The organism is Corynebacterium sp. Marseille-P8863, assembly GCF_946902955.1.
Taxonomy (GTDB): domain Bacteria; phylum Actinomycetota; class Actinomycetes; order Mycobacteriales; family Mycobacteriaceae; genus Corynebacterium; species Corynebacterium gottingense.
Genome location: NZ_CAMPQC010000004.1, coordinates 113077 through 208354 on the forward strand (window position 1 = coordinate 113077; position 95278 = coordinate 208354).

General features: G+C 65.8%; 87 protein-coding genes and 1 pseudogene (1 of these 88 cut by a window edge). 19 read left to right on the forward strand and 69 right to left on the reverse strand.

The features are described 5' to 3' along the window. The 4 genes from OVO38_RS04475 to OVO38_RS04490 form a co-directional block, all read left to right on the forward strand. Positions 1 to 33: the 3' end of an ABC transporter ATP-binding protein gene (locus OVO38_RS04475; RefSeq protein ID WP_095276477.1), read on the forward strand. The gene continues 912 nt to the left of window position 1, outside the view; 33 of the gene's 945 nt are visible here — the last part of the coding sequence; the start codon falls outside the window, past its left edge; the stop codon is at positions 31 to 33. Between the two features lie 151 nt (positions 34 to 184). Beyond that, complete coding sequence (locus tag OVO38_RS04480; protein WP_095276769.1) at positions 185 to 886, forward strand: ABC transporter permease; 702 nt, start codon at positions 185 to 187, stop codon at positions 884 to 886. A gap of 269 nt (positions 887 to 1155) precedes the next feature. Further along, positions 1156 to 2019, forward strand: coding sequence for a COX15/CtaA family protein (locus tag OVO38_RS04485; protein WP_095276767.1), 864 nt, complete (start codon positions 1156 to 1158; stop codon positions 2017 to 2019). Between the two features lie 40 nt (positions 2020 to 2059). After that, positions 2060 to 3019, forward strand: coding sequence for a zinc-binding dehydrogenase (locus tag OVO38_RS04490; protein ID WP_095276475.1), 960 nt, complete (start codon positions 2060 to 2062; stop codon positions 3017 to 3019). Here OVO38_RS04490 and OVO38_RS04495 read toward each other — a convergent pair. Next, positions 3016 to 4047 carry a heme o synthase gene (locus OVO38_RS04495; protein ID WP_370511785.1) on the reverse strand — a complete coding sequence of 344 codons (1032 nt, stop codon included), beginning with the start codon at positions 4045 to 4047 and terminating at the stop codon, positions 3016 to 3018. The two genes, OVO38_RS04490 and OVO38_RS04495, sit on opposite strands and share 4 nt — an antisense overlap. Positions 4048 to 4283: 236 nt before the next feature. Here OVO38_RS04495 and tkt point away from each other — a divergent pair, with 236 nt between their 5' ends. The 5 genes from tkt (at position 4284) to pgl (ending at position 10896) form a co-directional block, all read left to right on the forward strand. Then, a complete protein-coding gene (gene tkt, locus OVO38_RS04500) occupies positions 4284 to 6365 on the forward strand; it encodes a transketolase (RefSeq protein WP_267207888.1) in 2082 nt (693 codons plus the stop codon). Between the two features lie 108 nt (positions 6366 to 6473). Beyond that, on the forward strand, positions 6474 to 7565 hold the full coding sequence (tal, locus tag OVO38_RS04505) for a transaldolase (RefSeq protein WP_095276764.1): 1092 nt from the start codon (positions 6474 to 6476) through the stop codon (positions 7563 to 7565). 53 nt (positions 7566 to 7618) lie between these two features. Further along, positions 7619 to 9166, forward strand: coding sequence for a glucose-6-phosphate dehydrogenase (zwf, locus tag OVO38_RS04510; protein ID WP_267207845.1), 1548 nt, complete (start codon positions 7619 to 7621; stop codon positions 9164 to 9166). 16 nt (positions 9167 to 9182) lie between these two features. Further along, positions 9183 to 10139 (forward strand): glucose-6-phosphate dehydrogenase assembly protein OpcA, encoded by a 957-nt coding sequence (locus OVO38_RS04515; RefSeq protein WP_267207846.1) that lies wholly within the window; start codon positions 9183 to 9185, stop codon positions 10137 to 10139. A 22-nt stretch (positions 10140 to 10161) separates the two neighbouring features. Further along, complete coding sequence (pgl, locus tag OVO38_RS04520; protein ID WP_267207847.1) at positions 10162 to 10896, forward strand: 6-phosphogluconolactonase; 735 nt, start codon at positions 10162 to 10164, stop codon at positions 10894 to 10896. Between the two features lie 92 nt (positions 10897 to 10988). Here the strand turns inward: pgl and secG are convergent, their stop codons facing one another. From secG to pyrR, 25 genes are all read right to left on the reverse strand, one after another. Continuing rightward, positions 10989 to 11225 (reverse strand): preprotein translocase subunit SecG, encoded by a 237-nt coding sequence (secG, locus tag OVO38_RS04525; protein WP_095276455.1) that lies wholly within the window; start codon positions 11223 to 11225, stop codon positions 10989 to 10991. 105 nt (positions 11226 to 11330) lie between these two features. Further along, positions 11331 to 12113, reverse strand: a complete 783-nt coding sequence (tpiA, locus tag OVO38_RS04530) for a triose-phosphate isomerase (protein WP_095553725.1) — start codon at positions 12111 to 12113, stop codon at positions 11331 to 11333. A 26-nt stretch (positions 12114 to 12139) separates the two neighbouring features. After that, the gene (locus tag OVO38_RS04535; RefSeq protein WP_095276449.1) at positions 12140 to 13357 is read right to left on the reverse strand and encodes a phosphoglycerate kinase; all 1218 of its coding nucleotides are present in this window, start codon (positions 13355 to 13357) and stop codon (positions 12140 to 12142) included. Between the two features lie 105 nt (positions 13358 to 13462). Beyond that, a complete protein-coding gene (gap, locus tag OVO38_RS04540) occupies positions 13463 to 14473 on the reverse strand; it encodes a type I glyceraldehyde-3-phosphate dehydrogenase (protein WP_267207848.1) in 1011 nt (336 codons plus the stop codon). Between the two features lie 445 nt (positions 14474 to 14918). Then, positions 14919 to 15929 (reverse strand): DNA-binding protein WhiA, encoded by a 1011-nt coding sequence (whiA, locus tag OVO38_RS04545; protein WP_144716951.1) that lies wholly within the window; start codon positions 15927 to 15929, stop codon positions 14919 to 14921. Positions 15930 to 16007: 78 nt separating this feature from the next. After that, positions 16008 to 16982: a gluconeogenesis factor YvcK family protein gene (locus OVO38_RS04550; protein ID WP_267207849.1), complete on the reverse strand. Its 975-nt coding sequence runs from the start codon at positions 16980 to 16982 to the stop codon at positions 16008 to 16010. Between the two features lie 95 nt (positions 16983 to 17077). Then, the gene (gene rapZ, locus OVO38_RS04555; RefSeq protein ID WP_144716948.1) at positions 17078 to 17959 is read right to left on the reverse strand and encodes an RNase adapter RapZ; all 882 of its coding nucleotides are present in this window, start codon (positions 17957 to 17959) and stop codon (positions 17078 to 17080) included. An 86-nt stretch (positions 17960 to 18045) separates the two neighbouring features. Next, entirely contained in the window at positions 18046 to 20118 is a 2073-nt protein-coding gene (gene uvrC, locus OVO38_RS04560; RefSeq protein ID WP_267207850.1) for an excinuclease ABC subunit UvrC, read from the reverse strand. Positions 20119 to 20154: 36 nt separating this feature from the next. Next, positions 20155 to 20688, reverse strand: coding sequence for a PH domain-containing protein (locus OVO38_RS04565; protein ID WP_267207851.1), 534 nt, complete (start codon positions 20686 to 20688; stop codon positions 20155 to 20157). Positions 20689 to 20766: 78 nt separating this feature from the next. Then, on the reverse strand, positions 20767 to 21252 hold the full coding sequence (gene ribH, locus OVO38_RS04570) for a 6,7-dimethyl-8-ribityllumazine synthase (RefSeq protein WP_267207852.1): 486 nt from the start codon (positions 21250 to 21252) through the stop codon (positions 20767 to 20769). Between the two features lie 125 nt (positions 21253 to 21377). Beyond that, complete coding sequence (gene rpe / locus OVO38_RS04575) at positions 21378 to 22055, reverse strand: ribulose-phosphate 3-epimerase (protein WP_267207853.1); 678 nt, start codon at positions 22053 to 22055, stop codon at positions 21378 to 21380. Between the two features lie 10 nt (positions 22056 to 22065). Then, positions 22066 to 23571, reverse strand: coding sequence for an RsmB/NOP family class I SAM-dependent RNA methyltransferase (locus OVO38_RS04580; RefSeq protein WP_267207854.1), 1506 nt, complete (start codon positions 23569 to 23571; stop codon positions 22066 to 22068). After that, on the reverse strand, positions 23568 to 24500 hold the full coding sequence (fmt, locus tag OVO38_RS04585; RefSeq protein WP_239213901.1) for a methionyl-tRNA formyltransferase: 933 nt from the start codon (positions 24498 to 24500) through the stop codon (positions 23568 to 23570). The genes OVO38_RS04580 and fmt overlap by 4 nt, the downstream gene beginning before the upstream one ends. 108 nt (positions 24501 to 24608) lie before the next feature. Next, complete coding sequence (locus OVO38_RS04590) at positions 24609 to 26618, reverse strand: primosomal protein N' (RefSeq protein WP_267207855.1); 2010 nt, start codon at positions 26616 to 26618, stop codon at positions 24609 to 24611. A 19-nt stretch (positions 26619 to 26637) separates the two neighbouring features. After that, positions 26638 to 27852: a methionine adenosyltransferase gene (metK, locus tag OVO38_RS04595; RefSeq protein WP_370511780.1), complete on the reverse strand. Its 1215-nt coding sequence runs from the start codon at positions 27850 to 27852 to the stop codon at positions 26638 to 26640. Positions 27853 to 27993: 141 nt separating this feature from the next. Further along, positions 27994 to 29220, reverse strand: a complete 1227-nt coding sequence (gene coaBC / locus OVO38_RS04600; protein WP_267207856.1) for a bifunctional phosphopantothenoylcysteine decarboxylase/phosphopantothenate--cysteine ligase CoaBC — start codon at positions 29218 to 29220, stop codon at positions 27994 to 27996. Positions 29221 to 29320: 100 nt separating this feature from the next. Continuing rightward, positions 29321 to 29620: a DNA-directed RNA polymerase subunit omega gene (gene rpoZ / locus OVO38_RS04605; protein ID WP_144717015.1), complete on the reverse strand. Its 300-nt coding sequence runs from the start codon at positions 29618 to 29620 to the stop codon at positions 29321 to 29323. A 16-nt stretch (positions 29621 to 29636) separates the two neighbouring features. After that, on the reverse strand, positions 29637 to 30230 hold the full coding sequence (gmk, locus tag OVO38_RS04610) for a guanylate kinase (protein ID WP_095553735.1): 594 nt from the start codon (positions 30228 to 30230) through the stop codon (positions 29637 to 29639). Positions 30231 to 30232: 2 nt separating this feature from the next. After that, a complete protein-coding gene (mihF, locus tag OVO38_RS04615; protein WP_095276401.1) occupies positions 30233 to 30556 on the reverse strand; it encodes an integration host factor, actinobacterial type in 324 nt (107 codons plus the stop codon). Between the two features lie 302 nt (positions 30557 to 30858). Further along, on the reverse strand, positions 30859 to 31683 hold the full coding sequence (gene pyrF, locus OVO38_RS04620) for an orotidine-5'-phosphate decarboxylase (RefSeq protein ID WP_267207857.1): 825 nt from the start codon (positions 31681 to 31683) through the stop codon (positions 30859 to 30861). Beyond that, positions 31673 to 35029, reverse strand: a complete 3357-nt coding sequence (gene carB, locus OVO38_RS04625; RefSeq protein WP_267207858.1) for a carbamoyl-phosphate synthase large subunit — start codon at positions 35027 to 35029, stop codon at positions 31673 to 31675. Before carB ends, pyrF begins: the two co-directional genes overlap by 11 nt. Before the next feature lie 33 nt (positions 35030 to 35062). Next, positions 35063 to 36256, reverse strand: coding sequence for a glutamine-hydrolyzing carbamoyl-phosphate synthase small subunit (gene carA / locus OVO38_RS04630; RefSeq protein ID WP_267207859.1), 1194 nt, complete (start codon positions 36254 to 36256; stop codon positions 35063 to 35065). Positions 36257 to 36265: 9 nt separating this feature from the next. After that, positions 36266 to 37564: a dihydroorotase gene (locus OVO38_RS04635; RefSeq protein ID WP_267207860.1), complete on the reverse strand. Its 1299-nt coding sequence runs from the start codon at positions 37562 to 37564 to the stop codon at positions 36266 to 36268. Beyond that, positions 37565 to 38485 (reverse strand): aspartate carbamoyltransferase catalytic subunit, encoded by a 921-nt coding sequence (locus tag OVO38_RS04640; protein ID WP_095276387.1) that lies wholly within the window; start codon positions 38483 to 38485, stop codon positions 37565 to 37567. A gap of 1 nt (position 38486) precedes the next feature. Beyond that, positions 38487 to 39095, reverse strand: a complete 609-nt coding sequence (gene pyrR, locus OVO38_RS04645) for a bifunctional pyr operon transcriptional regulator/uracil phosphoribosyltransferase PyrR (RefSeq protein WP_095276762.1) — start codon at positions 39093 to 39095, stop codon at positions 38487 to 38489. Positions 39096 to 39266: 171 nt separating this feature from the next. Between pyrR and OVO38_RS04650 the strand changes: the two genes are divergently transcribed. From OVO38_RS04650 to OVO38_RS04660, 3 genes are read left to right on the forward strand one after another with little or no spacing between them, the layout of a single operon-like run. Beyond that, a complete protein-coding gene (locus tag OVO38_RS04650) occupies positions 39267 to 40601 on the forward strand; it encodes a TIGR01777 family oxidoreductase (protein WP_267207861.1) in 1335 nt (444 codons plus the stop codon). Positions 40602 to 40625: 24 nt separating this feature from the next. After that, on the forward strand, positions 40626 to 41177 hold the full coding sequence (locus OVO38_RS04655) for a YbjN domain-containing protein (protein ID WP_267207862.1): 552 nt from the start codon (positions 40626 to 40628) through the stop codon (positions 41175 to 41177). Then, positions 41167 to 41625 carry a YbjN domain-containing protein gene (locus tag OVO38_RS04660; RefSeq protein WP_095536635.1) on the forward strand — a complete coding sequence of 153 codons (459 nt, stop codon included), beginning with the start codon at positions 41167 to 41169 and terminating at the stop codon, positions 41623 to 41625. Before OVO38_RS04655 ends, OVO38_RS04660 begins: the two co-directional genes overlap by 11 nt. Here OVO38_RS04660 and OVO38_RS04665 read toward each other — a convergent pair. The 16 genes from OVO38_RS04665 to aspS form a co-directional block, all read right to left on the reverse strand. Beyond that, complete coding sequence (locus OVO38_RS04665; protein WP_095536636.1) at positions 41622 to 42464, reverse strand: PPK2 family polyphosphate kinase; 843 nt, start codon at positions 42462 to 42464, stop codon at positions 41622 to 41624. The genes OVO38_RS04660 and OVO38_RS04665 overlap by 4 nt on opposite strands. A 115-nt stretch (positions 42465 to 42579) precedes the next feature. Next, positions 42580 to 43209, reverse strand: a complete 630-nt coding sequence (gene nusB, locus OVO38_RS04670; RefSeq protein ID WP_095536637.1) for a transcription antitermination factor NusB — start codon at positions 43207 to 43209, stop codon at positions 42580 to 42582. Next, positions 43209 to 43772, reverse strand: coding sequence for an elongation factor P (gene efp / locus OVO38_RS04675; protein ID WP_095276375.1), 564 nt, complete (start codon positions 43770 to 43772; stop codon positions 43209 to 43211). Before efp ends, nusB begins: the two co-directional genes overlap by 1 nt. Positions 43773 to 43856: 84 nt before the next feature. Beyond that, entirely contained in the window at positions 43857 to 44948 is a 1092-nt protein-coding gene (locus OVO38_RS04680; RefSeq protein WP_267207863.1) for an aminopeptidase P family protein, read from the reverse strand. Between the two features lie 34 nt (positions 44949 to 44982). Continuing rightward, positions 44983 to 45420 (reverse strand): type II 3-dehydroquinate dehydratase, encoded by a 438-nt coding sequence (gene aroQ, locus OVO38_RS04685; RefSeq protein ID WP_095276369.1) that lies wholly within the window; start codon positions 45418 to 45420, stop codon positions 44983 to 44985. Between the two features lie 2 nt (positions 45421 to 45422). Further along, positions 45423 to 46499 (reverse strand): 3-dehydroquinate synthase, encoded by a 1077-nt coding sequence (gene aroB / locus OVO38_RS04690; RefSeq protein WP_267207864.1) that lies wholly within the window; start codon positions 46497 to 46499, stop codon positions 45423 to 45425. Positions 46500 to 46589: 90 nt separating this feature from the next. After that, positions 46590 to 47204: a shikimate kinase gene (locus OVO38_RS04695; protein ID WP_095536641.1), complete on the reverse strand. Its 615-nt coding sequence runs from the start codon at positions 47202 to 47204 to the stop codon at positions 46590 to 46592. Further along, entirely contained in the window at positions 47191 to 48456 is a 1266-nt protein-coding gene (gene aroC, locus OVO38_RS04700) for a chorismate synthase (RefSeq protein ID WP_267207865.1), read from the reverse strand. The genes OVO38_RS04695 and aroC overlap by 14 nt, the downstream gene beginning before the upstream one ends. Before the next feature lie 12 nt (positions 48457 to 48468). Further along, positions 48469 to 48942: a prepilin peptidase gene (locus tag OVO38_RS04705; protein WP_267207866.1), complete on the reverse strand. Its 474-nt coding sequence runs from the start codon at positions 48940 to 48942 to the stop codon at positions 48469 to 48471. A gap of 50 nt (positions 48943 to 48992) precedes the next feature. After that, on the reverse strand, positions 48993 to 49847 hold the full coding sequence (locus OVO38_RS04710; RefSeq protein WP_267207867.1) for a shikimate dehydrogenase: 855 nt from the start codon (positions 49845 to 49847) through the stop codon (positions 48993 to 48995). A gap of 12 nt (positions 49848 to 49859) precedes the next feature. Further along, complete coding sequence (gene mltG, locus OVO38_RS04715; RefSeq protein ID WP_144716920.1) at positions 49860 to 51011, reverse strand: endolytic transglycosylase MltG; 1152 nt, start codon at positions 51009 to 51011, stop codon at positions 49860 to 49862. After that, a complete protein-coding gene (ruvX, locus tag OVO38_RS04720) occupies positions 51008 to 51505 on the reverse strand; it encodes a Holliday junction resolvase RuvX (RefSeq protein WP_095536644.1) in 498 nt (165 codons plus the stop codon). Before ruvX ends, mltG begins: the two co-directional genes overlap by 4 nt. 162 nt (positions 51506 to 51667) lie before the next feature. Then, positions 51668 to 54337, reverse strand: coding sequence for an alanine--tRNA ligase (gene alaS / locus OVO38_RS04725; RefSeq protein WP_267207868.1), 2670 nt, complete (start codon positions 54335 to 54337; stop codon positions 51668 to 51670). 96 nt (positions 54338 to 54433) lie between these two features. Beyond that, positions 54434 to 55819 (reverse strand): replication-associated recombination protein A, encoded by a 1386-nt coding sequence (locus OVO38_RS04730; protein ID WP_416358571.1) that lies wholly within the window; start codon positions 55817 to 55819, stop codon positions 54434 to 54436. A gap of 11 nt (positions 55820 to 55830) precedes the next feature. Next, positions 55831 to 57090 carry a phosphotransferase gene (locus OVO38_RS04735; RefSeq protein WP_267207869.1) on the reverse strand — a complete coding sequence of 420 codons (1260 nt, stop codon included), beginning with the start codon at positions 57088 to 57090 and terminating at the stop codon, positions 55831 to 55833. A 103-nt stretch (positions 57091 to 57193) separates the two neighbouring features. Further along, positions 57194 to 58996 carry an aspartate--tRNA ligase gene (aspS, locus tag OVO38_RS04740; RefSeq protein WP_095554936.1) on the reverse strand — a complete coding sequence of 601 codons (1803 nt, stop codon included), beginning with the start codon at positions 58994 to 58996 and terminating at the stop codon, positions 57194 to 57196. Positions 58997 to 59156: 160 nt separating this feature from the next. Here aspS and OVO38_RS04745 point away from each other — a divergent pair, with 160 nt between their 5' ends. The 5 genes and pseudogenes from OVO38_RS04745 to OVO38_RS04765 all read left to right on the forward strand — a co-directional run bounded on the left by OVO38_RS04745 (position 59157) and on the right by OVO38_RS04765 (position 64166). Beyond that, a complete protein-coding gene (locus OVO38_RS04745; protein ID WP_267207870.1) occupies positions 59157 to 60077 on the forward strand; it encodes a neutral zinc metallopeptidase in 921 nt (306 codons plus the stop codon). Between the two features lie 51 nt (positions 60078 to 60128). Next, complete coding sequence (locus OVO38_RS04750) at positions 60129 to 60866, forward strand: CBS domain-containing protein (protein ID WP_095548149.1); 738 nt, start codon at positions 60129 to 60131, stop codon at positions 60864 to 60866. Positions 60867 to 60897: 31 nt separating this feature from the next. Then, positions 60898 to 62045, forward strand: a pseudogene (locus tag OVO38_RS04755) (CE1758 family FMN-dependent luciferase-like monooxygenase). A 34-nt stretch (positions 62046 to 62079) separates the two neighbouring features. After that, on the forward strand, positions 62080 to 62742 hold the full coding sequence (locus OVO38_RS04760) for an FMN reductase (RefSeq protein ID WP_267207871.1): 663 nt from the start codon (positions 62080 to 62082) through the stop codon (positions 62740 to 62742). A gap of 26 nt (positions 62743 to 62768) precedes the next feature. After that, positions 62769 to 64166 carry an L-serine ammonia-lyase gene (locus OVO38_RS04765; RefSeq protein ID WP_095554924.1) on the forward strand — a complete coding sequence of 466 codons (1398 nt, stop codon included), beginning with the start codon at positions 62769 to 62771 and terminating at the stop codon, positions 64164 to 64166. Here the strand turns inward: OVO38_RS04765 and hisS are convergent. The 3 genes from hisS to tpx form a co-directional block, all read right to left on the reverse strand. Next, entirely contained in the window at positions 64163 to 65446 is a 1284-nt protein-coding gene (gene hisS, locus OVO38_RS04770) for a histidine--tRNA ligase (RefSeq protein WP_267207872.1), read from the reverse strand. The genes OVO38_RS04765 and hisS overlap by 4 nt on opposite strands. An 11-nt stretch (positions 65447 to 65457) precedes the next feature. Beyond that, entirely contained in the window at positions 65458 to 66138 is a 681-nt protein-coding gene (locus tag OVO38_RS04775; protein WP_095554925.1) for an MBL fold metallo-hydrolase, read from the reverse strand. A gap of 67 nt (positions 66139 to 66205) precedes the next feature. Further along, entirely contained in the window at positions 66206 to 66703 is a 498-nt protein-coding gene (gene tpx / locus OVO38_RS04780) for a thiol peroxidase (protein WP_095276315.1), read from the reverse strand. A 146-nt stretch (positions 66704 to 66849) separates the two neighbouring features. Here tpx and OVO38_RS04785 point away from each other — a divergent pair, with 146 nt between their 5' ends. Both OVO38_RS04785 and OVO38_RS04790 read left to right on the forward strand, forming a co-directional pair. Continuing rightward, positions 66850 to 67818, forward strand: a complete 969-nt coding sequence (locus tag OVO38_RS04785; RefSeq protein WP_095548144.1) for a peptidylprolyl isomerase — start codon at positions 66850 to 66852, stop codon at positions 67816 to 67818. Between the two features lie 212 nt (positions 67819 to 68030). Then, positions 68031 to 68399, forward strand: coding sequence for a hypothetical protein (locus OVO38_RS04790; protein WP_095536656.1), 369 nt, complete (start codon positions 68031 to 68033; stop codon positions 68397 to 68399). 432 nt (positions 68400 to 68831) lie between these two features. Here the strand turns inward: OVO38_RS04790 and OVO38_RS04795 are convergent, their stop codons facing one another. From OVO38_RS04795 to istA, 24 genes are all read right to left on the reverse strand, one after another. Further along, a complete protein-coding gene (locus OVO38_RS04795) occupies positions 68832 to 70955 on the reverse strand; it encodes a bifunctional metallophosphatase/5'-nucleotidase (RefSeq protein ID WP_267207873.1) in 2124 nt (707 codons plus the stop codon). 162 nt (positions 70956 to 71117) lie between these two features. Continuing rightward, on the reverse strand, positions 71118 to 73397 hold the full coding sequence (locus OVO38_RS04800; protein WP_095555595.1) for a RelA/SpoT family protein: 2280 nt from the start codon (positions 73395 to 73397) through the stop codon (positions 71118 to 71120). A 76-nt stretch (positions 73398 to 73473) separates the two neighbouring features. Further along, the gene (locus tag OVO38_RS04805; RefSeq protein ID WP_095545803.1) at positions 73474 to 74031 is read right to left on the reverse strand and encodes an adenine phosphoribosyltransferase; all 558 of its coding nucleotides are present in this window, start codon (positions 74029 to 74031) and stop codon (positions 73474 to 73476) included. A gap of 58 nt (positions 74032 to 74089) precedes the next feature. Then, positions 74090 to 75709: an ABC transporter substrate-binding protein gene (locus tag OVO38_RS04810; protein ID WP_267207874.1), complete on the reverse strand. Its 1620-nt coding sequence runs from the start codon at positions 75707 to 75709 to the stop codon at positions 74090 to 74092. Positions 75710 to 75800: 91 nt separating this feature from the next. Continuing rightward, entirely contained in the window at positions 75801 to 77018 is a 1218-nt protein-coding gene (gene secF, locus OVO38_RS04815; RefSeq protein WP_267207875.1) for a protein translocase subunit SecF, read from the reverse strand. A gap of 2 nt (positions 77019 to 77020) precedes the next feature. Beyond that, positions 77021 to 78913, reverse strand: a complete 1893-nt coding sequence (secD, locus tag OVO38_RS04820) for a protein translocase subunit SecD (RefSeq protein WP_267207876.1) — start codon at positions 78911 to 78913, stop codon at positions 77021 to 77023. Between the two features lie 165 nt (positions 78914 to 79078). Then, positions 79079 to 79375 (reverse strand): preprotein translocase subunit YajC, encoded by a 297-nt coding sequence (yajC, locus tag OVO38_RS04825; RefSeq protein WP_095555591.1) that lies wholly within the window; start codon positions 79373 to 79375, stop codon positions 79079 to 79081. Between the two features lie 31 nt (positions 79376 to 79406). Beyond that, positions 79407 to 80483, reverse strand: coding sequence for a Holliday junction branch migration DNA helicase RuvB (ruvB, locus tag OVO38_RS04830; RefSeq protein WP_095553760.1), 1077 nt, complete (start codon positions 80481 to 80483; stop codon positions 79407 to 79409). A gap of 7 nt (positions 80484 to 80490) precedes the next feature. Then, entirely contained in the window at positions 80491 to 81090 is a 600-nt protein-coding gene (gene ruvA, locus OVO38_RS04835; RefSeq protein ID WP_095555589.1) for a Holliday junction branch migration protein RuvA, read from the reverse strand. Next, the gene (gene ruvC / locus OVO38_RS04840) at positions 81087 to 81644 is read right to left on the reverse strand and encodes a crossover junction endodeoxyribonuclease RuvC (RefSeq protein ID WP_095548135.1); all 558 of its coding nucleotides are present in this window, start codon (positions 81642 to 81644) and stop codon (positions 81087 to 81089) included. Before ruvC ends, ruvA begins: the two co-directional genes overlap by 4 nt. 123 nt (positions 81645 to 81767) lie before the next feature. Then, entirely contained in the window at positions 81768 to 82520 is a 753-nt protein-coding gene (locus OVO38_RS04845) for a YebC/PmpR family DNA-binding transcriptional regulator (RefSeq protein ID WP_095276283.1), read from the reverse strand. A gap of 88 nt (positions 82521 to 82608) precedes the next feature. Further along, the gene (locus OVO38_RS04850) at positions 82609 to 83514 is read right to left on the reverse strand and encodes an acyl-CoA thioesterase (protein WP_267207877.1); all 906 of its coding nucleotides are present in this window, start codon (positions 83512 to 83514) and stop codon (positions 82609 to 82611) included. An 11-nt stretch (positions 83515 to 83525) separates the two neighbouring features. Further along, on the reverse strand, positions 83526 to 84026 hold the full coding sequence (locus OVO38_RS04855; protein WP_095276279.1) for a hypothetical protein: 501 nt from the start codon (positions 84024 to 84026) through the stop codon (positions 83526 to 83528). Continuing rightward, entirely contained in the window at positions 84023 to 85135 is a 1113-nt protein-coding gene (locus OVO38_RS04860; RefSeq protein WP_416358572.1) for a glycosyltransferase family 4 protein, read from the reverse strand. The genes OVO38_RS04855 and OVO38_RS04860 overlap by 4 nt, the downstream gene beginning before the upstream one ends. 12 nt (positions 85136 to 85147) lie before the next feature. Next, positions 85148 to 86104: a phosphatidylinositol mannoside acyltransferase gene (locus OVO38_RS04865; RefSeq protein WP_095555586.1), complete on the reverse strand. Its 957-nt coding sequence runs from the start codon at positions 86102 to 86104 to the stop codon at positions 85148 to 85150. Beyond that, entirely contained in the window at positions 86105 to 86740 is a 636-nt protein-coding gene (gene pgsA / locus OVO38_RS04870; RefSeq protein ID WP_095276271.1) for a phosphatidylinositol phosphate synthase, read from the reverse strand. Next, positions 86718 to 87353 (reverse strand): HIT family protein, encoded by a 636-nt coding sequence (locus OVO38_RS04875; protein ID WP_240510632.1) that lies wholly within the window; start codon positions 87351 to 87353, stop codon positions 86718 to 86720. Before OVO38_RS04875 ends, pgsA begins: the two co-directional genes overlap by 23 nt. Next, positions 87334 to 89424: a threonine--tRNA ligase gene (gene thrS / locus OVO38_RS04880; RefSeq protein ID WP_267207878.1), complete on the reverse strand. Its 2091-nt coding sequence runs from the start codon at positions 89422 to 89424 to the stop codon at positions 87334 to 87336. The genes OVO38_RS04875 and thrS overlap by 20 nt, the downstream gene beginning before the upstream one ends. 166 nt (positions 89425 to 89590) lie before the next feature. Continuing rightward, entirely contained in the window at positions 89591 to 90775 is a 1185-nt protein-coding gene (locus tag OVO38_RS04885) for a Dyp-type peroxidase (protein ID WP_267207879.1), read from the reverse strand. A 22-nt stretch (positions 90776 to 90797) separates the two neighbouring features. After that, positions 90798 to 91424 carry a copper chaperone PCu(A)C gene (locus tag OVO38_RS04890; RefSeq protein WP_095555584.1) on the reverse strand — a complete coding sequence of 209 codons (627 nt, stop codon included), beginning with the start codon at positions 91422 to 91424 and terminating at the stop codon, positions 90798 to 90800. A gap of 10 nt (positions 91425 to 91434) precedes the next feature. After that, the gene (locus OVO38_RS04895) at positions 91435 to 92010 is read right to left on the reverse strand and encodes a copper resistance CopC family protein (protein ID WP_095555583.1); all 576 of its coding nucleotides are present in this window, start codon (positions 92008 to 92010) and stop codon (positions 91435 to 91437) included. 272 nt (positions 92011 to 92282) lie between these two features. Beyond that, a complete protein-coding gene (locus OVO38_RS04900) occupies positions 92283 to 92405 on the reverse strand; it encodes a hypothetical protein (RefSeq protein WP_267207880.1) in 123 nt (40 codons plus the stop codon). 166 nt (positions 92406 to 92571) lie between these two features. Beyond that, positions 92572 to 93339 (reverse strand): ATP-binding protein, encoded by a 768-nt coding sequence (locus OVO38_RS04905; protein WP_267207881.1) that lies wholly within the window; start codon positions 93337 to 93339, stop codon positions 92572 to 92574. A 3-nt stretch (positions 93340 to 93342) separates the two neighbouring features. Further along, positions 93343 to 94983, reverse strand: coding sequence for an IS21 family transposase (gene istA / locus OVO38_RS04910; RefSeq protein ID WP_267207882.1), 1641 nt, complete (start codon positions 94981 to 94983; stop codon positions 93343 to 93345). Positions 94984 to 95278 lie beyond the last annotated feature (295 nt).

Sequence of the window (95278 nt, forward strand, 5' to 3'; positions counted from 1 at the left end):
CTCGACATCACCGGCCGAGAGCTGCGCAGCTAGCGCAGACCGTTACTTGAAAACTTAGAGGAGGTACACCATGACGACAGCCCATGATGCACAGCTGCACCGATCCCAGGACGGTCCAGCCCCCAATCCCAAGCTCGCGCCGGGCACGTTTACTCCCCGCCCGCAGCGCGCCTCCGTGGCCGCAATGGCGGTCGCCCAGGGGCGGATCGAGGCGAAGCTCATGCTGCGCCACGGCGAGCAGCTGCTGCTCAACCTGGTCATCCCCGCGGCGCTGCTCGTGGCGGCAGCGATCGTTCCAGTCTTCGGCGATACCGACTTCCATCAGCTGGTGCCGATGGTCTTCGCCGTCGCCACCACAAGCGCGGGCTTTACTGGCCAGGCCATCGCTCTAGCGTTTGACCGCCGCTACGGTGCGCTGAAGCGAACCGGCGCTTCCGGGGTGCCGCCGTGGACCATCATCGCTGGAAAAATCATCGGCGTCCTGGCCACCGTTGCGGTGCAGATCATCGTCCTGGGCGCGCTCGCCGTTGCGCTGGGATGGCGCGTCAGTGTGCTCGGCGCCCTATGCGGCCTGATCACCCTGCTGGTCGGCGTCGCCGCGTTCACAGCAATGGGACTGTTCATGGGAGGCACACTCAGCTCCGAGCTGGTCCTAGCTCTGGCAAACCTCATCTGGCTTGTCCTCATGGGCGTGCTCGGGTGGGTGCAGTACAGCGGTGACGTCGGAGACGCCGGCTGGTGGAACGCGGTCCCCACGGTGGCGCTCGCTGGCGCCCTGACCAAGGCGCTCGAGCTTTCTTTCCACTGGCAGGCGTGGCTGTCGCTCGTGTGCTGGGCTGGGGCGGCCATGGCGGCCGCGGCCCGCTGGTTCCGCTTCGAGGGGTAGCTCCTGTGGCGCACCGCTGCGGAGCTCAACTCGCTCCACGCCCAATCGGATCTCGGAGTTTGGGGCGTCATGCGTTAAGCTGAAGCAGTCATTTCTCAAACTAAAGTTGCACTGCAAAACTGCACACGTGAAAGGGAGCGCGCCTCGTGTCTTCTCCGCAGTTGGGGTCTCCCCAGACTGAGCACAACTCCAGCCACACCACCAGCGATTCGGCACAGGCCGTGGATGCACCAAAGGGGGCATCGCTCAAGGTGCAGCGCATTCTGGCCATGATCCTGTTGCTGTGCCAGGGCGGCATCACCGTCACAGGTTCGCTCGTCCGCGTCACCGGCTCCGGCCTGGGTTGTGATACCTGGCCGATGTGCCACCAGGGCTCGCTCGTCCCTGTCGCGGGGTCGGCTCCGTGGATCCACCAGCTCATCGAGTTTGGCAACCGCACGCTCACCTTCGTTGTTGCCGCAGCATCCATCGCTGTCCTCGTCGCGGTCGTCCGCACGGGTCGTCGCTCCGGTATCAAGTCGCTCGCAGCCGTCTCACTCGGCGGCGTCGTCCTGCAGGCCATCATCGGCGGCATCTCCGTCCTCCTGGACCTGAAGTGGTGGGCCGTCGCCGTGCACTTCCTGCCCTCGATGGTGCTGGTCGCCGTCGCCGCCGTGCTCTACATGCGCATTGCGGAGCCGGATGATGTCGCCCCGACGAGGCGCGTCCCCAAGGCCGCCGTGACCTGGGCGATCATCGCCGCCATCGCGCTAGTATTCGTCCTGGTGACGGGCACCATGGTCACCGGCTCCGGTCCGCACGCCGGCGACGCCACCGCCGGTTTGGAGGGCCGCCTCGAGATGGACACCAGGGTCCTTGCGTACGTCCACGCAATCTGCCTGTACCTCTACCTCATTGCCACGCTGGTCACCGTGTACAAGCTGCGCCGCCACAAGGCGCCGAGCGACGCGATGCGCACCGCCCTCGTCCTCATTGTGCTCATCCTGATCCAGTGGGCGATCGGCGTCATCCAGTTCAGGCTCGGCGTCCCGCGCTGGACCATCCCGGCGCACATCGCAATGTCGTCCACCGTCGTCGCGTTTACCGCCTTCCTGTGGGCGCACAGTTCGCGTCGTCTCCCCACACTCGTCTAACCTCCCACGCACACCGCGCCCGCCGGGGTACGCTTTGGCTATGCACGCCATCATCAGCGATTCCCCCGGCGGGCCGTTCCGTTTCACTCGCGTCGATCCCCCAGTTCCCACACCCGAGCAAGTGCTTATCGACGTCACCTACGCCCACGTCCAACGCGACCCCACTCCCGCCCCCGGCACCGGCATCCCCGGTGCTGCAGGATGCGGGCGCGTGGCTCACGACCCTGTCGGTGAGATCGCCGCTGGCACGCTCGTCGCCTTCTTCGACGCGCAGGGCGCGTACGCAGAGCAGGTTGTCGTCCACCGGGACCGGATCGCCGCCGTCCCGGAATCCATCGACGGTGAGGTCGCCGCGTGCATGCTCGCTCCCGGCATACTGGCGCACGCACTCCTCCACGGCGTCCGCGACACCACGGACGGCGACACCATGGTGGTCACAGGCGGAGGCGGCGAGCTCGGCCTCGCCGTGACCCAGCTGGCAGCGGGATTGGGCGGCACGGTGTTTTCAGTGGTCTCAACGGCACACGAGGAGGAATTGGCGTACGACGCCGGCGCGACCGGCGTCTTCCGCTACTTCCCTGACGCGGCGCAACGTATTTGCGAGGCCAACAGCGGCAGCGGCGTCGACGTCGTTATCGAGGCGTCACAACCGCCTCTGCCCGAGGCGCTCCACCCCTTCGACCTGGCGCTGCAGGCCTGCCGACCGCTTGGCCTGATCTGCGCCGTCGGCGGCTCGGTGCTCGCGGCTGGGAGGAGCGCAGACGCGCTCCTGAACGAACTCGACGAGCATGGGGGGCTGTTCCTTACCGCCCCTTCGTTAGACTGGTACACGCGCACTGCGGACGAGTTTCGCTTGCGGTCCCAAGCGGTCACGCGTGCCGTCGAGGATGCGACGCTGCGCTTCCCTATCGGCGGGGTGTTCTCGCTCGCCGAGGCGGACGCCGCGCACGAGGCGCTCGCGGATGCCCAGCGCGTTGGGAGTGTGCTGCTGCGCGCTTAGAAGAGGCCGCCGATCGTCGGCAGGCCGAGCACGGCGTCCACAGAGAGGCCGAGGAAGAGCGCGGCGAGGTAGTTGTTGGACAGGATGAATAGCTTGAGCGGCTTGACGTTCTCGCCGCGGCGCACGCCCTTGTGCAGGCGCGTGGCCATGACGAGGAACGCGGCGCCGGACGCCACCGCCACGACGAGGTAGATCCAGGACGTCGCCGGGACGAGCGCGAGGGAGACGATGACCGTCCACCAGGAGTAGATGACGATCTGGCGCGTCGTCTCCTGCGGGGACGCGATCACCGGCAGCATCGGGACTTCTGCGCGGGCGTAGTCGTCCTTGTACTTCATGGCCAGCGCCCAGGTGTGCGGCGGGGTCCAGAAGAAGATGATGAGGAACATGACGATCGCCTGCCACCAGCGGTCCGGTGAACCGTCGTGCACGTTGTCCCGGATCGCAGCCCAGCCGACGAGGACCGGCATGCAGCCCGCAGCGCCACCCCAGATGACGTTCTGCCAGGTCTTACGCTTCAGCCACTTCGTGTAGATGAAGATATAGAAGAAGTTGGTGAAGATGATGAACAGCGCTGCCAACCATGACCCGCACACGAGCCCGAGCCAGAGCACGCTGACGATGAGCAAGACCCAGGCGAATACCGCAGCGCGGTGTTTGGTCACCTTGGCGCGCACTAGCGGGCGCGCGCGTGTACGACCCATCTTCTGGTCAATGTCGTAGTCAGCGACCATATTGAAGGCGTTGGCAGCGCCCGCGCCCATCCATCCACCGAGCAGGGTCGCCAGGATCAGCCACACGTGGACGGTGCCGCGATCTGCCTGCAGCATCGCGGGGATGGCGGCTACCAAGAGAAGTTCAATGACCCTCGGCTTCGTCAATGCGAAATACGCCTTCACGGTCTCCAAAAACTTCTCCTTACAGCGTGTTGTCCGCGCCGCCGTCGGCGCAACTGCTTCGTGGGCGGCCGTGTTGGGATACGCTCGCAAGCGTCCTGCGGTTTTTCCACCCGTATCATTCCTTTGGATGATGTTAGCCCTAACCTTGCACTGCGCCCAATCGGACACGCACTCCTTACGGCCGGTGTGGGCGGATTGGTGGACGCTCACCGCAGTGACTCAAAATACGCTGCCCGCACACGGCGCACCGCCGGGTGACTACACTAAGACGGGTGCCCGGCCCTTTGCCGGAGCCGAGAAGTAATGCCAACCCAATGAATGAGGAAACTGTGACACAGTCGACGCTGCCCCCGGAACTTCAAGCCATGACCGTCCGGAACTACCCGGACGACTGGACGCAGACCGATACGCGCGCGGTGGACACCGCCAGAATCCTCGCTGCGGATGCTGTTGAGCGCTGCGGATCGGGCCACCCCGGCACCGCTATGTCGCTTGCTCCGTTGGCCTACACGCTCTTCCAGCGCGTCATGCGCCTGGATCCCACCGACCCGCACTGGGTCGGCCGCGACCGCTTTGTCCTGTCAAACGGCCACTCCTCGCTGACCCAGTACGTGCAGCTCTACCTCGGCGGCTTCGGCCTGGAGTTGGATGATCTGAAGCAGCTGCGCACCTGGGGCTCCAAGACTCCCGGCCACCCGGAGTACAACCACACCAAGCACGTCGAGATCACCACTGGCCCGCTGGGCCAGGGCCTCGCTTCCGCTGTGGGTATGGCGATGGCCGCGCGCCGCGAGCGCGGGCTGTTCGATCCCGAGGCCCCGGCCGGCCAGAGCCCGTTCGACCACTTCATCTACGTCGTGGCCGGCGACGGCTGCCTGCAGGAGGGCGTGACCTCCGAGGCGTCCTCGCTCGCGGGCACGCAGCAGCTGGGCAACCTCATCCTTTTCTGGGATGACAACCGCATCTCCATCGAGGACGACACCCAGATCGCGTTCACCGAGGATGTGCTCGCCCGCTACGAAGCCTACGGCTGGCAAACCATCACCGTTGAGTCCGGAGAGGACGTCGCAGCAATTGAGCGCGCCGTCGAAGAGGCTAAGGCGGAAACCGCGAAGCCGACCATCATCCGCCTCAAAACGGTGATCGGCTTCCCGGCCCCGAATCTGCAGAACACCGGTGCCGCTCACGGTGCCGCGCTCGGCTCCGAGGAGATCAAGCTGGTCAAGGAAGAGCTCGGCTTTGACACCGACGTCGACTTCCCCGAGGAAGAGGACGTGATCGCCCACACCCGCGCGCTCGCCGAGCGCTCCGCCGCAGTGCGCGAGGAGTGGCAGCAGGGCTTCGATGACTGGGCTGCTCGCAACCCGGAGCGCAAGGCACTGTTCGACCGTCTCTCCGCGCGCGAGCTGCCGGAGAACTGGAAGGCCGAGTTCCCCACCTGGGAGCCCGACGCCAAGGGCCTGGCTACCCGCAAGGCGTCCGAGGCGGCGATCCAAGCCGCTGCGGCCGCGCTCCCGGAGCTGTGGGGCGGCTCCGCTGACCTGGCCGGTTCCAACAACACGCTGATCAAGGGCGCGCCGTCCTTCGGCCCTGAGGCGATCACCACGAACAAGTTCACTGCCGAGCCGTACGGCCGCAACCTCCACTTTGGCATCCGCGAGCACGCGATGGGCGCCATCATGAACGGAATCGCCCTGCACGGCGGCACCCGTGTCTACGGCGGTACCTTCCTGATCTTCTCCGAGTACCTCTACCCCGCCATCCGCGTGGCCGCCCTGTCCGGCATCGACGGCTACTACGTGTTCACCCACGACTCCATCGGCCTCGGCGAGGACGGCCCGACCCACCAGCCGGTAGAGACGCTCACCGCACTGCGCGCTATCCCGGACCTCGCCGTCATCCGCCCGGCGGACGCCAACGAGACCTCGGCTGCGTGGATCGCCGCGCTGGAAGGCCGCGAGCAGCCGAAGGCACTCGCCTTGTCGCGCCAGAACCTCCCGGTGCTCGAGGGCACGAAGGAGAAGGCGTTCGAAGGCGTGGCCAAGGGCGGCTATGTGCTTGTCGACGCCACCGCGCCGACCCCCGACGTCATCCTCATCGCCTCCGGCTCGGAGGTGCAGTACGCCGTCGAGGCAGCCGCGCTGCTGGCCGAGGATGGCGTCGCCGCCCGCGTGGTGTCCATGCCGTCCATCGACTGGTTCCTCGAGCAGTCCGACGAGTACCAGCAGCAGGTCCTGCCCAAGGAGGTCAAGGCACGCGTGTCCGTCGAGGCAGGCACCGCGATGCCGTGGCACCGCTTCACGGGCGACCACGGCCGCAACGTCTCCCTCGAGCACTTCGGCGCCTCCGCACCGGGCGCGGAGCTCTTCGAGCGCTTCGGCTTCACCACCGAGCACGTGCTGCGCGCGGCCCGCGAGTCGATCGAGTCCGCGAAGTCTGCACAGTAGCTCTGTCTCTTTACCCACCCACATCGCACACATCAGCTACGCCAGGTCGCAGTCGTATCTGGCGACCTGGCGCCCTGGAGAAAGGACCGCATCGTGGCACACGACAACATGGTTGCAACCAACCGCATTTATGACATCGGCACTTCCGTCTGGCTGGACGATCTCTCCCGCGACTTGCTCAACGGTCAGGGGAACTTCGAGACGTTCCTCCTCGAGCGAAACATCCTCGGGATCACTACCAACCCGTCGATCTTCTCCGCGGCAATCTCCGCCGGCGGCGACTACGACCGCCAGCTCGAGGAGCTGCGAAAGGAGGGCGTCTCCGCCGAGGAGGCCGTGTACCGAATGAGCATCGCGGACGTCCAGCAGGCCTGTGACGTTATTGACCCCATCTACCAGGACACCAACGGCCGAGACGGTCGCGTGTCCATCGAGGTCGACCCTCGCTACGCCCACGACGAGGCGAAGACCATTGCGCAGGCGCGCGAGCTGTGGAAGCAGGTCGGCCGCCGCAACGCCATGATCAAGATCCCGGCCACCGACGAGTCGCTGCCGGCGATCACCACGGCCCTGTCCGAGGGCATCAGCGTCAACGTCACGCTGATCTTCTCGGTCGACCGCTACAAGCAGGTCATCGACGCCTACAAGGAGGGCATCAAGCTCGCCGCCAAGAACGGGCACGACGTGGAGCACATCCACTCCGTCGCCTCCTTCTTCGTCTCCCGCATGGACGTCGAGGTGGATAAGCGCCTGGAGACCATCGGTACCGACGAGGCCCTCACGCTGCGCGGTAAGTCGGGCATCGCCAACGCCCGCCTGGCCTACCGCCTCTTCCTCGATTCCTTCAACGACCTGGACGAGCTACCGCCGCGGGCCAACAAGCAGCGCCCGCTGTGGGCGTCGACCGGTGTGAAGAACCCCGAGTACCCCAAGAACATGTACGTTGTCGAGCTCGCCGGCCCGGACACGGTCAACACCATGCCAATGGGCACAATCGACGCCGTCAACGAGATGGACGAGCTCAAGGGCGACACCCTGACGCACGGCGACGAGGCGGCGAAGCAGGTCTTCGACGGTCTGGAGCAGGTCGGCATCGACATGGACGATGTCATCGCGGTGCTGGAGCGCGAGGGCGTGGAGAAGTTCGTCACCGCGTGGCAGGACCTGCTCGACTCCACTGAAACGAAGCTCAACAGCTAACCTCTAAGGGTTCATTGTTCCGGCAGCGGTACGCAAAAGGAGACGCGACAAAGGTGATCGAAAAGAGAGACGCGCAGGTACAGCGAGGTAATCCGCTGCGGTCGGCCGTCGATAAGCGGCTGCCCCGTATTGCCGGACCATCTGGCCTGGTGATCTTCGGGGTCACCGGTGACCTGGCCAGGAAGAAGCTCCTTCCCGCCGTCTACGATCTTGCAAGCCGCGGCCTCCTGCCGGCCGGATTCGCCCTCGTCGGGTTCGGTCGGCGCGACTGGAGCAAGCAGGACTTCGAGGACTATGTCCGCGAGGCGGTCGAGGCGCGCTCGCGAACCAAGTTCAACACCAACGTGTGGAACCGCCTGGCGGAAGGAATCCACTTCGTTTCCGGGGCATTTGACGACGACACCGCGTTCGATCGGCTCGCCACCGTCCTCGCGGAGATGGACCGGAGCCAGGGCACTGCCGGAAACTGGGCGTACTACCTCTCCGTGCCGCCGGAGTTCTTTGCCAACGTGATCCACCAGCTGGACCGCTGCGGCATGGCCCACCCCGGAGACGGGCAGTGGCGCCGCGTGATCATTGAGAAGCCGTTCGGACACGACCTCGCCTCGGCAAAGGAACTGAACAAGGTGGTCAACACCGTCTTCCCCGAGCACGCCGTGTTCCGCATCGACCACTACCTGGGCAAGGAAACGGTGCAGAACATCATGGCGCTGCGCTTTTCCAACCAGATGTTTGAGCCGATCTGGAACTCGCACTACATCGACCACGTCCAGATCACCATGGCCGAGGACATCGGGCTGGGCGGCCGCGCCGGGTACTACGACGGCATCGGCGCGGCGCGCGACGTGATCCAAAACCACCTCATCCAGCTCCTCGCGCTCGTGGCGATGGAGGAGCCGACGTCTTTCTCCCCGCACCAGCTGCGCTCGGAAAAGCTCAAGGTGCTGCGCGCGACCTCGCCCACCGGACCGTTCGAGGAGACGACCGCCCGCGGCCAGTACACCGCCGGGCTGCAGGGCTCCGTACCAGTCGTGGGCCTGCGCGACGAGGAGGGCTTCGACCCGGACTCCGAGACCGAGACCTTCGCGGCCTGCACCCTGGAGATCAATTCGCGCCGCTGGGCCGGCGTGCCGTTTTACCTGCGCACCGGCAAGCGTCTCGGCCGACGCGTGACCGAGATTGCGCTGGTGTTCAAGCGGCCGCCGTACCAGCCCTTCTACCCGGACCAGACGAACTTGCTCACCAACAACGCCGTGGTGATCCGCATCCAGCCGGACGAGGGCGTGCTCATGCGCTTTGGCTCGAAGGTGCCGGGCGTGGGCCTGGAAGTCCGCGACGTCAACATGGACTTCGCGTACTCAGAGGCGTTCACCGAGCAGTCGCCCGAAGCCTACGAGCGACTCATCCTGGACGCGCTGCTGGATGAATCGAGCCTCTTCCCCACCAACGCCGAGGTGGAACGCAGCTGGGAGATCCTCGACCCGATCCTCAACTTTTGGGCCCAGCAAGGCCGCCCCGACGAATACGAGGCCGGCACCTGGGGTCCGGCGTCGGCGAACCATATGTTGGAAAAAGACGGCCGCGTCTGGCGGCGCCCCTAAGAAAGGATTTGCGGCTGTGATCATCTCACTCCCGGACACCACCACCAGCCAGATCGCCAACGCGCTGATCCAAGCGCAAGAAAACTTCTCGCTGTCCTCGGGTCGCGTGCTCACCCTCCTTGTTGCCGCACGCGACACCGAGGACTCCGACACGATCCTTGAGACGGTGCGCGCCGCGACCCGCGAGCACCCCGCCCGCGTGCTCGTGCTTTTGCTTGGCGACGAAACCGCGCCCACCAGCATGAACGCCGACCTCATCGTGGCCGCGCATTCGGGCGCGTCCGAAATGGTCGTCATGCGCCTCTTCGGTGACCTCACGCACCACCTCGGCGCCGTGGTCACCCCGCTGCTGCTGCCGGACACGCCGATTGTGGCCTGGTGGCCAAACGAGGCACCGTCCCGCCCGAAGGAGGCGGAGCTGGGCAGCATCGCGCAGCGCCGCATCACCAACGCCCACTCCGATGCCTCCGGGGACCAACTCCGCGCCCGTACGGACGGCTACCAGCCTGGCGACTCCGACCTCGCGTGGTCCCGCATCACCCCGTGGCGCGGGGCCGTCGCCTCCGCGCTGGACCGCTACCACGACGACCCGGTGCAATCCGTCCACATTGACGGTGCTGCTGACGATCCTTCCGTGGACATCGCCGCCGGCTGGCTCGCCGCGTGCCTCAACGTCGACGTGACGCGCGGTACCGGCGACTCCACCAGCGTCTCCACGAACGACTCCGCAGCGCACGGCGCACCCATCACGCGGCTCGCGCTGCATTGTGGCGGGGGCGACGTGGCAATCGAGGTCGTCGACGACAACACGGCCCGCATCACCGTTCCGGGAAGCCCCGACTCCTACGTGGCACTGAGTGCGCGGACCGACGCGGAGTGCCTTGCCGAGGAGCTGCGCCACCTGGACAACGATGTCACCTACGCGCGCGCCCTCCGGGGGCTGTCCGGCGTGACTCGCGCAACAGAGCAGTAACCACATCAGAAGGAGGCCGATTGTGCCAGCACACGTGGCCGTTTCCCAGTTCACCGACCGTCGTGCCCTGGTTGCCGCGGCAGCGGAGCAGTTCGCCGACCTGCTGCGGGGTATTCAGGCTGACCCGGCCGGCGGGATCCACGGCGACGGTGTGGCGCGCGTCGTCCTGACCGGCGGTACCGCAGGCATCGAGCTGCTCAGCGCCATGGCAACGCTGAAGGACATCGACTTCAACCGCGTCGAGTTCTTCTTCGGCGACGAACGCAACGTCCCCGCCACTCACCCCGACTCCAACGAGGGACAGGCCCGCGCTGCGCTGCTGAGCAAGGTGAACGTCTCCGACGAGCGTATCCACGGCTGGGGCCTGGACGGCGGTGACATGTCGGACCAGGTGCGCGAGTACGCGTCAACGGTGGCCCAGCACGCCCCGCGAGGGTTCGATCTCCACCTCCTCGGCATGGGCGGCGAGGGTCACATCAATTCGCTCTTTCCCCACACCGACGCCGTGCGCGAGGACACGCGCACCACGCTCGCCGTCACCGATTCGCCCAAGCCACCGGCCGAGCGCGCGACACTGACATTGCCGGCAGTGCGCAGCGCCGAGCGAGTGTGGTTGCTCGTTGCTGGAGCGGAGAAGGCGGAGGCCGCGTCCCACGTCGCGCACGGTGCGCCGGCCGAGGAGTGGCCGGCCGCCGGCGCGCAGGGCCGCGCGGAGACGGTGCTCTTTGTCTCCGACGACGCCGCCTCGATGCTTTAAGCAAAGCGCTTACCGACGCCACGGGCCCCTCCCAGCATTGTTTGCTGGAAGGGGCCCGTGGTCTGTGCCGTATTGCTACGTGCTTGTGCGCGCTACGCCGAGTAGGTCTGGATCAGGTTGAGCGCGATGATGCACGCCACCCAGATCAGCGAGATGATGATGGTGTAGCGGTCCAGGTTCTTCTCCACGATGGTGGAACCGGACAGGTTGGACTGCACGCCACCACCGAAGAGGCTGGACAGGCCGCCGCCCTTGCCCTTGTGGAGCAGGACGAACACGGTCGCAAGCACCGACGCGATTACGAGCACGATCTCCAAAGCCAACGTCATGCGGGACGATCCTCCACTTTCAAATGGGATGTTGGTGAACTTGCTAAATCGTACACCATGGGGAACGCGCCCCGTGCAGCGACCATGCGGTCTGCTGCACGGCGCCTACTGGACCGAGTTTGCTGCCGCAGCGGCCAGCTTGGCAAAGTCCTCGCCGTTGAGCGAAGCACCGCCGACCAGACCGCCGTCGACGTCAGCCTGCCCGACGATCTCGGCGACGGTGTTGGCCTTAACGGAACCGCCGTAGAGGATGCGGATGCCGTCGGCGGTGGCATCGTCGGCAAGCTCGCGCACGAGCTCGCGGATGGCGTGGCACACTTCCTGCGCGTCCTCGGCGGACGCGACCTTGCCGGTGCCGATGGCCCACACGGGCTCGTAGGCGATGACGGTGCGCGATAGTTCCTCGGTGGTCAGGCCGGCCAGGGAGGCACGGGTCTGGTCCTCAACGAAGCTAACGTGCTTGCCTTCCTCACGGACCTCGAGGGGCTCGCCGACGCAGACGATCGGCGACATGCCGTGGTCGAGGGCCTTCTTCGCCTTCGCGGCAACGAGCTCGTCCGACTCGTTGTGGTACTGGCGGCGCTCGGAGTGTCCGACGACAACCCAGGTGCAGCCGAGCTTCTCCAGCATGGTGGCGGAGATCTCGCCGGTGTAGGCGCCGTTGTCGTTGGCGGAGACGTCCTGCGCACCGTAGGTGATCTGCAGCTTATCGCCCTCAACGAGGGTCTGGATGGAACGCAGGTCAGTAAACGGAACGGTCAGTGCGACGTCGACAAGCTCGTAGCCGTCCTTGGGGAACGCGAAGGCAAGCTTCTGAGCGCTGGAGATCGCCTCGAGGTGATCGAGGTTCATCTTCCAGTTGCCTGCGATGAGTGGTTTACGTGCCATGGATTTCTCCTATCGTTTCGGCTTGGTTACTTGGACAGGACTGCGACGCCCGGCAGTTCCTTACCCTCGATGAGTTCGAGGGAAGCGCCGCCGCCGGTGGAGATGTGGGAGAAGCCCGCCTCATCCAGGCCGAGGGTGCGCACGGACGCTGCGGAGTCGCCGCCGCCGACCACGGTGAAAGAGTCGTTGTTCTTGGTCGCAGCGATCATTGCCTCTGCGACAGCCTTGGTGCCGGCGGAGAACTTCGGGAACTCGAAGACGCCCATCGGGCCGTTCCAGAACACAGTCTTGGAGTCCTCAATAGCGGCGGCGTACTTCTTCGCGGTCTCCGGGCCGATGTCCAGGGACATCCAGCCCTCCGGGATGCCGTCCAGGTCCACGATCTTCGTCTCCGCGTCCTTGTCAAACTTCTCAGCGGCGGAGAGGTCGACCGGCAGGAGGAGCTTGTCGCCGTAGCGCTCGATGAGCTCCTTGCAGGTGTCGATCATGTCTTCCTGCAGCAGCGACTCCTGGACGTTGTGGCCCTGCGCTGCGAGGAAGGTGTAGCACATGCCGCCACCGATAACGACCTTGTCTGCCTTCGCTGCGAGCGCCTCGATGACGCCGAGCTTGTCGGAGACCTTGGAACCACCGAGGACAACCACGTACGGGTGGGCCGGGTCATCCTTGACGGAGGACAGCGTGGACACTTCCTTCTCCACCAGGTAGCCGGCGTATGCAGGGAGCTTCTGTGCGACGTCGTAGACCGACGCCTGGGCGCGGTGGACGACACCGAAGCCGTCGGACACGAAGGCGCCGTTGTCGGCGGCCAGCGCTGCGAGCTCGGCCGCGAACTCGCCGCGCTCGTTCTCGTCCTTGGAGGTTTCGCGCGGGTCGAAGCGTACGTTCTCCAGCAGGAGGATCTCGCCGTCGGTCAGGCCGTTGGCGCGCTCGTGCGCATCTTCGCCGGAGACGTCGCCGGCGAGAGCAACGAACTGACCGAGGCGTTCGGACAGCGCTTCAGCGACGGGCTTCAGCGAGAACTTCGGGTTGACCTCGCCCTTCGGGCGGCCGAGGTGGGCCATGGCGATCACCTTGGCGCCGCCGTCAAGCAGTGCCTTCAGGGTGGGAAGGGACGCGTCGATGCGGCCCGGGTCAGTAATGTTGCCGTCCTCGTCGAGCGGGACGTTGAAGTCGGAGCGGACCAGAACGTGGCGGCCTTCCACGCCTTCGTCGAGAAGCTGCTTGAGCGTCTGCGTTGCCATTGTTGTCTCCTTGAGTATGTCGTGTTTATTAAGGGGTCTCTCGGGTGCTGAAAAGCCCGGTGCATGCGCATGCGCACACACCGGGCTCATCCGCTGTACCTAGTTTTACAGGTTGTCAGCGACGTGCTTGGTCATGCGCACGAACTGAGAGGTGTAGGACCACTCGTTGTCGTACCAGGAGATGACCTTCACCAGGTTGCCGTCGATGACGCGGGTCATGCCAGCGTCGAAGATAGCGCCGTGGGTGTTGCCGATGATGTCGGAGGAAACCAGCGGCTCCTCGGAGTACTGCATTGCGGTGCCGAGAACCTCGTCCTCGGTAGCCTTCTTCACTGCAGCGTTGACCTCTTCAGCGGTGACGTCCTTGTTCAGCTGGACGGTCAGGTCGGTTGCGGAGCCGGTGATGGTGGGCACGCGCATTGCGAAGCCGTCGAGCTTGCCCTCGAGGTTCGGGAGCACCAGGGCGACTGCCTTTGCAGCGCCGGTGGTGGTCGGGACGATGTTCTGAGCTGCAGCGCGGGCGCGACGCAGGTCCTTGTGCGGTGCGTCCTGCAGGCGCTGATCACCGGTGTAGGAGTGAACGGTGGTCATCAGGCCAGACTTGATGCCGAACTCCTCGTCCAGCACCTTGGCCAGCGGAGCCAGGGAGTTGGTGGTGCAGGATGCGGCGGAGATGACAGTTTGATCGTTGGTGTAGGAGTCGCTGTTCACGCCCCACACGTAGGTGCCGTCAACGTTCTTGCCCGGAGCGGAGATGATGACCTTCTTCGCGCCAGCGTCGATGTGAGCCTTTGCGGTGTCGCCGGAGCGGAAGACGCCGGTGCACTCGAGCACGATGTCGACGCCAGCCTCGCCCCAAGCCAGGTCGGCCGGGTCCTTCTCAGCAGAGACCTCGATGCGACGACCGTCGACGGTGATGGAGTTCTCGTCGAACTCAACATCGTGGCCGAACTGGCCGTAAGCGGTGTCGTACTTCATCAGGTGAGCGAGGGTCTCGTTGTCAGTCAGGTCGTTGATCTTGACAACCTCGAGCTCGCCCTGGAACTTGTCCTGGATGATGCGGAATGCAGAGCGGCCGATGCGACCGAAGCCATTGATGCCAATACGAGTAGTCACTGTAAATTACTCCTCTTGTTGAGTCGTGTCGGTTGAGATGCAGCGCACCTCATACGGTCAGGTCTGAGAAGCGGAACCTCGTTCGGCGGGGCGCTTCACCTGCGCCGATGCCGTCCATTGGCTCACTTCCTGGCCTGTCGAACTCCAGTGTAGCGACGGACCAACAACCACGCATCGACCTTTCCGCTTCTCGTCAACCCCACAACAACCGGACACAATCGGACGAAGATCCGGGGGTAACTTCCCCAATACCGGTGTGGGTTTTGCGCCCGGTTGACATTCCGACCGCCCCCTCCTCCTCCCAGCTACACGCCTTCAGCACAGCAATCGCGACCGCTCCCCCTCCACCTCTCGAACTTCAGAAAGATGATGCTGAAACAACTTTCGGGTATGGCATATCTCACACCACCCGGAAATAGACGAGTGTGCGATTTGTGATGTCGTTTTACTTCGCGTTCGAAGCGTCGTCGTCCGGCTCGCCGCGCTCGGCCTGCTCAACCGCGGCCTGCGTGTTCGGGATCCCCAGTTCTTTCGCTTCCTTGTCAGCCAGGGAGAGCAGGCGGCGGATGCGACCTGCGACGGCGTCCTTGGTCATCTGCGGGTCCGCGAGCTTGCCCAGCTCCTCGAGCGAGGCGTGGCGGTGCTCCACACGCAGATACCCCGCCTCCGCGAGGTGCTCGGGCACGTTGTCGCCCAGGATCTCCATCGCGCGCTCCACGCGGCGCGCTGCCGCGGCTGCCGCCTGTGCGGACCTGCGCGTGTTCGCGTCGTCGAATGTTGCCAGCCGCTGCCCCGAACGCGCGCGCAGCTGCTTCCGCTTGCGCTTTTCGTCCCACTCCAGGCGAGCGAGCGGTGCGCCCATCCTGCTCAGCAGGATGGCGATCGTCTCCCCGTCGCGGACGAAGACTCGCTCGATGCCACGCGTTTCCTTCGTCCGCGTCGCCACGTCAAGCCGGTGCCCCAACCCGACGAGTGCCAAGGCGGCAGTTTCCTCAGGGCACGCCACCTCGAGCGCCGCGGTGCGCCCTGGCTCAGTGAGCGAGCCGCGGGCGAGGAACGCCCCGCGCCAAGCAGCCTCCACATCCGCGATCGGGCCGGAGATGATAGTGTGCGGCATCCCTTCCACGGGATGCCCGGAGGCCGTGACCAAGCGGAGCTTCCGCACAACCTCGCGCAACCCGTCAGAAACGGTCACCACGCACTTGCGTTCCTTGCTCGCGGAACCGGGGGCGATGACCTCGAGCGTGGTCGCGACACCGGTGGTCGCGTCAAGCAACTGCTGCAATCGCTCGGCGACGGGGTGCTCGACAAGTTCAACGCGCAGGACCGTACCGTGTGGCGTCTGCTCGTACGCTCCGGCGTACCGGATCATCGCCGTTGCTTCCGCAATCTGCGCGCTTGCCTGGGTGGCGCGTACGCTCAGCAGCTCATCTTTGACTTTCGCGGTCAGCGCCACCGTGGTCCTTTCCCTTCGCAGTTGATGTCTCGCAGGCCTCTCGCTTCGCACCGGGGCCAGGTGTACCGACGCCTGATTCTAGCGTGCCCGGTACAACTCCAAAATTGCCGTTGCCAACTTGTCCGGGTCGTGCTTCTCGGCCTGCTTGCCCTCCGGCACGGGCTGGTGGACGTCACGGAACGCGATTTTTGCGCCGAGCCGTTCCGCGGCGCGCTGGAGATGCGTGCGCTCCCCCTCGGATGGGCTGATGTGGTTGTCCGCGAGGAGGTAGTCGACCTGCAGCTCTGGCGCGTGTTGGCTAAGGACGTGGATGTGACGCTCCGTACTAAAGCCCGGGGTCTCCCCGGCCTGCGGCAGAAGGTTGAGCATTACCACGACCATGGCGTCCGTCTTGTTCAGCGCAGCGACGATCTCCGGAACCAGGAGGTGCGGGAGCACGGACGAAAACCAGGAGCCTGGCCCGATGGTGACGATGTCCGCATCCCGAATCGCCGCCACGGCTTCCGCGGAAGCTGCGGGCTGCTCGGGCAGCAAGCGAACCCGCCGGACAGCACCAGAGGTGGACGCCACCGCCGCCTGACCACGCACGGAACGGAGAACGCGGGGGTCATCATCAAGCCCGGAGACATCCGCCTCGATGTCCAACGGCTGTGAGCACATCGGGATCACTCGGCCCGCGGACCGCGTCCACTTCGCCACAATGTCCAGCGCGGTCTGCATGTCGCCGAAGCGCTCCACCAGGCTCACCAGCATGAGGTTTCCTAGCGGGTGTCCCGCCATCACACCGTTTCCCCCGAAGCGGTGCTGCAGCGCCTCGCGCCACAGCTCCCCGTCCTCGTCGTCCGCAGTAAGCGCGGCCGTGGCCATGCGCAGGTCCCCGGGCGGGATGATGGGGAATTCACGGCGCAAGCGGCCGGAGGAGCCACCGTCATCGGCGACGGTCACGACGGCGTTAATGTCCGTCGCTTGCGCACGCCGCGCAGCCAGCAGTGTTTGATACAGACCATGACCGCCACCCAGGCAGGTGAACGCAAGGCGTTCGCTCGAGCTCATCGCGGTCTCCTTTCAACGGGGAAGCTATGAAGAATTGGATACGGCAAGGTGGCGGGCCCTCTGACCCGCCCACCCAGTGTGGTTGCGCTGCAGCGCTAGTTTCTGCAGAGGTCGCGGTGCAAGACGTTGACTTCCAGGCGTGGCTTCTGCTGCAGCCGCCGGCCGATTTCCTCTGCGACCGCGACGGACCGGTGGTGCCCGCCCGTGCACCCCACCCCGACGGTGATGAAGTCCTTGCCCTCGTGCTGGTAGCCCTCGAGCGTGCTACTGAGCAGTCGCACAAAGTTGTCGATGAACGGTTCCGCGTCATCCCGGCTCAGCACGTAGTCCGACACCGGCTTGTCCACGCCACGGAACTCGCGCAGCTCCGGCACCCAGTAAGGATTCGGGAGGAAGCGCACGTCGAGCACGATGTCCGCGTCGCGCGGCGAGCCGTGTTTGAACCCAAAGGATTCCAGTGTGACGTGCTGCTTCCCGGTCGCAAGCTCGCCTATCGACGCCTCAATCGAACGCCGCAGGTCGTGCACTGATTGATTGGTCGTGTCAATGATCACGTCGGCGATGTCGCGCACCGGCTCGAGCGCCTCGCGCTCACGCTCGATGCCGTGCTGCAGCGTGTCCCCATCCTGGAGCGGGTGGGTGCGCCGCACCGAGTCGAACCTGCGGATCAGCACGTCATCACGCGCCTCGAGGTACAGGATGAACGGGGCGAACCCGAGCTTCTTGATCTCCGAGATCGTATTCATCAACGACCCGTTGAACTTCCTCGCGCGCACGTCCGTCACCACGGCGAGACGCGACACCGGGGAATCCTTCGCGGTCGACATGCCCACCAGCTCCAGAATCAGCTGCGGGGGCAGGTTCTGGGACACGAAATAGCCCTTGTCCTCAAAAATCTTCGCAGCGGTGGAAAGCCCGCCGCCTGACAAGCCGGTAATGATGACCGGGTGGAGCGGTTGGTCCTGGTGCTGAGTCATACGGCCATCCTAACGGAACTCGGACCGCGCCTGTCCCAGTCCGCGTCAGAATACGCCGCAATATTCAGGAATATTCAGTGAGGTGCTCATTCTCCCTTGTGCAGGTGCTCGTAGATCGTCGCGGCCAGCTTTGGCCCAACGCCGTTGACCTCTTCGATTTGCTCCACGGACGCCGCTTTCATCTTCTTCACGCTGCCAAAGTGCTTGACCAGCTCCGACCGTCGGGAGGGCCCCAGGCCAGGGATCGCATCCAGGGCGGAGGAACGCATGCGCTTGGAGCGCTGCTGGCGGTGGTACGTGATGGCAAAGCGGTGAGCCTCGTCGCGGATCTGCTGGAGGAGATACATACCCTCCGAGTTGCGCGGCAGGATCACCGGCTCGTCATCGTCCGGGACCCAGATTTCCTCGAGGCGCTTGGCCAGGCCGATGAGTTGGACATCAACCACGCCCAACTCGTCGAAAATTGCCTGCGCGGCATCGACCTGGGGCTTGCCGCCATCGACGATGAACAACTGCGGCGGATACGCGAACCGCTTGTTGTTGGTCGTTTCCACCTCGGAGGCTTCCTCCGCAAACATCACTGCGGCAGACTCCTCGTCCGGGTTGGCCAGCTTGTCCTCGTTGTAGCGCTTGAAGCGGCGGCTGGTCACTTCGGCGATCGAGCCGACGTCGTTGGAGTGACCGTCGCCGGCGGCTTCCTTGATGCGGTAGCGTCGATAATCTTGCTTCTTGGGCAGGCCATCCTCAAACACGACGAGCGAAGCCACCACGTCGGTGCCCTGGATGTGCGAAATATCCGTGCACTCCATCCGAAGCGGCGCCTCCTCCATGCCAAGCGCGTCCTGGATGTCCTGGAGCGCCTGGGAACGGGCGGTGAGGTCGCCGACCCGCTTCAGCTTGTGCTGGTGCAGCGCATCGGCGGCGTTCTTGCGCACGGTCTCCATCAGGGCCGCCTTGTCACCGCGCTGCGGGACGCGGATGTTCACCTGTGCGCCGCGCAGGCCCTCGAGCAGCTTCGTGACTTCCTCTTCCTCGTCCGGCATAGCGCACACGAGGATCTCCTTGGGCACCGGAACTGGCGAGCGCACCTCCGCGTGCGATTCCTGGTCCACGCCGCGGCGTTTGATGGTCTCCGCGGCCCGCCGGGCGTCCTCCGCCTGCTCCTGCTTTTGGCGCTCCACCGCGTCGGAGTAGTACTGCACGAGGAAGTTCTGCACGAGCACGGGCAGCGCAGGATCTGGCCCATCCCCGTCGAGGCGCTCCGCGGAGCCGGGCTCGTCGCCAGACTTCTCCACCACCCAGCCGCGCTGCGAGCGGATGCGGCCGCCGCGGACGTTGAAGATCTGCACCGCGGCTTCCAATTCGTCCGTATCGAAGGCGATGATGTCCGCATCCGTATCGGGGCTGAGCAGGACCGTTTGGCGCTCCATGACCTTTTTGACGGCGCCGAGGTCGTCGCGAAGCCGCGCGGCCTTCTCAAACTCGAGGTGCTCAGCGGCGGACTCCATCTGCGCCGTCATATCGCGCACGACCTTGTCCGTGTTGCCGGACATAAACCCCATAAAGCCAGCAACGATGTCTTCGTATTCCGACTCGTCGACCCTGCCCACGCAGGGCGCGGCGCACTTGTCGATGTACCCAAGCAGGCAGGGGCGCCCCAACGTCTCGTGGCGGTTATACACTCCGTTGGAACAGGTGCGGATGGGAAACACCCGGGTGAGCAGGTCAAGTGTTTCGCGCACTGCCCACGCGTGGGAATACGGGCCGAAATAGCGCACCCCCTTCCGCTTGGGCCCGCGATAGAAGAAGGCTCGCGGGTACCGCTCGCGCACGCTCACGGCGAGCATCGGGTACGTCTTATCATCCCGATACATCACGTTGAACCAAGGATCGAACCTCTTGATCCACGTGTACTCGAGCTGGAGCGCCTCCACCTCGCTGGCCACCACGGTCCACTCCACCGAGGCCGCGGTGAACACCATCTGCCTGGTGCGCGGGTGCAGGTGCTCGGGCGGCTGGAAGTAGTTGTTCAGCCTTGCGCGAAGGCTTTTAGCCTTGCCCACGTACACGACACGCCCGTTCGCGTCGCGGAACTTATACACTCCCGGCTCCGTCGGAATGGTCCCTGGGGCCGGGCGGTAGTCCTTCGGGTTCGCCACGTGGGCGCTCCTCCTTCACACATCGGCGACAGGAGGTTAATCCTGCGGCATGTACTTCGCTTCAAGCTCTCGGAATTGGCCAACGGTGCGCAACGCGCTCTCCTTGTCTCCGGATTGGATGGCCCACAGCGGGACGTACTCAAAGTCCGGGAGTTCAAGGCGCGCCATGCGGGCACCCTTGGGGAACGAGAGTCCGTAGACCACGAGCCAGGGGTAGAACCTCGTCCCGATGATGTTGGAGACCTCCACGCCGTCTTCATTAGCGCGAACGCGGGGGCGGGTCAGGAAGTACCAGGACAAGGCGGAGATGATGAGTCCGACGCCGATGAACGCGAACTTGTCCACGCCGGTGATGGCCACCCCGGTGAACTTCACGTCCACGACGGCCGACATAAAGATGTGCACAGCCATCACCAGGATGATCCAGACGATGGCCACACGCCTGAGAAACGGCGACTTCGCCGTGAATTCCCACGGCTTGGACGACGTCACCGCGTGGGGGTCGAGAGCGTTAAGGTACGCGAGTTCTTCGTCGCTGAGCTTCCTCGATTGGGTTGTATCCTCCGACACTCGCTTCTCCCTTTCCTGCCTCGTCTATAGGTGTGCTGCGTTGGGGTACCAGGAACCTGCTACGGGTCCCTTCGGATACTAGTCCCGCTCGTACAGCGCCCGTACTTTGCCCAGCTCGACGGCGGCGCTGAGCGCGGCTCGTACGGCCAACGCTCCCCTGTCTTCCTTCGCGTCCTCGCCACCGGAGCGCTCGTAGGCCTGGTCCTCGTCCTCGACGGTGAGCACACCGTTGCCCACCGGGGTTCCCTCGTCCAGCGACACCCTGGTCAGGCCGCTGGTTACGGAGTCGCACACGACCTCGAAGTGGGCCGTCTTTCCGCGGATAACGCACCCGAGAGCGACCACCGCGTCGTAGCGGCGTGCGCACGCCTGCGTCACCACGGGGAGCTCCATCGCCCCATCCACGAGGTACTCATCTGCCTTCGCCCCGAGCTCGCGCGCGGTATCCCGCGCGCGCTCGCGCATCATGTCCACAATGCGTGCGTTCCAGCGGGTCGCCACAATGGCGAGGGTGTATCCCTCAGCGTTCGGGGAATAATCCTCCGGCGCACCGGACGCGGTCATGCGTACAACACTCCTTCAATGCGCGTACTGCGCGAGGCGTAGGTCCCGGGCCGGCGCCCGTCGCAACGCGCGCGCCCTGGGATGAGATGGGTTTTGCGACAGACTGACAGGGTTCAGGATACGTGTCAACTCGCGGAACCGGGACCGCTGGCCGCCTCCTGTGCCAATTCGCGCAGTCGCTCCACCGCCTGCGCAGGATCGTCGGCGCCGAACACGGCGGAGCCCGCGACGAACGCGTCGACGCCAGCCTCCGCGGCTTGGGCGATGGTCGCGTTGCCGATTCCACCGTCGATGCCGATGATGGTGTCCAAGCACTCTGCGGCAATGTGGTCGCGCAACGTCATCACCTTGCGCAACACCTCGGGCATAAACTTCTGCCCGCCAAAGCCGGGCTCCACGCTCATCACCATGACCTGATCAAACTCCGACACCGAGTCGAGGTACGGCTCGATCGGGGTGCCAGGCTTGATGGCAAAGCCAGCCTGGACGCCGAGCTCACGGCACTGGCGCGCCGCGGCAACGTGGTTCCTGGTCGCCTCCACGTGAAAAACCAGCCGGTCGCCGCCCGCCTCGACGTAGGTGGAGAACCACCGCTCCGGTTCCTCGATCATCAGGTGCATGTCCAGGAACTGGTCGGTGACACCGTTGACGGCTTTGGTCACGTCCGGCCCGAACGAGAGGTTGGGCACGAAATGACCGTCCATGATGTCCACGTGGAGCAGGTCTGCCGAGGGGACTTTCCGCACGTCCGCGCCAAGATTGGCGTAGTCTGCGGCCAGGATGGACGGGGCGATGTAGATCATGCCACCAAGCCTACTTCTTGCGCAGGACCGCGAAGAACATCGCGTCGGTGCCGTGCCGGTGCGGCCACATCTGCACGCTCGGAAATTCGCCGGTTTGCTCCATGCCGCAGGCGAACCCGGCGGCGTCGAGCTCTTCAACCCCGCCGTCATTGAGCGCCGCGTCGACGACACCGCGCGTCTCCCGTAGGTCCGGCGAGCAAGTGGAGTACACGATGACGCCGCCGGGGCGCGCCAGGCGAATCGCGGAGGCAAGAAGCTCGGACTGCAAGGTGGTCAGCTCGGCGATGTCTCGCTCGGACTTGGTCCAGCGCGCCTCCGGGCGACGGCGCAGCGCGCCAAGGCCGGAGCAGGGGGCGTCGACAAGCACTCGATCGTAGCCCGGTGCGAGACCAGGATCGCGGCCGTCCGCGGTGTGAACGCGGACCGGGAGACCGTCGGTTGCCTTGCGGACGAGCTCCGCGCGGTGCGCGCTGCTCTCCACGGCGTCGACCGACGCGCCGTCAATGCGCGCGAGCGCGCCCATCAGCGCCGCCTTGCCGCCGGGCCCCGCGCACAAGTCAAGCCATTTGCCTTGATCTCCCTCAACGGGCACTTCAGCGACGGCGCGGGCGATGAGCTGCGAGCCCTCGTCCTGCACGGCGGCGAGCCGCTCACGAACTGGCTCGAGCTGACCGGGATCGCCCTCATCGAGGTACACCGCGTACGGGGAGTAAGTCCCTTCCTCCCCACCGATGCTCAGTGCCAGCTCCTCGGCAGAGAGCTCGCCGGGCCGGGCGACCAGGTGCACAGTGGGGCGAGCCGAATCCGACTCGAGGGCGCGCTCCAGCTCGGCCAGCTGGTCGGGCGAGGATTCGCTGTCGAGCCCGAGCGCGGCGAAGAAGGAGCGTGCGATCCAGGCCGGGTGCGCGTGGCGGAACGCCGCCGCCTCCAGCGCGCCGGAGGGCGTGAGCCGGTCAAACCACTGCTGTGGCGTGGAGCGGTCGATCGTGCGCAGGATGCCGTTGGCAAAGCCCTTCGCTTTGCCTTGGCCGGCGGCCTCGACCAGCCGCACCGACGTGTCCACCGCCGCGTGCGAGGACACACGGGTGTAGAGCAGCTGGTAGGTGCCCAGGCGAAGCGCCGCCAGCACCCGCGGGTCGATCCGGTCCAGCTCACGCGAGGAGTTCTCCGCGATCACCGCGTCCAGCACGCCCTGCGTGCGCAGCGCACCGTACGTCAGCTCGGTGGCAAACGCCGCGTCGCGCCCGGAGATCTTGCGCTCCCGCAGCAGCGCCGGCAGCGCCAGGTTCGCGTACGCGCCTTCCTCGCTCACACGGAGCAGCACGTCAAAGGCCGCCTCTCGCGCCGCGTCTCCGGTGCGCGTAGCAGGACCCCGCTTGTTGGCGCCACCACGCCGGCTCGCCTGGCCGCGGCGGTCACCGCGGCCGTTTTTCTGCCCCTTGCGCTCGGGCTCCTGGTTGCGCGCTGTCTCCTGGCTGCGCCGCCCTGCCGAGCGGGATCGGAATCCTCCGCTCATGCGAACACCACTCCCTGCTCAATCTGCGCCGGCTGCAGGCCGCGGCCCCAGTCGGCGGCGTTCATCCGCTTCTTTCCCGGCGGCTGGATCATGCCCAGCACCACGTCCTGCGTCGCAGTGCCCACGACAACCCGGTTTTTTTCCACTCGCACCGCGCCGGGCGCGAGCGTGTCTTCGCCGGTAAGCGCGACGGGGCCCAGCTTGTAACGGTCGTCGCCCACTGTCGTCCACGCGCCGGGTCCCGGGGTGTGTGCGCGCACGGCGCGGTCGATGTCGGCGGCGGGTGCGGACCAGTCCACGCGGGCGTCTGCGGGCACGATCTTGGGCGCGTAGGTGGCCTCCCCCGATTGCGGCGTGGGTGTGACCGTGCCATTTTCGAGCCCCGTCATGGTGTCCACGAGGAGGTCCGCGCCGGCGTAGGCCAGGCGCGTGAGCAGATCGTCAGCGGTGTCCTCCGCGCTGATGGTCTCGGAGATGGTGCCGAGGACCTCGCCGGTGTCCAAACCTTTGTCGATGCGGAAGGTGCTCGCGCCCGTCTCCGTATCACCCGCGAGGATCGCGGACTGGACCGGCGCCGCGCCGCGCCACCGCGGCAGGAGCGAAAAGTGCAGGTTGACCCACCCGTGCCTCGGTATGCCCAACATGTCCTCGGGGATGAGATTGCCGTACGCCACCACCGGGATTGCGTCCGGTGCCAGCGCCGTGAGTCGGTCCCGAATCTCCTCGTTTTCGCGCAAGCTCGCCGGTGCCAGGACCTCAATGCCGTGCTCGACCGCGAGCGCCTTGACCGGCGAGGGGTGCAGCGTACGGCCGCGCCCGCGCCGCGCGTCGGGCCGAGTGAGCACCGCCACGACCTCGTGCTGTGAATCAATGAGTCGCTGCAACGCCACCACCGCTGGTTCCGGGGTGCCGGCGAACACTAGCCGCATATCCTTCTCCTCCCCCGGTCGCCCGGGCTTATCGACGTCACCGCCCCCGCGCCACTCGTGCGCCGCAGGCAGCGTTTGCCCGCCCAGTCTACTGCTCCTCCGCGGCGCCTAACCCACGTCTATCGGGTTGACCTGAACGCGCAGGGGAAGGGTCTGCCGGCGCGCCGCCCGGTTGATCAGTCCGGTGCGGAGCGCCGAACCAAGCGCGGCGCGGCCATGGAGCGGTGAGCGCACGAGCATCCGCTGGGCCGGGCCGTACTCGCCCCGGTCCCATTCACCCGGGACGTCGATTCCCGGCGGGAGGTCGACCGGACCGAGCACCTCCGCGTGGTCCGGCAACTCCACGTTGCCGAAGAAGTCGTCCAACGCCTTGCGCGGCGCGTCCACCACAGCGATGTGCACCGCGGGCGGGAAGCGTGCGTCCCGCCGCTGCGCCAGCTCGAGTGCCGCGTGCCCGCGGGCGTCCCACCGGATCAGGTGCTGCACGACCGCGAGCGACGGCTCCGCGACCACGACCACCTCGCCGCCGTCGGCGTGCGGCTGCACGAGCGCGGCAGCGGCCGCCCACTTAGCGTACGTGTCCTCCACCGCCCGCAGGTCCGGCCGCTGCAGCAGCGCCCACACGTCCAGCAGCACAGCCGCGCCGTAGCCTCCTTCCGCGACCGGCTCAGCCCCCGGGGTGGCCACAATGATCGCCGGCCCCGCAGGCACGGCATCCAGGACCTTGTCGCCCCACGATGTGCGCACCCGGAACTGCACGAACGCCCTGCCAAGCTCCTCTGCCGTGCGCTCGGTGCCCAGCACCATCGCGCGCACCCGTTTCGACCCGCACTCCGGACACACGTGCGCCGGGTCCATGCGGCCGCACCACCGACACGTCGGCGCCGCCGCCTCGCCGCCAGCGGGCAGGCCGAGCGGGCCGTTGCACCACCTGCAGCGCGCCGGCGCGCGGCACTGCCCGCAGGCCAGGGACTGGATGTAGCCGGTGCGCGGGACCTGGAAGAGCACGGGCGTCCCGCGGCGCAGCGCAGCGCGCGCAGCCATGAAGGCCGCCGACGGCATCCTTGCCTGCCGCGCCCGGGGGTCCCGCTCCATGGCGGCGTCCGAGTCCCCCGCCGCGTGGATGCGTGGGCTGACCTGCCGGAGCACCGCCCGCGGGGCGAGCAGCTCGTGCATCCAACCGCGCTCCACAAACAGCTGCGTTTCCGCGGTCCGCGCATACCCGCCGATGATCAGCGGCACCTGCTCCTGCGCCGAGCGGGTGGTGAGTACTTCGCGTGCGTGAGCGTAGGGCGCGCGGGGGTCAACCAGGCTCTCGTCCCCATCGTGCATAAGCACCATCAACCGCAAGTTGCGCACGGGGGCAAACGCCGCCGAGCGGGTCCCCACCACGATCCGGCCCTGGCCGTGCAAGATCGAGAGGTAGCGCGAGTACCGCGCCTGCGGCCCCTGCTTCGCGGTGAGCGTGGTCACCTGGCGCGCCGAAACATGCTCGCGCAGCGCTGCTTCGCACCGGTCCACGTCGCGCTGGTCGGGCACGACGACGAGCGCGCCGCCCCCGCTGAGCGCGACCTTCGCGGCGAGCGCCCCCACTGTCGCGGCCCAGTCCTCGCCAGGCACGACCTGCCAGGCGGCGCGTGCGAGTTTCCCGTCCAGGACTGCGTCGACAAAGCTCTCCCCGTATTGATAGGAGCTCCACGCAGAGAGGTCTGGCTCGGTCGCCTCCCCCAGCTCGTCCCAGGGCGTCGACGTATCGGTCTCCTCGGCTTTGGCGTGGCGCGCCGGGATGGCGGAGCGGTAGATGTCGGAGCGGACGCCGGCGTAGCGCTGCGCGAGGGCGTCGATAAGCAAGCGCAACTGCTCTGGCGCGACGACCTCCGGCGAGATGACGCGCTCGATGAAGCGAAGGTTCCCCTCGTGCGAGGAGACCGCAGTGCGCTCGAGCACAATCGCGTCCACCAGTCGGCCCGCAAAGCGGATCCGCACCCGCACCCCGGGCTGCGCGGCGTCGGAGTCGCCCTCCGTGACCAGGTAGTCGAAGGGGCGGTCCAGCTGCGCCAGGCCCAACATCGGCAGCACCCGCGCGACGGGGTACTGGGTTGCGGGCGACGACGACATGGTGCCCGAGTTTAGCGCACTAGCTGGCGGCGGCCTTGAGCTCCTCCGCCTTGTTCAGCTGCTCCCACGGCAGCTCCACATCGGTGCGGCCGAAGTGCCCGTACGCTGCGGTTTGGGCGTAGATCGGGCGCAGCAGGTCAAGCTCGCGGATGATCGCGGCAGGTCGGAGATCAAAGACCTTCTCCACGGCCTGCTGGATCGTGGCATCCGTCTGGCCCTCGGCGGCGGTGCCGAAGGTCTCCACGTACAGGCCCACCGGGGTGGCGCGACCAATGGCGTACGCCACCTGGACCTCGACGCGCTCTGCCAGGCCCGCGGCGACGATGTTCTTGGCCACCCAGCGCATTGCGTACGCGGCCGAGCGGTCCACCTTTGAGGGGTCCTTGCCCGAGAACGCGCCGCCGCCGTGGCGGGCCATGCCGCCGTAGGTGTCCACGATGATCTTGCGGCCGGTCAGCCCGGCGTCCCCCATCGGGCCGCCGAGCACAAACGAGCCGGACGGGTTCACCAGCAGCTTCGTGTCCGGCGTGTAGTACTGCTCCAGACTGGCGTCCTTGACTACCCACTCGAGGACCTCGGTACGCAGGGCGTTGCGCAGCGCTTCGCCGGTGAAGTCCGGGTCGTGCTGCGTGGAAATCACCACGGTGTCCAGCGCGACGGGGGTGTTGCCGTCGTAGGCGAAGGTGACCTGGGTCTTGCCGTCGGGACGCAGGCCCACCACTTTGCCCAGCTTGCGCACCTCCGTGAGCCTGCGCGACAGGCGGTGCGCGGTGGAAATGGGAAGCGGCATGTACTCCGGCGTTTCATTCGTGGCGTACCCAAACATGAGGCCCTGGTCGCCGGCACCGGCCTGATCGTCCGCCTCCGCGGAGGACTGCTCGCGGACCTCCTGCGAGGTCGACACGCCCTCCGAAATCTCCAGCGACTGGTCACCGATCGCGATGTTCACGCCGCACGTACGCCCGTCGAACCCCACCTCGGACGACGTAAAGCCGATGCCGACCAGCTTGTCGCGCACGATCTTCGCAATGTTGGAGTACGCCGTCGTGTTGACCTCGCCGACCACGTGCACCTGTCCGGTGGTGACCAGGGTCTCTACAGCCACGCGCGCTGCCGGATCCTGCGCGAGCATGTCATCCAGGATGGCATCCGAGATGGCATCGCAGATCTTATCGGGGTGGCCCTCGGTCACCGACTCGCTGGTGAACAAACGGTAGTAAGGATCAGTAGACAAAATGGTCTCGCTTTCGGTGCAGCACTGTTTCGTATCTCATCGCCGTGCGGGCGAAGCGCGAGCGGGGCGAACGCTTATCGACGCCACCTCGCCCCACGCGAACGAACACCACGATAGACCAAGCTGTCTAAATTGGCAACGTTATGCTTCCGTGTCGTGCCCCGCGGCCTCAATCGCGCTCCAGATCTGCGCCGCGACCTCGTGCTTGGTGCCGTCCTCAATCGTGGCGACCCCGCCGTCGCGCGACAGCAACCACCCCGAGTTCCGGGCTTGTCCAAACACCTTGCCGCCCGAGACGTCGTTGACCATCAGGAGGTCCGCACCCTTGCGTGCCAGCTTTGCCTTGCCATACTCCAGCGCGTTATCTGTCTCAGCCGCGAACCCCATAATCGCCGCCGTCGTCTCCCCGTTGTCACGCATGTCAACGAGCCCACGCAGAATGTCCGGGTTTTCTACCAGCTCGATGCGCTCTAGCGACGCATCCGCCTGTCCCTTCTTCAGCTTCGAGGTCGCCTCGTGCGCCGGGCGATAGTCCGCCACGGCGGCGGCCATGATCACCACATCCGCCTCGGGAGCACGCGAGCGCATCTCGCGCTCCATGTCGCGGGTCGAGGTCACCCGTACCACGTCTGCACCAGCCGGGGTCTCCAGCGCCTCCGTGTTTCCCGCAACCACAGTGACCTGCGCCCCCTTGTGCGCGGCAATATCGGCCAGCGCAAAGCCCTGGCGCCCGGAGGACCGATTGCCCACGTACCGGACCGGGTCGATGTTTTCTTGCGTGCCCCCGGCGCTGACCAGCACGCGCTTGCCCTCCAGCGGGCGGCCCAGCGGCCCGGTCGTGGCGACCGTGCGCGCGAGCTCCGCAATCGCCTGAGGCTCGAGCAACCGGCCGGGGCCAGAGTCCTTCCCGGTCAGCCGCCCGTGCGCGGGCTCCAGGACCGTCACCCCGCGGCTGCGCAGCGTGGCCACGTTCGCTTGCGTGGCAGCGTTGTGCCACATCTCCGTGTGCATCGCCGGTGCCACGACGACGGGGCACGTGGCCACGAGCACCGTCGCGGTCAGGAGGTCGTCCGCGCGCCCCGCTGCAATGCGCGCGATCACGTCCGCGGTCGCCGGGGCCACCACAATCAGGTCAGCCTCCTGACCAATGCGAACGTGCTGCACGTCGTCGACCCGCTCGAAGACACCGGTGTCCACCGGGTGCCCGGACAGCGCCTCGAATGTGGCGGCGCCGACGAAGTTGAGCGCGTTGGCGGTCGGGACCACGCGGACGTCGTCCCCCGCCTCTTTGAAGTCTCTGATCAGGTGGCAGGCTTTGTATGCCGCGATACCGCCGGCGACGCCGACGACTACGTTGCGTTGACTCATGGTGGCCTAGTCTACGCAAACGGCACCACCCGCAAACCCAATGCAGGCTTGCTCGGTGGTGCCGATTCGATGTCTCAGGCGACGCGGGGCCGCCGAGGCGTTACTGGCCCTCTTCGTGCTCGAGGAGACCAGCCTGGATCTCACGCAGCGCAATGGACAGCGGCTTCTCCCCCGCCTCCGGGGTGACCAGCGGGCCGACGAACTCAAACACGCCGTCCTCGGAATCCTGGTAGAAGCTGTTGATCTGGCGTGCGCGCTTCGCGGCGAAGATAACCAGTGCGTACTTGGACGACACCTTGGTCAGCAGCTCATCAATCGGAGGCGCAGTAATGCCTTCGGGTGCGTCGTAGGACTTGTCCTCGGTAGCTTCCGGGGCTGCCTGCGACGGTTCCTCAGTAATGTTGCTCACTAAAAACCTACTCGCTTGTGTTGTTGTTCGATGTATTCATCAGGATGCTGGCAATTGCCGCGACGGCCGAATCCACGTCATCGTTGACCACAACGCTATCAAACTCATCCTGAGCGTTGAGCTCTTCACGAGCCGTGGTGAGACGACGCTGAATCACGTCCTCGGTCTCGGTGCCACGCCCGGACAGGCGCTGCACCAGAATCTCCCACGACGGCGGGGCAAGGAACACCGTTCTTGCCTCCGGCATCAACTGCTTGATGTTGCGAGCCCCGGCGAGGTCAACCTCCACGAGCACGGGGCGACCGGCTGAGAGGGCCTCACGCACCGGACCGGACGGGGTGCCGGAACGCTGCAGGCCGCCGTGAATGTCGGCCCACTCCAGCATCTCCCCCGCGTCAATCCGGCGCTGGAAGTCATCAGCGCTGACGAAGAAGTAGTCCTCCCCGTCGACCTCGCCCGGGCGGGGTGCCCGGGTGGTCATAGAGACGGAGAAATAAAGATCCGGGACGTCGCTGACAAGCCGCCGCACCACTGTCGATTTCCCTACAGCGGAGGGCCCGGCCAGGACGACCAGGCTCCCACGCGGCGCTGTCTCAGCCATCTCTAGTCCTCGGAGAAGCCGAAGCGTTCCAGCAGGGCGCGACGCTGACGCTCGCCCAGGCCGCGCAGACGGCGGGTCTGTGCGATTTCCAGCTCTTCCATGATCTCGCGGGCCTTGACCTTGCCCACCTTCGGCATCGCCTCGAGCAGTGCGGAGACCTTGGTCTTGCCGATGATCTCGTCGGACTCAGCCTTGTCCAGCACGTCCTTGAGGTCGGTGTCGCCGCGCTTCAGCGAAGCCTTCAGCTCTGCGCGCTGCTTACGTGCCTCTGCCGCCTTGGCAAGTGCTGCCTTACGCTGCTCATCAGTCAACTGTGGAAGTGCCACTGGTTCCTCCATGTGTGTAGTAGTACGTATCGGTCCAGTTCTACCGAAACCGTCAAGCCGAGTCCACCACACGAATCCACAGGGCCGTTCAACAGCCCGAATGCCATCCGTGCAACTCTCAGTTCTGGCTAAGTGTAGCACTGGGTCAGATCCTCCGCGCCGACGCGCGCCGGGGAGCGTGCCCCGGCCACCGCACCGCAACCGCGGCCCGATGCGTCAAACGATTTAACCACGTCAACGCGTTGACGGAACTAAACTACCAGGGTTTTTGCCCAAAAGCGCAAACGACCCCGGCAAAGCTCCTATTTTGCCAGCTCACCGGCCCGGCCGCGAAGTTTCCCCACGTCAGGGCCAGCACTGAGCACGGACCGCGAGACGTTCGGAAACACCAGCCGCGCCTGCGCGCCGGCGATGCGCGCCACGTCATTCATCGTGGCACCCTGCGCGCCCACCCCGGGCATAAGCACCGGCGCGTTGAGGCGCTCGAGCAGGGGCGGCTTGCCGACGGTCGCGCCCACCACGACCCCGACGTGACCGACGCCGGATTCGGCATCGCCGTTGTACGCCGCGCACCCGTCGACCATGTACTGGGCGATCGTGCGGTCGTCGATAAGCGAGCTCTGGAACGCCTCCGCCTCCGGATTTGAGTTCGCGGCCATGATGAACACGCCCTTGCCGTGCTCGCCGGCCAACTCGATGGCGGGCTCCAGCGAGCCGACGCCGAGGTACGGCGTCAGCGTGACCGCGTCGGCCTCCAGCGGAGCGCCCGGCTCCAGCCAGGCGGCCGCGTAGCCGGCCATGGTCGAGCCGATGTCGCCGCGCTTTGCGTCCGCCACCGAGAGGGTGCCGCGCTCGCGCAGCGAAGCCAGCGTCTCCTCCAAGACCGCAAAGCCGCGCGCACCGAAGCGCTCAAAGAACGCGACTTGCGGCTTCACCAAGGCGACGTGCCCGGCAAACGCCTCGACGCAGATTTCCGCGAAGCGGCGCAAGCCGTTGACGGAATCTGGCAGGCCCCACTGCTGCAGCAGCGCGGCGTGTGGGTCGATGCCGACGCACAGCCGACCGTGGCGCTCGCCCGCGGCGACGAGACGATCGCCGAACCCGGGCTGCGGGGCGCTACTCGGCATCGGCGCTCGCCTCTTCCTTGGCCGCGTGCTCGAGCTCCTGAAGGCTCATCACGGTGATCTCGTTGTCCCGGATCGCCTCGATGCCCTGCACGGCCGCGGTCACGCCCTGCACCGTCGTCATGATCGGCACGCCAGCGACCACGGCCGCCGCGCGGATGTCGTAACCGTCGTGGCGGGCACCGGAGGAACCGGCCGGGGTGTTGAGGATCAGGTCGATCTCGCCGTCATTAATGCGGTCCACAATCGAGGTCCCCTCGCCGCCCTCGCGCACCTCGGAGGCCTTCTGGGCGACCTCGCACTCGATGCCGTTGCGGCGCAGCATCTGGGCGGTGCCGGCCGTAGCCACCACCTTGAAGCCCATGGTGTACAGGCGCTGGATCGGGAAGATGAGGGTGCGCTTGTCGCGGTTGGCCACCGAGACGAAGACAGTGCCCTCCGTGGGCAAGGCGCCAAACGCTGCGGTCTCCGCCTTCGCGTACGCCACGCCGAAGGACGGGGCAAGGCCCATCACCTCGCCCGTGGACTTCATCTCCGGGCCGAGGATGGTATCCAGCAGCGAGCCGTCTGGGCGACGGAAGCGCGTGAACGGGAGGACCGCCTCCTTCACCGCGATCGGGTGCTCCAGCGGGAGGGAGCCGCCGTCGTAGTCCGACGGGATCAGTCCCTCCTCGCGCAGCTGCGCGATGGAGGCGCCCATCATGATGCGCGACGCCGCCTTGGCCAGGTGCACACCCGTCGCCTTCGACACGAACGGGACGGTGCGCGAGGCGCGCGGGTTTGCCTCGATGACGTAGAGGATGTCGTCCTTGAGCGCGAACTGCACGTTCATCAGGCCCTTGACGCCGATCCCGTGCGCCAGCGCCTCCGCGGAGCGGCGCACCTTGGCAATGTCATCCGGGCCGAGTGTCATCGGCGGCAGCGCGCAACCGGAGTCGCCGGAGTGGATGCCGGCCTCCTCGATGTGCTCCATGACGCCGCCGAGGTAGACCTCGTCGCCGTCGCACAGCACGTCCACGTCGATCTCGATCGCGGAGTCCAGGAAGCGGTCTACCAGCACCGGGTGGTCCGGCGACAGCTCGGTGGCGCGCTCGATGTAGTCGTGCAGGCTCGCCTCGTCGTAGACGATCTCCATGCCGCGGCCGCCCAGCACGTAAGAAGGGCGCACGAGCACCGGGTAGCCGATGTCGTTGGCCACCTCGCGGGCCTCATCGAAGGAAGTGGCGGTGCCGTAGGCCGGTGCCGGCAGGTTCGCTGCGGTGAGCACGTCGCCGAACTCGCCGCGGTCCTCCGCCAGGTCGATGGCTTCCGGGCTGGTGCCCACGACGGGCACGCCGGCATCCGCAAGCCGCTGCGCCAGGCCCAGCGGGGTCTGGCCACCAAGCTGGACAATCACGCCAGCCACCGTGCCGGACGCCTGCTCGGCGCGGTAGATCTCCATAACGTCCTCGAACGTCAGCGGCTCGAAGTAGAGGCGGTCTGCGGTGTCGTAGTCGGTGGAGACGGTCTCCGGGTTGCAGTTGACCATCACCGTCTCGTAGCCAATGCGCGACAGCTCAAGGGCCGCGTGCACACACGAGTAGTCGAACTCGATGCCCTGGCCGATGCGGTTCGGGCCGGAGCCGAGGATGATGACCTTCTCGCGGCCAGTCTCGGCGACCTCGGACTCCGCGTCCGGGTCCATCTCGTAGGCCGAGTAGTGGTACGGCGTCTGCGCCTCGAACTCACCCGCGCAGGTGTCCACCGTCTTGAACACGGGGTGGATGTCCAGCGACCAGCGCAGGGAGCGCACGCCGTCCTCGCCGGCCAGCTCCGGGCGCAGCGCGGCGATCTGGGCGTCGGACAGCCCGTACGTCTTGGCCTCGCGGAGGAGGTCGGCGTCGAGCACGGGGGCGTCGGCAAGCGTGCTCCTGAAGTCCACGAGCGCCTGCAGCTCAGCGAGGAACCAGGGGTCGATACCGCTGGCCTCGTGCACGAGCTCGATCGACGCGCCGAGGCGCAGGGCCAGCTCGACGTCGTACATGCGCTTGTCCGTCGGCGTCTTCAGGTCATCCAGCACGGCGTTGAGGTCCTGCTCGCGGCCTTCCGCGAAGTACTCGTCGGGCTTGGTCCAGAAACCGTTCGGCTTGTCCTCCATCGAGCGCATGACCTTGTTCAGGCTCTGGATGTAGTTGCGGCCAATGCCCATGGCCTCGCCGACCGCCTTCATGGAGGTGCCGAGGGTGTCGTCGCTGCCCGGGAACTTCTCAAAGGCAAAGCGCGGCATCTTGGCAATCACGTAGTCCAGGGTCGGCTCGAACGCCGCGGGGGTCTCGCCGGTGATGTCGTTGGTGATCTCGTCGAGGGTGTAGCCGATGGCCAGCAGCGAGGCGATCTTTGCAATCGGGAAGCCAGTGGCTTTCGACGCCAGCGCGGACGAGCGCGAGACGCGGGGGTTCATCTCGATGGTGATGATGCGGCCATCGTCCGGGTTAACCGCGAACTGAATATTGCAGCCGCCGGTGTCCACGCCGACCTCGCGGATGATCGCGATGCCCTGGTTGCGCATGGTCTGGTACTCGCGGTCGGTAAGCGTCAGCGCGGGCGCCACGGTCACGGAGTCGCCGGTGTGCACGCCGAGCGCGTCAACGTTTTCGATGGACGCGATGACCACGACGTTGTCGTCGCCGTCGCGCATGAGCTCCAGCTCGTACTCCTTCCAGCCGAGGATGGATTCCTCGATGAGCACGTTGGCCTCCGGGCTGGCCTCCAGGCCGCCACCGGCGATTCGGTCCAGGTCCTCCATGGAAAACGCCAGGCCGGAGCCGAGTCCACCCATGGTGAAGGACGGGCGCACGACGACGGGCAGTCCCAGCTCGGCGACGGTCTCGTGGACCTCGTCCATGTTGAAGCAGACTCGGGAGCGCGCAGACTCGCCGCCGATTTTGGCAACGATGTCCTTGAACTTCTGGCGGTCCTCGCCGCGCTCGATGGCGTCGATATTTGCGCCGATGAGCTCCACGCCGTGCTTGGTCAGGATGCCCTGGCGGTCCAGCTGGATCGCAGCGTTGAGGGCGGTCTGGCCGCCGAGGGTTGCCAGGATGGCGTCCACCGGGGTGCCCTGTTCGGCCTCGCGGGCGAGGATCTTGTCAATGTATTCGGGCTCGATCGGCTCGACGTAGGTGTGGTCGGCGAACTCCGAGTCGGTCATGATAGTGGCCGGGTTGGAGTTGATGAGGGTCACGCGCAGGCCCTCCTCCTTAAGCACGCGGCACGCCTGGGTACCCGAGTAGTCAAACTCGCAGGCTTGACCGATGACGATTGGCCCGGAACCGATAACCAGGACGTGGTTGATGTCGTTGCGTTTCATCGTGAATTCTCCCTTGTGTTTCCTGGTTCCTGGTTACTGTGCGTTCGGGCTGTGCTGCTGCATGAGCTCGATGAACTGATCAAACAGCGGGTTCGCGTCGTGCGGTCCGGCGGCAGACTCCGGGTGGAACTGCACCGAGTAGGCCATGCCGTTTTCCAGCGCGACGCCCTCCACGGTGTCGTCGTTCAGGCAGGTGTGCGACACCACGGCCGGGCCGAAGTCCGTGTCGAATTTCTCGCCCACGCCAACGCCATCCGGCGCCTTCAGCGCGAAGCCGTGGTTTTGCGAGGTGATGTCAATCTTGCCGGTCAGGTGGTTCTTTACCGGCACGTTGATGCCGCGGTGGCCGAACTTCATCTTGAAGGTCTCCAGCCCCAGCGCGCGGCCGAGGATCTGGTTGCCAAAGCAGATGCCAAACAGCGGCAGCTTCTGCTCGAGGACCTTGCGGGTGATGTCCACCATCTCGTCGGCGGTGGCCGGGTCGCCCGGGCCGTTGGAGATGAACACGCCGTCCGGGTTGTACTGAGTGATCTCCTCAAAGGGAGTGTTCGCAGGCACGACGATGGTCTCCACCCCGCGCTTGGCCAGGTGGTTCGGGGTCGCCGTCTTCACGCCCATGTCGTACGCCACGACGGTAAAGCGCTTCTCCCCTTGCGCCTTGACCGTATACGGCTCATCCGCGCTGACCTCGGCGGACAGGTCGGCTCCAGCCATGCTCGGCTGCTCGTTTACCAGCGCCACAAGCTTATCGACGCTCTGTGCAGCATCCTCCCCCACAAAAATGCCAGCCGGAATGGAGCCGAAATTGCGCAGGTGGCGCACCACGGAGCGGGTGTCGATACCGCTGATGCCCACGATGCCCTGGTTGCGCATCTCCTCTTCCAACGAACGCTCCGCGCGCCAGCTGGAGACCCGCTTGGATAGGTCGCGGATGATCAGGCCGGCAACCCAGATGCGGTTGCCGCGGGACTCATTGTCCTCGTCGTTCCAGCCGGTATTGCCAATCTGAGGTGCCGTCATCACGACGATCTGGCGGTGGTAGGACGGGTCCGTCATGGTCTCCTGGTAGCCGCTCATGCCAGTGGTGAAGACGGCTTCGCCGTACACCGGCTCGATCGTCGCGGAGTCCTGCGAGTCGCGATCAGGCGAGACGGCGCCAAAGGCGGTTCCGCGGTAGACGTTGCCGTCTCCGAGCACGAGTGCCGCAGGGATTCGAGATTCAGTCATGGTGGTTCCTTACTTCGTGCTGGTTGTGGTGTCGCTTGGGGTGGCGCGGTAGGTCACCTCACCGCGCAGCAGCGTCAGTGCCACGCTAGTGGAAAACTCGGTGCCCTCGTAGGGCGTGTTCGAGGCCTTCGAGCGGAGCTCCTCGCCGTGTACGGTCCACGCGGCTCCCGGGTCAACGAGCACCAGGTTCGCGGGCTCGCCCTCCGCAATCGGCCGGCCCTGGTCAGCCAGGCGGAGGATCTCCGCGGGGCGCTCGCTCATTACCTTGGCCACGAAGCGCCAATCTGCCAGCCCGGATTCGACGAAGACCTTGGCAATGATGGCCAGCGAGGTCTCCAGCCCGAGCATGCCCGGCTTCGCGTGTTCGAACTCCACGCACTTGTCCTCGGAGCCGTGCGGCGCGTGGTCAGTGGCCACGACGTCCACGGTGCCGTCGAGCAGTGCGTCGCGCAGCGCGACCGTGTCGCGGGACTCGCGAAGCGGCGGGTTGACGCGGAAGACGCCGTCGTAGGTTTCCAGCTTCTCGTCCGTGAGGAGCAGGTGGTGCGGGGTAACCTCGGCGCTTACCGCGATGCCCTGGGACTTCGCCCACCGCAGCAGTTCCACGGTGCCCTCGGTCGAGGCGTGGCAGATGTGCAGGCGCCCGCCGTAGTCACGCGTCATGATCACGTCGCGTGCCACCACCGATTCCTCGGCGACGCGCGGCCAGCCGCCCAAACCGAGTCGTGCGGCCACCTCGCCCTCGTGCGCGACCGAGTCCGCGGTCATGCGGTGGTCCTCGGCGTGCTGAGCCAGCAGGACGTCGTACGCCTTCGCGTACTCCACCGCGCGGCGCATCACCTGCGGGTTGTTGACGCACTTGCCGTCGTCGGAAAACATCCGCACGTGGCCGCGGCTCATCAGGCCGATCTCGCTGAGCTGCTCACCTTGAAGCCCCTGCGTGATCGCGCCAACCGGGTACACGTCGCACTTCCCGTAGGCCTGGCCCTTTTCCCACACGGCGTCAGCCAAAAACGGCTGATCAATCACCGGGCTGGTGTTCGCCATAGTGAACACGGCGGTGAACCCACCCTTCGCGGCGGCGTCCGAGCCGGTGGCGATGGTCTCGGTGTCCTCGCGGCCCGGCTCGCGCAAGTGGACGTGCATGTCCACCAGGCCCGGCAGAAGCACCTTCCCCTGCGCGTCGATGACCTCGGCGTCGTTGGCGCCGAGGTCGGTGCCGATGGCGGTGATCACGCCGCCGTCGATAAGCACCTGCACCTCGTCCTCGCCGTACGGGCGCACGTTCTTCAACAGAATCTTTGCCATTTACTTTTCCTCTCCCGCAAGCAGCGTAAACAGCACGGCCATGCGCGTGTAGACACCGTTGGTTACCTGCTGCAACACCGCCGTGTTCTGGCGCTCCGCAACAGCAAAATTGATTTCCATTCCGCGCAGCATCGGGCCCGGGTGCATGATGATCGCGCCGTCCTTCATGCGGTCCGCGCGAGCTGCGCTCAGCCCGTACAGCGAGGCGTACTCGCGGTGCGAGGGGAAGAAGCCGCCGTGCATGCGCTCGGCCTGCACGCGGAGCATCATTACCACGTCCGCGTCCGCAATCTCCGCGTCCAAGTCGTAGGCCACGCGCGCTGGCCAGTGTTCGACCCCGGTGGGCAGCAGGGTTGGCGGCGCGACCAGCACGACCTCCGCGCCGAGCAGCGTGAGCAGGTCAACGTTGGAGCGGACCACGCGCGAGTGCACGATGTCGCCCACTATGACCACCTTGCGCCCGGCGATCTCGCCGATGCGCTGGCGCATGGTCACCGCGTCCAGCAGGGCCTGGGTCGGGTGCTGGTGCTTGCCGTCGCCGGCGTTGATGATGCTGGTCTCCGGCAGCCACTGCGTAAGCAGCTTCGCGGCACCGGATGCGGAGTGGCGCATGATGATGGCATCGGCGCCGACCGACTGCACCGTGAGCGCCGTGTCTTTGAGGGACTCGCCCTTCTTCACCGAGGAGCTGGAAGCGGAAATGTTAATCACGTCCGCGCTCATCCACTTGCCCGCGGTCTCAAACGAGGAACGCGTGCGGGTGGAGTTCTCGTAGAACAGGGTGAAGATGGTGCGCCCACGGAGTGTGGGCAACTTCTTGATGTCGCGGCCGTCCAGGGCTTCCTTGAAGCGGTCGGCCTCATCCATGATCGCGATGGCGTCGTCGCGGGTGAGATCCGCGATGTCAACGAGGTGTTTCATGCTACTTCGCCTCTCCTTCGGCGGCCGGTGCGGTCCGGCTGAGCGTGACCGCGTCGCGGGCATCAATCGGCGTGAGCGTGACGGTCACGTCCTCCGTGAGCGCGGTCGGAATGTTCTTGCCCACGTAGTCGGCGCGGATGGGCAGCTGCCTGTGCCCCCGGTCCACCAGCACCGCGAGCTGGATCGCGGCCGGGCGGCCGATGTCGCGCAGCGAGTCGAGCGCTGCCCGGATGGTGCGACCGGAGTATAGGACGTCGTCCACGAGGATCACCGTCGCGCCGTCAAGCGGCGCGGGGATGCTTGTGGGGCGCAGCGCGCGGTGCGGCTTGTCGCGCAGGTCGTCCCTGTATAGGGTCACGTCGAGACTTCCAACGGGGACCTCTACGCCGGAGAATTCCTCGACGGACGCGGCGATCCGCTGCGCCAACGGCACGCCCCCGGAGGGGATGCCAAGGAGCAATACTGGCGACGCCGGTGCGTCGCCCGCCTCTGACTTCAGCGCCGAATCCAGCGCCGTCTTTTCAATGATCTGGTGCGCGATGCGTGCGATTGTGCGCGCGACGTCGTCTGCCGTCAGCAGCTCTACGGTCGCGCGGTTATCTTCACTCATCATGCCTCCTTCCCCGCCTCACAGTGCGGAATTTAAAGGATGCTTGTCTGGTGCATGCAATATTCACAATGTGCCGTCTTCTCAAATACCCCTGGGCGCATCAGCGCCTAGGGTGGAGACTGACACACAGTCTAGCACCCGATCCGTAAACACAGTCACGGAGCAGCGACCATGGGAATCACCGCAGAGCACACCGTCCCCGCACCCCGCCTCGAGGTGTGGAATTGGCACGCGCGCCCGGGGGCGGTCACCCGGCTCACCCCGCCGTTTCTGCCCATGACAGTGGCGTCCGAGGCCGCATCGCTTCGCTCCGGAACCACCGTCTTTGCCCTCCCCGCAGGCCAGCGGTGGGTGGCGCAGCACCAGCGCGCCGGGTACGAGTTCGCCCGCTCGTTTGAGGATGTCGCCACCAACCAGTCGGTGCGCGCACTGACCAAGTGGCGCCACCGTCACACGTTCCGGGACTCAGCCGAGGACGCTGGCAGCACAGTGCTTCTCGACGCCGTGTCTACCCCCACCCCCGCCCCGCTGCTCACCCCGGCGTTTGCCTACCGCCAGCGGCAGCTGGTCGGCGACATCGCCTTCGCGCAATCACTGCCTGCTTCGACGCCCCTCGTCATCGCCCTCACCGGCTCGAGCGGGCTGGTGGGCACCCACCTCCGCGCGCAGTTGACCACCCTGGGCCACACCGTCATCCCGCTGGTCCGCCACACCGCCGGCCCCGGCGAGCGCCAGTGGAACCCGGACAACCCGCACCCCGACCTGCTCGAGGGGGTCGACGCGGTAATCCACCCGGCAGGCGAATCGATCATGGGCCGCTTCACCGATGCGAAGAAGCGCCGGATCTGGGACTCGCGCGTCGCGCCGACGCGGAAGCTCGCCGCACTCGCCGCGGAGTCGGGCGTGCGCACGTTTATCTCCGCCTCCGCCGTCGGGTACTACGGCACCGAGGCGGGCGGCTCCCCTCACGCCGAGGACGCCCACGTTGGCACCGGCTTCCTCGCCGAGGTCTGCCAGGCGTGGGAAGAGGCGGCCCGCGTTGAAGGGCTGCGCACTGTGCAGATCCGCACCGGTCTCGCACTGTCTGGAGCGGGCGGACTCCTTCCCGTGCTCAAGGCGAGCGTTTCGGCGGGGCTCGGCGCCCGATTTGGCAGCGGCGAGTTCTGGATGTCCTGGGTGAGCCTCGACGACCTCACGGACACCTACGTTCGCGCGCTCCTGGATCACACGGTGTCTGGACCGGTGAACGCGACGGCCGCGCAGCCCGTCACAAACGCGGAGATGTCCGCCACCCTCGCGGAGGTCCTCCGGCGCCCCGACGTCCTGCCCATCCCGACCTTCGGACCAAAGCTACTGCTCGGCTCGGAGGGAGCCGACGAGCTTGCGCTCGCGGACCAGCGGGTGGACGCGGCGGTCGCTCGCCAACACGGCTGGGTGCAGCGCTACCCCACGCTGCGCTCCGCGCTGGACCACGAGCTGGGACGCGAGGACCTCCTCGAGGCGTAGGCGCTACCAGGTACAGTCGTGCGTGTGACTAACAACGAACACGTACCCGACCAGACCGGCGGAGAGGCGACGATCCCGCCCACGCCGGACGAAGACACCGTTGCCAAGGTCAACGCCGACGCGCAGGCGGACCCCGCCAACCAGCTGCACCCCGTGACCATTGAAGCGGTGGCGGAGATCTTCAAGGCGGAAAACCTGGAGTACCGCGTAGAAAACGGCACCCTGCTGTCCGGATTTGTCAACGCCGCGATCGTCGTGGCGATCGACCAGGATCACCTGGTGTTCGAATCCCTGTGGCGCGGCGAGATCCCCAAGGACATGGCCTCCCACATCCTGCTCGCCACCAACGAGCACAACCAGACCCACTTCGCCCCCACGCTCCGCTTCTTCGAGCAGGGCGAGGACCACATTGCGATCAGCGCGGTGCGCTCGATGGACATTACCCACGGCGCGTCGCACAACCAGCTCGGCGCGTTCATCATGAGCTCCATCGACGTCGTGCTGCAGGCGTTCGATTTCCTGGCCACCTCGTTCCCGACCCTGGTTACATGGGAGGACCCGCACAATGAGCACTAAAGACACACAAACCTACACCTCGCTCGTAACCATTGATCGCATCGCCGATGCGATGAGCGCGCACGGTGTCACGATCGAACCCGACGCCAGCGGCCGCGCCGCGGTGGCCAACCTCAACGGGTTCAACGTCCTCTTCGTCCTGCTGGACTCCGTGGCGATCATCCGCGCGGATGCGTCGACCGAGACCCCGGCGGACAGCCCCGACCCCACGGTTTATCTCGCCGCGAACCAGGTGAACTCGACCTTCCTCGACGCACGCGCGCTCGTGGTCAACAAGGCCGACACGCTCATCGTGCGCACCGAATCGGAGACCCAGGTCGCAGCCGGCATGACCGACGAACAGCTGCAAAGCGCGCTCAAGCTGAGTATCGACGGCGTCTTGCAGGCCCAGGACGCCATGCGCGCGCTTGTCGACGAAATGACGCAGGCCCGCGAGAACCGCGACTAGGACTCGGCGAGGCGTTTGAGTTCCTCGTCCTTGTCAAAGGTGGCTTCCGGCCACGTGAGGTCGAGGGACGCGAGGGCGTCGACAAGCAAGGTTTTGACCACGGCACGGCAATACTTCTTGTTGTCGGAGGGGATGCAGTACCAGGGGGCCTCATCCGTCGAGGTCCTGGTCAGCGCGATTTGGTAGGCGGCCATGTACTGCGACCACAATCTGCGGTCATCAATATCGCCCGGGTTGTACTTCCAGTGCTTGTCCGCCCGCTCGATGCGGTCTTTCAAGTTTTCCGCCTGGAAATCGCGGGAAATGTGCGGCATCACCTTGATGATCTTGGTGCCGCGGGCGGCCGCCTCCTTTTCAAAGTCCACGATCGCGCCGTAGCGGCGCTCGATTTCCTCCGGCGGCGCCATCTGCTTCACGCGCTGCACCAGCACGTCCTCGTAGTGTGAACGGTCGAAAACGCTGACCCCGCCCGGCTCGGGCAGGTGCGGGTAGAAACGCCAGAGGAAGTCGTGCTCTGCCTCCTCCTCGGTCGGCTTGCCAAACGCCTGAATGTGGACGCCCTGGGGATCCATTGTCTGCCCCACCACGTGCCGGATGAGGCCGCCCTTGCCGGACGTGTCCATTCCTTGCAACACCAAGAGGACCGAACCGGCGTCCTCGTTTCCCGCGCGGCCGTTGGCAAAGAGCAGCTTGTGGAGCTCGCTCAGCTCATCGTCGTACGCGTTGAACGCGTCGTCCACGTCGGACACGCCTGGGGTGGCGGCCGGGTCGACATCGTCGAGTTGAAAGTTGGGCCCGACCATGAACGACTTCGCGTCTTCGATCGTCACCTTGGACATGGTTCCTCCTGTGTTGCTCCCCTACGGTGCTGTATCTGTCAACGCAGGATACAGCGAAAGGTGCCCGCCTTTCGGCGAACACCTTCACGTTCTTTCACGTTCTTCTCGTTGCTGCCTAGTTTTCCAGCTTCTCGGCGACAGCGGAGCGCGATTCGGGCGGGACCGCGGCGCCGGCGACGACAGCGGTGACGGCGCGCTGCGCATCATCGGCAGACGTTGCCTCCTGCTCGCCGACACCAGCTTCCTCGGTACCCTCGGCGCCCTCAGCGCCCACAGCATCCTCAGTGTCGTCGGCGAACGGTGCCTCCGGGGCGCCGCGCTGCGCGATACCGTCGAGCACGACGTTGATGTACGGCGACGCCGCCGCACCGGAGTACTCCGCCGCCATCTCCACGCCTTCCTTAATTGAAATCGGCGCGTCAACGTCCTCGTTGTACATGATCTCCCACGCACAGACGCGGAGGATCTGCCGATCCACGGCTGGCAAGCGGAACAGCTCCCAGTCATCCACCAGGTAGCGCTCAATGGCATCGTCCAGGTCGTCGAGCTGCTCGGCGGCTCCGGAGATGATCTGGCGGGTGTAGTCCGCCACCGGCGCCACCGAGTTCTGTGGGTTTCGGGACAGCTCCGCCCGGTCTTCTACAATTTCCACCGGATCCACGTCGCGCGTTTCGGCCTCAAAGAGGATGTCCACCGCGCGGCGGCGGGCGCGGTAGCGCGCCCCGTGGCGTTTGTAGTCAGGCATTAGTTGCTCACGCGAGAGAGGTACTCACCCGTGCGAGTGTCCACCTTGACCACGTTGCCGGTCTCCAGGAACAGCGGAACCTGGATCTCAGCACCGGTCTCCAGCGTCGCCGGCTTGGTGCCGCCGGAGGAGCGGTCGCCCTGCAGGCCCGGCTCGGTGTGCTCGACCTTGAGGTCGACGGAGATCGGCAGCTCGGCGAACAGCGCCTCACCCTCGTGGAAAGAAACCTGCACGCGCATGTTCTCCAGCAGGAAGCGTGCCGCGTCGCCGAACTTGTCAGCGGGCAGCTCGAACTGCTCGAAGGTCTTGTCGTCCATGACGACGTAGCTCGTGCCGTCGTTGTACAGGTAAGTCATGTCGCGGCGGTCCACGGTCGCGGTCTCGACCTTCACACCGGCATTCCAGGTCTTGTCAACGGTCTTGCCGGTGACAACGTCCTTGAGCTTCGTGCGCACGAATGCGGGGCCCTTACCCGGCTTGACGTGCTGGAACTCAATGATCTGCTGGAGCTTGCCCTCGTTCTTGAGTACGAGGCCGTTCTTGAAATCGGCGGTAGTTGCCACGTGAAACCTTTCTTCTGGCGTGCCACAAAGCGTGGCTCAACGATGTTGAGACAGTGCGTTCAACAGTGTGCAAACACAACGATGCTACAGCACTGTCAAGTCCTTGGGGAACTTCGTGATCACCTTCGGCGTGCCGGAGGTGATGAACAGGGTGTCCTCGATCCTCACGCCGCCGCGCCCCGGAACGTAAATCCCCGGCTCAATGGTCAACGTCATCCCTTCCTGCAGCGTACCTTTGCCGGTCTTCGCTGCGTACGGCGCCTCGTGGACGTCCAGGCCCACGCCGTGCCCGGTGGAGTGGACAAAGTACTCGCCGTACCCGGCAGCCTCGATCACGTCGCGGCAAGCGGCATCCACGTCGACCAGCTTCGCCCCCGGTACCGCCGCGCGAACGCCGGCGAGCTGGGACTGCAGGGTGACCTCGTAGATCTCGCGCAGGAAATCGTTCGGCTCCCCCAGCGCGAACGTGCGCGTCATGTCGGAGTTGAAGCCGAGTCGGAACATGCCGTAGTCAATGGTGACCAGGTCGCCCGTTTCCAGCGTCCGCTCGCCGGCGCCGTGGTGCGGCTTGGCAGAGTTCGGCCCGGAGGCGACGATGGTGTCAAAGCTGGGGCGCTCCGCGCCAAGTTTGCGCATGCGGTATTCCAGGTCCGCAGCGACGTCGCGTTCGGAGCGCCCGGGGGCGAGCTCGCCGGCGTCGATAAGCTGCTCGAGCGCCTGCGTGGCCAAATCGGCCGCCTCCTCGAGTCTGGTCAGCTCGAGCTGGTCCTTGAGCAGGCGGATCTCCTCGACCGCGCCACTGACGGGCACCAGCGTAACGCCCTCCGGGCAGGCCTTGCGCAGCGCTTCCAGCTCGGAGACGCTAACGTAGTCGGCCTCGAAGCCCACGCGGTGGCCGTCCACCACTCCCGCCAGCAGCTCGGTGGCCACCTTGCGGGTGATCGTTGCCGGGACGTCAGGGACCTCTTCCGAAATCTGCGTGGCGTAGCGTCCATCTGTCGCCACCTTCGCGGTACGGTCCTTGGACACCAGCAGGGTGCCGTTGGAGCCGGTAAAGCCGGAGAAGTAGCGCACGTGGATCAGGTGGGTCAGCAACATGTCGTCGATCCGCTGCGCCGCCAGGCTCGAGGCCAGCTTGCGGCGCCGGGTTTCAAAACGAGTATCTGCCAGTGACATTCTTTCCTCCTGACGCGAGTTGTACGTGAAAGTTCTACTCTACGTTGTTGGCAAAATATTCGAGGGCGAGCAGATAGCCCTGCGTGCCAAGCCCTACGATTACACCGCGCGCGATCGGCGACAGGTACGAGTGGTGGCGGAACTCCTCCCTCGCGTGCACGTTGGAAATGTGCAGCTCAATGAACCCGCGATGGTCCGTCAGCTCCACGAGCGCATCGCGCAGCGCCACCGAGGTGTGCGTCCACCCGCCCGGGTTGATGATGACGGGCCAGCGTTTGTCTGCAGCCTCGTGGACCCAGTCCAGCATCTCGCCCTCTTGGTTGGTCTGGCGCACCTCGACCTCCACACCGAGCTCGGCTGCGCGATCGTGCAGCCGCTTCTCGACGTCCCCCAGCGTCTCACTCCCGTACACCTCCGGCTGCCGCTTGCCGAGCCGGTTGAGGTTCGGGCCATTGAGCACAAGAATTTTCACAGTTACGCCTCCTGGGTGGGTTGGGAAATTGCGTCGTACGCCGCGCGCATCTCCTCGACGGTTGCATCCTCGAGCCGCGTGCACGAGCCGAGGGCGTTGAGCACCACGAAGCGGATGCGGCCGTCGCGGTTCTTCTTGTCGTGCGTCATCGCCTCGTATAGCTCGTCGAAGGCGCCCGGTTCGTACGAAGTGGGCAGGCCGACAAGGGTGAGGATCTCGCGGTGGAGGTCCAGCAGGGTGGCGTCGATAAGCCCGCGCTCGTGCGCGAGGTGCGCCGCAAACATCATGCCGACACTGACCGCGTTGCCGTGGCGCCAGGTGTATTGCTCGCGACGCTCGATAGCGTGGCCGAGCGTGTGCCCGTAGTTGAGGATTTCGCGCAGCCCGGATTCGGTGAGGTCGCGGCTGACCACGGCCGCCTTGACGGCGACGGAGCGGCGCACCAGCTCCTCCCAATTCCACTCACCGCGGGCGCTGCCGTCGCGGTAGAGGTCGAGGATCTTCGGGTCCGCGATAAAACCGGTCTTGACCAACTCGGCGGAGCCGGACACGATCTCCTCCTCCGGCAGCGTAAAGATCCGCTCGAGGTCAATGAACACGGAGTCCGGCTCATGGAACGCGCCGACTAGATTCTTCCCTACCTCGGTGTTCATGCCGGTCTTGCCGCCCACAGCGGCGTCCACCATCGCGAGCAGCGTGGTCGGAACCTGGATGACCTTGATGCCGCGCATCCACGTCGCGGCGACGAAACCCGCAATGTCTGTTGCCGCGCCGCCGCCGAGGCCGATCACCGCATCCTGGCGCGAGAAGCCGCTCGTACCCAGGAGGTCCCACAGCGTGCTTGCCGTGTCCAGGGACTTGCCCGCCTCCGCGTCCGGGATCTCCGCCATCACCGGCTGAACGCCCACGGCCTCGAGGTCGCCCGCGATGCCACGCGCCACCGCCTTGAGCGCAGCCTGGTGCACGATCGCCACCTTGCGCGCCCCAATCTCTTTGGCGCGAGGCGCGACCTGATCAGTAATGCGGTGCGCGATGTGGATGGTGTACGGCGAAGGCCCGGTGACCTCGACGTGTGCCATAGTGTGCTCCTTTGTGGACGGGTGCGAGTGTGGTCCGATTCTTCCCCAGAATGCCCTCGTGCGCCTGCTCCGGCACGCGCTTGTCCGCGCCTACTCCTCCGAGGACTCGATGATCCCCAGAATCTCCGCGACCACACGCTGTGGGGGGCGCTGGTCCGTGCGAACGCGGTAGTCCGCAACCTCGCGGTAGAACGGCTCGCGGGTAGCCAGGAGGTCGCGGTAGTGCTGCGCTGGGTCATCCGCGTTGAGGACTGGACGCGACGTCTCGTTCGCGGTCCTGCGGATGCCCTCCTCCGCACTCACGTCGATCCACACCACCGTGTGGCGCTGCAGCAGCTGGCGCGTCGAGGCGGTGAGGATTGCCCCTCCGCCCAGGCTCACTACGCCGCCGGTCGCGAGAGCGCGTGCAACGCACCCTGCCTCGATCTCACGGAAGCGCTCCTCACCGACCTCGGAGAAGATTTCCCCGCAGGCTTTGCCCTCGGATTGCTCGATGAGCAGATCAGAGTCCACGATCGGCAGGTTCAGGGCGCTGGCAATCCGGCGCCCGATCGTCGATTTTCCGGCGCCCGGCGGGCCGACCAGCACGATCCTGGGGACGGACGCAACGACGGAGGCCTGCGCAGTGGGCTGGGAATCCGGCGAGGTATCCAGCTCGGGGGTGGTCGCTTCGTCGCGCTCCTGCGCTGACTCAGTGAACGTCATTGGCGTTGCCTTCCTTCTTCTCTCCTGCCGCCTCATGCACCGCGCCGTCTGCAAAATTGAGGCGGCGGCGCACGTCTTCGTTGTACGCGTCGATGTTGCGCTTCGTCTCCTCAAGGCTGTCGCCGCCGAACTTTTCCAGCACCGCGCGCGCAAGCACGAGCGCCACCATAGCCTCGGCGACCACGCCGCCGGCGGGGACGGCGCACACGTCGGAGCGCTGGTGAATGCCCGTCGCGGCCTCGCCCGTGGACATGTCGACCGTCTGTAGGGCTCGGGGCACGGTGGAGATCGGCTTCATCGCCGCACGCACGCGCAGCTGCTCACCGTTCGTCATCCCGCCCTCCAAGCCGCCCGCGCGGTTAGTCAGGCGGTGCACGCCGTCCTCGTCGCGCACCATTTCGTCGTGGGCCTCGGACCCGCGTCGGCGGGCTTCCTCGAAGCCGTCGCCAATCTCCACGCCCTTGACCGACTGGATCCCCATGAGCGCGGCAGCGAGCTGCGAGTCCAGGCGGTGGTCGCCAGAGATGTGGGACCCGAGCCCGATGGGCAGGCCATCCACGATGACCTCGACGATGCCACCAAGGGTGTCACCCGACTTCTTGGCCGCCTCGATGCAGGACATCATGTCCTCCTCGTCCTCCTTGGAGTACGCGCGCACCGGGGAGGCATCAATCGCATCGATGTCTGCAAACGTCGGCGCGGGGCCTGTGTACGGCGCAGACTCGCCGATCGAGATCACGTGCGAGAACACTTCGACGCCCAACGTCTCGCGCAGCAGCGAGCGCGCGACAGTTGCCGCCGCGACGCGTGCCGCAGTCTCGCGAGCGGAGGAGCGCTCCAGGACCGGCCGAGCGGAATCGAACCCATACTTGAGCATGCCGGCAAAGTCCGCGTGGCCCGGACGCGGGCGAGTCAGGCGCGCCCCGCGCCCGGACGACATCGCCTTTGCCACCTCGTTATCTTCCATATCCAGCGGGTGCGGCGACATGATCGTCGTCCACTTTGCCCACTCGGAATTGCCAATTTGAATAGCGATTGGGCTGCCGAGCGTTCTGCCGTGCAAAATGCCTGTGAGCAGCGTCAGCTCGTCCGCTTCAAACTTCATGCGCGCGCCACGGCCGTATCCAAGTCGGCGGCGGGCGAGGTGGTGCCCGATCTCCTCCTGGGTCACCGACACTCCGGCGGGCATATTTTCAATGAGCGCAATCAGCGCTTGTCCATGGGATTCCCCAGCGGTAGTCCAACGAAGCATGAAGGCATTGTCTCACAACGTCGCCGCGATCGAGCTCTTTAGCCCAACAAATGTTCCAACGGCCCAAGCCGCTGCCAGCATCTGGGGGCCGTGCGGCAGTGCCGCTCGCCCTGCCATCCACCCGCGCACAACCGTGAGCAGTCCCGCGAGCCCTACCGCGGCGAGCACCGCGAACGGACCTCCAAGCGCAGCGAGAAGCACTCCGAGCGGGACGGCAAGCTTTACATCACCGCCGCCCATGCCGGGGCCAGCGAGGTAGGCGGCAGGCCACACAAGGCCCCACGCGAGGTACGGCGAGGCGACGCAGGCTGCCAGGGCAACGAGCGCGGGCGGGACCGTCAGCCCATTGGGCAAACGTGAGTGCCTCGCGTCAATGCGCGCGATCGCCATGCTCCACCCGACGAACGTGCACAGCGCCAGCCAGGTGACGCCGGCTGGCCCAAATAATGCGAATTCCGCGCTGAAGAGCGCTCCCCCAATCCCCATGGGGTGAAAGTCTAGGCCGCCGCCCCGCGCGCCGCAGAGCGGGCACGGTGCTAGCGCGATGCCCCCGCTTCCCCGGCGCCACTGACCAGCTCATCCCAGTGGCGCATGAGTGCATCTTGCATGGCACCGCGAGGCGCCGTCACGCCGGTGAACTGCTCGAACTGCGAGTACGACTGCCCAGCGAGCATGGTGAGCCCGCCGACCGTCGGGTACCCGTTAGCGGCGGCTCGCACCGCCAGCGGCGTCGGCCACGGGTTGTAGATCACGTCGAGGACAGGCGCGTGTCCAAGCTGTGCGTCGTAGGGCGCGACCGCAGCTGCCGGGACGGTGGAGACAATGACGTCGGCGCGAACTGCAAGTGCTTCGAGGTCGCCGGTGTAGCCGTGGAACTGGAAGTCCACGCCTTCCACCAGTGAGGCGATCTCGCCCGATCGGTCGGAGCGGTTCACCACGTCGATGCGCGCTACACCCGCGTGGCGCAGCGCCCACAGGGCGGGGCGCGCCGTGCCGCCGGCGCCGATGACCAAGGCGGTGCGCGGCGTCGCCGCGCCGAGTAGCGCGGAGAGCGCCGTGGCAATTCCCTCGCAGTCGGTGTTGTCGGCGTACCAGCCGTCGTCGGTACGCACGAGCGTGTTTGCGGAGCCGATCGCTGTGGCCCGCTCTGACGCCGTGGTAGCGAACTCCAGGGCCGCAAACTTGGCGGGCATGGTGACGGAGAACCCGCGGTATGTGGGATCGGCCCCACCCACAATCGCCGGCAGCGTCTCTGCGGTGCACTCGATGCGCTCGTACACCCAGCCGTCGAGGCCCGCAGCCCGGTACCCAGCGGTGTGGAGCACGGGCGACAACGAGTGTTCGATTGGGCTGCCAAGGACCGCCGCGCGGTGCGTGGGTGGCTGCGTCATGCTGGTCCGCCCCTACCGCTGGGAGTCAAGCACGCCGGAGTCGATCGCGCGGCGCGTGTCTTCCTGGTGCTGCTCGAAGGTTTCGTTGAACACGGTCGTGCCGTCCTTGTCCACGGTGACGAAGAACAGCCAATTGCCGTCGGCGGGGTGCTCCATCGCGTCGAGGGCCTCGACGGACGGCGAGGCGATCGGGGTCTGCGGCAGCCCGTCCATGGCGTAGGTGTTCCACGGGGTGACGCGCTGGCGGTCCTCGTCCGTGGTCGCGACCTCGACGTTGGGCAGGCCGTAGTTCACGGTGGAGTCAAACTCCAGGCGCATCGGCTCGTTGAGGCGGTTCAGGATCACTCGGGCAACCTTGTCAAACTCGCCTGCCGGCGCTTCGCGCTCAACCAGCGAGGCGGCAACCAGCAGCTCGTACGGGCTGAGGCCCACGTTTTCTGAACGGGACGCGATGTCGGTGGAGTTGTATACCTCAGCGGAGCGGGTAATCAGGTCCGTGAGGATCTGCTCCGCCGTTGCACCCGGGTCAATGATGTATTCGCCCGGTGCGATCAGGCCCTCCAGGCGCTTCGCGTCGCCCTTCCGCGCGTCCACCGTCTCGACGGCCCACTCCGGCACGCCCAGGCTCGCCGCGTCCGCATCGGACGCCACGTGGTTGAGGCGCTCGACGTCCACGCAGCCCTGCGCCATCTCACTGCCGCACGTCACGTTCTGAATCATGGTGAGGATGCCTTCGCGCTTCTGCCCACCGACCACGTTGATGTCCATGAGCGTCGCGCCGCCGTAGACCTGGAGCGGGGTGACCTTCTTGTTCGGGTCCAGCAGCGCAGACACGGCGCTCTCCGCGCTCATTTCCTTTTCCAGGCGGTAGAAGCCCGGCTGGATGTTGTCGGAGTCTGGGTCGCTCGCAGCCGCGGCCTGGAACGCCTTGTTGGAGCCGACGATGCCGCGCTCCTCAAGCTCGGGGCCGAGCGCGGAGATATTCGAGCCCTCGGGGATCTCCACGACCTGCTCCTCGCCGTTGCCTTCGCCCTTAAAGTCGTCCGGCGAGGCGGTTTGGTGCGCAATGGCGATCCACGCAATGAGGCCGATGATCAGCAGGATTGAGGCGACAAGGACCGCGATCCCTCGCGTCCGCCGCTGGGCGTTGTTTCGGGAAGTCACGATTCGTTCTCCTTGAGGTAGTTGTGCCGGCCATCAAGCCACGTTTGCAAGATCTCCACTGCCGCCGCTTGGTCGATCACGGCACGCTGGTCCTTTTCGCTGCGGCCGGAGGCCCGCATCGCGTGCGTCGCCGCGACAGTCGTCAGCCGCTCGTCCGCCATCCGTACGGCCACGTCGCCGTTGCGCCGCCGGATACGGAAGGCGATCTCCTTGGCGTGCTTCACGCTCTTGGAGCCGTTTCCTTTGAGGTCGCGGGGAAGCCCGACAACGACTTCGACGGCCCCGTAGGCGTCGATAAGCTCGAGCAACCGCTCGATGTCCTCGCCGTCCCGGTCCTTAAACCCGGTGACGCGTTTGACAGTCTCCACCGGCATAGCCAGCTTTGCGTCGCGGTCCGACGCCGCGACACCAATGCGGACCGTGCCCACATCGATACCGAGTCTGCGCCCCGGGCCGGGGTCTTCGACGCCCGGTGTGTCAGGCTCAACCTTCAAAAGTTTCTCCGATCTACAGGTCGGGGCTCATGCGTACAAGCAATCGCTAGTCGACGCCAGCGTCAAACCGCGTACGGCGCTCACAGCCAAAATACCGTCTACACACAAAAGGCCAGGACACGCCGACGGCGTGTCCCTTGACCAATTTGTTACATTTGCAGCTTACTTGCCGGCGAGCTCCTCGCGCAGCGCGGCCAGGCCAGCCGTAATGCCGTCCGCATTGCTGCCGGAGCCCTGCGCCAGGTCCGGCTTGCCGCCACCCTTACCGTCAATGTAGCCGCCGACCAGCTTGACCAGGTCCCCAGACTTCACGCCGGCGGCGACGGCCTCCTTGTTTGCGGCCACGGCGAACGGGACCTTGCCGCCGTCGTTGGACGCCAGGGCCACCACGGAAGGCTCGGTGCCGAGCTTGCCTCGGACGTCCTGGGCGATGGTGCGAAGATCGCCGCCGGACACTCCGTCCGGAAGGTGGACGGCGACGAGCTTGAACGCACCGACGTGCTCCGCGTTCTTTGCCAGGCCCGCCGTCTGCGCGAGCAGCTGCTGGCGGTGCAGCGCCTCGATCTCCTTCTCCGCGGCGCGGAGGCGCTCGGTGAGCTGCGCGATGCGGTCGGGCAGTTGGTCGGTCGGGGTCTTCAGCTCCGCGGCGATGCCGGAAGCCAGAGCCGCCTCCTTGGAGAAATAATCGAAGGAGTGCATGCCCGAATAGGCCTCGATACGCCGCGCGCCGGAGCCGACAGATGACTCGCCCAGCACGGCGACCGGCCCGATCTGCGAGGAGTGCGCGACGTGCGTGCCGCCGCACAGCTCGATGGAGAACGGACCGCCGATTTCTACCACGCGCACCTGGTCGCCGTAGTTCTCGCCGAACAGCGCCATCGCGCCCATTTCCTTGGCCTTGTCCAGGGAGGTCTCGATGGTGTTGACGGCAAAGTCCGCGTCGACCGCCTGGTTGGTCACGGTGGCGATCTCTTTGAGCTGGGCGTCGGTGAGCTGGTCGGTGTAGTTGAAGTCGAAGCGCAGGTAGCCCGGCTTGTTCAGCGAGCCGGCCTGGACCGCGGTGGGCCCAAGCACCTGGCGCAGTGCAGCGTGGATCAGGTGCGTTGCGGTGTGTGCCTGGCGCGCGCCGTGGCGCCAGGCCTCGTCCACCTCCGCCGTCACGGTCTGGCCGAGGTCCAGCCCGCCGTGCTCCACGGTGGCCTTGTGCACCCAGAGCTTCTTGCCCACCTTCTGCACGTCGTTGACGTTGAGCACGGTGTCGCCCACCACGATGCGGCCGCGGTCTGCCATTTGGCCGCCGGCCTCGGCGTACATCGGGGTGACATCGAGGATGACCTCGACCTCGTCGCCGGCCGTCGCCTCGTTCACCTTCGCGCCGTCGCGCACGAGGCCGAGCACCTTGCCCTCGTGCGACAGCTCGCCGTAGCCCACGAACTCGGTGGGGTGCGCGTCAACCCACTCGCGGTAGAGCGACTCGTCGATGTTGCCCTGCTTCTTCTCCTTATTGTCCGCCTTCGCGCGCGCACGCTGCTCCTGCATCGCCGCGTCGAACGCCGCCATGTCCACGTCGAGGCCAGCCTCGCGCGCCATCTCCAGCGTCAGGTCGATCGGGAACCCGTAGGTGTCGTGCAGCTCGAAGGCCTGCTCACCCGGCAGCGTCGTGGCACCGGACTCGCGCAGCGCGGACGCAGCCTCGTCGAAGCGGCTGGTGCCGGAGGCGAGCGTCTTCAGGAAGGCGCGCTCCTCGGCCACAGCGACGCGCAAGATGCGCTCCCGGTTGTCCGCGATCTCCGGGAACGAAGGCGTCATGGTGTCCATGATCGTGTTCATGAAGACCTCAAGCACCTTGCCCTCGGCGCCAAGCAGGCGGGCGGAGCGGACGATGCGGCGCAGCAGGCGGCGCAGGATGTAGCCGCGGCCCTCGTTGGACGGGGTCACGCCGTCCAGGATGATCATCATGCCGGTGCGGGAGTGGTCTGCAATGACGCGGAAGCGCACGTCATCCTCGTGCTTCCCTGCGTCGTACTGGGTGCCGGTGAGCCTCACGGCCTCGTCGATCACCGGCCGCAGCAGGTCGGTCTCGTACACGTTGTCAACGCCCTGGAGGAGGCACGCGACGCGCTCGATGCCCAGGCCAGTATCAATGTTCTTCTTCGGCAGCTCGCCAAGCAGGTCGAAGCCGCCCTTCTTGTCGCCTTCGCCGCGGATGGATTCCATGAACACCAGGTTCCAGATCTCCATGTAGCGGGAGTCGTCCGCCTCTGGACCGCCCTCCTTGCCGTACTCAGGGCCACGGTCGTAGTAAATCTCGGAGCACGGACCGCACGGGCCGGGCACGCCCATGGACCAGAAGTTGTCCTCCATCCCCATGCGTTGAATACGCGACTCCGGCACGCCAATCTTGTCGCGCCAGATTTCCAGGGCCTCGTCGTCGTCCAAGTAGACGGTGACCCACAGGCGCTCCGGGTCCAGGCCGAAGCCACCGTCCTCAACCGAGTTGGTCAACAGCGTCCACGCGTGAGTAATCGCACCTTCCTTGAAGTACTGGCCAAAGGAGAAGTTGCCAGCCATCTGGAAGAAGGTGTTGTGGCGGGTGGTCACGCCCACCTCTTCAATATCCAGCGTGCGCACGCACTTCTGAATCGAGGTGGCAAGGCCGTTTTCAAACGGTGGGTTCTGCTGGCCCAGGAAGTACGGCTTGAAAGGCACCATGCCGGCGTTGACAAAGAGCAGCTGCGGGTCGTCCAGGATCAGCGAAGCGCTCGGCACGGGCGTGTGCCCTGCCTGAACAAAGTGGTTGGTAAACCGCTCACGGATCTCATGTGTCTGCACGAGGTGATGTCCTTTCAAAGCTCGTATTTGTCCCGCACTACTCTACCCCGGCGTGTGAATCCGGAGACAGTGCGCGTCGATAAGCAATGCCCGCGCTTAGTCCTTTCCCCGAATCACGCGGCGCAGCCGACCGAGGAAATCGCGGATCCGCTTCTCCGCGCCGTGATCGGTCGGCGTGTAGTACTCCGCGCCGAGCAACTCGTCCGGGAGGTACTGCTGCGTCACCACGCCACGGGGGTCATCGTGCGGGTACTTGTAGCCGACGGCATTGCCCATCGCCTTCGCGCCCTCGTAGTGGCCGTCGCGCAGGTGCGGGGGCACCGCGCCGATGTTGCCGGCGGCGACGTCCTGCTGCGCGCGGGTGATCCCCTGGATGACCGACGGCGACTTCGGCGCGGTGGCGAGGTGAATCGTCGCCTGCGCGAGCGGGAGCCGGCCCTCCGGCATCCCGATGAACTGCACCGCGTTGGCCGCGGCGATGGCCGTCTGCAGCGCGGTCGGATCCGCCATCCCGATGTCCTCAGACGCGTGGATGACCAGGCGTCGGGCGATGAAGCGGGGGTCCTCGCCCGCCTCGATCATCCGCGCCAGGTAATGCAGCGCGGCGTCCACGTCGGAGCCGCGGATCGATTTAATAAACGCGGAGACGACGTCGTAGTGCTGGTCGCCGTCCCGGTCGTAGCGCACCACCGCGCGGTTCACGTTGTCGCGCAGCGTATCCACCGTGATCGTCCCGTCGGCGGGCACCGCCTCGGCCGCCGCCTCCAGGTAGGTCAGCGCGCGCCGCGCGTCGCCGCCGGCCAGTGTGATCAGCTGCTCGCGCGCGTCGTCCGCCAGCTCCACCGTGCCGGCGAGCCCGCGCTGTGCCACGACCGCGTTCTCAATCACCTTGCGCAGGTCCTCGCGAGAGAGCGACTCCAGCTTGAGCAGCAGCGAACGGGACAGCAGCGGGGCGACGACGCTGAACGAGGGGTTCTCCGTCGTCGCTGCAACCAGCAGGACCGTCCGGTTTTCCACCGCCCCCAGCAGCGCGTCCTGCTGGGTTTTGGAGAAGCGGTGGACCTCGTCAATAAACAGCACCGTCTTCTCGCCCCGGATGAGGTCGCGCCGCGCTTGGTCGATGACCTGGCGCACCTCTTTCACGCCGCTGGACAGGGCGGAAAGGCCGACGAAGTTCTGCTCCATCGTCTGCGCGATCAGCGACGCGATCGTCGTCTTGCCCGTTCCGGGCGGCCCGTACAGGATGACGGAGGCGGCGCCCGAGCCCTCGACGAGGCGGCGCAACGGCTTCCCCTCGCTGAGCAAATGCGCCTGCCCCGCGATCTCATCCAGCGAGCGCGGGCGCATCCGCGCAGCCAGCGGGGCGGTTTGCCCCGCCTCGAAGAAGCTCGCGCCGCGCAGACCTGCCGCGGGGCCACCGGGGTCACCAGGGCCGGGAGTTGGCCCGCCGAGCCCGCCGCCAAACAAATCTTCTTGTGCCACTGCCACCCCGCCTACGCAAACCGCTTCGCCACGGTGCGGGCAAAGTCAGCGATCACGAGGTACGCCGTGTCGCGCCCGGTGCCGGCAAACGCGGCGAGCGCCTCGAACGTTTCCTGCAGGTCGCGGCGCACGAGCTGCTCCTCCTCGGTGAACGGTCCCTGGCTCTGCGGGCGGAGGATGTCCGAGCCGCCGTGTAGCGTCTCCGCGCCGCTCGCCGCTTCGCCCTGCGCGGTGAGCCGTTCGCTGTGGGGTGCGACGCCGGCGTCGATAAGCTCTTGCGCGAGCTCGGCATCACTGGCCGCAAGCTCGGCGACGGTGAACTGCCCCATCACGGAGAGGCTGGACAGCGCCCACGCGACCATGGCTCCGGTGATCCGGGCGTGGAGCGTCTCCTCGTGCAGGAATGCGGGCCAGATCCGGCGGACCTCCTGCACCCACGCGCTGATGAACGCCTCGATGGCCACGTCACTGTAGCCCCACGCGGAGACGTAGAGCGGGAACCCGGCGACCACGAACGCCACGTCGAAGGAGACGTCGCGGAAACCCGCCCACTCGTAGTCCAGAAACTGCGTGCGATCCGCGTAGATGATGTTGTCGGGCGACAGGTCAAAGGGAGTAAACGCCCGCGAGCCCCCTTTGAACAGGCGCTTGCGCACGTTGGCGGCGGTCAGCCGAACCTCCGTCGGCACGTCGAGCCCGCTGCGTTCGAGCATGTCCAGGCCAAAGCCGAAGCGGTGCGCGAGCAGGCGCTCGCGCAGGTGCTGCATCGTTTCCGCTCCGCTGCGCTGGCGGGCCGCCCGTGCGAACAGCACGTCGAACGCGTCCTCGCGCCCGGCCGAGCCGACGTGCATCCGCCCCAGCGCAGTGCCGAGGTTGCGCAGCAGCTGCACGTGCTGCTCCTCATCCGCGCTGTCCAGCAGCGTGGCCAGGGTGTCGCCCTCGCCCGAATCGGAAATGATGACGATGCGCTGGTCAATGTCGTAGCCAAGGAGGACCGGGCCTGGCCGGACATCTTCGCTTAACGACGTCGTGAACTGGTAAGCAACCACTTCCCGCAAAAAGGCAGCGTCCTCCAGCACGTTGCCGGTCTCCGGCGAGTACTTCACCACGACGGTCCGGTGCTGCAGGAACGGGTTGTTGGACACGCGGGCACGGAACACGCTGGCAACGCCGGAGCCCCCCAGACGCTGTACCTCGCCGAGCGTCTGGGTGCCGCCGTAGCGCCGAGTGAGAATCTCCTCCGCCTCGGCGATGATCTGCTCTTGGTCCATGCTGAACCTCTCCTTGCGGGTTACTCGGTTCTCAGTGTGACATACCAGTGGCCCCGGGCGCGACGTTTCCGCCATTCCCGGGGCCGTGGAACCGAATTGGCTCTTACTCAGCCTTCTCGTCGGCCTTCTCGTCGGCCTTCGGCTTGAAGTCCACGCCGGACTCCTTGCGCTGCTCCTTCGTAATCGGGGCGGGCGCGTCGGTCAGCGGGTCGACGCCGCCGCCGGACTTCGGGAACGCGATGACGTCGCGGATGGAGTCGAAGCCGCCGAGCAGGGATACGATGCGGTCCCAGCCGAAGGCGATGCCGCCGTGCGGGGGTGCACCGAACGCGAACGCGTCGAGCAGGAAGCCGAACTTCTCGCGGGCCTCTTCCTCGCTGATGCCCATGACGTCGAAGACGCGCTCCTGCACGTCGCGCTGGTGAATACGGATCGAGCCGCCGCCGATCTCGTTGCCGTTGCAGACGATGTCGTAGGCGTACGCCAGCGCCTCGCCCGGGTTCTTATCAAAGTTGTCCAAGTACTCCGGCTTCGGCGAGGTGAACGCGTGGTGGACGGCGGTCCACTTCGAGTGGCCGAGGGCGACATCGCCGGACGCGGTGGCGTCCGCAGACGGCTCGAACAGCGGCGCGTCGACGACCCAGGTGAACGCCCAGTCGCCGTCCTTGATCAGGTCGAGCTTCTTCGCAATCTCGCCACGGGCAGCGCCGAGGAGCGCGCGGGAGGCCTTGGTCTCGCCCGCAGCGAAGAAGATGCAGTCGCCCGGCTTCGCGCCGACGTGGTCGGCGATGCCGGCCTTCTCCTCGTCCGTAATGTTCTTGGCCACTGGGCCGCCCAGGGAGCCGTCCTCCTGCACGAGGATGTAGGCCAGGCCTTTGGCGCCGCGCTGCTTGGCCCAGTCCTGCCACGCATCGAGCTGGCGACGCGGCTGGGAGGCGCCGCCGTCCATCACAACAGCGCCGACGTACTCAGCGTTGAAGACGCGGAAGGTGGTGTCCTTGAAAAACTCGGTGCAGTCCTGCAGCTGGATGTCAAAGCGCAGGTCCGGCTTGTCCGAGCCGTACTTCTCCATCGCGTCCTTGTAGGTCATGCGCGGGATCGGGGTGGTGATCTCGTAGCCGATCAGCTTCCACAGTTCCGTGACGATCTGCTCGGCCAGGGCGATGACGTCGTCCTGGTCCACGAAGCTCGCCTCGACGTCCAGCTGGGTGAACTCCGGCTGGCGGTCGGCGCGGAAGTCCTCGTCGCGGTAGCACCGCGCGATCTGGTAGTAGCGCTCCATGCCGGCGACCATGAGCAGCTGCTTGAACAGCTGCGGGGACTGCGGCAGCGCGTACCAGCTGCCCGGGCGGAGGCGGGCCGGGACGAGGAAGTCGCGCGCGCCCTCCGGGGTGGAGCGGGTCAGCGTCGGCGTCTCGATTTCGGTGAAGCCGTTTTCATCCAGCACGCGGCGGGCGGCCTGGTTCGCCTTCGCGCGCAGGCGCAGCGCGTTCGCCTGACGCTCGCGGCGCAGGTCCAGGTAGCGGTACTTCAGGCGGGTCTCCTCGCCGACCTCGCTGGAGGAGGCGTCCTCGATCTGGAACGGCAGCGCGGCCGCCTTGTTCAGCACGGTGAGCTCGGAGACGTTGACCTCGATCTCGCCGGAGGCCAGGTTCGGGTTCTGCGAGCCCTCCGGGCGCGGTTCAACCACGCCGGTGACCTGGATGACGTACTCGCTGCGCAGGTCGTGCGCGGCCTCCGCCACCTCGGATTCGCGGAACACAACCTGCGCCAGGCCGGAACGGTCGCGCAGGTCGATGAAGATCACGCCGCCGTGGTCGCGGCGTCGGCCCACCCAACCGGTGAGCGTAACGGTCTGTCCATCGAGTTCTTTGCGGAGATCACCCGCAAGGTGAGTGCGCAGCACGGTCTCTTCCACGTCCTTCCACGTGAGGGCAAAACTTGAACGCCAAAAACTCTACCCGTAGGCGTCGTCAAGCGTTGAAGCGCCCCGTTTCGCTTCTTCTCTGCACGGCACAGGCGCGGGGATGCAGCGCTGCACGCGGTTTTTTGGCAAGATTTGCAGCATGACGTTTAAGAATGATTTTGGTCAGGGCCAAGGCCGCCGCGCGCAGACGAGTTCCGGCAGCGGCCGGGCTGGAGGCGGCGGCATCCCCATCGCCGTGGGCGGCGGCGGTATCGGCACGATCATTCTCCTGGCTATTGTGTTCTTCCTCAACGGCGGCCTGGGCGGGCTCACCGGCGGCCCCTCGGACCCGCAGGGCCAGTCCCAGCAAAGCCCCGGCGCCCAGGGCGACTACGACCTGAGCCACTGCGATGCCCCGGGCGCGGCGAACGAGTACGACGACTGCCGCGCGGAGGCCACCGCCCGCTCGGTCGACCAGGTGTGGGCCGAAGTCCTGCCGGCGCAGGCGAACATTGAGTACACCCCCGCAGACATCAACCTATTCCGCAGCGATGTCAGTACTGGCTGTGGGTACGCAACGGCCGATACCGGCCCGTTCTACTGCCCAAACGACACCACTGCCTACCTCGACGTGTCCTTCTTTGAGCAGCTCGGCCAGCTGGGCGGCTCCGATGGCGCGCTCTCCCAGGAGTACGTCACCGCGCACGAGATGGGCCACCACATCCAGAACCTCGAGGGCACCCTGGGCCTGAGCGACTACAAGAACCCGGGCGAGGACTCCGCCGCCGTGGCCATCGAGCTCCAGGCCGATTGCTACGCCGGCATCTGGGCCAAGCACGCCTCCGAGGGGCCGGACGCGGCGCTCGAGCCGATTACGGACGAGCAGCTCAACCAGGCAATTCAGACCGCGCAGGCGATCGGCGACGACAGCATCCAGCGCAAGTCCGGCGGCGATGTGGATCCGGATTCCTGGACCCACGGCTCCTCCGAGCAGCGCGCCGAGGCCTTCAAGTCCGGCTACACCACCGGCCAGATGTCCGCCTGCGACACGCTCAACCGCGGCGTCTACCAGGACGCCTAGAGCCACATCGCTTATCGACGCCCACGTGCCACCACCGCTACCCTCGTGGGCATGAGCGAAACGTCATCCCCCCAGAACCGCGCCAACCGCGCTGTGCCGTTTATGGCCGCGTTCAACGCCATTGAAGGCTTCCTGCGCGAGGAGCTAGGGGCAAAGAAGTCGGACTCCTTCAAGTGGATGACCAGGCAGGCGGCGAAGAAGGGCGTGGTGAGCCGCGACCAAGCTGACCTGCTTGTGGAGTACGCGGAGCTGCGCAACGCGATCTCGCACGGCGAGTACCGCGACCTGCGCCCCATTGCAGAGCCGCTGCAGGAGACCGTGGACGAGATTGAGCGTCTGCGCGACGCGCTGCTCACCCCGGCGCTGGCCCTCGAAGTGGTCCAGACGCAAGCCGTGATTACGTTCGCCCCGGACGACGACATCCGGGAGCCGCTGCGCGCGTTGCGGGAGACCGGCCACAGGCAGTTCCCCGTCTACGACGCCGGCGCCTGCGTCGGGTTGCTCACCACCAACGCGCTGGCTCGCTGGGTGGCGGGCGAACTGGACGCAAACAACCACCTCACCCCGACCACGGTCAAGCAGGTGCTCGATCTGTCGGGGCGGCACGACCAGCCGGTCTTCCTGCCACGGTCCGTCACCGCCGCAGTAGCCGTTGATGCGCTGACCACGCCGCTGGACAGCGGCGCGCTCCCCCGCCTGGCCATCATCACCGAGTCCGGCTCACCCAGCCAGCGCCCCTTCGCGGTACTGGTGGCTACCGACATTCCTGCCCTACTGGCGGCCCGCTAACCGCGACGATCAACGGAAAGGACACCCACGGATGCAGTTCGGCGTCTTTACCATCGGCGACGTCACCGCGGACCCCACCAACGGCGCGACCCCGACCGAGAAACAGCGGATCGACGCGATGACACAGATCGCGCTGAAGACCGAGGAGGTCGGGCTCGATGTCTTCGCCACAGGCCAGCACCACAACCCGCCGTTCGTCCCGTCTTCTCCGACGACCCACCTGGCCTACATTGGTGCGAAAACCTCCTCCATCCTGCTCTCCACGTCAACCACGCTGATCACCACCACGGACGGGACCCTGTCAGGCTCTCGGAGGATTACTCCTTCTTGCAGAACCTGGTGGATGGCCGCATGGACCTCATGCTCGGGCGCGGTAACACCGGCCCCGTCTACCCCTGGTTTGGCAAGGACATCCGCAAGGGCATCCCGCTCGCGGTGGAGCACTACCACCTCCTGCGCAGGCTGTGGCGCGAGCAGAACGTCAACTGGGAGGGCACGTTCCGCACCCCGTTGCACGGGTTCACCACCACGCCCGCGCCGCTTGAGGGCGTGCCGCCATTCGTGTGGCACGGATCCATCCGCTCGCCGCAGATCGCCGAGCAGGCGGCGTACTACGGCGATGGGTTCTTCCACAACAATATTTTTTGGAACAAGGAGCACACCGCGAAGATGGTCGGCATCTACCGTCGGCGCTTCGCCGCGTACGGGCACGGCGCGGCGGATCAGGCCATCGTCGGGCTCGGTGGCCAGGTGTACATCGCGGATTCTGAGGAACAGGCGAAACGCGAGTTCCGCCCATACTTTGACAACGCGCCCGTCTACGGCCACGGGCCCTCGCTGGAAGAGTTCACCGACATCACCCCGCTGACCGTGGGCACTCCCGAGATGGTCATCGAGCGTACGATGCAGTTCGCTGATTGGGTCGGGGACTATCAGCGCCAGCTGTTCCTTATTGACCACGCCGGACTCCCACTCGAGGTGGTGCTCCGCCAGATCGAGCGCCTCGGCACGGAAGTGGTCCCTGAGCTGCGCAGAAGGATGGAAGCGCGCCGCCCGGTCCACGTTCCGAGCGACCCTCCCACGTTTGCGTCCCTCGCACGTGCAAAGCGCGATGGGAAGAATCTGGCGCACTTTCGCGTTTCACCCGGAGAAGCACAGGAGCAATCCAAGCACGAATAGCCGGGCAATGTAGCGAAGGAGCACCCACCACAGCATGAAGCAGCTCATGGTAGTCACCGCAGGTCTGTCGCAGCCGTCCACCACGAGACAGGTGGCGGATGAGATCGCGGCGGCGGTCCGCTCCGCCGTCGGCGGGCGTGGCGAAGACCTCGAGGTCACCACGATCGAGGTCCGCGAGTACGCCACCGAGCTCACGCAGCTCATGCTCACCGGGATGCCCTCCCCCAGGCTTGATCAGGTCAAACGAGACATGTCCGCCGCCGACGCCCTCGTCGCGGTCTCCCCGGTGTTTCAGGGCAGCTACAGCGGCCTGTTCAAGATGTTCTTCGACGCCCTGGACCCCAACGCGTTGACCGACATGCCCACCATCGTCGCCGCGACAGCTGGCTCCGAGCGCCATTCCCTCGTCACCGAATACGCGCTGCGCCCGCTGCTCACGTACCTGCACGCGACGGTGGTCCCCACCTCACTTTTCGCCGCCACTGCTGACTTCGGCGATGCCAACGGCGCCTCGTTCCAGCGGCGGATCAGCCGCGCTGCCAGCGAGCTCGCAGCGCGCATCGTCACCACCAGCGGCGCGGTCGAAGGATTGAGCGGCCCGCCGGAGGGCGTCACTCGCCGCACCGGCACGGACCCTGCCGAAGATTTCGTCCCGTTTTCCCAGCTGTTGGAAGGCCACACGGGGACGCTGAGCTAATCCCACGATGCGGTATCATCGCGCGCATGCCCCACAATACTGTTAGCGTCGTTGACCTTTTCAGCATCGGTATCGGTCCGTCGTCTTCGCACACGGTGGGCCCGATGCGCGCATCCCTCGCGTTCGTCGAAAAACTCGGCGTGCTGCCCGCATTCGTCCGCGTGGAACTGCGCGGCTCCCTCGCCGCCACTGGTGTGGGCCACGGCACCGACCGCGCAACGCTGCTCGGCCTGGTTGGCTACACCCCCACGACCACGTCGGCCGACATCGCCCCGAAACCCGGCGACCCGGTGCCCGAACACGGAACGATCTCGGGCCCTGCCGGCGAGGTCGAGTACGAGGTGACGTTTAACCCCACTCCGGTCTCGCAGCACCCGAACTGCCTCATCTTTGACGCCTGGGACGCCGACGGCAACCGCATCGCCACCCGCAAGGAGTACTACTCCGTCGGCGGCGGCTTCATCCTGGACCGCACCGGCATGGAGGAGCACCGCAACGAAGCCGGTGTGGCCACCGTCCGCGACAACGAGCCCGCGCCGTACGAGTTCAATGACGCGAAGACCCTCGTCGCACTCTGTGAAGAAAGCGGCCTGTCCATCGCTGAGCTCGTCCGCGCCAACGAAGAGGCGCTGCATGGCAAAGCGCTTCTCGACGCCCACCTCGACGCCGTCTGGGACGTCATGCAGGAATGCGTCGCCCACGGGTTGAAGACGGAGGGCACCCTGCCCGGCGGCCTTGGCGTGAAGCGCCGCGCCCACCGCCTCCACCGCCTGCTCACCGCGGAGTACGAGGAATCCACTGCCCGCGGCCTCGACGCCATGGAGTGGGTCAACCTCTACGCGCTTGCTGTGAATGAGGAAAACGCCGCCCACGGCCAGGTCGTCACCGCGCCCACGAACGGTGCCGCCGGCATCATCCCCGCGGTGATGCACTACTGCCGCGATTTCACCGACGGCGCGTTCACCCAGGAGCAGGCGCGAAACTTCCTGCTCACCGCTGGTGCGGTGGGCATCATCATCAAGACAAACGCGTCGATCTCCGGAGCCGAGGTCGGCTGCCAGGGCGAGGTCGGCTCAGCCTCCGCGATGGCCGCCGCCGGCATGTGCGCGGTCCTTGGCGGTACGCCGGCGCAGATTGAGAACGCGGCCGAGATCGCGCTCGAGCACAACCTCGGCCTCACGTGCGACCCGGTCGGCGGCCTGGTGCAAGTCCCGTGCATCGAGCGCAACGCCATCGGCGGGGTCAAGGCGATTAACGCAGCCCGGCTGGCCAAGCTTGGCGACGGCACCAACATCGTCACCCTCGACGACGTCGTCGAGACCATGGCGACGACCGGCCGCGACATGATGACCAAGTACAAGGAGACCTCGATGGGCGGCCTGGCAGTCCAGCTCGGGCTGCCAGTCAACATCACTGAGTGCTAGCGCAGCTGCGCGATAACCGCCTCGGCGCTGAGCCCCACGGTCTCCTGGCTGTGCGCGGCGAGGTCCTTTATCGCGATCTCGCCGGACTCCAGCTCGCGGTCGCCGAGGACGAGCGCGTACTTGGCACCGGCGCGGTCGGCGCCCTTCATGGCGCCCTTGAGCCCGCGGCCGCCGTAGGCCATGTCGGCGGAGACACCGGCGGCGCGGAGGGCGTCGATAAGCACTGCCATGCGCGCCTGCGCGGCCTCGCCGATGCCGACACCGAACACGTCGACGCGGCGATCCACCCCGTCGAGGGTGACGCCTTCCGCCTCGAGGGCGAGCACGGCGCGGTCCACGCCGAGGCCGAAGCCGATGCCGGAGAGGTCCTGGCCACCGATCTGCGCCATGAGCCCGTCGTAGCGGCCGCCGCCACCGATGCCGGACTGCGCGCCGAGGCCGTCGTGGACGAACTCGAAGCAGGTCTTGGTGTAGTAGTCCAAGCCTCGGACCATACGCGGGTTCACCACGTACTCCACGCCCATCTCGTCGAGGGAGGCGCGCACCTGGTCGAAGTGCTTGCGGCAGTCGTCATCGAGGTAGTCGAGCATGAGCGGGGCGTCCGCGGTCATTTCGCGGACCTTCTCGCGCTTGTCGTCAAGCACGCGCAGCGGGTTGATCTCGGCGCGGTGGCGGGTCTCCTCGTCCAGCGGAAGGGAGAACAGGAAGTCCTGTAGCTTCTGGCGGTACTCGGGGCGGCAGTTGCGGTCGCCCAGGCTGGTCAGCTCTAGACGGAACCCGGTCAAACCAATGGACCGGAAGCAGCGGTCCGCGAGCGCGATGACCTCCGCATCCAGCAGGGGGTCGTCCACGCCGATCGCCTCCACGCCGACCTGCTGGAGCTGGCGGTAACGGCCGGCCTGCGGGCGCTCGTAGCGGAAGAACGGGCCGTAGTAGTTCAGCTTGACCGGCAGGTACCCGCGATCCAGGTTGTGCTCGATGACGGCGCGCATCACGCCCGCGGTGCCCTCCGGGCGCAGCGTGACCGAGCGGTCGCCACGGTCCGTAAAGGTGTACATCTCCTTGGACACCACGTCTGTGGACTCGCCAACGCCGCGGGCGAACAGCGTGGTGTCCTCGAAGACCGGCAGCTCAACGTGCTGGTACCCGGCCAGGTGAGCCTGCCGCGCGAACTCGTCGCGGACGCGGTGGAATGTCGCCGACTGCGGCGGCACGTAATCGGGCAGGCCCTTCGGGGCGGACAGCGGCTGGACCTTCTCGGTCTTCTTCGATTCACTCACGAGTTCAAAGTTTAGCGGTCCGGGTTGGCCTGCAGCAGGAACGGGTTGGTCGCGCGCTCCTGCCCCATCACCGTGGTCGGTCCGTGGCCGGGCAGCACGACGCAAACGTCGTCGAGGTCCCACACGGGGCCGCGCAGCGACGCGCGCATCGCGGCGGGGTCCGAGTGCTCGAAGTCCGTGCGGCCGATCGCGCCGCGGAACAGGACGTCGCCGGAGAAGACCAGCGGGCCGGTCTCCCCCGCCGTTTCCGTCTTTTCCTCCGCTGCGTCTTCCACGAGCAGCACAGATCCCGGCGAGTGCCCGGGGGCGTGTCGGACGGTAAAGGTGGTGTCGGCGAGGGTGAGCGAGTGGGCGTCGAGAAGCGAGCGCACCTCGCGCGGGGGTTGCATCGACGTTGCGTCAAAGAGCTGGCGGGTCGAGTCCGGCAGGCCGAGGCCGCCGTCGAGCATGAACTCGTCGTCTGGGTGGATGTACACCGGGACATCGAAACGGGCGGCGTCCCGCGTGTGGTCAAGGTGGCCGTGGGTGCACACCACGGCGGCAAGCGTCGCCTGCTCGCGGGTGAGAAACTCGGTGACGGGCTCGTAGGCGCCCATTCCGGGGTCGATCACCACCGCTTCGCGTGACTCCTCCGAAAGGAGCACGTAGCAGTTGGTTTGGAACGGGCCTGCGGCAAAACCTGAAAGCTTCATACGGCAATAATAAAGCGGGCGCCCGACCCAGTGGCCGGAAACGCCCGCGTGCGGGGAGCAGACTTGCTTACTTCAGCGCGTCCTCTGCTGCCTGGTAGTCCGGCTCGGTGGTGATCTCGGAGACGAGCTCGGTGTGGATGACCTTGTGGTCAGCGTCCGTCACCACGACGGCGCGAGCGCACAGGCCCTTGAGCGGGGAGCCCTCGAGGGTCAGGCCAAAGTCGTCGGCGAAGGAAGAGCGGAACGCGGACAGCGCCTCGACGCTCTCGATGCCCTCGGCGGCGCAGAAACGCTGCTGCGCGAACGGCAGGTCCTTGGAGATGCACAGGACCTCGGTGTTGTCCAGGGACGCGGCGAGCTCGTTGAACTTGCGCACGGAGTTCGCGCACACGCCGGTGTCCAGGGACGGGAAGATGTTCAGGACGAGGCGCTTGCCCGAGTAGTCCGCCAGGGACTTCTCGCTCAGGTCGCCCGCGACGAGCGTTGCGTTGGGCAGCGCGTCGCCGACCTTGGGCAGCTCGCCGGAAGTAGTGGTCTCATTGCCTTCAAAAGTAACGGTAGCCATGGGCGCGATTCTATGGACGCGAGTCAGGCCTCGCAAGGGTTGATCAAGCGGCGGCCCAAGCACTGCTAGGCTTAAGCCCCGAAATTCACCTGCCGAGCGCACCAGCGCTTAGCGACGCTACGCAACACACAAGTGAGGTATCTCAGGTGGCCGACAACCAAAAACGGGGCGAAGAAGCCCTCACCCACCTCAAGCGCGAGCTTGATTCCCGCGACCGCAAGGAGAAGTCCAAGCCGCTCACCGTGGCGGCGCTGTCCGCAGTGGTGATTGCCGTGGTCGGCGGCGGCATCTACTTCGCCGCGACGCAGAATGACGGAAGCGAGGACGTCACGGCCCAGGACACCACCGCTTCCTCGGAAGCCGCCGAGTCCTCCGAGACCGAGCCCAGCATCGACCCCTCCCAGTTCGAAGCGGTTGCCACCGAGCGCGCGACGGCGCTGCCCGCGACCGTGTCCTGCTCGTACAACGACAGCCCACAGGCTGGCGAAGGTGAGGCAGAGGCTGGCAAGCCGAAGACCGAGGACGTCTCCACGGAGGGCAAGGTCAACGTCGAGCTGGACACCAGCGCAGGCCCGATCGGCATGGAGCTGGACCGCAGCGTCTCGCCCTGTACCGTCAACGCCATCGAGCACCTGGCCTCGGAAAAGTACTTCGACGGCAGCGTGTGCCACCGCCTGACCACCAACGAAGGCCTCAAGGTCCTCCAGTGCGGCGACCCGTCCGGCACCGGCTCGGGCGGACCTGGCTTCCAATTTGCCAACGAGTTCCCCACCGACGAGGCCCTCGAGTCCGTCGACGAGTCCCAGCTCCAGATCCCCGAGGGTGTCTCCGACGAGGAGAAGGAACAGTACAAATCCATGGCCCTGCAGCAGGACCAGAAGCGTTACCCGCGCGGGTCCATTGCGATGGCCAACGCAGGCGTGGGCACGAACGGTTCGCAGTTCTTCCTCAACTACGGCGATTCCATCCTGCCCCCGATGTACACCTACTTTGGCCAGATCAACCAGGAGGGCCTTGACACCCTCGACGCGATCGCCGAGAAGGGTACTCAGGACGGTGGCCAGGACGGCGCGCCCGCCGAAGAGGTTAAGATCAATTCCGCTACTGTCAAGTAGCACGCGCGATACCTTCTGGTATCGTTGCTCGTGCCGCCAGACACTCTTGAGCGCACCCGACATGACACAAAACGCACGTGAGCAGTTCATTTAAAGTTCATCTTGCGTTGCGAGAACATTGAAGAAATGCCGGGAAAACTGTTGCGTACCCTTTGGTGTCTGGCTAAGGTAATCAACGTTCAATCGAAGATCTCCGAAAGATAGGGAATCAGATGCAGTTCCGCAAGGGCCTCCTCGCCGCCGCAACCGCAGCAGCTGTCATGTCCACCGGCGCAGTTGCAGCTACCGCTGACACCACGGTCACCACCCGCACCACCACCCCGACGGCGACCGCCAAGGCTGAGCCGACCGAAACCACCAAGGCCGAGCCGACCAAGACCACCGAGTCGAAGCCGACCACGACCTCCAAGCCGTCCAACGGCCCGAAGGTCAAGACCGGCGACAACAACAAGAAGGACGAGGGTTCCTCCGTCAAGGACATGTCCCCGTCCGAGATCCGCGACTGGATCGCAGTGTTCACCGCCGTCATCGGCGCTCTGGGCACCCTGTTCGCGTTCCTGGACAAGTACCTGCGCGCGTAATTGCGGAGTCACCGCGCACCCTTGGGCGCGTGAGCACAGCCCGGCCCCTGTGGCCGGGCTTTTTGCTTGCGATGCTCTGCCCTGCCCGCCGACTCAACGAGTGCCTCGCTCGGCGTCATGAGCGGGTTTGGCCTACTTGACGAGAATCGGGTGACGAGGACGTCGCGGTCCCTTCTTCTCGCATCTTCGTCAACCCATTCTCGTCAAGTAGGCGCTGATTGGGTGGTAGAGCCTGGTGGAGGCCCAACGGACCGCTGCTGCGGCACCCAGGGTCGAGCGAACCTCTGGGGTATGAGCCCGCCACGCCCGGGCATCGCCGATCCCGGTCACAGACAGTGTCGTTGAACGCGAGCAGCGGCACCGTCCCACTCTCTCAACATTGAGAGGAGGACGGCGCCGCTGCGCCAGGTTAGTTCCCCTACGGGGAGGCTGCTAGGAAAGCTCTGCGATCGGGCCAAGCACCTGGTCGATCGGACCAGCGAAGACGACGGCCAGCAGGCCGAGGAGGGCGAGCACACCTGCAACGGCGCCCATGATGGTGCCCAGGTTTGCGGTGCTACCGTCCTGCGCACCCTGCTCGTCGCCCGGCGTCGGCTCCTCGGACGGCTTGGGCTCCTCGGACGGCTTGGGCTCCTCGGTCGGCTTCGGGTCAGCGGCTGCAACGGTGACCGGAACCGTCAGCTCGGTGCCAGCGTCGGTGGTGATGGTCAGCGTCTGCTCGCCTGCGGCCTCGGCCGGGATTTCGATGTCCACGGTCGCGCGGCCCTGCTCACCCAGGCCGTTGTCCGCCTCGGTGGTGGAGGCGTCGATGTCGGCGGTCGCGGTGGCGTCGCCAAGCGTGACGGTGGCCTGCTTTGCCATCGGCTCCCCCTCGGACGAGTAGTTGAGAGAGGAGAGCTTGATGGAGGCGGTGGTGCCTGCCTTCAGCTCCTCCGGCAGGACCACGCCGACGTCCTTCTGGCCCTTGCGCACGCCAACTTCGTCGGACTTCAGGTAGTCAACGAACGCCTGCAGGTCGTTGTAGCCAACGTTGAGCAGGTCGCGGACGTCGTCCGGGTTCACAAAGTTGTCGCCGCCAGAGAACAGGAAGGAGGAACCTGCAATGCGGTAGTCCTTGTCGTCCTCGAGCGGCTGACCGTCAATGGTTACGGAGGTGATGCGCTCACCGGTCTCAGCCTCCGGGTTGTAGGTGTAGGCGACGTTGTTGGACAGGCCCATGTCCAGGCGTGGGCGGCCGGACTTCTCGGCGTCCTCCTTGCTCTGCCACTGACGCTCGAGGGCGTCCTTGATGGCCTTGCCGGACAAGGTTGCCACCGAGATGTCGTTGCCAAACGGCTGGACCTGGAAGGCCTCCTGGTAGGTCACGTCGCCGGCCTCGAGGTCCGCGCGGACGCCGCCAGCGTTCATGATGCCCAGGTCGATGTGCTCGTCGAGCGACTTGTCCATCGCGTAAAGCGCGGACTCAGCGAGCATGTTGTTCGCGGTGGACTCGGTACCACGGTTCGAGCCGGTGTTCTCCCCGGGGTTGGAGCCACGCAGGTAGGTGTCCTGGACGTTGGCCACGACCTCCTCGCCGAGCTTGCCGGCTTCCGCCTTCGCCTCGTCGACGATCTTCTGCACCTCGGCGTCCGGGGTGATGTCCAGGGTGACCAGGGACTCGGCGTCGTACTGCTCGAACGCCGGTGCCTCGATCTCCCCGGTGGTCTTGTTGTAGGTGAAGTCCAGGTCCGTCACGACCTTGCCGTACTCCCAAGACTGTGCGTTCGGCACCGGGGCATCGGCGTTGACCACGTTCACGTGGCTGTCGCCGCCGAACATGAAGTCGACATACTCCGGGTCCAGCTTCGGCGCGCCGGTCTCGACCGGGTCGTGGATGAGGGCGACGACCACGTCGGCCTTCTTCTCATCCTTCAGCTTCTTCGCTTCCTTATTCACCTGCTCGGAGGAGTCGGTGAAGTTCAGGCCGGCGACATTATCCGGGCTGGACTTGCTCTTGGTCAGGTTGGAGGTGGTGCCCACCAGCCCAACCTTCACGCCGTCAATCTCGACGATCTTCGAGGCCTCCAGGTCGCGGGAGCCGTCCTCCTTGAACACGTTCGCGCCGAGCTGGATGTCACCGGTACCCGGGTTGATGCGGTCAATCAGGTCCTTGTAGCCCTTATCAAACTCGTGGTTGCCAGCAGCGGAGCCCGCGGTGCCAACGGCCTTGACAAAGTCCATGGTGTATTTGTCGTCTGAGATCGCGGAGACGAATGCCGAGCCGCCCTGGTTATCGCCCGAGCTGGTGACGATAGTGTTGGCGTTCTTGTCTCGCAGGAAGTTGATGATGCCGGCGATGTTTGCGGCACCCATCTCGTCGCCCTTCTTCGGGGTGACCTCGCCCGTTTCCTTGTCCGTGGACAGGTTCGCCTCGAGGCGGCCGTGGAAGTCGGTGAAGTTAGCGATGCTAATCTGCACCTTCTCATCGTCCGCGGCAAAAGCCGGGACAGCGGTGACCACCAGCGCGGTCGACGTAGTTGCGGCGATCAGCGCGCCGGCGCGACGGAAAGAAAACACTTGGAACTCCTCTGCGTGTGAAATAGGGGTCTCACTGTTTTCTAGCGCGAGATCAGCTCGCTCGCAGCACAACGTACGTACTGTGACAGGTCGGCCTTGAGATTCAAGGCGGACGTCGCCAAGAATTCACCCGCTGTTCAACTTCGGCACGCAGAGCGCGCTTTACGACGTCACCCTGTAGATGTCGTAGACGCCCTCCACGTTCCGCAACTGATTCATCAGCGCGCCCAGCTGCTTCGTGTCGGACACCTCGATGGTGAACCGTACGTTAGCGATCCGGTCGTCCGAAGCCTGGGAAGACAGCGCCAAGATCGGGAGGTTCTGGTCCGTCATGACGCCGGTGAGCTCTGCGAGCAGCCCGTGGCGGTCCAGTGCCTCGACCTGGAGGGTGGCCAGCGAGGCACCGCCTGCCGTGGATTTTGTGGACCACGCGACGTCGATAAGCCGCTCCGGCTCCTCACGCAACTTGGCCGCATTGGTGCAGTCGGTGCGGTGGACCGAGACTCCCCCGCCGCGGGTGACAAAGCCGAAGATCTCATCACCTGGCACCGGTTGACAACACTTGGCCAACTTCGCCATGACGTCTGGGCTCCCCTGCACGAGGATACCGCTGGCGGACTCGCGCGGATCCCGCCGCACCAGTTCCGACATCGGGGCGCGGTCCGCGAGCGCATCGACCGCGTCCTCCTCGTTGCCAAACAGGTCGACGAACATTTTGCCCACGTGCTGCGCGGAGACGTGACCGGCTCCGATCGCGGTATACAGGGCGTCCACATCCGGGTAGTGCAGCTGCTTGGCCACCCTGCGCATCGACTCCGCCGTGAACAGGCGGTACATGGGCAGCCCTCCGCGCTGCACCTCCGCGGCCAGCGCGTCGCGCCCCGCCTCCAGGTGCTCCTCGCGGCGCTCCTTGGCAAACCACTGGCGGATCTTCGTCTTCGCTCGCGGCGAGACCACGAAGTCCTGCCAGTCCCGGCTCGGGCCGGCGTTTTGGTCCTTGGAGGTAAAGATCTCCACCCGGTCGCCGGATTCCAGTTTGGTCTCCAAGGCCACGAGTTTGCCGTTGACCTTCGCACCAATGCACCGGTGCCCCACCTCCGTGTGCACGGCGTAGGCGAAGTCGACCGGGGTGGACCCCGCTGGCAAGTTCACCACGTCGCCCTTCGGGGTGAACGCGAAGAGCTGCTGGCTGGTCAGGTCGTAGCGCAGCGAATCAAGGAACTCGTCCGGGTCAGCCGCTTCCTTCTGCCAGTCCAGAAGCTGGCGCATCCACGCCATCTCATCCACTTCGTTCTGGTTGCCCTTGTGGGAGCCCTTCGTCTCCTTGTAGCGCCAGTGCGCCGCAACCCCGTACTCGGCGTTGTAGTGCATGTCGTGGGTGCGCACCTGCACCTCGAGCGGGCGGCCCGTGTCCGTCATCACCGTAGTGTGCAGCGACTGGTAGACGCCGAAGCGCGGGTTGGAAATATAGTCCTTGAACCGTCCGGGCATGGCCGAGTACAGGGCGTGGACGACGCCGACCGCGGCATAGCAATCGTGCACCGTATCCACCAGGACGCGGATGCCCACCAGGTCGAAGATCTCGTTGAACTCGTGTCCCCGCACCACCATCTTCTGGTAAATGGACCAGTAGTGCTTCGGGCGCCCCATCACCTCGGCCTCGATACCGTTGGCTTTCAGCTCAGACTGGATCTGTTCCGTGAGCTCTTGAAGCGCCCGGTCACGCGAGGGGGCCCGATCCGCCACGAGGCGTACGATCTCCTCGTACTTCTTCGGGTACAGGATGGCAAAGGCCAGGTCCTCCAGCTCCCACTTCACCGACGCCATGCCGAGGCGGTGTGCCAACGGCGCGATGACGTCGAGCGTCTCCTTCGCCTTCTTCGCCTGCTTCTCGGGTGGGAGGAAGCGCATCGTGCGCATATTGTGCAGGCGGTCCGCCACCTTGATCACCAACACTCGCGGGTCCTTCGCCATGGCGACAATCATCTTCCGGATCGTCTCCGCTTCCGCCGCCTTACCCAGCTCCACTTTGTCCAGCTTGGTCACGCCGTCGACCAAACGGGCCACCTCCGGACCGAAGTCAGCCGTCAGGTCGTCCAGGGTGTAGTCGGTGTCCTCCACCGTATCGTGCAGGAGCGCGGCGACCACGGTGGTGGTGTCCATGCCGATCTCAGAGCAGATCGTCGCTACAGCGAGGGGGTGGGTGATGTAGGGGTCGCCGGATTTGCGGAACACGCCCTCATGCAGGCGCTCGGCGGTCCCGTAGGCGCGGTTGAGCAGCTCAACGCTGGCCTTCGGGTGGTACTTCCGGTGAATCGAAAGCAGCGGGTCCAGGACCGGATTGATCTTCGGGCGCCCGCCGCCCGTGAGCGAGCGCGCCAGCCGCGCGGAGACGCTACGCACCGTTTGACCTGAGCGCTTAGAAGTTTTCTCGTGCGACACCGGGGCCTCCCGCCAGACTTTAAACCAGACTGCACACCGAAACGAAAGTCAGTGTAAGAGTCTGATTCTAGTCGCTTCAGCGCCCTCCGTCGTCCAAAACCACCAACGGGGCGTCGCCGAGGCGCTCGCGGCCGCCGAGCCCGTCGACTTCGAGCACGACCACGTAGCCGACGACTTTGCCGCCTGCGCGCTCGATGAGGTTGGTGGCAGCCACGAGCGTGCCACCGGTGGCAAGGACATCGTCGACAAGCACGACGCGCTTCCCCTCAAGCTGCATGCCGTCTTCGGGGATCTCGAGCGCCGCGGTGCTGTACTCGGTCTGGTACTCCTGGGTGATCACCGGCGGCGGCAGCTTGCCCTGCTTGCGGATGGCCAGGATGCCAACGCCCATGTCAAAGGCGACAGCGGAGCCGAGCAGGAAACCGCGGGCATCCAAACCGCCGATGAGGTCACCGCCGAGCTGCTTGCTGGCCTCAGCCATTTCGCGGATGACGGCGTTGAGCGCGTCGGCGTCGGCAAGCACCGGGGTGAGATCTTCGAACAACACGCCCTCAGCTGGAAAGTCGGGTACGCGGCGCACCTTATCAGCGAGCGCTTCCTGCGCGGACGAATACTTGTTGTCTGTCTTAGCCATGGGCCGGGGCATCCTCGTTATCAGAGTGTTGGTACGGAGTGAATTCTGGCAGCGGGAACTATTGCTGCCCACCAGATGACGATGGTATTGCATCCTGCGGCATGATGCGCCATCGGTCCATGTTCCAGCCGATTCCCGCCAGACCGGTGTACGGCACGACGTTGCCCACACCGCGGTTCACAGCGAACGTGCGGGGCTGCGCGGCCAGCGGCACCGAAGGCAGCTGCTCCCACAGCGCGTGCTCCTGGGCGCGCAGGCTGCCCACCTGGTTGCCCTGGTTTGCTGCGGCGGGGTACTCCTTCATCGGGTCGACCGGGCGCAGCAGCGCGTCGACCTCGCCGTCGGTGACAAACTGCATACCCTGTTCGTTGGTGGCAAGGTGCGGCAGATCCGCCAGCGTTTTGCCCTCCCCCGTCACGTCCACGATGTTCACGCCGGCGGGCTCGCAACTGCGGCGCATTGCCTCGACCATCGCGGCCTGGCGGGCATTCGGGTACGGGTACGCCACGCGCACCTCCGTCCCGCTCAAAACGCTCGCTGCGTCGATATTGACGTCCATGAAGGGCGCCGCCACGTCCTCCACGCGGGAGGTGAGCGGATCGTCTTGCTGCAGCACGTGGACCGGGGCGGGCGGAACCTGCACGCCGGCGTGCTCGCTCGAAACGGCCGCCACGCCGCGAGGGTCAAGGCACCGCGACAGTGCTTGCCGGTTCTCCGGAATGGCCCAGACCCCGGTCTCAGGGAAGGTGAGCATCTCGGAGAGCTGCCCGACCACCGTGGAGATGTCGACCTGGTTGTGCTCGGCGTTCACGTCAAACCACTCCGGGTTCGGGTCGTCCAGGTCTGCGACCTTGAGCCCGCCCCCGCGGTACAGCTCGCCGCTGTCCGCGGTGCCAGGCCAGATAACGAGGTGATCGATCGCCGGCCGGTCGCCGTAGTAGTGCTCGTTGGCAATCAGGTTCACTTCTCCCTGAGCGCCGTAGCTCTCAATCACGTACGGGCCAAAAGAAACCTGAAGTTCCGGATCGAATTGCGCAAAGTCGAACCCGTGGTGCCAGATCTGCGCAATCGGGGCGAGCTGTGCGGGATCCTCGGATTGCAGCGCAGCGTTGAGCTCCTCGACGCTCTTCCCCGCTTTCCGCGCTACAGCGTGCGCGGGCAGCACGGTGCCGGCACCGAAGAGGTCCTGCCACCGGTCCCCGCGGCCCTCCTTGAACACCACGGTGAAGGTCTTACTGCCCGAGGTGCAGTCGAGGGCCTCGGTGTCGTCGAAAAGCGGAAGGTGCGACCCGAAGATCTCAGGGTGCTGTCCCGCCGTAAACGCGAGCAGGTAGTCGGTGCACGTCACCGGCGTTCCGTCGGAGAAGACGGCGTTGTCCGAGATGGTGTAGGTTACGCGGCGCTGCGGGCCTGGAAGGGGCTGCGCACTGATCAGGTCCGTGTTCGGGATCATCTCCCCGCCCGGCCCCGGCACGAACACGCCCGGGTACAGACGGCCAGACAGGCGGTGCGCCTGCGTGGACGTGCCCTCGAGGCTGCCGGCGTTGGTGGTGAGGAGCGGACCGGACACCTGGTATCCGAAATGCTGCTCGTCGAGCTTCCCGTTCGGGTCCTCATCACCGCCGCTACACGCCGTGAGCGTCCCCGCCAACAGGCAAGCTGCGCTAAGCGACGCCACCGCGCCTCGGCCCACCTGATGTGCGCGCCGTGTTCCGTCTGTTTTTCGGTGTGTTCTCCCGTGCTGTGGCACTGCGTGACTCTCCTTCTGTCTAGCGCCCCGGCCTCCAGGTCGCAGCCCCGCCCGGCGTGTCGCCGAACGAGTCCGCCCCGGTCCCCTTGCCAGCGGCGTCAGCTTCGCCGGAGGTGCGCTGGGAAATAGATCCGACGGTGCGCTTCCCATGCTCCGCCACAGTGCCCTCAAGGCCTTCAGCGCCCTCAGCACCTTCGCCGTGCTCTGCGGTGTCACCGTTGCGGAACGCCTGCACCGCCGCGTTGTGGTCGCGGAACTTCTTCCGGCGCTCGATGAAGGTCACCAGCAGCGAGGTCGCCAGGAACAGCGACGAGAACACGCCTTCAATCACACCGATGAGCTGGATGAGCGCCAGGTCGCGCAGCGTACCCACGCCGAGCATCCACACCGCCACGATCATCAGCGCGATAATCGGCAGTGCGGAAATCACGGTGGTGGAAATAGAACGCATCACGGTCTGGTTGATCGCCAGGTTCGCCTGCTCCGCGTAGGTGGACCTGCGCGAATCAAGGATTCCGGAGGTATTCTCCTTCACCTTGTCAAACACGATGACCGTGTCATAAAGAGAGAAGGTGAGCACCGTGAGCAGGCCGATGATCATCGCCGGGGTGACCTCGAGCCCGAAGAGCGCGTAGAAGCCCATAATGAGGACGGCGTCCACCACGAGCGCGGCCAGTGCGGCCAACGCCATCTCGCGCTGCAGGCGCACTGCCACGTACACGGCCGCGGCGATGACGAACACGAGCATTGCCAGCAGCATGCGCTGAGTAATCGTGTCGCCCCACGACTCGGACACGGTTGAGTCACCGATCGCGTTCGCGGTAACGTCGCCCTTCTCGTCCTTCGGCTGGTACTGCTCAAAGATTGCCTGGCGAGCCTGGTCGATCTGCTCCTGGCTCAGGTGCTCGGAATTGATCTCCAGGGTGCGCGCGTCACCAGCGCCGACGATCTGCGTCAGCTCCGGGGTCACCCCGGTGGCGTCAACAAACGTGTCCTCGACTTCCTCGGCGACGAGGTCGCCAGCGGGCATGGACATCTTCGTGCCGCCCTCAAAGTCGATACCCAGGTTGAACCCACGTGCCAGCATCGCCACGACGGCGACGACCAGCAGGCCGAGGGTGATGGAGTACCAGAGCTTCCGGCGTCCGACGAAGTCGATGGCGCCGTCCTCGGTGTGCAGCCGCTCGCGCCGGTCCATCTGAGCCGCGGGCGCGGTGTTCGCAATAGAACTCGTCATGGTTACTTCTCCTCAGAGTCGTCGCGAGTGGGGGCCAGTTGCTTATCGACGCTTCCCCCGCCGACCTCCACCACCGTCGACCCAGTCGATTCGGCGGCCTTGGTCCGAGCTGTGTCAGTGTCCTTGTCTGTGTCAGTGTCCTTCTTCCTGTTCGCAGTGGCAAACGCCTTGGACATACCGCTGACGGACGGCCTGCCCCAGAACTTACTGCGGGACGCCAGGATGAGCAGCGGCGCGGTGACCAGGAAGGTGACGAGGAGGTCGAACACCGTGGTCAGACCCATGGTGAACGCGAAGCCCTTCACGTCGCCCACAGCCAGGAAGTAGATGATCACCGCGCCGATGAGCGTGACCATGTTGCCGGTCACCACGGTCTCCTTCGCGCGGTCCCAGCCGGACGCTGTGGCGGAGCGGAACGTCTTGCCCTTGCGGACCTCATCCTTGATGCGCTCGTAGATCACCACGAAGGAGTCGGCCGTCGTACCGATACCGATGATCAGACCGGCGATGCCGGACAGGTCGAGCGAGTAGCCGATCCAGCGACCGAGCAGCACCAGGGACCCGTAGACCAGGACGCCGGAGACCGCCAGGGTGGCCAGCGAAATCAGGCCGTACAGGCGGTAGTACGCGAACACGAACAGGGCGACCAGTGCCAAGCCAACCAGGCCGGCGTACAGGCCCGCCTTGAGCGAGGCCAGGCCGAGTGACGGCGGGACGGTCAGCGCGGTGCCGCCCGGCTCGCCGTTTTCACCGGCAAAGGACAGCGGCAGCGCACCGTAGCGGAGGTTGTTGGCCAGCCCCTCGGCCTCTTCCTGCGTGAAGTCGCCGGTGATGGCGGTGGCGGAGCCGACCGGGGTCGCGCCCTGGATCTGCGGTGCGGAGATGACCTGGGAGTCCAGGGTGATGGCGATCTGCTTGCCAATCATCTCGCTGGTCAGTGCAGCCCAGGTAGAAGAGCCATTGACGTCGCCGTTCTGGCTAAACGCAAAGCTGATCTCCATCTGCGAGCTCTGCGGGTTGTAGCCGCCGGTAATCGGGCGGGCGGTGTCGATCTGCTCGCCGGTCAGGCGCGGACCGTCTTCCTCGGTCACGCCCTCCAGCAGCGGTACCTCGCCGAGGAGCAGCGGCTGGCGCGTCGAGGAATCGCAGGCGACCAGGGGGCGATCCTCTGCGTCAGTACCCGCGAGCGGGTCGACCTCCTGGGTGGCGCACTTCTGCGACAAGAGGATGAAGGACGCGAACTGCTTCGTCGGGTCGTCGGACTGGCGGGACTCGCGGAGCATCTCCGTCACCTCGGAGCGGCGGTCCGCGACCTCAACCGGCCCCTCGGGCTCGGGCAGCGGATCGGCTTCGATCTTCGGCGTATTCGGGTTTGGCTGGCCGTCCTGGCCGCCCATCGACTGGTCGAGGAGCGCTTGCGCCTCTTCCTTCGTCATCACGCCGTACTTGACCCACTGGTTTGCCATGTCCAACACTGCCGGGCCAATTGCGGCGGCATCTGGGGAGGGCATCTCCTCCACCGGGCGGAACAGCAGCTGGGAGGTCTGGCCGATGTTGCGGACCTCGGAGGTGTCGTCGCCGGCGGCGGTGATGACGATCGTGTTGCCGTCCACCACGACGGTCGCGCCGGAGACGCCCATGCCGTTGACGCGGTTCTCCAGGATACGGCGGGCGTCGTTAAGCTGCTCGCGCGTTGGCTCCTCACCCTGCGGAACGAGGGTGACTCGGGTACCGCCCTGCAGGTCAATGCCGAGCTTCGGCGATGCCGACTTGTCGCCGGTAAAGAAGACTAATGCGTACACGCCGATGACGATGAGCAAAAACAGCGCCAGGGCTTTGCCTGGCCACGTACGTTTTGATCTCAATTCGCCGGAACGCCGAGTGTTTGAGGACACTGAGCTGACTCCTCTGCTGTTCTTTGATCTTTGCTGCCCAGGGCACCCGAGACGGGTGTCCGGCACTTGCACAACGGATTATGCTACGGCATTGGGGCAAAAAATTGGTGCCCGACCCCTCCCCCGGCATCTGGGAGGCGTCGGGCTGGGTGCCAGGTGCGCTGGCTACTCGGCGTCGGCCGGCACGTCTGCCTGGGTGGAACCCTGCGGATCCACTCGCTTCATCACGCCCGCGGTTTCCATCGTGACCACGACGTTCGGGGCCAGCTCCACCCGCAGTGTCTCGCCGTTGTTCTCCACCACGGTGCAGTGGAAACCGGCGACGTTGACGATCCGGTCGCCGGGGGCAATCGAGCGTTGCATCTCCTGCATCTGGCGTTGACGCTTCTTCTGGCTGCGCATCATCAGCAGCGACGGGAGCAAGAAGATGGCCAGGACGATGAGGATGTAAACAATTTCCATGCGCCCATTGTTTCATAGGCCGCAGGTGTGCCTACGAGAGGTTGAGTTGGCCCGGTGCTTCCGGAGGCGGCGTGATGCCCAGGTGCTGCCAAGCCGCCGCCGTGGCGACGCGGCCGCGGCCCGTCCGCGCCATCAACCCAGCGCGCACGAGGTAGGGCTCGCAGACCTCCTCGACGGTCGAGGGCTCCTCGCCGACCGCGATGGCCAGGGTGTTCACACCCACCGGCCCACCACCGTGGCCACGGATGAGCGAGTCCAGCACGGCACGGTCGAGGCGGTCAAGGCCGCGCTCGTCCACGTCAAACACCGCCAGCGCCGCCTGCGCGGCCGCGAGGTCCACGTGGCCGTCGCCGTTCACATCGGCCCAGTCCCGCACGCGCCGCAGGAGGCGGTTGGCAATACGCGGCGTGCCGCGCGAGCGCGAGGCGATCTCCACCGCCGCGTCCTCGTCAATGCTCACTCCCAAAATGGAGGACGCGCGGGTGACCACCTTGGTCAGGTCCTCGGCGTCGTAGAACTCCATTTGCGCGGTAAACCCGAAGCGGTCGCGCAGCGGTCCGGTGAGCATTCCGGCGCGAGTCGTCGCGCCGACGAGGGTAAACGGCGGGATCTCCAGGGGGATCGACGTGGCGCCGGGGCCCTTGCCGACGATCACGTCAATCCGGAAATCCTCCATCGCCATATAGAGCATCTCCTCGGCCGGGCGGGCGATCCGGTGGATCTCATCAATGAAGAGGACGTCGCCCTCCATGAGGTTGGACAGCATTGCCGCCAGGTCGCCCGCGCGCTCCAGTGCAGGGCCGGAGGTCATGCGCAGCGAGGTCCCCAGTTCCTGCGCGATGATCATGGCCATCGTTGTCTTCCCCAGGCCCGGCGGGCCGGACAGCAGAATGTGGTCCGGGGTGACGTCCCTGCTGCGTGCCCCAGCGAGGACCAGGCCCAGCTGCTCACGGACCTTCGGTTGGCCGATGAACTCGCTGATGGATTTCGGGCGCAACGACTTTTCGGCGTCACGCTCTTCGGGTTGCGAAGTGGCGTCGATAAGCGAATTGCCCGGGCGCGCCATGCTATCCGGGAGGGAAAATTCAGTCTTTTCTACATCTGACATTGGGGCCTCACTTCTTGCCCAGCTGGGTCAGGGCCGCGCGCAGGAGCGCGGAGCTGGCCGCGTCCGGTTGCTCTGCCGCGACCGCGTCAACGACCGGGCGGGCACTGCGCTCCGGGAAGCCGAGTCCGACGAGCGCCTCAACGACCTGCTCCGTGGCAAACGAGGTTGTGGCGGCGGGGGCGGGTGCTTCTTGCTCGGGAGCAGCCAGGGTGGCAACTTTGTCCTTGAGTTCGAGCACGATGCGGTCCGCCATCTTCTTCCCCACGCCGGGAATCGTTTGGATGCGCTTGGCGTTTTGCTCCGCGATGTGGGTGGCCAACTCAGCGGGGCTGAAGACGGAAAGCGCGGCGAGCGCCAACTTGGGCCCGAGTCCCGTGACGCTTTGCATGCGGTGGAACATCTCTCGCGCGTCGTCGTCAGCGAAGCCGTAGAGCGTCACGCCGTCGTCTTTGACCACCATGGAGGTGAGCACGCGGCGCTGCTTACCACGGGTCAGCGCAGCCAGCGTGGGTGGGCTTGCCAAGAAGCGGTAGCCGACGCCGGCGCACTCGATGACCGCGTGGTCCAACCCGATCGAGATGACCTCGCCGTTGAGGGAATCAATCATGCCTTCTCCTTTGTCCTTGTGCGCTGCGCCTGGGCCAGCCGCTCAGCGTGCGCGCTCCGTGCGAGCAGCGGGGCCCGCCAGCAGTGGCACACCGCGATGGCCAGCGCGTCCGCCGCGTCCGCGGGCTTCGGCGGCTCCGAAAGCCCAAGGATACGGGTAATCATTACCGTCATTTGCTTTTTGTCCGCGCGTCCGTTGCCGGAAATGGCCTTCTTCACCTCGGAAGGGGTGTACATATGCACCGCGATGCCACGCTCCGCCGCTGCGAGGACGAGAACCCCGACCGCGTGGGCGGTGTGCATGACGGTGGAGACGTTGCCGCGCTCAAAAATACGTTCCATGGCGATCACGTCTGGGCGGTACTCGTCCATCCATTCCGAGACCGCGCGCGACAGGCGCAGCAGGCGCTCGGAGAGGTCCGCGTCGGACGGGGTGCGCACCACTCCTACCGAGATGGGAAAGATCTGGCGACCTCGCCCGGCCTGCACCACGGAAAGGCCGCACCGGGTCAGGCCTGGGTCAATCCCCATGACGCGGAGCCCCTCGAGCTGCATTCCAACCTCCCACGAGCAATGAACCATCTAACACAAATGTTCTACCACAGGGCGTCGATAAGCGCGAAAGCCCCGCCGGGCACCCGTACGAGTCGGGCGCGCGGCGGGGCGACGCGGCGGAGGCTAGTCGTCCAGCTGGGCGGCGACCTCGTCGGAGATGTTCATGTTGGTGTACACGTTCTGCACGTCGTCCGAATCCTCGAGCGCATCGATGAGGTTGAGCGTCTTCTTCGCGGCGGCGACGTCGGCGTCGACCTCGATGTCTGCGCGGAAGTCCTGATCCGCGCCCTCGACCTCGATGCCCTCAGCCTTGAGCGCGTCGCGCACGGCCTGCGTATCGGAGGGTTCACAGACGACCTCAAACTCCTCGCCCAGGTCGTTGACTTCCTCGGCGCCAGCGTCGAGCACAGCCATGAGCACATCGTCCTCGGTCAGCTCGCCCTTCTTCATGGTGACGATGCCGGTGCGCTTGAACATGTAAGCAACGGAGCCGGAATCGCCCATGTTGCCGCCGTTCTTGGTCATCGCGGTACGGACCTCAGTAGCCGCGCGGTTGCGGTTGTCGGTCAGGCACTCAATGAGTAGCGCGATGCCGTTCGGGCCGTAGCCCTCGTACATCACGGACTCCCAGTTCGCGCCGCCAGCTTCCTCGCCGGAGCCGCGCTTGCGGGCGCGCTCGATATTGTCGCCCGGCACCGAGGCCTTCTTGGCCTTCTTGATCATGTCATCGAGCGTTGGGTTGCCTGCAGGATCGCCGCCGCCCGTACGAGCGGCCACCTCGATGTCCTTGATCAACTTCGCCCACAGCTTGGAACGCTTCGCGTCGTTCGCAGCCTTCTTGTGCTTGGTAGTAGCCCACTTTGAGTGGCCCGACATCTGGCACCCCTTTTTCGTCGCGAGTAGATGAACTTGGCTAAGTATACGTGTCTCCCGCTCACCCCGTTCCGGGGGCCTGCTTGGGGCGCTACTTTGGTTCCGGGCGAGGATCCCGCTCGGGCACGGCGTGGGCGCCCTCGCGAAGATTGCGCGTCAGCCCCTCCTGCACCACCACGGCGACCAGGCGCCCCTGCTGGTCGAAGATGCGGCCGTGGGTCAAGGCCCGCCCGGCGTGCGCAGACGGCGAGATCTGGTCGTAGAGCAGCCACTCGTCGGCCCGGAAAGGACGCAGGAACCACACCGCGTGGTCCAGCGAGGCCAGCTGGACCTGGTGGCCGGGGTGCGCGGCGAGCGCCGAGTGCAACAGCGTCATGTCTGACATATAGGTCAGCGTGCACGCGTGGAACGTGTCCTCGTCCGGCAACCTCCGCGTCGATCGGAACCACACCACCTGTTGGCTCGTGGTGTATTGGTTCGGCGAGTACATCTCCGGCGGCACCACACGGATGTCCCACTCGTTGAGGTCGTGGCGCGACCCTGGCCCAAGGTTGGGCGCTTTCGTCTCGGCGGGCAGCTCGTCCGGCGTGGGAACCACGCGCATCTCGTCGGAGTGCTCCGGGCCTTCATCGCCGGCGCGGTGGAAGCTGGCTTGCATGGAGAAGAGCACTTCCCCGCCCTGGAGTGCCTCGACGGTGCGGGTGGCAAAACTGCGGCCGTCGCGCGGGCGGCCGACGCGGTACTCGGTTTCCGCGTTCGCGTCCCCGGGGCGCAGGAAGTAGCCGTGCAGCGAGTGCACCTTCTTGTCCACCACTGTGCGCGTGGCGGCCACGAGCGCTTGACCCGCCACGTGTCCTCCAAACGTGCGCACGAAATGGTCCGAGTGCATCGCCGCACCACGGAAGGTGTCTGGCTCGTCTCCGTCGCATCGCTCAAGATCCAGAATGCGCTGGATGTAGGTCGGGGACTCCGAAAGGTTCGAAAAAGTAGCGCTCATGTGACACGACCTTACGCATTTCGCGCGGGGGCGGGGCCCTCCAGCTCGGTCATCGTTGCGTATTCCGGCAGTGCCGCGGTACCGCCGAGGTGCAGCGCGCGCACAAGTGGACGCAGCCGCAACGCCCGCGTGTCTGACACCGCCTCGTTGTAAAAACGCAGCGCGAGGAAGACGCGGGTCTCCGCGTCACGGAGGGAGTGTGCAACCTCCGGTGCGCTCCCCGCGCACTCTTTCTGCACGCGCGTGAGCGCCACGGACAGCGCGTCCTCCCGCCGGAGACGGTGTGCAATGTCTCGCGGGTCTAGCCGCACTTCCTCCGTTGCCCGCGCCTGATCGCGCAGCGCGGGCAGTGTCGCCGCGACGACAGCGCACCGCCGGTCGAGCGCTGCCTGCAGCGCGTCACGGGTGCGGTCCACCCTCATGTGCAACCGGTCAAGCCGCTGCGCCGTGAAGTACGCCCAGGCAAGGAACGCGGTGACCGCCACCGCAGCGCACACTGCCAGCCAGGTCATCGCACCGACACCTTCTCTGCTGCCCCGGGCCCGACCGGCGCCACCGTCTCGTAGACCGCCATGATCCGATCGGCCACGGTTGCCCAGTCGTAGTCGCGGGCTCGCTGCGTGCCGCGTGCAACCAACTGCCTGCGCAGCTGTGGGTCTGTAACGAGCGTGCGGAGGCAGTCTGCGAGCGTGTCCTCGTCGCCGACGGGAAACAGCACCCCGGCGGGCTGCGTAGTATCAGCGCCGCACACGCGCGCGAATGCCTCCAAGTCGCTCGCCACCACGGCGCAGCCGGCGGCCATTGCCTCCACCAGCACGATGCCGAAGGACTCCCCGCCCGTGTTTGGCGCGACGAAAATATCCGCGCGCCCGAGGATCGCCGCCTTTTCCGCGTCGCTCACCGCGCCGACGAACCGCACCCCCGGCACCGGCCGGTGGTGCCCCGCGCCCATCACCGTCACCCGTACTGGGAGGCCAAGCTTTTCCACACCACCCAGAAAGGTCCCCAGCCCCTTCCTCGGTTCATCCAGCCTGCCTAGAAACACGATTTCCACCGCGTCCGTGTCGGCGCTGGCCTTCCACCTGTCCGCCGCTTCTCTCGCGCGGCGGAACAGGGCCGTATCCACCCCGTTCGGGATGACAATCGGGTCCGTCCCCACCTGCTCCACCTGCCAGCGCCGAGCAAGCTCGCTCACCGCGATCCCGCCGCGGATCTTCTCCAAATTTCCGCGCAGCATGGGCAGCGCGAACCGGAGCGCGTAGGAGCTGCGGGCGGACGCGTGGTAGGTCGCAACAATGGGGCCCCGCGCCAGGCGGGTCGCCACCATGGAGTAGCTGGGCGAGTTTGGTTCGTGCACGTGCAGGACGTCGAAGTTGCCGCTGCGCAGGAAATCTCGGGTCACCCGGCTCACCTGCGGACCGAAGGCGATGCGCGCCACCGAACCGTTGTAGCGCAGGGGTACCGCGGGCCCGCCGCGCCTCACCCATGGTGGCAGTGGAGTGCTCGCCGACGCCGGCCCTAGTACCCGGACGTCGTGCCCGCGGGCGCGGAAGACGCGCGCGAGATCGAGCACATGCGACTGCACCCCGCCGGGCTTGTCAAAGGAATATGGGCAAACCATGCCAATGCGCACTTACGCCTCCCCGCCCTGCGCAATCGGCTCCCGCCGCGGGTGCGCTTGCTTGCGCCACGCCGCGTCCGAGGGCCAAATGGGCTGCAGCGCATGCCAATCCCGCGGGTGCCGAGCGATGTTCGCGGCGAATACGTCCGCGACTCGCTGCGCTGCGACCGCAAGCCCCTCCCGGCCAGCGCACGGCGTCGCCTCCGGCACATCAATGCCGGTGACGCTAAACCCCCATCGCGGCAGCGACGGGTCTCGCTCGAACCACGAGTGGGCGACACACAGCGCTGCCCCCGTCTCCTGAGCAAGCTTCGCAGGCCCCGCCGGGATGGTGGTTTCCTCGCCGAAAAAGTCCACTGCGATGCCCTTCCCGGTAAGGTCGCGCTCCCCCATGAGGCAGACGATCCCGTTCCCGCGGAGGACCTCCTTCAGCCGTGCGAACGGAGGGCGCTGCCCGCCGGTGAGCGGGAGAACCTCAAAGCCGAGCTGCTCTCGAAAGCCCACGAACGCATCGAACAAGGCCTCCGGCTTGACCCGTTCGGCGACAGTGGTGAATCCCCCGTAGCGCTGCGCTAACCACATGCCGGCCATGTCCCAGTTCCCGGTGTGGGGCAGGGTGAGGATCAAGCCGTGGCCCTTGTCCAGGGAGGCGTCGATAAGCGCCCGCCCCTGTACGCCTGCATCGAGCTCGGCGAGCAGCCCGGGCTGGCCGGCAAGCTGCGGCAGGCGGAACGCCTCGTGCCAATAGCGCGCGTAGGAACGCATCGCGTCGCGCACCAGGGCGCGCGTGACGTGCTCGGGTCCGACTACGCGGCTGAGGTTGCGGCGGAGCATCTCCGGCCCCGCCCCGTTGCCGGACGCCCAATCAGCGCCCCGCGCGAACACCCGGTCCGTGACGGATTCGGGCAGCCGTCCCACGAGCTTCCAGCCGGCGAGGTACCCCGCCGTCACGGGGTCGAGTACTGCCATCTACGCCCCCGCGGGTGGTGCCAGCTTGCCGTCGGACTTGGGGTCGCGCGCCGCGTACAGCAGGCGCTGGCCCACCGTGAATACGGAGCCGACGAGGAGGACCCACAGCGACACCTCGATGGCGTGGTGCACGCCGAAGCCCTCGAGGAAAAGCCCCGCCAGGGCGATGATGAGCCGTTCGGGGCGCTCGATGAGCCCACCGACGATGCGCAGCCCGCCGGCCTCTCCGCGCGCCTTGACGTAACTAATCACCTGCGAGAGCACCAGCACGGCAAGGCAGACGGCCACATTGTACGGCTGCGCGTTGTCCACGTAGATGAGCCACATGGCGATGGCGGCGAAGAGCGCACCGTCCGTAATGCGGTCGCAGCTGGCGTCCAGCGTCGCCCCGAACGCGGTGCCCCCGCCGCGCAGTCGCGCCATCGTGCCGTCGACCATGTCGAACGCGGCGAAGAAGATAGACAGCAACGCAGCCCAAACGAGGTGGCCGGTGGGGATGAGCACAACGGAGGCGAGCACGGTCGCCGCGGTGCCCACAAGCGTAGTGACGTTTGGGGTCATCCCGACCTTGAGCAGCGCCTTGGCAACCGGTTTGACCACCACGGCAGCGGGTTTACGCCCGTGGACGCTCAGCATCGTCGCCTCCTTCCGGCGCCTCGGCGGAGTCGGTGTCGCGCTCGAGCGCCACCCAGGCGTCCGCGAGGACTGCGCGCGTCTCGCGCAGCAGCTGCGGCAGCACCTTCGTCCCGCCGATCACAGTCATAAAGTTCGAGTCTCCCGCCCACCGCGGAACCACGTGCAGGTGCAGGTGATCGCTCACCGATCCGCCCGCCGCCTTGCCCAAGTTCAGGCCCACGTTGATGGACTCCGGGTTGGACACAGACTTGAGCGTGCGGATGGCGCGCTTGGCAAACACCATGAGCTCCGCAGTTTCCGCGTCGGTCAGCGCCTCAAGCGCCGCAACCTTGCGGTACGGCACCACCATCAAGTGGCCCGCGTTATAGGGGTAGAGGTTGAGCAGCGCGTAGACGGTTTCACCACGTGCGATGATCAGCCCGTCCTCGTCGCTCCCCTTCGGGATCTCCACGAAGGGGTCCGCGCTGCGCTCCGGCATCGCTGCAATGTAGTTGGACCGGTACGGGGCCCAAAGTCGCTGCAGCCGGTCCGCGTCGCCGGCTCCCGAGTCCACGTAGTCGCGCGGGCTCGAGCTTGCCGACGCCACGTCGTCCCTACCCTCGGCGCGCTGCAATGGCTTCCTCGCTCGGCTGCGCATTGAGCTTCTCAGCAACCCAGTTGGTAATCAGCTCGACGGCCTCGTCCACCGGCACGCCGTTGACCTGGGTGCCGTCCAGGAAGCGGAAGCTGACCGCGCCGGCCTCCACGTCCCGTGCGCCAGCGAGCAGCATGAAGGGCACCTTTCCGGTGGTGTGGGTGCGGATCTTCTTCTGCATGCGGTCGTCGGAGTGGTCGACCTCAGCCCGGATCCCGGACTCGCGCAGCTTGCTCACGATGCCCTCGAGGTGGTCCGCAAACTCGTCGGCCACGGGAATGCCCACCACCTGGTGCGGTGCGAGCCAGGCGGGGAACGCACCGGCGTAGTGCTCGAGCAGCACGCCGAAGAAGCGCTCGATGGAGCCGAAGAGCGCGCGGTGGATCATCACCGGGCGGGTCTTAGCGCCGTCCGGGCCCGTGTACTCCAGGTTGAAGCGCTCCGGCAGGTTGAAGTCCAGCTGCACGGTGGACATCTGCCAGGTGCGGCCGATGGCGTCGCGCGCCTGCACGGAAATCTTCGGGCCGTAGAAGGCCGCGCCCGCCGGGTCCGGAACGAGCTCCAGGCCAGACTTCTCCGCCACGGAGCGCAGGATGTTGGTGGAGCGATCCCAGATGTCGTCGTCGCCGATGTACTTCTCCGGGTCCTTGGTGGACAACTCCAGGTAGAAGTCATCAAGGCCGTAGTCCTTGAGCAGCGAGATAATGAACTCCAGGACGCTGGTCAGCTCCTCTTCCAGCTGGTCCTCGGTGCAGTAGATGTGGGCGTCATCCTGCGTGAAGCCGCGCGCACGGGTCAGGCCGTGGACCACGCCGGACTTCTCGTAGCGGTAGACGGTGCCGAACTCGAACAGGCGCAGCGGCAGCTCGCGGTAGGAACGGCCGCGGGAGTCGAAGATGAGGTTATGCATCGGGCAGTTCATCGGCTTGACGTAGTAGTCAACGGCCTGCTTGGTCACATTGCCGTCCTCGTCGACCTCGCCGTCGAGCTGCATCGGCGGGAACATGCCGTCCGCGTACCAGTCCAGGTGGCCCGACTTCTTGAACAAGTCACCTTTGGTCACGTGCGGGGTGTTTACAAAGGAGTAGCCGGCCTTCAGGTGGCGCTGGCGCGAGTGCTCTTCCATCACCATGCGGACGATGCCGCCGTCCGGGTGGAACACCGGCAGGCCGGAGCCGACCTCGTCGGGGAAGGAGAACAGGTCCATCTCGTTGCCCAGGCGGCGGTGATCACGTTTCTCCGCCTCCTCCAGCATGGTCATATACTCGGCGAGCTTTTCCTTGGACTCCCAGGCTGTACCGTAGACGCGCTGCAGGCCGGCGTTTTTCTGGTCGCCGCGCCAGTACGCCGCAGACGAGCGGGTGAGCGCGAACGCCGGAATGTACTTGGTGGTGGGCACGTGCGGGCCGCGGCAGAGGTCAAACCACTCGACGTCGCCGGTGCGCGGGTTGACGTTGTCGTAGTGCGTCAGCTCGCCCGCCCCGACCTCGGTCGCCTCGTCCGAATTCGGGTCAACGTTGCCCTTGTCCTGGATCAGCTCGAGCTTGTAGGGCTCGTTCGCGAGCTTTTCCGACGCCACGTCAGTGGACTCGTACACTCCGCGGACAAACTTCTGGCCCTGCTTGATGATCTTCTTCATCCGCTTTTCCAGCTTCTTCAGGTCCTCCGGCGTAAAGGGCTCGGCAACGTCGAAGTCGTAGTAGAAGCCGTCATTGATCGCCGGACCGATGCCCAGCTTGGTGCCCGGGAACTCCGCCTGCACGGCCTGCGCGAGTACGTGCGCGCACGAGTGGCGGATGACGGAGCGGCCCAGCTCCGTGTTGGCGGGGACCGGCGTGAAGGTGGCGGTTTCGGACGGAACGTGCGAGAGGTCTTTGAGCTCCCCCGCCTCGTCCTGGACAACAACGATGGCGTTGTCGCCCTTGTTGGGCAGTTCTAGCTCGCGCATTGTGGCACCGACCGGGGTCCCAGCGGGGACCTCGAAGGGGGCGAACTCTACCTGTACATTCTCATCGGCCTCATCGGCTACGTCGGTTACATCGGTGGCCATTGGCGCTCCTTTGCGCGTCAAAGGGGTCCGCCATACCTGGACGCACCCCACGTGTTCGTTCCGTCCTGCGCCGGGCACAGCGGGCCCAGCACATCGTTGGTAATACTACCCCGCCGGGGTTGGTTGGACTGGGTGGGTGGGGTGCGAGTGGGCGTCGATAAGCAAACTAGCCCTGGAGCAGGCCCTGGCCCCAGTACTCGCCCGCCGCCGTGCCGCGCGGGATGTAGTAGACGGCAGAGCCGATGTGGGTGATCCACTCGTTGAGGCGGTCCGCCTCATTGAGGTGAGTGAGCAGCGGGGTGAAGCTCGCGTCCGGGTCCTGCTGGTAGGCCATGAAGATGAGGCCGACGTTGGAAAGCTCGGTGGCACCCGGCTCCGGCGGCAGGCTGTAATTGTATGGGCGGCGCAGGATTTTGGCGCCGGTGGCGCGGGCGCGGGCCATGTGCGAGTTCGGGTCGATCACCGGCAGCCCGTAGGCGTCTCGGGCCTGAAGGTCGGGCTCGGTGAACTCGTCGCCGCCGGTCAGCGGAGCACCAGTGGCTAAAGTGCGGCCGATGACCTCTTCGCGAGAGCGGCGGTCCAGCAGCTCCCAGGTGTCAAGGTGCATCGCAATCCTGCGCACCACCAGCGAGGTCCCACCCGCCAGCGGGCCTTCGTTGATCCACACCTGCTGCGCGAAATCCTCGTCGGTGCGCGGGTTCACGGTGCCGTCGACCTGGCCGAAGAGGTTGCGCGGGGTCTCGCCTTCCGGCGTCGCCCCGTGCGCGTTGACAAACCCTTGCTGCACCCAGGCGGTACGCACGTAATCTACGCCGGCGCGCGTCATGTGCCGCATCGCCCACGCGCCCATCACCGGGTCGTCGCAGCAGATCTGGAGCACCAGATCAGTCTGCCCCCACTGTGGGTCGAGCTGATCGCGAGACAGCGCGGGGATGCCGTGAAGCCATGCGGGCGCGACATGCGGCGCCGCGACCTGGAAGATCCGCGGACCAAACCCGCAGGTGATGGTGAGGTTCGCCGGCCACGTGGTGAGCTCCGGCTCGAGGCTTCCCAGCGGGTTTTGCCCCGCGGTCAGCCGCCGCGCGTCCTCCGTCCACAGGCGCATGAGCCGCACGATTGCCTTTGCGTCCACGCCTTGGTTCAAGCGGAAACCGATGAGGTTCAGGCTCGCCTGCGCGGGCTGTTGCACGCCTGCCTGGTGCGCGCCGTCGAAGGCAATGGAGGCGCTGCGCAGCGGGAGCTCCTGCGGCGCGGCGTCCGGTTGCTCCGCGCATGAGGAGAGCATGCCTATCGACGTCACACCGACCCCTCCCGCGCCCGCCGCCAAGAATCCGCGCCGAGATACCTCCATCGTCGTGCCTACCCCTTCTTGCCTAGTGACTGTCCGCGTGCTCGTGGGCGGTCATCTCGCCGCCGTCGCCGTACTCCTCGCCACCGGGCAGCATGGAGCGTACGGCCACGCCTTGGACAACGATGCCCTGCTCGCCGCCCTCCGCGTCGGACGTTTCAAAGAACACGTCCACGGTGTCACCTGCAGCGATCTCGGGCGCATACCCCATGATCATGAGGTGATCGCCGCCGGGCGCGAGCTCGTCGGACCCGCCGGCCGGAATGGTGATGCCGCCCTCCTTCTGCTGCATCGTCCCGTCGACGGTCTCATGGATCTGGTAGTCCGCCTCCCCCAGCGAGGTGGAGAACCCGGTGATGGTGATGTCGTGGTCCGAGGTGTTGTGGATGGTGCCGAAGACCGCGGTCATGTCCGAGCCCTCGGCACTATCGGCCGCCGCCTTCGCGCGCACCGTGGCGTCCTCGAGCTTGATGTCGCCCGCGCCCTGCAGCTGCGCTTCGGCATCATTCGCCGTGCTCGACTCATTCACCGCGCTCGAAGCCGCAGTCGTGCTTGGCTGCGCCGAGTCCTCCTGGTTGGAGGGGCTGCAGCCTGCAACGCCGAGGGCGGTCGCCGCGACAAGCGCGGTCGCTATTGTGCGGGTAATCTTCATCGTCTGCTTCCTATCGCTTTTCGCTTGTCGACGCCGCGTCTTCACCATTCAACGCCCGGAACTTCCGGGACTTCGCCAGCGCGGCGACGGCAGCACCAGCGCAGACGAGCACGCCGACCAGGATGCCCAGGATGGTCAACAGGCCCGAGTTGCCGCCCTCTTCGTCGGCGGCTTCAGTGCTGTCGGCGTTGTGTGCGGTGTCGGCCTCGCCCGGCTCGAAGGTGAAGCTGGACATCCCCTTCGTCGAGTGCCCGTCAGAGGAAATGATCTGATAGCCGACCGTGTACTCCCCCGGCTCGGCATTGGTTTCAACCTCGTCGGGGACGTCGATGGTGACAACGCGACCGTCGATCTCCGGCTCGCCGGTAAAGAGCACCTCGCCGTCCGATGCGCGGGAAAGCGCAACGGTGTTGAAGCCCTCCTGCGGCTGCCCCGAGAACTCCAGCGAGATGGTGTCGGGGAAAGCTTGGACGGTGGACTCGTTGTCGGGAGTGCCGCTAATCACCGAGTCATGGGCGTAGGCGGTTGGTGCTGCCAGCGCCAACGTACCGATGACAGCGGCGGTGGCTGTGATAGTGCGTTGCATAAGCTCTCCTTTTAACGTCACGCGAACGTAACGGGTTGTTTACATTCTTGGGAGAGTAGTCGCGCAGAGCTGCCATAAGGTTCCCGGCACCCCAACTTTCGGTTGATATACCCCAATGCGGGGCTAAGGATCCACAGCGTTGCATCAGAATCGTACCCGGTCTCCCCGTCTCCCTGTCTCCCCGACACTGAGGAGATGAAAAAGCACCGACACACCCTCCCCTTCAGCGGGGATGGTGCCCCAGTGCTGCACTTCGCGGTATTACCCGCGGTTTACAAGGTTTCCTGCGGGTTCAGGATGCCCAGATTGCTCTGGATCTGAGAGTTTGCACGCTCCAGATCTGCAGAGACGTTCTCTACAAAGTCGGAAACGCCCGCGATGGACATCTGGGTCACAGTGTGTCATCTCCAAATGGCGCGTATAACGCGCCCAGGTCGGTGTGTGAACGACTGGAACTCTAGGAGGTGTTCAGACCACTGATTTAGTAACGCCATGGTGAGGATCGAGTAACGCCCGGGTGAGTATCCAGTAACACCCGGGCGTTTTGGGGGTTAGGTGAGGTTAGTGGGTCAGGCGCATGTTGTCTCCTTCTAGTGTGATGATCTCGGCACCGACGGCGAACCGGTTGAGAATCGACTCAGCGATGACAGCGTCGGGGATGGACTTGCACCATTCGATGGGGGCGAACTGGGATGTCACGATGGTCGCTCCTCGGTTTTCTCGTTCCGCAATGATGGTCAACAGTTGGTGTGCGGTGGCTTCGTTGATCGGGGTGGTGAGAAAGTCATCGAGTACGAGCACATCGGTGTTGTGAATGGCCTCGAGGAATTTCATGCGTTCAGGATCCGAGTGATGCAGCACGGCAAGCTGGTTGGCCAAGGTGTCGGTGCGGAAGAACTTAGCGGAATAGTCCTTTCTGCACGCTGCGTTGAGCAGTGCTTGGGCGAGGTAGGTCTTGCCAACGGAGGATTTGCCCAGGATGACAACGTTTTTCGAATCCTGGCACCATTGGCATTGAGCAAGTCGGGCGATTTGCTCTTTGTTGATGTTGCGGCTGGGCGTGTAGACAATGTCTTCAACACAAGCATCGGGGTTTGGCGATCGTGATGCTTTGAGCAGTTTGTTGACTCGTCTTTCGTGCCTGGCCGCGACTTCTTTATCGAGCGCGTAGAGGATTTTGTCGGAGAAGCTCCACTGGTCGAATGCTTGATCCGCGGCAATGTCGATGACCGTGCGGCCGAAGGCGGTCATCCGCAGTTGTGTGAAGATGGGCAGGACTGATTCGTCTAAGAATCGTGCGGTTGTTGATGCTGGTTGTGGCGCATCCATGGGTTAGTTGTTTCCTTTCTTTGTGAGGTTTTCGATGCTGAACTGCTCCGCGCCGCCGAGGTACGCACCGCGCGTATCACGCTTGCTAGGCGCTTTTGCGGTGGTGGAGGTGGCAGCGGCATCTCGCGCGTTGGGGTGAGGCTGTGTGGTGGTGCGTACCGTGTCTTCTTTGCGCACGGCTGCCATCATGTTTTTCACGGCGGTGTAGGACACTGCCTGACGTCGGCCGTCAAGGTCGACGAGCCGTCTACAGGCCTCTTCCAAGACGGGCTTGTTGTCGTGTTTTCCCATGGAAAGCACGTTGCGGCATGAGAAGAACGCTTGTGCTTTGATTGGGCGCGCATCCATAAGCTCAGCGATGACCCGGCGGGTGTGCGGTCCTACCCGGGCAGCTTCGCGCAGGAAGTATTCACAGGTCCAAAGTCCATGGGTGTTGGCCATCTGCGGCGGGATGTGGTCGGTATCGGTGACGAAGGCGCCGTGTTGGTGCCCAAGCGTATGTACTGCTTGCCGCTCGCCGGCATCGAAGACCGTAAGCGTGTTGCCGGTGATGCGTACATCAACAGTGCGGCCGACAAGTGTGTAGGGCACGGAGTAATGCACGCTGGCGACGGTGATATGGAAGTCGGGAGCGACTTTGGCCCGCTTCCATTCCGTGCGCTGCCACCGCTGTTTGGGAAGGTCAGTGAGCAACTCTGCTTCAAACTCTTCAAACAGCTGCCGCCGACTGGTGGTGTTGCCACGAAACGGGGTGTGCGCATTGATCGCGTCAACTCGTTTGAGTATGCGACTGTTGAGCTCATCAAGGCTGACGCACTGATGATCGTCAAGAGCATGGATGACCTGTTGGGTAACGATTTTGACCGCTGCCTCAACATTGGCCTTGTCTTTCGGCCGTCTCGCCCGCGCTGGCAGCGCAGCGGTGTTGTAGTGCTCCAGAAACTCCTCGTACGTGGTGTTGACACGACGATTGCGATCAGCGGCGCTGATCGCGTTCGATGCCGTCGAGGCGTTATCCGGGACGATGACCTCTGCCACCCCGCCGAAGTACTCAAACGCCTGCATATGCGCGTCCAGCCACGCTTGTTGTCGTTCGTTGTTACACGCACAAGCAAACAGCATCCCGGAATACGGCAGCGAGGCGACAAACACACTGAGCTTGCTTGGACGTCCCCCGGTGGGGTCGAACAAGCGCATCTTCGTTCCTGCCCAGTCCACCTGCATAGTGTGAGCTGGTGCGTGCACGATCCGGGCGGTTACCCCGGTGGCATCAACATGCTGCGCCACAAGCTGGCGAAACCGCTCGTAGCTGTAGTACCGCTGCCCCGGCAGCGCTGGCGTTGAGGTGTACTTGCCCCACAGGACCTGCAGCGTGGTCTTATGTCTTCCGGTCCGTGCTTTCACCACGGAATCGAAATCGATCGGGACGAACACACCCTGACCTGTGGATCTTCCGTCATGAAACAGCACAGCTACGGCTTCATCATTAAGCCCAGCAATCTGGGCCGTGGTCGTGATCTGCTCTGCTTGCAGCATCTTACGAACTTTTTGCACGGTGGAATGCGAGCATCCCATCGCCGCTGTGATCTGGCGAACGGACCAACCTTTGAGCACAAGGTCCATCACCGCCCTGTAGTCAGTCACAATCGGACTCCTTTGGCAATGCCGCGTGCCCTGAAGTCACGCGGTCACCAAAGAGCTTCCCCCGAAAACTGCAGTGTTACTCGATACTCACCATCGCGTTACCCGATACTCACCACGGTGTTACTAAATGCACGCGCGCAACAGTGTGTGAACGACTGGAACTCTAGGTGAAGCGTCCTGGGTTTAGTTCCTACCTCTGCTAAGGAAGGATTGGCACTATGCCCAGAAAGTATTCCGCCGAATTCAAGGAGAAGGCGATCCATCAAGTCCTAGAGATGGTCCGTCTGGAATCCTG

Excerpts from the sequence above, each read along its gene's own strand:
- OVO38_RS04480 (WP_095276769.1), top strand. The coding sequence starts at position 185 with ATGGCGGTCGCCCAGGGGCGGATCGAGGCGAAGCTCATGCTGCGCCAC.
- OVO38_RS04485 (WP_095276767.1), top strand. The coding sequence starts at position 1,156 with ATGATCCTGTTGCTGTGCCAGGGCGGCATCACCGTCACAGGTTCGCTC.
- OVO38_RS04490 (WP_095276475.1), top strand. The coding sequence starts at position 2,060 with ATGCACGCCATCATCAGCGATTCCCCCGGCGGGCCGTTCCGTTTCACT.
- tkt (WP_267207888.1), top strand. The coding sequence starts at position 4,284 with ATGACCGTCCGGAACTACCCGGACGACTGGACGCAGACCGATACGCGC.
- tal (WP_095276764.1), top strand. The coding sequence starts at position 6,474 with ATGGTTGCAACCAACCGCATTTATGACATCGGCACTTCCGTCTGGCTG.
- secG (WP_095276455.1), bottom strand. The coding sequence starts at position 11,225 with ATGACGTTGGCTTTGGAGATCGTGCTCGTAATCGCGTCGGTGCTTGCG.
- tpiA (WP_095553725.1), bottom strand. The coding sequence starts at position 12,113 with ATGGCACGTAAACCACTCATCGCAGGCAACTGGAAGATGAACCTCGAT.
- OVO38_RS04535 (WP_095276449.1), bottom strand. The coding sequence starts at position 13,357 with ATGGCAACGCAGACGCTCAAGCAGCTTCTCGACGAAGGCGTGGAAGGC.
- OVO38_RS04550 (WP_267207849.1), bottom strand. The coding sequence starts at position 16,982 with ATGAGCTCGAGCGAACGCCTTGCGTTCACCTGCCTGGGTGGCGGTCAT.
- rapZ (WP_144716948.1), bottom strand. The coding sequence starts at position 17,959 with ATGACTCAGCACCAGGACCAACCGCTCCACCCGGTCATCATTACCGGC.
- ribH (WP_267207852.1), bottom strand. The coding sequence starts at position 21,252 with ATGACCGCGTCCGGTGCGCCGGAGGATTATTCCCCGAACGCTGAGGGA.
- rpe (WP_267207853.1), bottom strand. The coding sequence starts at position 22,055 with ATGATCTACATCGCCCCGTCCATCCTGGCCGCAGACTACGCCAATCTT.
- OVO38_RS04580 (WP_267207854.1), bottom strand. The coding sequence starts at position 23,571 with ATGAGCGGAGGATTCCGATCCCGCTCGGCAGGGCGGCGCAGCCAGGAG.
- fmt (WP_239213901.1), bottom strand. The coding sequence starts at position 24,500 with ATGCGGCTAGTGTTCGCCGGCACCCCGGAACCAGCGGTGGTGGCGTTG.
- OVO38_RS04590 (WP_267207855.1), bottom strand. The coding sequence starts at position 26,618 with ATGTCGTCGTCGCCCGCAACCCAGTACCCCGTCGCGCGGGTGCTGCCG.
- coaBC (WP_267207856.1), bottom strand. The coding sequence starts at position 29,220 with ATGAGTCAACGCAACGTAGTCGTCGGCGTCGCCGGCGGTATCGCGGCA.
- gmk (WP_095553735.1), bottom strand. The coding sequence starts at position 30,230 with ATGGCTGAGACAGCGCCGCGTGGGAGCCTGGTCGTCCTGGCCGGGCCC.
- pyrF (WP_267207857.1), bottom strand. The coding sequence starts at position 31,683 with ATGCCGAGTAGCGCCCCGCAGCCCGGGTTCGGCGATCGTCTCGTCGCC.
- carB (WP_267207858.1), bottom strand. The coding sequence starts at position 35,029 with ATGAAACGCAACGACATCAACCACGTCCTGGTTATCGGTTCCGGGCCA.
- carA (WP_267207859.1), bottom strand. The coding sequence starts at position 36,256 with ATGACTGAATCTCGAATCCCTGCGGCACTCGTGCTCGGAGACGGCAAC.
- OVO38_RS04635 (WP_267207860.1), bottom strand. The coding sequence starts at position 37,564 with ATGGCAAAGATTCTGTTGAAGAACGTGCGCCCGTACGGCGAGGACGAG.
- OVO38_RS04640 (WP_095276387.1), bottom strand. The coding sequence starts at position 38,485 with ATGAAACACCTCGTTGACATCGCGGATCTCACCCGCGACGACGCCATC.
- pyrR (WP_095276762.1), bottom strand. The coding sequence starts at position 39,095 with ATGAGTGAAGATAACCGCGCGACCGTAGAGCTGCTGACGGCAGACGAC.
- OVO38_RS04650 (WP_267207861.1), top strand. The coding sequence starts at position 39,267 with ATGGGAATCACCGCAGAGCACACCGTCCCCGCACCCCGCCTCGAGGTG.
- OVO38_RS04660 (WP_095536635.1), top strand. The coding sequence starts at position 41,167 with ATGAGCACTAAAGACACACAAACCTACACCTCGCTCGTAACCATTGAT.
- OVO38_RS04665 (WP_095536636.1), bottom strand. The coding sequence starts at position 42,464 with ATGTCCAAGGTGACGATCGAAGACGCGAAGTCGTTCATGGTCGGGCCC.
- nusB (WP_095536637.1), bottom strand. The coding sequence starts at position 43,209 with ATGCCTGACTACAAACGCCACGGGGCGCGCTACCGCGCCCGCCGCCGC.
- OVO38_RS04680 (WP_267207863.1), bottom strand. The coding sequence starts at position 44,948 with ATGTCACTGGCAGATACTCGTTTTGAAACCCGGCGCCGCAAGCTGGCC.
- aroB (WP_267207864.1), bottom strand. The coding sequence starts at position 46,499 with ATGGCACACGTCGAGGTCACCGGGCCTTCGCCGTACACCATCCACATC.
- OVO38_RS04695 (WP_095536641.1), bottom strand. The coding sequence starts at position 47,204 with ATGACGTTCACTGAGTCAGCGCAGGAGCGCGACGAAGCGACCACCCCC.
- aroC (WP_267207865.1), bottom strand. The coding sequence starts at position 48,456 with ATGCTTCGTTGGACTACCGCTGGGGAATCCCATGGACAAGCGCTGATT.
- OVO38_RS04705 (WP_267207866.1), bottom strand. The coding sequence starts at position 48,942 with ATGGGGATTGGGGGAGCGCTCTTCAGCGCGGAATTCGCATTATTTGGG.
- OVO38_RS04710 (WP_267207867.1), bottom strand. The coding sequence starts at position 49,847 with ATGACGCAGCCACCCACGCACCGCGCGGCGGTCCTTGGCAGCCCAATC.
- OVO38_RS04735 (WP_267207869.1), bottom strand. The coding sequence starts at position 57,090 with ATGGACCAAGAGCAGATCATCGCCGAGGCGGAGGAGATTCTCACTCGG.
- OVO38_RS04745 (WP_267207870.1), top strand. The coding sequence starts at position 59,157 with ATGACGTTTAAGAATGATTTTGGTCAGGGCCAAGGCCGCCGCGCGCAG.
- OVO38_RS04750 (WP_095548149.1), top strand. The coding sequence starts at position 60,129 with ATGAGCGAAACGTCATCCCCCCAGAACCGCGCCAACCGCGCTGTGCCG.
- OVO38_RS04760 (WP_267207871.1), top strand. The coding sequence starts at position 62,080 with ATGAAGCAGCTCATGGTAGTCACCGCAGGTCTGTCGCAGCCGTCCACC.
- OVO38_RS04765 (WP_095554924.1), top strand. The coding sequence starts at position 62,769 with ATGCCCCACAATACTGTTAGCGTCGTTGACCTTTTCAGCATCGGTATC.
- OVO38_RS04775 (WP_095554925.1), bottom strand. The coding sequence starts at position 66,138 with ATGAAGCTTTCAGGTTTTGCCGCAGGCCCGTTCCAAACCAACTGCTAC.
- tpx (WP_095276315.1), bottom strand. The coding sequence starts at position 66,703 with ATGGCTACCGTTACTTTTGAAGGCAATGAGACCACTACTTCCGGCGAG.
- OVO38_RS04790 (WP_095536656.1), top strand. The coding sequence starts at position 68,031 with ATGCAGTTCCGCAAGGGCCTCCTCGCCGCCGCAACCGCAGCAGCTGTC.
- OVO38_RS04805 (WP_095545803.1), bottom strand. The coding sequence starts at position 74,031 with ATGGCTAAGACAGACAACAAGTATTCGTCCGCGCAGGAAGCGCTCGCT.
- secF (WP_267207875.1), bottom strand. The coding sequence starts at position 77,018 with ATGACGAGTTCTATTGCGAACACCGCGCCCGCGGCTCAGATGGACCGG.
- yajC (WP_095555591.1), bottom strand. The coding sequence starts at position 79,375 with ATGGAAATTGTTTACATCCTCATCGTCCTGGCCATCTTCTTGCTCCCG.
- ruvB (WP_095553760.1), bottom strand. The coding sequence starts at position 80,483 with ATGTCAGATGTAGAAAAGACTGAATTTTCCCTCCCGGATAGCATGGCG.
- ruvA (WP_095555589.1), bottom strand. The coding sequence starts at position 81,090 with ATGATTGATTCCCTCAACGGCGAGGTCATCTCGATCGGGTTGGACCAC.
- ruvC (WP_095548135.1), bottom strand. The coding sequence starts at position 81,644 with ATGCAGCTCGAGGGGCTCCGCGTCATGGGGATTGACCCAGGCCTGACC.
- OVO38_RS04845 (WP_095276283.1), bottom strand. The coding sequence starts at position 82,520 with ATGTCGGGCCACTCAAAGTGGGCTACTACCAAGCACAAGAAGGCTGCG.
- OVO38_RS04850 (WP_267207877.1), bottom strand. The coding sequence starts at position 83,514 with ATGAGCGCTACTTTTTCGAACCTTTCGGAGTCCCCGACCTACATCCAG.
- OVO38_RS04855 (WP_095276279.1), bottom strand. The coding sequence starts at position 84,026 with ATGACCTGGCTGGCAGTGTGCGCTGCGGTGGCGGTCACCGCGTTCCTT.
- OVO38_RS04860 (WP_416358572.1), bottom strand. The coding sequence starts at position 85,135 with ATGGTTTGCCCATATTCCTTTGACAAGCCCGGCGGGGTGCAGTCGCAT.
- OVO38_RS04865 (WP_095555586.1), bottom strand. The coding sequence starts at position 86,104 with ATGGCAGTACTCGACCCCGTGACGGCGGGGTACCTCGCCGGCTGGAAG.
- pgsA (WP_095276271.1), bottom strand. The coding sequence starts at position 86,740 with ATGCTGAGCGTCCACGGGCGTAAACCCGCTGCCGTGGTGGTCAAACCG.
- thrS (WP_267207878.1), bottom strand. The coding sequence starts at position 89,424 with ATGGCCACCGATGTAACCGACGTAGCCGATGAGGCCGATGAGAATGTA.
- OVO38_RS04885 (WP_267207879.1), bottom strand. The coding sequence starts at position 90,775 with ATGGAGGTATCTCGGCGCGGATTCTTGGCGGCGGGCGCGGGAGGGGTC.
- OVO38_RS04890 (WP_095555584.1), bottom strand. The coding sequence starts at position 91,424 with ATGAAGATTACCCGCACAATAGCGACCGCGCTTGTCGCGGCGACCGCC.
- OVO38_RS04895 (WP_095555583.1), bottom strand. The coding sequence starts at position 92,010 with ATGCAACGCACTATCACAGCCACCGCCGCTGTCATCGGTACGTTGGCG.
- OVO38_RS04905 (WP_267207881.1), bottom strand. The coding sequence starts at position 93,339 with ATGGATGCGCCACAACCAGCATCAACAACCGCACGATTCTTAGACGAA.